Origin of the sequence: Pseudoalteromonas sp. NSLLW24 (assembly GCF_015864725.1) — a bacterium.
Lineage (GTDB): Bacteria > Pseudomonadota > Gammaproteobacteria > Enterobacterales > Alteromonadaceae > Pseudoalteromonas > Pseudoalteromonas arctica.
On the sequence record NZ_JADYWQ010000016.1, the window covers coordinates 1 to 104,063 of the forward strand.

96 protein-coding genes, 1 rRNA gene and 1 pseudogene are annotated in these 104,063 nt (G+C 37.8%); 68 read left to right on the top strand and 30 right to left on the bottom strand.

The genetic code is table 11. The annotated features are described in order from the left end of the window. The first annotated feature begins 96 nt into the window (after window positions 1-96). A 5S ribosomal RNA gene (rrf, locus tag I6E72_RS15245) occupies window positions 97-211 on the top strand. Between the two features lie 723 nt (window positions 212-934). Then, on the top strand, window positions 935-1,570 hold the full coding sequence (locus tag I6E72_RS15250; protein ID WP_165735527.1) for a methyltransferase family protein: 636 nt from the start codon (window positions 935-937) through the stop codon (window positions 1,568-1,570). Between the two features lie 253 nt (window positions 1,571-1,823). On the opposite strand, the gene I6E72_RS15255 is transcribed toward I6E72_RS15250, so the two are convergent. The 3 genes from I6E72_RS15255 to I6E72_RS15265 are packed head-to-tail and all read right to left on the bottom strand — an operon-like array spanning window position 1,824 to window position 6,447. Next, the gene (locus I6E72_RS15255) at window positions 1,824-3,845 is read right to left on the bottom strand and encodes a putative bifunctional diguanylate cyclase/phosphodiesterase (RefSeq protein WP_197112929.1); all 2,022 of its coding nucleotides are present in this window, start codon (window positions 3,843-3,845) and stop codon (window positions 1,824-1,826) included. Window positions 3,846-3,849: 4 nt separating this feature from the next. Continuing rightward, the gene (locus I6E72_RS15260) at window positions 3,850-4,377 is read right to left on the bottom strand and encodes a YfiR family protein (RefSeq protein WP_197112931.1); all 528 of its coding nucleotides are present in this window, start codon (window positions 4,375-4,377) and stop codon (window positions 3,850-3,852) included. 9 nt (window positions 4,378-4,386) lie between these two features. Beyond that, window positions 4,387-6,447, bottom strand: coding sequence for a TonB-dependent receptor plug domain-containing protein (locus I6E72_RS15265; RefSeq protein ID WP_197112933.1), 2,061 nt, complete (start codon window positions 6,445-6,447; stop codon window positions 4,387-4,389). A 398-nt stretch (window positions 6,448-6,845) separates the two neighbouring features. Between I6E72_RS15265 and I6E72_RS15270 the strand changes: the two genes are divergently transcribed. The 4 genes from I6E72_RS15270 (at window position 6,846) to I6E72_RS15285 (ending at window position 10,817) form a co-directional block, all read left to right on the top strand. Continuing rightward, window positions 6,846-7,724 (top strand): sensor domain-containing diguanylate cyclase, encoded by an 879-nt coding sequence (locus tag I6E72_RS15270; RefSeq protein WP_197112935.1) that lies wholly within the window; start codon window positions 6,846-6,848, stop codon window positions 7,722-7,724. Between the two features lie 444 nt (window positions 7,725-8,168). After that, on the top strand, window positions 8,169-9,185 hold the full coding sequence (locus I6E72_RS15275; protein ID WP_121955447.1) for a Kelch repeat-containing protein: 1,017 nt from the start codon (window positions 8,169-8,171) through the stop codon (window positions 9,183-9,185). Continuing rightward, on the top strand, window positions 9,182-9,898 hold the full coding sequence (locus I6E72_RS15280; protein WP_197112937.1) for an SIR2 family NAD-dependent protein deacylase: 717 nt from the start codon (window positions 9,182-9,184) through the stop codon (window positions 9,896-9,898). Before I6E72_RS15275 ends, I6E72_RS15280 begins: the two co-directional genes overlap by 4 nt. Before the next feature lie 121 nt (window positions 9,899-10,019). Next, window positions 10,020-10,817 (top strand): response regulator transcription factor, encoded by a 798-nt coding sequence (locus I6E72_RS15285; protein ID WP_197112939.1) that lies wholly within the window; start codon window positions 10,020-10,022, stop codon window positions 10,815-10,817. Window positions 10,818-10,876: 59 nt separating this feature from the next. Here I6E72_RS15285 and I6E72_RS15290 read toward each other — a convergent pair whose 3' ends face one another. Continuing rightward, window positions 10,877-12,190, bottom strand: a complete 1,314-nt coding sequence (locus tag I6E72_RS15290) for a M20/M25/M40 family metallo-hydrolase (RefSeq protein WP_197112941.1) — start codon at window positions 12,188-12,190, stop codon at window positions 10,877-10,879. 386 nt (window positions 12,191-12,576) lie between these two features. Here I6E72_RS15290 and I6E72_RS15295 point away from each other — a divergent pair, with 386 nt between their 5' ends. The 6 genes from I6E72_RS15295 (at window position 12,577) to I6E72_RS15320 (ending at window position 17,743) form a co-directional block, all read left to right on the top strand. Further along, entirely contained in the window at window positions 12,577-13,284 is a 708-nt protein-coding gene (locus tag I6E72_RS15295; protein ID WP_197112943.1) for an SDR family oxidoreductase, read from the top strand. A gap of 559 nt (window positions 13,285-13,843) precedes the next feature. Next, entirely contained in the window at window positions 13,844-15,067 is a 1,224-nt protein-coding gene (locus tag I6E72_RS19900; RefSeq protein ID WP_101163132.1) for a S41 family peptidase, read from the top strand. A 516-nt stretch (window positions 15,068-15,583) separates the two neighbouring features. Further along, window positions 15,584-16,009 (top strand): hypothetical protein, encoded by a 426-nt coding sequence (locus I6E72_RS15305; protein ID WP_076926134.1) that lies wholly within the window; start codon window positions 15,584-15,586, stop codon window positions 16,007-16,009. A 102-nt stretch (window positions 16,010-16,111) separates the two neighbouring features. Then, window positions 16,112-16,432 (top strand): hypothetical protein, encoded by a 321-nt coding sequence (locus I6E72_RS15310; RefSeq protein ID WP_145990803.1) that lies wholly within the window; start codon window positions 16,112-16,114, stop codon window positions 16,430-16,432. A 136-nt stretch (window positions 16,433-16,568) separates the two neighbouring features. Further along, the gene (locus I6E72_RS15315) at window positions 16,569-17,219 is read left to right on the top strand and encodes a GIY-YIG nuclease family protein (protein ID WP_024591548.1); all 651 of its coding nucleotides are present in this window, start codon (window positions 16,569-16,571) and stop codon (window positions 17,217-17,219) included. Between the two features lie 185 nt (window positions 17,220-17,404). After that, a complete protein-coding gene (locus I6E72_RS15320; protein ID WP_024591547.1) occupies window positions 17,405-17,743 on the top strand; it encodes a hypothetical protein in 339 nt (112 codons plus the stop codon). A 131-nt stretch (window positions 17,744-17,874) separates the two neighbouring features. Here the strand turns inward: I6E72_RS15320 and I6E72_RS15325 are convergent, their stop codons facing one another. After that, window positions 17,875-18,555, bottom strand: a complete 681-nt coding sequence (locus I6E72_RS15325) for an SDR family oxidoreductase (protein ID WP_197112945.1) — start codon at window positions 18,553-18,555, stop codon at window positions 17,875-17,877. A gap of 55 nt (window positions 18,556-18,610) precedes the next feature. Then, on the bottom strand, window positions 18,611-19,606 hold the full coding sequence (locus tag I6E72_RS15330; RefSeq protein ID WP_197112947.1) for a DUF4382 domain-containing protein: 996 nt from the start codon (window positions 19,604-19,606) through the stop codon (window positions 18,611-18,613). Between the two features lie 226 nt (window positions 19,607-19,832). Here I6E72_RS15330 and I6E72_RS15335 point away from each other — a divergent pair, with 226 nt between their 5' ends. Further along, the gene (locus tag I6E72_RS15335) at window positions 19,833-20,687 is read left to right on the top strand and encodes a mechanosensitive ion channel family protein (protein ID WP_197112949.1); all 855 of its coding nucleotides are present in this window, start codon (window positions 19,833-19,835) and stop codon (window positions 20,685-20,687) included. A gap of 80 nt (window positions 20,688-20,767) precedes the next feature. On the opposite strand, the gene astB is transcribed toward I6E72_RS15335, so the two are convergent. The 3 genes from astB to I6E72_RS15350 form a co-directional block, all read right to left on the bottom strand. Then, window positions 20,768-22,114, bottom strand: a complete 1,347-nt coding sequence (gene astB / locus I6E72_RS15340) for an N-succinylarginine dihydrolase (RefSeq protein WP_121954168.1) — start codon at window positions 22,112-22,114, stop codon at window positions 20,768-20,770. A 636-nt stretch (window positions 22,115-22,750) separates the two neighbouring features. Then, the gene (locus tag I6E72_RS15345; RefSeq protein ID WP_039486557.1) at window positions 22,751-23,857 is read right to left on the bottom strand and encodes an L-dopachrome tautomerase-related protein; all 1,107 of its coding nucleotides are present in this window, start codon (window positions 23,855-23,857) and stop codon (window positions 22,751-22,753) included. Between the two features lie 45 nt (window positions 23,858-23,902). Further along, window positions 23,903-24,337, bottom strand: coding sequence for a MarR family winged helix-turn-helix transcriptional regulator (locus tag I6E72_RS15350; protein ID WP_197112951.1), 435 nt, complete (start codon window positions 24,335-24,337; stop codon window positions 23,903-23,905). A 129-nt stretch (window positions 24,338-24,466) separates the two neighbouring features. On the opposite strand from I6E72_RS15350, the gene I6E72_RS15355 reads away from it, so the two are divergent. The 5 genes from I6E72_RS15355 to I6E72_RS15375 all read left to right on the top strand — a co-directional run bounded on the left by I6E72_RS15355 (window position 24,467) and on the right by I6E72_RS15375 (window position 29,929). Beyond that, window positions 24,467-24,895, top strand: coding sequence for an organic hydroperoxide resistance protein (locus I6E72_RS15355; RefSeq protein WP_024594483.1), 429 nt, complete (start codon window positions 24,467-24,469; stop codon window positions 24,893-24,895). A gap of 164 nt (window positions 24,896-25,059) precedes the next feature. Beyond that, window positions 25,060-25,416, top strand: coding sequence for a metalloregulator ArsR/SmtB family transcription factor (locus tag I6E72_RS15360; protein WP_165723043.1), 357 nt, complete (start codon window positions 25,060-25,062; stop codon window positions 25,414-25,416). Between the two features lie 32 nt (window positions 25,417-25,448). Further along, complete coding sequence (locus I6E72_RS15365; RefSeq protein ID WP_197112953.1) at window positions 25,449-26,459, top strand: ArsJ-associated glyceraldehyde-3-phosphate dehydrogenase; 1,011 nt, start codon at window positions 25,449-25,451, stop codon at window positions 26,457-26,459. A gap of 24 nt (window positions 26,460-26,483) precedes the next feature. After that, window positions 26,484-27,701: an organoarsenical effux MFS transporter ArsJ gene (gene arsJ / locus I6E72_RS15370; protein WP_101163124.1), complete on the top strand. Its 1,218-nt coding sequence runs from the start codon at window positions 26,484-26,486 to the stop codon at window positions 27,699-27,701. Between the two features lie 107 nt (window positions 27,702-27,808). Then, window positions 27,809-29,929, top strand: coding sequence for a methyl-accepting chemotaxis protein (locus I6E72_RS15375; RefSeq protein WP_101163123.1), 2,121 nt, complete (start codon window positions 27,809-27,811; stop codon window positions 29,927-29,929). A 103-nt stretch (window positions 29,930-30,032) separates the two neighbouring features. Here the strand turns inward: I6E72_RS15375 and I6E72_RS15380 are convergent, their stop codons facing one another. After that, window positions 30,033-30,620 (bottom strand): TetR/AcrR family transcriptional regulator, encoded by a 588-nt coding sequence (locus I6E72_RS15380; RefSeq protein ID WP_024591536.1) that lies wholly within the window; start codon window positions 30,618-30,620, stop codon window positions 30,033-30,035. A gap of 112 nt (window positions 30,621-30,732) precedes the next feature. On the opposite strand from I6E72_RS15380, the gene I6E72_RS15385 reads away from it, so the two are divergent. After that, window positions 30,733-31,275, top strand: coding sequence for a carboxymuconolactone decarboxylase family protein (locus I6E72_RS15385; protein ID WP_165723047.1), 543 nt, complete (start codon window positions 30,733-30,735; stop codon window positions 31,273-31,275). Between the two features lie 62 nt (window positions 31,276-31,337). On the opposite strand, the gene I6E72_RS15390 is transcribed toward I6E72_RS15385, so the two are convergent. After that, window positions 31,338-31,868, bottom strand: coding sequence for a hypothetical protein (locus I6E72_RS15390; RefSeq protein ID WP_024591507.1), 531 nt, complete (start codon window positions 31,866-31,868; stop codon window positions 31,338-31,340). Between the two features lie 52 nt (window positions 31,869-31,920). Between I6E72_RS15390 and I6E72_RS15395 the strand changes: the two genes are divergently transcribed. After that, window positions 31,921-32,313, top strand: coding sequence for a DUF1294 domain-containing protein (locus I6E72_RS15395; protein ID WP_197112955.1), 393 nt, complete (start codon window positions 31,921-31,923; stop codon window positions 32,311-32,313). Window positions 32,314-32,368: 55 nt separating this feature from the next. Here the strand turns inward: I6E72_RS15395 and I6E72_RS15400 are convergent, their stop codons facing one another. Together I6E72_RS15400 and I6E72_RS15405 are read right to left on the bottom strand one after the other, a co-directional pair. Then, a complete protein-coding gene (locus tag I6E72_RS15400) occupies window positions 32,369-32,722 on the bottom strand; it encodes a PEGA domain-containing protein (protein ID WP_024607356.1) in 354 nt (117 codons plus the stop codon). Between the two features lie 217 nt (window positions 32,723-32,939). Further along, a complete protein-coding gene (locus I6E72_RS15405) occupies window positions 32,940-34,910 on the bottom strand; it encodes a serine/threonine-protein kinase (RefSeq protein WP_197112957.1) in 1,971 nt (656 codons plus the stop codon). Window positions 34,911-35,416: 506 nt separating this feature from the next. Between I6E72_RS15405 and tagH the strand changes: the two genes are divergently transcribed. From tagH to I6E72_RS15570, 33 genes and pseudogenes are all read left to right on the top strand, one after another. Then, window positions 35,417-36,691 (top strand): type VI secretion system-associated FHA domain protein TagH, encoded by a 1,275-nt coding sequence (gene tagH, locus I6E72_RS15410; protein ID WP_101216308.1) that lies wholly within the window; start codon window positions 35,417-35,419, stop codon window positions 36,689-36,691. A gap of 14 nt (window positions 36,692-36,705) precedes the next feature. Beyond that, window positions 36,706-37,170: a type VI secretion system lipoprotein TssJ gene (gene tssJ / locus I6E72_RS15415; RefSeq protein ID WP_024607353.1), complete on the top strand. Its 465-nt coding sequence runs from the start codon at window positions 36,706-36,708 to the stop codon at window positions 37,168-37,170. Between the two features lie 14 nt (window positions 37,171-37,184). Then, entirely contained in the window at window positions 37,185-38,513 is a 1,329-nt protein-coding gene (gene tssK / locus I6E72_RS15420; protein WP_101216309.1) for a type VI secretion system baseplate subunit TssK, read from the top strand. 21 nt (window positions 38,514-38,534) lie between these two features. Further along, the gene (tssL, locus tag I6E72_RS15425; RefSeq protein ID WP_197112959.1) at window positions 38,535-39,815 is read left to right on the top strand and encodes a type VI secretion system protein TssL, long form; all 1,281 of its coding nucleotides are present in this window, start codon (window positions 38,535-38,537) and stop codon (window positions 39,813-39,815) included. Between the two features lie 10 nt (window positions 39,816-39,825). Next, window positions 39,826-43,335 (top strand): type VI secretion system membrane subunit TssM, encoded by a 3,510-nt coding sequence (gene tssM / locus I6E72_RS15430; protein WP_197112962.1) that lies wholly within the window; start codon window positions 39,826-39,828, stop codon window positions 43,333-43,335. Beyond that, a complete protein-coding gene (gene tagF / locus I6E72_RS15435; RefSeq protein ID WP_101216312.1) occupies window positions 43,317-44,048 on the top strand; it encodes a type VI secretion system-associated protein TagF in 732 nt (243 codons plus the stop codon). The genes tssM and tagF overlap by 19 nt, the downstream gene beginning before the upstream one ends. Beyond that, window positions 44,038-44,838, top strand: coding sequence for a PP2C family protein-serine/threonine phosphatase (locus tag I6E72_RS15440; RefSeq protein WP_225305707.1), 801 nt, complete (start codon window positions 44,038-44,040; stop codon window positions 44,836-44,838). The genes tagF and I6E72_RS15440 overlap by 11 nt, the downstream gene beginning before the upstream one ends. Before the next feature lie 200 nt (window positions 44,839-45,038). Further along, window positions 45,039-46,154, top strand: a complete 1,116-nt coding sequence (gene tssA / locus I6E72_RS15445) for a type VI secretion system protein TssA (protein WP_101216313.1) — start codon at window positions 45,039-45,041, stop codon at window positions 46,152-46,154. A gap of 16 nt (window positions 46,155-46,170) precedes the next feature. Continuing rightward, window positions 46,171-46,674, top strand: coding sequence for a type VI secretion system contractile sheath small subunit (gene tssB, locus I6E72_RS15450; protein ID WP_024607346.1), 504 nt, complete (start codon window positions 46,171-46,173; stop codon window positions 46,672-46,674). Then, a complete protein-coding gene (gene tssC, locus I6E72_RS15455) occupies window positions 46,671-48,161 on the top strand; it encodes a type VI secretion system contractile sheath large subunit (protein ID WP_024607345.1) in 1,491 nt (496 codons plus the stop codon). The genes tssB and tssC (I6E72_RS15455) overlap by 4 nt, the downstream gene beginning before the upstream one ends. A 36-nt stretch (window positions 48,162-48,197) precedes the next feature. Next, complete coding sequence (gene tssC / locus I6E72_RS15460) at window positions 48,198-49,724, top strand: type VI secretion system contractile sheath large subunit (protein ID WP_024607344.1); 1,527 nt, start codon at window positions 48,198-48,200, stop codon at window positions 49,722-49,724. Between the two features lie 2 nt (window positions 49,725-49,726). After that, complete coding sequence (locus tag I6E72_RS15465) at window positions 49,727-50,506, top strand: type VI secretion system accessory protein TagJ (RefSeq protein ID WP_024607343.1); 780 nt, start codon at window positions 49,727-49,729, stop codon at window positions 50,504-50,506. 16 nt (window positions 50,507-50,522) lie between these two features. Continuing rightward, window positions 50,523-51,008: a type VI secretion system baseplate subunit TssE gene (tssE, locus tag I6E72_RS15470; RefSeq protein WP_024607342.1), complete on the top strand. Its 486-nt coding sequence runs from the start codon at window positions 50,523-50,525 to the stop codon at window positions 51,006-51,008. Next, window positions 51,005-52,831 (top strand): type VI secretion system baseplate subunit TssF, encoded by a 1,827-nt coding sequence (gene tssF, locus I6E72_RS15475; RefSeq protein WP_024607341.1) that lies wholly within the window; start codon window positions 51,005-51,007, stop codon window positions 52,829-52,831. Before tssE ends, tssF begins: the two co-directional genes overlap by 4 nt. Continuing rightward, window positions 52,828-53,817, top strand: a complete 990-nt coding sequence (gene tssG / locus I6E72_RS15480) for a type VI secretion system baseplate subunit TssG (protein WP_024607340.1) — start codon at window positions 52,828-52,830, stop codon at window positions 53,815-53,817. Before tssF ends, tssG begins: the two co-directional genes overlap by 4 nt. 22 nt (window positions 53,818-53,839) lie before the next feature. Further along, entirely contained in the window at window positions 53,840-56,443 is a 2,604-nt protein-coding gene (tssH, locus tag I6E72_RS15485) for a type VI secretion system ATPase TssH (protein ID WP_197112963.1), read from the top strand. A gap of 238 nt (window positions 56,444-56,681) precedes the next feature. Next, window positions 56,682-57,161 (top strand): Hcp family type VI secretion system effector, encoded by a 480-nt coding sequence (locus I6E72_RS15490; RefSeq protein WP_024607338.1) that lies wholly within the window; start codon window positions 56,682-56,684, stop codon window positions 57,159-57,161. A 73-nt stretch (window positions 57,162-57,234) separates the two neighbouring features. Then, entirely contained in the window at window positions 57,235-59,112 is a 1,878-nt protein-coding gene (locus I6E72_RS15495) for a type VI secretion system Vgr family protein (protein WP_101216315.1), read from the top strand. Between the two features lie 7 nt (window positions 59,113-59,119). After that, on the top strand, window positions 59,120-59,476 hold the full coding sequence (locus tag I6E72_RS15500; protein WP_024607336.1) for a hypothetical protein: 357 nt from the start codon (window positions 59,120-59,122) through the stop codon (window positions 59,474-59,476). A gap of 33 nt (window positions 59,477-59,509) precedes the next feature. Continuing rightward, window positions 59,510-59,800, top strand: coding sequence for a PAAR domain-containing protein (locus tag I6E72_RS15505; RefSeq protein ID WP_024607335.1), 291 nt, complete (start codon window positions 59,510-59,512; stop codon window positions 59,798-59,800). A 1-nt stretch (window position 59,801) separates the two neighbouring features. Continuing rightward, a complete protein-coding gene (locus tag I6E72_RS15510; protein ID WP_197112965.1) occupies window positions 59,802-60,830 on the top strand; it encodes a hypothetical protein in 1,029 nt (342 codons plus the stop codon). After that, window positions 60,827-61,678 carry a hypothetical protein gene (locus tag I6E72_RS15515; RefSeq protein WP_101216316.1) on the top strand — a complete coding sequence of 284 codons (852 nt, stop codon included), beginning with the start codon at window positions 60,827-60,829 and terminating at the stop codon, window positions 61,676-61,678. Before I6E72_RS15510 ends, I6E72_RS15515 begins: the two co-directional genes overlap by 4 nt. Continuing rightward, window positions 61,678-65,907 (top strand): RHS repeat-associated core domain-containing protein, encoded by a 4,230-nt coding sequence (locus I6E72_RS15520; protein WP_231620568.1) that lies wholly within the window; start codon window positions 61,678-61,680, stop codon window positions 65,905-65,907. The genes I6E72_RS15515 and I6E72_RS15520 overlap by 1 nt, the downstream gene beginning before the upstream one ends. Before the next feature lie 9 nt (window positions 65,908-65,916). Beyond that, the gene (locus I6E72_RS15525) at window positions 65,917-66,234 is read left to right on the top strand and encodes a hypothetical protein (protein ID WP_197112967.1); all 318 of its coding nucleotides are present in this window, start codon (window positions 65,917-65,919) and stop codon (window positions 66,232-66,234) included. A 151-nt stretch (window positions 66,235-66,385) separates the two neighbouring features. Then, a pseudogene (locus I6E72_RS15530) lies at window positions 66,386-67,359 on the top strand (transposase). Between the two features lie 381 nt (window positions 67,360-67,740). After that, window positions 67,741-68,007, top strand: a complete 267-nt coding sequence (locus I6E72_RS15535; RefSeq protein WP_197112969.1) for a hypothetical protein — start codon at window positions 67,741-67,743, stop codon at window positions 68,005-68,007. A 37-nt stretch (window positions 68,008-68,044) separates the two neighbouring features. Continuing rightward, window positions 68,045-68,818, top strand: coding sequence for a ChaN family lipoprotein (locus I6E72_RS15540; protein WP_197112977.1), 774 nt, complete (start codon window positions 68,045-68,047; stop codon window positions 68,816-68,818). Beyond that, complete coding sequence (locus tag I6E72_RS15545) at window positions 68,812-69,390, top strand: hypothetical protein (RefSeq protein WP_197112979.1); 579 nt, start codon at window positions 68,812-68,814, stop codon at window positions 69,388-69,390. Before I6E72_RS15540 ends, I6E72_RS15545 begins: the two co-directional genes overlap by 7 nt. Window positions 69,391-69,460: 70 nt before the next feature. Further along, the gene (locus I6E72_RS15550) at window positions 69,461-69,727 is read left to right on the top strand and encodes a hypothetical protein (protein ID WP_101216321.1); all 267 of its coding nucleotides are present in this window, start codon (window positions 69,461-69,463) and stop codon (window positions 69,725-69,727) included. A gap of 82 nt (window positions 69,728-69,809) precedes the next feature. Beyond that, window positions 69,810-70,589, top strand: a complete 780-nt coding sequence (locus I6E72_RS15555) for a hypothetical protein (RefSeq protein WP_197112981.1) — start codon at window positions 69,810-69,812, stop codon at window positions 70,587-70,589. Between the two features lie 137 nt (window positions 70,590-70,726). Next, window positions 70,727-71,245 carry a DUF6795 domain-containing protein gene (locus I6E72_RS15560; protein ID WP_197112983.1) on the top strand — a complete coding sequence of 173 codons (519 nt, stop codon included), beginning with the start codon at window positions 70,727-70,729 and terminating at the stop codon, window positions 71,243-71,245. Between the two features lie 30 nt (window positions 71,246-71,275). After that, window positions 71,276-72,442 carry a lipase family protein gene (locus I6E72_RS15565; protein ID WP_101216324.1) on the top strand — a complete coding sequence of 389 codons (1,167 nt, stop codon included), beginning with the start codon at window positions 71,276-71,278 and terminating at the stop codon, window positions 72,440-72,442. A 364-nt stretch (window positions 72,443-72,806) separates the two neighbouring features. Beyond that, window positions 72,807-73,307, top strand: a complete 501-nt coding sequence (locus I6E72_RS15570; RefSeq protein WP_231620569.1) for a transthyretin-like family protein — start codon at window positions 72,807-72,809, stop codon at window positions 73,305-73,307. Window positions 73,308-73,369: 62 nt separating this feature from the next. Here I6E72_RS15570 and I6E72_RS15575 read toward each other — a convergent pair whose 3' ends face one another. The 3 genes from I6E72_RS15575 to soxR form a co-directional block, all read right to left on the bottom strand. Further along, window positions 73,370-74,455 (bottom strand): rhomboid family intramembrane serine protease, encoded by a 1,086-nt coding sequence (locus I6E72_RS15575; protein ID WP_197112991.1) that lies wholly within the window; start codon window positions 74,453-74,455, stop codon window positions 73,370-73,372. Beyond that, complete coding sequence (locus tag I6E72_RS15580; protein WP_197112993.1) at window positions 74,445-75,086, bottom strand: hypothetical protein; 642 nt, start codon at window positions 75,084-75,086, stop codon at window positions 74,445-74,447. Before I6E72_RS15580 ends, I6E72_RS15575 begins: the two co-directional genes overlap by 11 nt. Before the next feature lie 459 nt (window positions 75,087-75,545). Then, window positions 75,546-76,004, bottom strand: coding sequence for a redox-sensitive transcriptional activator SoxR (gene soxR / locus I6E72_RS15585; RefSeq protein ID WP_169060712.1), 459 nt, complete (start codon window positions 76,002-76,004; stop codon window positions 75,546-75,548). Between the two features lie 76 nt (window positions 76,005-76,080). Here soxR and I6E72_RS15590 point away from each other — a divergent pair, with 76 nt between their 5' ends. From I6E72_RS15590 to I6E72_RS15615, 6 genes are all read left to right on the top strand, one after another. Next, complete coding sequence (locus I6E72_RS15590) at window positions 76,081-76,554, top strand: flavodoxin family protein (RefSeq protein WP_197112995.1); 474 nt, start codon at window positions 76,081-76,083, stop codon at window positions 76,552-76,554. A gap of 72 nt (window positions 76,555-76,626) precedes the next feature. Next, on the top strand, window positions 76,627-77,136 hold the full coding sequence (locus I6E72_RS15595; RefSeq protein WP_197112997.1) for a DsrE family protein: 510 nt from the start codon (window positions 76,627-76,629) through the stop codon (window positions 77,134-77,136). Between the two features lie 8 nt (window positions 77,137-77,144). Then, the gene (locus I6E72_RS15600) at window positions 77,145-77,759 is read left to right on the top strand and encodes an SGNH/GDSL hydrolase family protein (protein ID WP_197112999.1); all 615 of its coding nucleotides are present in this window, start codon (window positions 77,145-77,147) and stop codon (window positions 77,757-77,759) included. Between the two features lie 99 nt (window positions 77,760-77,858). Then, a complete protein-coding gene (locus I6E72_RS15605) occupies window positions 77,859-79,397 on the top strand; it encodes an EAL domain-containing protein (RefSeq protein WP_197113001.1) in 1,539 nt (512 codons plus the stop codon). A gap of 56 nt (window positions 79,398-79,453) precedes the next feature. Next, window positions 79,454-79,975: a hypothetical protein gene (locus tag I6E72_RS15610; protein ID WP_197113004.1), complete on the top strand. Its 522-nt coding sequence runs from the start codon at window positions 79,454-79,456 to the stop codon at window positions 79,973-79,975. A gap of 249 nt (window positions 79,976-80,224) precedes the next feature. Further along, window positions 80,225-80,914, top strand: coding sequence for a response regulator transcription factor (locus I6E72_RS15615; RefSeq protein WP_007584415.1), 690 nt, complete (start codon window positions 80,225-80,227; stop codon window positions 80,912-80,914). Between the two features lie 147 nt (window positions 80,915-81,061). Here I6E72_RS15615 and I6E72_RS15620 read toward each other — a convergent pair whose 3' ends face one another. From I6E72_RS15620 to I6E72_RS15635, 4 genes are read right to left on the bottom strand one after another with little or no spacing between them, the layout of a single operon-like run. Beyond that, a complete protein-coding gene (locus tag I6E72_RS15620; protein WP_007584410.1) occupies window positions 81,062-81,835 on the bottom strand; it encodes a CsgG/HfaB family protein in 774 nt (257 codons plus the stop codon). Beyond that, window positions 81,835-82,260: a curli assembly protein CsgF gene (locus I6E72_RS15625; protein ID WP_007584408.1), complete on the bottom strand. Its 426-nt coding sequence runs from the start codon at window positions 82,258-82,260 to the stop codon at window positions 81,835-81,837. The genes I6E72_RS15620 and I6E72_RS15625 overlap by 1 nt, the downstream gene beginning before the upstream one ends. After that, window positions 82,250-82,651, bottom strand: coding sequence for a curli production assembly/transport protein CsgE (locus I6E72_RS15630; protein WP_007584407.1), 402 nt, complete (start codon window positions 82,649-82,651; stop codon window positions 82,250-82,252). The genes I6E72_RS15625 and I6E72_RS15630 overlap by 11 nt, the downstream gene beginning before the upstream one ends. Before the next feature lie 38 nt (window positions 82,652-82,689). Further along, window positions 82,690-84,192: a curlin gene (locus tag I6E72_RS15635; protein WP_165721738.1), complete on the bottom strand. Its 1,503-nt coding sequence runs from the start codon at window positions 84,190-84,192 to the stop codon at window positions 82,690-82,692. A 583-nt stretch (window positions 84,193-84,775) separates the two neighbouring features. On the opposite strand from I6E72_RS15635, the gene I6E72_RS15640 reads away from it, so the two are divergent. Then, window positions 84,776-87,277 carry a S8 family serine peptidase gene (locus I6E72_RS15640; protein ID WP_197113006.1) on the top strand — a complete coding sequence of 834 codons (2,502 nt, stop codon included), beginning with the start codon at window positions 84,776-84,778 and terminating at the stop codon, window positions 87,275-87,277. 68 nt (window positions 87,278-87,345) lie between these two features. On the opposite strand, the gene puuE is transcribed toward I6E72_RS15640, so the two are convergent. From puuE to xdhA, 8 genes are read right to left on the bottom strand one after another with little or no spacing between them, the layout of a single operon-like run. Then, complete coding sequence (puuE, locus tag I6E72_RS15645; protein WP_197113008.1) at window positions 87,346-88,278, bottom strand: allantoinase PuuE; 933 nt, start codon at window positions 88,276-88,278, stop codon at window positions 87,346-87,348. Between the two features lies 1 nt (window position 88,279). Then, a complete protein-coding gene (locus I6E72_RS15650) occupies window positions 88,280-89,491 on the bottom strand; it encodes a urate hydroxylase PuuD (RefSeq protein ID WP_197113010.1) in 1,212 nt (403 codons plus the stop codon). Window positions 89,492-89,496: 5 nt separating this feature from the next. Then, complete coding sequence (gene guaD / locus I6E72_RS15655) at window positions 89,497-90,861, bottom strand: guanine deaminase (RefSeq protein ID WP_197113012.1); 1,365 nt, start codon at window positions 90,859-90,861, stop codon at window positions 89,497-89,499. 2 nt (window positions 90,862-90,863) lie between these two features. Then, window positions 90,864-91,214 carry a hydroxyisourate hydrolase gene (gene uraH, locus I6E72_RS15660; protein ID WP_033028479.1) on the bottom strand — a complete coding sequence of 117 codons (351 nt, stop codon included), beginning with the start codon at window positions 91,212-91,214 and terminating at the stop codon, window positions 90,864-90,866. Beyond that, a complete protein-coding gene (gene uraD / locus I6E72_RS15665) occupies window positions 91,211-91,711 on the bottom strand; it encodes a 2-oxo-4-hydroxy-4-carboxy-5-ureidoimidazoline decarboxylase (protein ID WP_165721734.1) in 501 nt (166 codons plus the stop codon). The genes uraH and uraD overlap by 4 nt, the downstream gene beginning before the upstream one ends. Next, window positions 91,708-92,598 carry a xanthine dehydrogenase accessory protein XdhC gene (gene xdhC, locus I6E72_RS15670; RefSeq protein WP_165721733.1) on the bottom strand — a complete coding sequence of 297 codons (891 nt, stop codon included), beginning with the start codon at window positions 92,596-92,598 and terminating at the stop codon, window positions 91,708-91,710. The genes uraD and xdhC overlap by 4 nt, the downstream gene beginning before the upstream one ends. Then, window positions 92,591-94,930: a xanthine dehydrogenase molybdopterin binding subunit gene (xdhB, locus tag I6E72_RS15675; RefSeq protein ID WP_165721732.1), complete on the bottom strand. Its 2,340-nt coding sequence runs from the start codon at window positions 94,928-94,930 to the stop codon at window positions 92,591-92,593. The genes xdhC and xdhB overlap by 8 nt, the downstream gene beginning before the upstream one ends. Continuing rightward, window positions 94,917-96,416 carry a xanthine dehydrogenase small subunit gene (gene xdhA / locus I6E72_RS15680; protein WP_197113014.1) on the bottom strand — a complete coding sequence of 500 codons (1,500 nt, stop codon included), beginning with the start codon at window positions 96,414-96,416 and terminating at the stop codon, window positions 94,917-94,919. The genes xdhB and xdhA overlap by 14 nt, the downstream gene beginning before the upstream one ends. A 204-nt stretch (window positions 96,417-96,620) precedes the next feature. Between xdhA and I6E72_RS19780 the strand changes: the two genes are divergently transcribed. From I6E72_RS19780 to I6E72_RS15705, 5 genes are all read left to right on the top strand, one after another. After that, window positions 96,621-96,779 carry an ATP-binding cassette domain-containing protein gene (locus I6E72_RS19780; RefSeq protein ID WP_331459207.1) on the top strand — a complete coding sequence of 53 codons (159 nt, stop codon included), beginning with the start codon at window positions 96,621-96,623 and terminating at the stop codon, window positions 96,777-96,779. Window positions 96,780-96,810: 31 nt separating this feature from the next. Then, window positions 96,811-97,035 carry a hypothetical protein gene (locus I6E72_RS15690; protein ID WP_197113016.1) on the top strand — a complete coding sequence of 75 codons (225 nt, stop codon included), beginning with the start codon at window positions 96,811-96,813 and terminating at the stop codon, window positions 97,033-97,035. A 61-nt stretch (window positions 97,036-97,096) separates the two neighbouring features. Beyond that, on the top strand, window positions 97,097-97,693 hold the full coding sequence (locus tag I6E72_RS15695; RefSeq protein ID WP_197113017.1) for an RDD family protein: 597 nt from the start codon (window positions 97,097-97,099) through the stop codon (window positions 97,691-97,693). Window positions 97,694-97,959: 266 nt separating this feature from the next. Continuing rightward, window positions 97,960-98,199, top strand: a complete 240-nt coding sequence (locus I6E72_RS15700; RefSeq protein ID WP_101216345.1) for a hypothetical protein — start codon at window positions 97,960-97,962, stop codon at window positions 98,197-98,199. A gap of 257 nt (window positions 98,200-98,456) precedes the next feature. Next, the gene (locus I6E72_RS15705) at window positions 98,457-99,092 is read left to right on the top strand and encodes a trimeric intracellular cation channel family protein (protein WP_004334621.1); all 636 of its coding nucleotides are present in this window, start codon (window positions 98,457-98,459) and stop codon (window positions 99,090-99,092) included. Between the two features lie 2 nt (window positions 99,093-99,094). Here the strand turns inward: I6E72_RS15705 and I6E72_RS15710 are convergent, their stop codons facing one another. Together I6E72_RS15710 and I6E72_RS15715 are read right to left on the bottom strand one after the other, a co-directional pair. Continuing rightward, window positions 99,095-99,439 carry a GNAT family N-acetyltransferase gene (locus I6E72_RS15710; protein ID WP_024591969.1) on the bottom strand — a complete coding sequence of 115 codons (345 nt, stop codon included), beginning with the start codon at window positions 99,437-99,439 and terminating at the stop codon, window positions 99,095-99,097. Window positions 99,440-99,789: 350 nt separating this feature from the next. Then, window positions 99,790-101,256, bottom strand: coding sequence for a DASS family sodium-coupled anion symporter (locus I6E72_RS15715; RefSeq protein WP_197113019.1), 1,467 nt, complete (start codon window positions 101,254-101,256; stop codon window positions 99,790-99,792). 286 nt (window positions 101,257-101,542) lie between these two features. Between I6E72_RS15715 and I6E72_RS15720 the strand changes: the two genes are divergently transcribed. The 3 genes from I6E72_RS15720 to I6E72_RS15730 all read left to right on the top strand — a co-directional run bounded on the left by I6E72_RS15720 (window position 101,543) and on the right by I6E72_RS15730 (window position 103,996). Then, the gene (locus I6E72_RS15720) at window positions 101,543-102,382 is read left to right on the top strand and encodes a DUF417 family protein (protein ID WP_197113021.1); all 840 of its coding nucleotides are present in this window, start codon (window positions 101,543-101,545) and stop codon (window positions 102,380-102,382) included. Window positions 102,383-102,399: 17 nt separating this feature from the next. Then, complete coding sequence (locus I6E72_RS15725) at window positions 102,400-102,651, top strand: Rho-binding antiterminator (RefSeq protein WP_197113023.1); 252 nt, start codon at window positions 102,400-102,402, stop codon at window positions 102,649-102,651. A 538-nt stretch (window positions 102,652-103,189) separates the two neighbouring features. Beyond that, window positions 103,190-103,996 carry a hypothetical protein gene (locus tag I6E72_RS15730; protein WP_197113025.1) on the top strand — a complete coding sequence of 269 codons (807 nt, stop codon included), beginning with the start codon at window positions 103,190-103,192 and terminating at the stop codon, window positions 103,994-103,996. Window positions 103,997-104,063 lie beyond the last annotated feature (67 nt).

Here is a 104,063-nt window from a genome sequence, read left to right on the forward strand (position 1 = left end):
TAAAGTAGATATTACTGAAGAAAAACTTAAGAAATATTATCAGATATTTTCCAAATTCAGTTAGTGCGTAGCGATACGGATTAACGCCCTAATTTGCTTGGTGACAATAGCGTTTTGGACCCACCTGATCCCATGCCGAACTCAGTAGTGAAACGAAACAGCGCCGATGATAGTGTAGCATTTGCTATGTGAAAGTAGGACATTACCAGGCTTCAAATTTTAGAAAGCCCGAATCTAACGATTCGGGCTTTTTTACGTCTGCAGAAAAGTAAAATGCGCGCAATAAATACACACTCACATCAACACGCAGGGCGGGCGAGCAAAGCGACTCCTGCTGTTAAAATTATAAAAACCTACGCTCTACGATGAGTGCGCAGCATTTTCACTATGACTCTCCACCGCTGAAGGTATCATGACATCACACAAGCATTAAGTTGTAGAGCTCCCGAAACTAACGAGCTGGGCTTTTTACATTTTTAGAAAAGTGATTCAGGTATTCCTCTAGAGCGAAGCGTCTCTCAGTGAATAATCTACTTAATTTAACTAGTTAAAGTGGCATCGCCGATGCGAGTGTAGTTTTTCACTGTGACTTCCTAACGCTGAGGGCACTATTGCACTGTACAAAGCTTCAAATTAAAGAAAGTCCTAACCGAAATAGTCGTTTTTTTGCATATATAGAATGTAAAAATATGAGTGAATAATATCAATTCAAATATATAAGCAGATTGGTATTATATAAAAAGTATGAGATCCTCATAAATCAAAGTTATTTTAAATTAATGGTATTAGTTAATGATTACTCGTTAACAAACCTCTGACTTAACTTGTTTATGAAGACAATGAATACTAATATAATTTCATGACCTTATAACTAAAATTTATTGAGTTAGTTGTTTTAAAATTACTACCAATAATGATTGTGAGCTGTAACTAGATGCCCTATGAAACATTTTTAGATGACTCTACTTCGCTAGTTGAATTTACACGTATTTACTTAGCTATTTTTTATACTTTTGTTGCGGGCTTTTATACATTTAGAATTATTTATAAAAATCGAGACACACCATCAGGCGTTATTTATCCCGGAGATAAGTTTTGTACTAGTTGGTGGAACCATATGGTTTTTAAGTTTTTCAGGGCTGCTATTTGGTTTATATGTGTAATTAGAGTGTTTGTACCTGAGTTAGATAGCTACCTTGGGCTATTCCCAATTCTCAATGGCTGGCCAGGTGTATTATTTGGCGATATTTTATTGAGTGCAGGTTTTATTTTGACGATGTTTGTACATTTTCATATGGCAGCACTTTGGCGTTCAGGAATTGATCCTAAGGGACCACATGAGCTTAAAACATCAGGATTATATGAATACTCTAGGAATCCGATGTATTTAGGTGTTGTAGCTGCACAGGTGGGTTTCTTTTTAGCCTTACCTAGTATATTTAGTTTGATCTGTTTAGTTATAGGTTTTACAGCTATATATCGACAAACGTTAGTTGAGGAGGCTCATTTAGCTCATCGTTTTTCTACACAATATAAAGAGTATAAACAACTAGTCCCTCGCTGGTTATAGCTTGGGATTAAGCTTTAAATACATGAATTTTTAACGCAAGAGTAAAGAAGTGTTCTGTGTTGGCTTGCTAAAATCCAGCAAGATGGACATAAATCAGATCACTTCTTTTTGTTTTATACCAATTCGCTTAATTAAGTGATCTATTTTGAGGATGGAAAAACGTGTTGATAGCTAGGCAAAAAATTTGCTATTTAGTTGTTCTAAATGAGAATTTTTTAACACAGGTAGCGACACATTTAGCCCCGCAAAATGATTAAGTATTATTGCGGATTGGTATTATATACTTTTTCATAAACTCTTGTTTAGTAATTGCCTTTGAAAAAATGTAGCCTTGAATATAATCGCAAGCAAGCAGCTTTAATAGGTCATACTGTTTTTGTGTTTCAACACCTTCCGCTACCACCATTACATCTAGGTTGTGAGCCATAGTGATAATAGCCTTAACGAGAGCAATACTATTATCGTTTGATTCAATATCGCTTATAAATGAGCGATCTATTTTTAAAATGTCTATATCTAAGCGCTGTAAATACGCCAAAGAAGAATAACCAACACCAAAGTCGTCAATCGCTATGTCTATATTAATAGTGCTTAAGCGTTTTAATTGTCGCTGTATTGACGAATCTGGATCCATTAAGGTATTTTCAGTGACTTCAATTAAAATAGTGTTGGCGGGTAGTTGGTACTTTTTACTTGCAACAATCCATTCATCCACCCAGCAACCAGCGCGGTCAATTTCAAGAGGTGATGTATTTACACTGACTTGAATTGTCTTTTCACTTAAAACATTGAATTGGACGGTATCTTGAATTGCTTGAGATTTTACCCATTGGCCGATGTCGTTTATTAATCCGTTTTTTTCAGCGACAGGTATAAATTCATTGGGGCCTATTAGGCCTCGTTCAGGGTGGTTCCAACGAATAAGGGCTTCAGCTTTTGGTACTGATTTCCCATCAATTGAAAATATAGGTTGGTAATATAATTCAAATTGGTTTTTAACAATTGCAGTGCGTATCTCTTCTATCAGGCGACGCTTTTCTGTGGCTTTTTCTTCGATAGCATAGGAGAAAAACTCATAGCGATTCCGCCCTTTATTTTTAGATAAATACATCGCTTGATCAGCACGTCTAACGAGCTCTTCTACTGTTAAACCATCAGCAGGGAAAAACGTTAAACCTATGCTTGCGGTAACATAGACTGTTTCTTTTTTTATTTTAATGCTCTGCATTAAACTACTTTTTACAGCTTCGGCAATTTTTGATGCTTCATCTGGGCTATTTACACCCTCTAAAATTAATGTAAATTCGTCTCCACCTAAGCGTGCTACTGTATCTTTTGTTGTTATACAGCTTTGCAGCCTCGTTGCTACCTGGTGTAATAATAAATCACCGTAGTCATGCCCAAGGCTGTCGTTTACTTCTTTAAAACCATCTAAATCTATAAATATAAGTGCGAATTTCATTCCTTCAACACTTATTAAGCTTTGTAGTTTCTCATAAAAATACCGTCTATTTGGTAAATCGGTTAACCCGTCTTGGTAAGCATATTGTTGCAACTGAATATTTGCATTTTCAAGTTCATTAGTACGAAGCCTAACTTGATTTTCTAATGAACTTTCTCTTTGCTCAATGTTGTATAGCATATCGTTAAAACAAGAGGTTAATTGTCCTACTTCATCTTGTGATAGTTGTTTAGCGCGTAAGCTATAATCATGTGACGTTGTTATTTTATTTGCTGTTTGTGCTAAATATAAAATAGGGTTTAAAAAGCGGCGCCTTAGCAAAAGGGATAAAATGAGGCTGATAGCAAAGGTAAAGACCATCAAAATCATTATAAATTTAAAGTAAAAAATGATTCTATCTTGAATGTAACTGTTGTTAGCGCGTATTTTTAATACGCCATAATCATGCATATCGAGCTGAAGGGGGGTATTAACCTCAATGCTTTGTTCTATTTCTTCATTTTCGGCTTGAGCAATAACAAGTTGTTCACCAGTCATACTCGTTACCATTATACTAATAACATCTGAGCGTATAAGTATTGGGTCTATAAGCTCTTGTACTGCATCTATGTCATTAAACATAAGTGCAGTAGTTATATTGGGTGAAAGCATTTTAGACAGCGACCCCAGGCTTTCTATTTGTTCTTCTTGAGCGCTGGTGATTTCATAAGCACTAAATACAATGGTTACTGTAGCGGTTGATACAAGTGCGACACTCATTAAGATGAATAATAATTTTTTGCTCATTGTATTTAATGCAAATAGTTTTTTCATTGCATTACCTATCTACAACGCGTGCAAGTCGTAGTACTTTTGAACTCATAGTAATGCCTGCATCTTTAAGCTGTTGTGGTGCAATTTCAAAGCAAATTTTACCACTGGAAAGAAAGAATCTGATATGGCCGCCATTTTCAATAAATGAGTCTGTTTCACCAATGACCATAATACTTTTTAGATCTAAAGGAGTTATGTTTTGCCACTGAGCAAATGTATCTGAGGTGATAAATAGCATGTTACACGCAGATGTTGTGACTTCATCAAGAGTGACTAATTTGTTATGTAAAGGTAATTTTTTTATAGTGCGATTTTTTAGAGCGGTGTTAGCCACATCAATAAAGTATTTATCAGGGCTACAAATAGTAAATTGATCAAGGGGTTCTAAATGAGAATCCCAGTGTCCAAAACGTGCAAAGTTATACAAGAAGCCTGCTTTTAGCATGTATTCTTTTTCAACAGCGTCAACGCTGGTACTTAAAAGTACCAAGGCTATTAAGCTTCTGTGAATTAGACTTCTTAATTTAATCATCTAATTAGCTTAGAAATTTGCTGAAATTGTAAACGTAATACATTCATCAATATAGTTTGGTAATGTATAGGTTTCGCGCGTATTACTGTACTCAATATGTGAACCTGAAAATAGGTTTTTACCCGAAACTGCAGTAGACCACACAGGAGTAGCCTGCCAATTCCAACTAATATCTAACGTTGTGTAATTATCAGTATTATATGCATTTGAGTTTACTGCTCGTAATGTCGCAAACACGTTATGGTTGGTTAAAAAAGAATAATCGGCTTTTGCAAATAACTGCCTGTTTTTAGAGTCATACCCGATAGCGGGCTCTACTCTAGGAGGTAAATCGTAGTTATAATCGGTGTAACTATAACCAAACTCAGTATTGAGATTATCAATTGGTTGCCATGATACAACTAAGTCGAACCCTTTAGTGGTTGTGTCTGCTACAGATGCAAAGTCTAAATCTATACGAGTCATTGTTAGTGCTTGAAATACTTCTGGAATTCTCCCTGCTAGAAATAAATCAAGTATAGGAGTGAATTGTTCAGCATGTGTATTCATATCAATAACCGCTACGTTTTTAGCATCGGTATAATAAGTAGAAAGATCCAATGACCAATCGTTAGCAGTAAAACGGTAGCCTAATTCATAAGATAGATAGTTTTCTGATTTAACTTTGTCATTACCATTTAGGTAGGTTGCAATTCGGTAGTCGTCTATTTGGTCAAAGCCTGAACTTAAACCGGTAAGATCTTTAATTTCTGTACCATTAACTTTAAAGTTGTCGTTAAACTCAATTAATGTTGGTGTACGCATACTTCGCGATATTGCGCCCCAAGTAAGATGGTTATCTACTGGTTTGTATATAAGTCTTGCTGATGGTTGATTTTCCCAGCCAGTTAAATCGTTATGATCAAGCTTAGTACCAATAATAAAGTCGAGAGTGTCAGGAGTCACATTATATTGAGCTTGAACAAGTGCACCATATTGTTTGAGGCTATCAAAGTTTTTATCGCTATCTAAAAATACACTTTCTGCGAAAGATATAGAATTGTATCGGTAGTTCAACCCCCAATCTAACTGTAGAGATTGATATATAAAGTTCATTTGATAATCAATATCTATCGATTCAAAGTCTTCTTTAATATAATTTTGAGAGCCATTTTGTTTAAGCCAAGAAATTTGTAGCATTTGATTGGCATCTGGCGACATTCTGTTTTCAAGGCGCGCCATTATGCGCGAGTCTGTTCGCTTTAAATCATCTGAAAATGAAATGTTTTCGTTGGTTTCATCGACAACACCTCGGTAGTTTTGGCCAAGTGTGGAATGAGTTACATCACCCTGAAGTAGCGCAGACCACTCATCATTAGGGGTAAAGTCAGCTCTAAAACCTAAAGAGTTTTGTTTGGTTGTGTCATTAGGGGGAAGTGAGATCCCTTTTTTTGATTCATTAGCATCTTTTAAGTGCCCATACACACGGTAGCTGCCTATGTTACTTATATCACCACCGTAGCGAAGATTAGCATCAACATTTATTTGATTACCAGTTGTTACACTTGCGTATCCACCGCGAGTATCAATACTATTTTTAGTAATGATATTAATAACGCCATTATTTGCGTTACTTCCCCAAAGTAATCCGCCTTGTCCGCGTATAACTTCAATACGTTCAATATCGTACAAAGGAACGTTGAGTGTTTCCCAATAAACAGCGGCAAACTTTGGAGTATATAAGCTTTGTCCGTCAATCATAACCAATAATTTGCTTGAAAAGCGAGAGGCAATACCTCTTGAGGAAATAGCCCATTGATTGTTATCGAGCTGACGGACAATTAAACCCGGCACCATTTTTAGTGCTTCAGGTACTGATGTAGCACCAGATTTAGTAATTTGTTCTTTACTTAATACATAAATAGATGAAGCGGTATCAAATGCTGATTGTGCTCTTTTCATCGCAGAAGTTGCTTGCACATCCATACCCATTAAAGCATCAAGATCGAGGTCTTCATCTTCAAACGGCTCAGCCATTACAAGAGGGCACACAAAAAGTAATGGCCAAAATAAACGTTGTGATATTTTCACCCAAAAATCTCCTGCGCAATCAAAAAATCAAAAACAATGACTGTTTTTGTAATACATGTGATGTCACACAATATTAACATACATTAACAGCGTAAAAGTATAAATGCGATTAAATCAAAACAACTAATTTTGTAGTAGTTAAAAAATAGAAATTAATGAGAGTTATATGGTTATATACTATTTAAAATTTAGTCTATTTTTGAAGGACTTCAAAGTATTTTGCGCTTATTGATTATTTAACTTTGCATATCATGCTTTTACAAGGGCGATATTAATTATACGTGCACGATTAATCTAACTTTGTATTAACTATTATTGTAGTTTCAATTACCTTTGCTTTTATTAAAGGTATATAGAATACTTAAATTCGCTTGGTTTTGCTTTGAAGGCACCAAAGTATGGAAAAAAATGAATTAATTAATGTAGAAGAAGTACTCGATTTAATGCTTGATGCGGTATGCGTGGTAGATAAACAAGGCACATTTGTTTTTGTAAGCGCAGCATTTGAGCAAATTTTTGGTTATACGGCCGACGAAGTTGTAGGCAAAAAAATGATTAACTATGTTTACGAAGGTGATCATTATAAAACGCATAATGCCGTAACTTCGCTGTTGTCTGGCGAAATGGTGAACCCTCGCTTTGAAAACCGTTGGATGAGAAAAGATGGTCAAGTAGTTCATATATTATGGTCTGTTCGTTGGTCAGAGCAACATCAAGTAAGGATCGCTGTCGCGCACGATATAACTGAACGTAAAGTAATGGAAGATCAACTCCATTATATGGCACGGCACGATGTGTTAACTGGCCTACCAAATCGATCTTTATTGATGAATCGATTAGAAAAAGTAATTATTAGTGCAACCAGAGACAACACGTTTTTTTCTTTACTGTTTATAGACATAAATGGTTTTAAAGCAGTCAACGATACTTACGGACACGAAACTGGCGATAAGCTTTTATGCGCCATTGCAAAAAGGCTCTCAGCATCGGTCAGGCACTACGATACAGTAGGGCGTTTAGGCGGAGATGAATTTTTAATTATTTTAGATAATTTAAGTTCTAGCCACGAAACTGTCAGAATCAAAAATAAAGTCCTCACTGAGTTTAAGGCCGTCTTTAGGTTAGATGACGTACTACTAAATATTTCACCCAGTATAGGAATTGCAAATTACCCCGAGCATGGCCAAACAGATCACGAACTCATAAAGTATGCTGATCAAGCTATGTACAAAAACAAACAACGAGGCTTAGATAACGTAACCTATTTACCTCAATAACTAAGCTGAACTATCACCTTAGGTTAAACCATAGTCACAGCGTCCTTAAATACAATGCCTTACCTGCCGACATACTTTTTAATATCGGTTTGCCAGTGCTGCGCTAAAAAATCTATAAATGCTCTTACAGCAGTTTGTTGGTAGTTCCTTGATAAATAGGCTGCCCACAAATCATGTCCAGATGATAATGAAGGCGATTACCGTATTGGCAGTAATACATTTTTTACTAATGATGCAGGCGAAAGCAATATATTGGTCACTGATTATGCAAGCGCAATGGTTGATGAAGCGCAAAATGCAGCGTACTTAAATCAGCATATTAGTATTGCCTACTAATATGGTTACTAATCAAAAGCGTTTGATTATTTAGATATAACAATACTGGCTCATAAGGCTAAAATAATTTAATCTGAGCGTATTAATTCTTATTAAATTATTTGCCTTATGAGCCTTCTTTTTTCTCTTGCGTTAGCAAGCCTTCCCGCTTTACCAGAGCCTGTTGCAAATAATGCTGTGGCTAAAGTTATTGTTAAAAATCAGCCTTACTTTTTAAGCTTTATGGGGCTGGGGCGCGATAAACAATACTCGTCAGTGCATAATAAAGTGTGGGCGCTTAAAGTTGGCGATTCACAGTGGCAAACTAAAACTGGTGTGCCTTCAAGCTTGCCATTAAAAGGGCGCTTAGCAAGCACCGCAGTCGGCTTAGGCGAGTACGCTTATGTGTTTGGCGGCTATACGGTAGCAGAGGATCATACTGAAGTTTCAAGCCCCGACGTATATAGGTACGACGTAATAAAAGATACCTACACTCATCTTGCGAGTATGCCAGTACCCGTAGACGATAGCGTAGCGCTGAGCTACAAAGCGCGTTACATTTATCTAATTAGCGGTTGGCATAACGACGGCAACGTAAACTTAGTGCAAGTATACGACACGCAAAATAATACATGGCAACAAGCCTCGCCATTTTTAGGTGAGCCTGTATTTGGCCAAGCCGCTGCTATTAGTGCTAACACCATTGTTATTTGTGATGGCGTTAAAACACAAGCTAATCCTGATTCGCGTCGCTCGTTTGCAGGTGTAGCACAGTGCTTAAAAGGCACAATAGATTCAACTAACCCACAAAAAATAGATTGGCGTACCTTGCCACATCCAACGGGCACTGCTCACTACCGAATGGCAGCCACCAGCTACAATGGCAATATTTATATGATGGCAGGCTCTAATAACCCATACAACTACAGCGCAATAGGTTACGACGGCAAACCTGCACCTGCAAGTGACCATGTTTGGCGCTTTAGTATCGAAAAAAACGAATGGCAGATTTTATCCCCAGTTGAAGTAAAGAGCATGGATCATCGTGGTTTACTTGAGCACAGTGGGGTTTTATATCGAATTGGCGGCATTGATAACAGTCAGCAAGTAAGCGCTAACGTACTCGGTTACGAGGCGCCAAAGTGAATACCCTTTACATTACCGGAGCGGGAGTCAGCGCTGCCAGTGGTATTCCCACCTTTAGAGGGGAGGATGGTTATTGGACCATTGGCAGTAAAAATTATACGCCTATGGAAATGGCAACACGCGCAATGTACCAAAACGCCCCAAAAGAGTTTTTAGCATGGTATTACCATCGCTTTGCAACGTATCGTAACCATGGCCCAAACGACGTACACCATTGGCTAAGTGACAAAAACCTAATTACTCAAAACATAGATGGGCTTGATGGCAAAGCGGGTAACAAAAATTACATAGCGATACACGGCAGGCTTGATCAAATGACCTTATTTCATGAGCAAGGTGAGCCAGTCACGCCACTTGCCACCCCGTGGGAAAGCGTAGACGAAAGCCGCCTGCAAGAGTCTCTTTTTGAGCTATTTAATATTCAACACCAAACGCCTGAGCTAAACCATTCATTTAAGCCCTTTGTTTTATTATTTGACGAATACTACACCGAGCTTTACAGAATAACAGAAGCACAACAGCGTATGCTCAACGCCGATAAAATTGTATTTATGGGCACCTCGTTTAGCGTTAATATTACGCAAATGGCAATTGAAATAGCCCGAAATTACGACATTCCTGTTGAAGTGGTTGACCCTGAGCCTGCACATATTTTGCACGCTAACGTCACATATAAAAAAATGAATGCATTAGATTACATTCAATCTAATTAAGAAGTGCTATATTTTAAAGGGATTGATAATGTTTTCTTAAATATTACAATCTCTTTATATAATATTAACGAGTCAAAAATGTTATTATTATCCTGATTATAACAATACTAAAGAGATCTGAATGAGCGACTTAACTGCAATAGCAAACTTGTCCATTTTACTTGTAGAGCCTTCAGAGGTTCAGCAAAAAATAATAATAAAATCGCTTTTAGAAAGTGGTGTAAAACAAGTTGAAACTGCATCTACACAAACACAAGCGCTTAGCTTATTAGCAAGTTATCACCCTGATCTAGTTATAAGCTCTATGTATTTATCTGACGGGACAGCCGACTCACTATTGCAAGAAATAAGATCAAATCCTATCACCGAGCATCAACCTTTTATGCTTATATCGAGCGAGCGTAATAAAAAATACCTTGAGCAATTACGCCAATCGGGTGTCCTAGCTATTTTGCCTAAGCCTTTTAGCGCAAAAGCCATTACCCGCGCACTCAAAGCAACCCTCGATATTATAAGCGAAGAAGAAGTAGAACTTGATCATTTTGACGTAACGCTGCTGCGAGTTTTAGTGGTAGACGACAGCCGCTTTGCGCGTAAACACATTATTCGTGTTCTTGCGGGTATGGGAATACCTGCCCCGGTAGAAGCTGAAAACGGTAAAGAAGCTATTGAGCACTTAAACAACCAATCGTTTGACTTAATTGTAACCGACTACAACATGCCAGAAATGGATGGGCGAGAGCTAACAGAAGCCGTTAGAGGCTCAAATAGCTACTCGCATATTCCTATTTTAATGGTGAGCTCAGAAGCCAACGAAACGCACTTAGCAAACATAGCCCAAGCAGGTGTTGATGCAATTTGTGATAAACCATTTGAGCCAGCAACTGTAAAAGATTTACTGTTTAAAATAATGTCTTAAAAGTAACTGTAAGCGTAGGACTGAGGTTATTCGGTCCTCGCTTACTTGTAAATTTACTCCTACAGCTGCCCTAATCTATAAATAAGTAATGCAGTTTTTTTAATGTTTTTATCAAGGCTGGTTAAGTCAGCTGTTTCGTTTTTGGTATGCGCGCCGCTGCCCATTAAGCCCAAACCATCAAGTGCCATATCAACATGGCTTGCCGCAAACGAAATATCAGCTGCGCCTGCATTTCGTGGGTTTGCTGCTACTACTTTGTTAAAGCCTAAATCGTGGCTTGCATCGCTGTAAAGTTCTAATAGCTTTTTATTGCCATCAGTTAATGCCATTGGCGGGTAACCGTCTTCAAAAATAAGCTCTGCTTTACTGCCATTTAAACTGTTGCTAGCAATGAGTTGCATTGATCTTTTTGCGTTTTCGAATTGCTTTGGCGAAAGTGCGCGTAAATCACCTGCTACATGCACGGTTTGTGCTATTACATTACTTTTACCAAACGCCGTTGCTGACGAGTTAGCACTGTCGTAGTCGGCATTTGTACCACCTACAATAAGCCCTGGGTTAAATGTTAAATTAGGTTGCGTGGCAAGTTGCTCTCTAAAATCATTTAAAATGCGTGATGCTTCGTAAATAGCGCCATAACCAACGCTTTCGCTAAATATTTGTGACGAATGCGCTGCATTTGCCGTTACATTTAGCGTCCAACCGGTATAACCACGGCGCGCCGCCATAGCTGTTTTTATATTGTTGTCGCCATTTTCATAGCCAAGCGCTACGTCAGCCCAAATAGCGGCATCAACAATAGCTTGTTTAGATAAACTAAGCGGGCGACCGCTGCTTTCTTCATCGCCAGTCAATAATACTTTTATACTTACATTTTCGAGTAAATTAAGGGCTTGTAAGCTTTTAAGAGCGGTAATTATTATCGTGTTACCGCCTTTCATATCGGCAACACCAGGACCACTGGCTGTATCGGCATCAAGCTGTTTGTAAGTGGTAAAGTCATCGTGCTTGGCAAATACCGTATCTATATGGCCGATCATCAGTATTTTTATTGCATCGGGGTTTTTACTCTCATATGTTGCTAATACATGGCCAGCACGATTAAACGCACTGCCATCAAGCCACTCCACTTTAAAACCAATGGCTTTAAGCTGCTCGCTTGTAAGCGCACCTACTTTTTTTACGCCTTCTATATTAAGTGATCCGCTATTAATATTTACAGCTTGTTCTATTTCTAGCAGTGCTTGGGGAATATTTTTATCGACTTGCTCTACAATGTCGCGCTCATTTTTATCTAAAGCGGCATAGCTTGTAAGCGGTAAAGTACTAGCGATTGTGAGAATAAGTGCATGGCTAAATTTAAAAAATGACATAACAGCATAATAAGTGAGAAATAAGAGTATTTAATATGAAGTAAAAATACAGAGGATTCAATAGGGGTAGATTGTGATTTTTAACTAATTTTATAAGTAATAACGAGTTACAAGTTTAAGGGGGAATGCGTTATTGGTTTAAACACAGGTATTTAAATATAACCACTTAACTAATAATCAACCTGTGCAACTAAACAGCAATTTGCCTGATATTACTGACCTCCACCATTTTGGATTTTTGCTACATTTAGAAAAGTTGAGACTGAACTAACTGTTTACAAATACTTATTTTATAGCTAGGGTAAAACCATTGTAATATAAGAACATTTGTCATTTTTAGGCGACAAATGTCGTAGACTAAATTGTAAGATTTATAGGTATAAACAATGAATAACTTAGTTGTATTAATAACGGGTGCTAATAGGGGAATCGGTTTCGAATTAGCCAGACAATACCTTATAAATGGATGGACAGTAATTGCTACCTGTAGAGATCTAGAAACGGCGGTTGCTCTAGTTTCATTGAAAGGTAAGTTTCCAAATAAATTGTCTATTGAACTAATGGATATCACTTGCCCTGAAAAAATTAAGACGTTGGCAAGTAAACTTAATGAGGAAAATATTAAATTAGATTTAATAGTAAATAATGCGGGATATTTGGATCGAGAAAACACAAGTATCCATACTATTAATTACGCTAATGCCGAAATGTGTTTTAAGGTGAATTCACTTGGACCACTATATTTAACTCATTGCTTTTTACCTTTAATAAATAAAAAACGCTTATGTAAGATAGCCGTTATTTCTTCTGCTATGGGATCTTTGTCGCTAGAACAAAGTGTGGATTGGTATGGTTATCGAATGTCTAAAGCAGCAGCCAATATGCTAGTAGTGAACTTATCACAAGAACTTGTTAATGATAATGTGGCTGTGGTAGCTGTTCACCCCGGTTGGGTTCAAACCGATATGGGTGGCTCTACAGCAAGTGAAAATGTTGTAGATTCGGCTCTTGGAGTTATGAACGTTATTCTGAATTTATCTATTGATAATACGGGAAAGCTTTATAGTTTTAATGGTGATGAGTTACCGTTCTAATAAATATAACAACACGCTATGAGGTGGATAACTAGTAAAGTCAGCTATTAATTGCAAATTTTAAAACTGCTGAGCCTCTTCGTTTTAAGGCTATTAAATACGTCAATTCATCGTAGGGTGTTAACGCGGTTTAAGATCCATAACCCATTCATGCAGCGCTCTAGGTATGTAAGTGAGAAATAAGAGTATTTAACATGAAGTAAAAATACACAGGATTCAATAGAAGTAGATTGTGATTTTTAACTAATTTTATAAGTAATAACGAGTTACAAGTTTAAGGACCATGGGGTGTACGCATTATTGGTTTAAACACAGATATTTAAAATATAACCTGTTAACTAAGTAGCCATTATTACAACATAGCAATATGTCTTATATTACTGATCTCCACCATTTTGGGGTTTTGCTACATTTAGAAAAGGTAAGGCGAATCTAACTAACTGTTTACAGTTGTTTATTTTATAGCTAGGATAAAATCATTGTAATATAAAGACATTTGTCGGTTTGTAAAACGACAAATGTCGTAGACTAAATTGTTATAAGCCTAAAGGAATACCGAGTGAGACTTTCCCTTTCAATTTTATTATCAATGATTTCTCTCCATTGTTTTGGCATTACTGATTTAGAGGTTGAAAGTTGGCAAGAGGATCTTGAGTTTTATTCACGAAATTTGTCTGAAAAACATATAGATCTTTACCATACGATTTCTAGGCAAAGCTTTAATGAAGAGGTAACGCAACTTAAAGGCTCTCTATCCTCTTTAACGAAAAATCAGTTATTAATTGAACTGATGAGGTTAACTCACAAAATTGGTGATGGGCATACATCATTTCCTTTATGGGGAGCTAATTTAAAAAGTTTTCCTATTCAATTAAAGGTGCTCAATGGAGAGCTTTATGTAATTAAAACTACCAAGGATTTCAAGCACCTCCTTGGTGCGAAACTTGAGAAAATTAACGACATGAATGCAGAAGAAATCTATCGTTTATTTTCTCAACTAACACCTTTTTCTGAAAACAAATACTCAACACAAATAAGAGCAGCTCAATATATCCCAAAAGCCGAATTACTTAATGGGCTGGGAATTGTCAAAGGTACATTTCAAGCCCGATTTACATTCACAGTAGGCAAAAAACTAATTGAACAACAATTAGAACCATACCACTCAAATGAGTATACAGCCGAACTCACCTATCTAAACAACTCCATATTTTCGATTGAGGAAAAACTAAACGAGAATCTTTGGTTTGGGTCGTTAAACGATAATAAAGTGGTCTATTTTAAATTTCGCCGTTATACATCAATCTCAAAAATGGAATCACTGGGCGAAGATTTATTATCCTTCATTAATAAAAACAAATCTAAAAAGTTAATAATTGACCTTAGAGACAATTATGGTGGGGACTTTTTTGTAGGTTTAAAATTGGCTCAACTACTCGTACTGGCTGACAGTATAGATTGGAAGTCAGGTGTTTATGTTCTTATTGATAATACAACTTTCTCAGCAGCAATGAGTAATGCTGCTCAGTTTTCACAATTATTGAATGCAAAATTAGTTGGTGAACCTACTGGTGCCAAACCTTCAGGTTACCAAGATATGGGGCAATTTATTTTACCTAACTCCAACCTAGAGGTAACATACTCAAAGCGCCTGTATCACTTTACTCGTGATAATAAAGATGCGTTATACCCAAATGTTCATATTGAAGTTTCAATTGATGACTATATTTCAAAAAATGACCGTCAATTAAAATGGATATTAAGTGATATAGGGTTGCAATAACCGGCTTATAACAAGAAATTTAACAGGACTAAAAACAGTGGGCTGTTCGCTTCGCTTCCATTTTAGCCCACAATTTTTAGCCCGTTAATTGGGCGTTATGTTTCAATCATGGAAGGTGCAAATAAATATGTTTGGTTTTATATTTAAATATATATTCTTTAGTATTATTAACGTCGTTTTATTCCTTCTAGCAAGTTTTGCTTTAATGGCGTTGCTACCTGAAACTATCGTAAATGGAGATACATTCGAGTTGGTCTATGGAATAGTTTTTATTTCTTTTTTAGTTCTAACTGGCTTTGTAGTAAACCATCAAATCACCCCAAAAGTTGGCTTTATCGAAGGCTGGAAACTTGGGTTTCTAAGTATAAAAATGTATATTAAGCCCTGAGTAACTGAAACATAAAAAGAATTTCAAGCAGGACAAAATATAGTTGGCTTTTGTTCACTCCGTTCACCTATTTTAGCCAACTATATTTTGCCTCTTAAATGGGCGTTATACGCACAAAGGACATGTAGTTGAATAACGAAGCTGTTAAACCAAAATACTTAAATTACACTGAGATATTGGGTTTTAAAATTCCTTTAGTGTGGTGTTCGTTAGCTATGTTAATTGGCCTAATATTTCATGAAGTTGTAGAAGCTATTTTAGTACCGCCGCTAACGTTATTGATGGTTTATATTTGTCATAAAATAACCAGTTTTTTCCTGAGCTTTCAGGAACACAGTGGGATTTTGAGTGAGAAAGTTTATGGTGTGATAATTAGATTCATTTGGTTTAGTGCTGTACTTGGATTTTTCATATCTCTTTTTAGTGCCGCTTTTGAATCTGTAAACAACGAAGTAAATTTTGAATTTTTCAATGGTGTTTTTAGTATTGTCTATTTTGGTTTTGCTTTGGCAGCGGCTAATAAGTGGGGTAAAACCTATGTTCCCAAACATTAGCGTAATATGTGCGTATAACAAAAACATCAACTGGGAAACTACTCGCTGTAAAGCGCTCGTATTTTCCAGTTATATTAAGCGTTATGTGGCATGGAGTCAGCATTGAGTCAATTTGAACTAATTATAGGGTTGATAATCTGGGTATGGATATTCGTAAGCTCATTTCTGTTTAATTATTTGGAAAATAGTTGCATTGATAACATGCAAAAACATTCAGACTCAGAAATAGAGAACCCAAGTAAAAATTCTTGGATAAACCCTTTTGGTGGTTTTAAAAATTTATTGTTTTTTATTACCTATAAGCCTAAAACTTCTGACTCTACAGGTTTTGTTGTAGCGGCTAAAAATGGGAAAGTATTACAAGCGGTGTACTTCATTCAACTTATTTGTGTTGTTGGTGTATTTATAGCTTTTAAAGCTTAATAAAATTTACAGTACACTGCCACATAACAAGCACTTCAAACGTAACAAAAACAGTTGGTTAGGTTCCGCTTCGCTTCACATTTTAACCAACTATTTTTGTCCGCTTAAGTGGGCGTTAGCACTATCAGAGGTTCTATTGAAAGTTGAGAGTATTCGAGAATGCGAAAACGGTGAGTTTGTAGCAGATATACACCTTGAAAATGGTGAGCACTATTTCACAACCGAATACTTTTCTACTTTTAAAAAAGCAGATGAATGGGTTACACCTTGGTGTGAGTGGGCGAATAAAGTTTCTTTTGGGACTATCGATAGCGTTTATTATATTATTCAGGTACCAGACTCTTGGGCTGGACCACCTAAAAATGCACACCCTTTACATGGGCTATTTATAAAGATTGGTAGATCTAAAAATGTACTCCAGCGTTTACAAAATTTACAAACTGGTACGTATGGCCAATTAATTATTGGCGCATTAGAACCAGGAGGCTCTGCTAGAGAGGCTGAATTACACCAAAAGTTTTCTCATCTAAGAAGACAAGGCGAATGGTTTTCTTGTAATGAACCTCTTTTTAAACATGTTTTTCGTACATGGTATAAAAATAAAATGCTTCCTCCTGAGCACCAAGAGAAAATGCAAATACTTGCGCAGCGTAGTAATGATTACCGTATTATGCGTGATCTAATTGGTGGAGCACCTGATACAGTAAATCCATCGCTTGACGATGAATGGCACGGAACAACTTTTGTAGATCTAGTATATAGTTCTTTGGCAAAGTCGTTAAAATAGTGCTAACAAGACGATCCAATAAGGACAAAAAACAGTTAGTTTTGCTCCAGCGTGAATTACAGTGACACCCAATCTAAATCTTGTAATGCTTTAAAAACGCTTAGGGTTAATTAAAGGAGATCATTTTTTAATTGAATTTGGCTGTTGGAGTTATTTTACAGTCTCGTTAGTTGCCAAGGATAATAATGAGAACATTTCAGCTTTTAGGTTTTATACTTGCGATTGTTGGGTTTATTTTAGGCTACGTGATGCTAGCCCCAATTGATGGTGAAGCATCCGACGCTTCAGCAGGAGGTACAGGCATAGGCATTATGTTTATGGTGTTACCTATACTTGGTTGGTCTGCGTTAATATTAGTGCCCTCTTCAGTAGCATTGTTCAACCATGAAGTAAGAGAACGCACTTATTTCAGAGGCAATTTTTGGCTAAACCTCTGGAAAGTAAACCTAGTTATTTCTTTTGGATATATTGCCGTTGTACTATATTTTGCTTACATATGGTTTAAGGGCAGCATTGGCAATTAATAAGACTTTAAATGCCTAATACCTTTAATTCATTCTTACCTACTAACATCTAACCCAAGCTAAGCACTAACAACCATCAGGTTTAACACCATTAGCATTAAACCTGACAGCCCGAACTCAACCAATCAACGTTAATTAGTCGGCATTAAATAAATCTCGCGTACGCTGTTGCGCTGGTTTGCTTCAATAGCAAACAATACCGCGTCGGCTACATCTTGCGGGTCGAGTTTGTCGGGTTTAGCTTCATCAAAAAACGGGGTGTTTACCATCCCTGGTGCTATGGTTGTGCAGCGTCCGTTCCACTGGCTCATTTCCTCAGCTAAGTTTTGCCCAAAGCCATAAGCAAACCATTTAGTTGCCCCGTAAATAGAGCCTCCTAATGGCTTACGACCAGCAGCTGAGCTGGTTAATATAAAGTGACCTTTATTTTGGCGTAAATGCGGCAGGGTTAGTTTTGCAGTCCACAGCAGCGCTTTAATGTTTATATCAATCATGGTTGACCACTCATCGGGGTCGCCTTTTTCGGTGCCTGCGGTTGAAACACCCATACCCGCGTTAGCAAAGGCTACGTCTAATCGGCCAAACTTTTCAATGCCTTTGGTAACTACGTTTTCAAGTGCGGTAAAGTCGGTTGCATCTGCGGCTACGCTCAGTGCGTTATCTGATCCTAGTTCGGCAACAAGTTGGTTAAGTTGCTCTTCTCTACGGGCGGTTAAAATAACTTTGTGACCGTTGTTTACTAAGGTTTTTGCCGTTGCTTCACCAATGCCACTAGAAGCGCCGGTTATGAGTACTATTTTCTCTTTTGCCATGGTTTTTTCCTTATTAACAAATGAATAAAGGCGCAGCTCAATGTGCGCCATGCAGTTATTGCGCTATGTCAAAATTGACTGATAAATCGTCAGCTTGCGTTAGGCTAATTTGTTTCAGTTGATAAATATTAAAATCAGCATCTATTTGCTCTGCATCGTCTATGTGTGCGCTACACGTATAAGCAAGTTGATAGTCGCCTGGTGTTATGAATGCGAGTTCAAATTCGTATTCATTATCGTCTGCATCAAATACAACATTGGCAGTAGCTAACGGAGCGTTATCAGGCGTTTGGTCATCTATTTCATGAATATCTGTTGGGGTTTGTGCTTGCGCAGAGTAAAGGTAAACAGCATGACCAAATGATGAATCATCAGCGGCAAGATCAATGTTATCAGTCTCGCAATTGTTTATAAGTGTTTGGCTTACAGTGCCTTCAATATCTTGTGATTCAGAGAGATTTTGTAAACGCACACCGCGAGGTTTTAAAAATACTTCGTTATTATTTTGTGGATCAACCAATGATTTTTTTAAATCAAACTCTAATACAAACTCGTTGTCGGTTTGATTGAGTGTAAAGCCATCTAGTTGAATTTCGCCCACGCCATCATTACCTTTTCTTTTTACGATAAGCGGTGCAATGCTGCCGTCTTCATAAACTACGTGAGATGTTAAGCTAAGGTTGTTTGTGTCGCCGTTTATTACTTGCGCGCGGATCCACGAATAATCACCTGCAGGTACTTCTTGATCGTCAAGTAATTGAAAAATATCGTCGCCCGTATAGTCTAGTAAGTTGACCATTTGCGCTAAGGTAGAATCGTTTTTAGAGCGAGTTTCAAAGCTAACTTCTTCACCTTCTTGGGCTTTAATTGTTATTGAATCAAATACAACGTTAACTTGTTTTAAACCAGTGACTGGAGCGTCGGAAATACCTAAACTAAAAGTTGCTTTATCACTTGTTTGTGGGGTTGTTTCAGCATCGTCATTTGATGAGCCGCAGCCTGCTAAGGCAAAAATAATAGCGCTACTTAATATTGTTGATTTAAAGTTCATGGTTGTTTCCTCTTATTTGATTTGTTAAGTGTATGTATTTGACCCTTAACCTAAATTGAATTAAAAATATGAGGAGTTAGAACTTTAACATACTGTTTTAAAACGTTTTTAATTTCATAGATTTAATCGTTTTTTACTATATACTCGCGCCACTTCTTTTGAAGTCGGTTTTTATTAGATTTAACCATTATTTTGCTGAGTTTCAGCCACATTTATCGGAACAAACATGAAAGATAAACTCTTAGCGTTTTGGCAAAGCCATTCAGAAACAATCATCACTTTAGGTTACAAGGTGATTTTAGCGTTGGTGATTTTAGTTGCGAGTACCTTAATTGCACGCTCGGTTAAAAAAGCGATTAAAAACTCTAAATCGCCATTAAAAAAAGTGGATAGTACGCTGCTTCCTCTTTTATCGAGTATTGCTGGTTATTTAGTTTATATAATTGGCGGGCTATTTATTTTAGATATTTTTGGCGTTAATACGGCAAGCTTAATTGCACTAATGGGTGCTGCTGGTTTAGCGATTGGTTTAGCCCTTAAAAATACGCTGAGCAATATTGCTGCGGGTATTATGCTGCTAATACTCAGACCTTTTAAAATAGGCGACTTTGTTGATGCCAGTGGCACGCTTGGTACTGTGAGTGAAATAAACTTGTTTACCACTATTTTTAAAACCACCGACGGTCTTTATATCGCATCGCCTAACGGCAAAGTATGGGGTGGCAATATTAAAAACTTTACCCGTAATGGTAAAAGACGAATGGATATAGTGGTGGGTATTTCGTATGCCGACTCTATTGACGTTGGCTTAAATGTACTTAAAGAATTAGCCGCATCAGAGAGCCGATTACTCGCAGAGCCTGCACCTAAAGTAATGGTGACATCAATAGGCGAAAGCGCAGTGAACATTCAATTACGTGCGTGGGCTGTTAATGGTGATTATTGGCAAACTGTGTGGGATTTAAACAAACGCGTTAAAGAAGCAATTGAAGGTGCTGGGCTGAGTATTCCATTTCCGCAGCGTACGCTGCATATATCTGAGTCTATGGCATCGGCAATAACGGTTAATAAAGACGTTTAAATTCTAGTAGCACAAACACAAATAAAAATAGCGAGCCTTGGCTCGCTATTTTTGTATTAGCCTTTGTGCTAATTGAGGTATTAACCTTCTAATTGAAAGTCGTACACTGAGCCTAAATTAAGTAGTTGTGTAAGCTCATCAAGTGCTTGGTAGCTTTCGGTGAGTAGGGCTGAGTCTGCAAAGTCACTTGCACCTAATTTGTCGCGGTAGTTACGTTTTGCCCAGTCACACAGTTGTGTGTATTTAGTATCAGTTAAAATAACCTCAGGGTTTACTGCAGCAAGTTCTTGCTCGTTAAGGGCTACACGTAAACGCAAGCAAGCAGGGCCACCGCCATTTTGCATACTTTGGCGTAAATCAAAAAACTGCACTTGGTTTACTGGGTTATCAGCCATGATCATTTCTTCAATGTAGGCGTTAACCGCGCTGTTGCGTTTACACTCTTGTGGTGCCACTAACAACATTGAACCATCTTCAAGGCTCACTAGTTGGCTATTAAATAAGTAGCTACTTACAGCATCGGTAATGCTTACTTTATCGGTAGGTACTTCAATAATGTAAAATTCTTTATTGCCCACATACGCTTCGCGAATATCTTGCAGTGCCAAAGCTTGGTTTAAAAATGCTTGCTGGTGGCACAGTAATACGTTGGCGTTACCTACTGCAATTACATCGTTATGAAACACGCCTTGGTCTATTACGTCTGGATTTTGCTGTAGTAAAATTTGGCTTGAATCTTTTAAGTTATGTAAGCGACAAATTGCTTCTGAGGCTTCGAGTGTTTGCCTTGCAGGAAATTTAGCTGGTTTTGGTAATTGGCTGTTAAACGCGCTGGCACCAAATACAAACATTTCAAGGCCTTGCTCGCCGTGGCTGTCACAAAAACGAGTATGGTTTGCTGCACCTTCGTCGCCAAAAAAGCCTTGGTCGGGCAAATGGGTATGATGCGCAAAGTGCTTGTCGTTGTTAAACATAGCTTTTAATAAGCGTGTAGTGGTTGCAGGCTCTAATGAACGATGAAACTTATTATTTAAATTAGCTGAAGTAAAATGTACTTTGCCGTCGGTTGTATCTGGAGATGGCGATACCGTAGCTGCATTTGCTGTCCACATTGCAGACGCTGAATAACACGCGCGTAATAAAATAGGATCTGCTTTAAATGCTTTATGAATTACTTGTGCATCATTACCGGTAAAGCCTAAGCGGCGCAGTACGTTTAAGTCGGGGCGCGCATGAGGGGCAAATACACCTTGAGTTAGGCCTTTGTCGTGCATGGCTTTCATTTTTTCAAGGCCTTGAAGCACTGCCTCTTGAGGATTTGAAAAGCTTGCTGCGTTATTTAACGAGGCAACATTACCATACGATAAACCAGCGTAGTTGTGAGTAGGGCCAACTAAGCCATCAAAATTAACTTCCAAAGCGTGCATACACGTTCCAACTAAAAATTTTCAATAGGGTGCAACAATACAACGCAATAGGGTTGCTTGCAAAGTTATAAACGCAGTGTTTTTACTAATTTTTTGATGTTTTTATATGTGTGGTTTTTTGCAGGGAGCTTCGTTTTTATATTAGGTGGCTAATAAGTAATTAAATAAGGTTTATTCATAAATTTCATAGTGTGCAAAAGCTTAGCCTAAAGTAGGTTTATACATTTAAGCTTTATGCCAAGCCTTTACACAATACGATGCTACTTAACATAGGCGCGTTCTTTATCAGCGGTAGTGCGGGTATTTGTTGGGTCATTAACTTGCCAAACGCTAATGTCTAAACGCCATAAAAGGTAAAGGGTATGGTATAAGTTGAACATGGTTTTTCCTTGGTATTTTCACTGAACACATCAGTTTATAGGAAGAAGTATGCCAACATTAACTTGAATATTTTATGAATAGAAATCAGATGTTTAGTATTTAAGTGTAAATATGTACTAAAGAATTAGCACCAAAGAGGTGAAGTATTTTTAAAATATGCACCAGTGTGGTGTGTTTTTAACAAAAAGCCCTGCAACTATTGGGTCACTTAAATGTGCAAGGCTTTTTAAAAAATACAGTCACTTAAAAAGTAAATTAGCGGCCTACTTTTCCTTTTACTAAAGGCTCGAACGACATTACTTTAAACTTACCGTGGCTTTGATTTTTGCCATTATTAAGTACAGGCGAATTATGTAAATCGTCAACGGTAAAGTATATTTTATGATCGGCTCCGTAACTAAAACCATCAGGCCAGCTTAAGCGTTCGTCTTTAAATAATACTTCGTAGTCGCCAGTGGGTTTAACTACGCCAATTGCGCCATTGGTTATGTCGGTTACATATACGTTACCGCCGCCATCAACAATAATACCATCTGAAATTGGCTTAGTGCCGTAACGCGTAACTTTGTCTTCAAGCGCTTTAGCCGAAAGGCTCTTGTTATTTATATCGCTGGTGGCAATGCGGTAAACCGACGTGCCCGACATAGAGCCAAAGTAAAGCCAGTCTTCGTTAGGATCAAGCGTAATTGGGTTAACACCTAAGCGGGCAGGTTGTCCGCCAAGGCTCATTGTGCGCCCATCAATAACCATATCGATATTTTCGGCAGTGGTGTAATGGCTATTTTGTAACACTCTGCGTGCGACACCTGTTTTAAGGTTAACCGTAATAATAGCGGCTTGGCTGCCTTGGGCTGTGTCAGCAATGTATACAACGCCATGCTTATTATCGATGACTAAATCGTTTAAAAACGAGGTGTCGGTAATGGTCGGTTTAGCCAGATAAATAATTTTATGCAGTTGCTCTTTGTTTGTATCCCAACCTACTAAGCGCCCAGCGTGATCGGGCCCTGAAGTGTCAAGCATCCATAAAACGCCATCGCTTGATACGTTTATACCAAGTACATCGTAAAAACCTTTACCGTTATTGTACGCGTATGCCCATTCTTCATTAGGGTAGGGCTTAGTTGTTCCATCGCTTAAAAGCTCCATAATTTTTTGCTTTTGGCCAAAAAAGCCATGCACAGATAAAAACTTTCTGCCGGATGGGGTAATAGCAATGTTGCCCGGTGGGTGCTGCGCATCAAAAGTGGCTACTGTTTTTAAATCAGCATTTTGGTTAGCAGTATTAGCAGATACGGCGTTGCTACCTAAAAGTGCCGTGCTACACGCCGCAGCTAATAGTAATTTTTTAATATGAGTCATTTTTAAAACCTTTTAAAACACGTTTATTGTTTAAAAATTAAGAGCCTAATCGGCTAAGTCGTTTACTACTAAATCGAGCAGCTGCATCAATTGCTTCGCTTGTGTTGCATTTACACTATCAAATTTACATAAAATATTTTTAGGAATATCGGCTGCTTTTAACTTAAGCGATTGGCCATGCTGAGTTAGCTGCACTAGGCGTTTGCGTTTGTCGTGCTCATCTTTAATAACAGCCAGTAATGATTTGTCGCTCATTTTTTTGAGTATTTGGGTCATTGCACCGCCATCTATCGCGGTTTTATCTATTAGCCCTGCAATTGTTATTTCGTCTTGCTCCCACAGGGCCATCATTACTACGTATTGCGGGTAAGTTAAATTTAGCGCGTTTAAAGGCTCGCGATACGCACGCGCAATGCTGTTAGATGCCATATATAACCGGTGGCATAACTGATTTTTTAACTTTAATTGCTCAAACGGCATAACGTTATCCTTTATTTCGATGCATGTTATTTTAATTTGCATGCAAAGTATTTGCAATCTCTAATTACTTGTTCTATTATTTTGCACACAAACTAAATTGATTGATGTTTTTAAACTTTGGAGTTCATTATGAATGTATTACAAAACGTAGCTTACACTGCAAAAGCAACTGCAACTGGCGGCCGTGAAGGCGTAGCTAAATCTGATGATGGTCGTTTAGATGTAAATTTATCGACACCTAAAGGTTTAGGCGGAGACGACGGACAAGGCACTAACCCAGAGCAATTATTTGCCGCAGGTTATGCAGCATGTTTTATTGGCGCACTTAAATTTGTAGCAGGTAGCGAAAAAATAGATTTACCAAGCGACACACATATTAATTCACAAGTGTCTATTGGTGCTATTGAAGGCGGTTTTGGTATTGCAGTAAAACTAGCTGTATCACTAGGTGATATGGATAAAGCTGCAGCGCAAACGCTTGTAGATAAAGCGCACCAAGTATGCCCATATTCAAACGCAACACGTGGCAATATTGAAGTAGAGCTTTCAGTTATTTAATAACTAAATAAAGAAAAGTTATAAAAGCACACAACGACAATTAGTCGTTGTGTGCTTTTTTGCGTTTAAGGCATAAAAATTAAATATACGATAAAACGTATATTCACTATTCCATATGTTGTTATTTTGTTTTATTGTGTATGCATAAGCACAGTGAGGACAGTATGGAACAATTCAACCCACTTCAATTTTATAAATGCCTAGCAGACGATACACGTTTAAAAGCAATGCTGCTAATTAGCCATCAAGAAGAGCTGTGTGTATGCGAGCTTGTTGTTGCACTTAAATTAAGCCAACCTAAGGTATCTCGCCATTTAGCGCAGTTAAGACAATGCGGATTATTAAGCGACCGTAAACAAAATCAATGGGTGTACTACAGTATTAACAAAGCACTGCCAGAGTGGGCTAAAAATGTATTAACGCAAACGCTTACTGCTAACTCTTCATTTTATCAAAACGATTTAACGCGCTTAAACGCTATGGGTAATCGCCCTGAACGTGCAGCTAGCTGTTGTAACTAACTAATAAATTAACTTATTAAAGGTATTTAATTATGACTATTAAAGTAGGTATTAACGGTTTTGGCCGTATGGGACGTTTAACACTGCGTGCAGCAGTTGATTGGCCAGAAATAGAGTTTATTAAAGTAAATGATGTAGCGGGCGATGCTAAAACACACGCACATTTAATTGAGTTTGACTCAGTGCACGGACGCTTAGCGCAGCAGGTTACTAGTGATGATAATAGCTTTAGTGTGGGTAAACACACGATTGCAGTTACCAACAACAAAACCATAAATGAAACTGATTGGTCAGATTGCGATGTAGTAATAGAGGCCAGCGGTAAAATGAAAACCACTGAGCTGTTAAACCAATATTTAGCGCAAGGTGTTAAGCGTGTTGTGGTAACAGCACCAGTAAAAGAAGACGGTATTTTAAATGTAGTAATGGGTGTAAACGATGACCTATATAACCCAGGTGAGCATAAAATTGTTACTGCGGCTTCTTGCACAACTAACTGTTTAGCGCCAATAGTAAAGGTTTTGCAAGAAAAAGTGGGCATTAAGCACGGCTCAATGACCACTATTCACGACATTACTAATACCCAAACGATTATAGATGCCCCTCATAAAGATCTACGCAGAGCGCGTTCATGCGGTACTAGTTTAATACCAACAACAACAGGCAGTGCAACAGCCATTACGCATATTTTTCCTGAGCTTAAGGGTAAATTAAACGGCCATGCTGTGCGTGTACCTCTTACTAACGCGTCAATTACCGATTGTGTTTTTGAGCTAGAGCGAGGTGTTACACAAGATGAAGTAAACACTTGGTTTAAAAATGCTGCAAATAACGAGCTAAAAGACATTTTAGGCTACGAAGAAAGACCGCTTGTATCTATAGATTATAAAACAGATCCACGTAGTTGCACCATAGATGCGCTTTCAACTATGGTAATTAACAACACTCAGCTTAAATTATACGCTTGGTATGATAACGAATGGGGTTATGCAAACCGTACCGCTGAGCTAATGCTTAAAGTTGCACAAAGTGATGTGGTTTAATCTCGTTTTAAAAGGTTTAAATTCATGCTTGCGCAGTTAGCTAATTTACCAAGCTCTATAAAACAATATTTAATAATTACCGGTAATTACTGGGCATTTACTTTAACTGATGGTGCACTGCGCATGCTGGTGGTGCTGTACTTTCATCAGTTGGGTTATGGTGCATTTGCAATAGCCATGTTGTTTTTGTTTTATGAAATTTTTGGCGTAATCACCAATTTAGTAGGTGGTTGGCTTGGGGCACATTTAGGGTTAAATAAAACCATGAATGTAGGGCTTGGGCTACAGCTTGTAGCTTTAGCCATGCTTTGCGTTCCTGGAGATTGGCTAACCGTTGCCTATGTTATGGCAGCGCAAGCACTGAGTGGCATAGCTAAAGACTTAAATAAAATGAGCGCAAAGAGCGCCATTAAGTATTTAGTACCACAAGACGATGCAGGGCAAAGCCAATTATATAAATGGATTGCCATACTTACGGGCTCTAAAAATGCGTTAAAAGGAGTGGGCTTTTTTTTAGGTGGCTTGCTACTTACCGTATTTGGTTTTGTGGGGGCATTAATAAGCCTAATTGCTTTACTTAGTGTTGCGTGGGTTATTAGTTTAATTTTTTTAAAAGGCGATATTGGTAAAGCTAAAAACAAACCTAAGTTTAAAGAATTATTTTCTAAATCGCGGGCAATCAACTTACTTAGTGCAGCGCGTTTATGCTTATTTGCGGCGCGCGATGTATGGTTTGTGGTTGCATTGCCGGTTTACTTAGCCGCTCAGTTTAACTGGGATCACTGGTGGGTAAGCGGCTTTATGGCTTTGTGGGTAATTGCTTATGGATTGGTGCAGTCGCAAGCACCGCGTATAACAGGGCAAAGTGATTCAAACTCACATTCAGTTAAAAAAGCGTATTGGTGGGTTGCTCTATTAAGTGGCGTAACTGGCATTTTAGCGTTGTTGATGCAATTTGATGTAGCGGTACATTTTACGCTTGTAATCGGCTTACTTATTTTTGGTGGTGTATTTGCTGTAAATTCATCGCTGCATAGTTACTTAATAGTAAGTTTTGCTAAAAACGATGGGGTATCACTCGACGTTGGCTTTTATTATATGGCCAATGCGATAGGGCGTTTGCTTGGTACGGTGCTTTCTGGCTGGGTTTTTCAGGTATATGGGCTCAGTGCGTGTTTATGGGTAAGTGTGTGTTTATTAATTGCAGCCTCAATTACAACGGCACGTTTGGCTAAACTTTAAAAAACTCAACGTATTGTATTAAATTCAATTTGTTTAACGATATTCATAGCTTCGTTGGTTAGATCTACTAAACTGTATCAGTAGTTTTAATTTAAAGGGTGTGATGAATGCGAGAAATATCGTTAGCAAAAAAGTTACTCTGGCTAAGTGTCGGTAGTATATTTATAACTGTACTAGTGCTATCAGGCATTTTGTGGTGGCAGTTATCATCAAGTAATAAGCAGTTAGCGACCAAATCCGAAGAGTACATTATTGTAGAAGTAGAAGAAAAGCTTAATGCTCATGCGGCTGGATACGGAGAAAAAATTGCTGGCTTTATTAATGAAGCTTACCGTGTTCCTTATTCATTAGCGGCACTACTTGGCGATGCAGCAAAACAAAGCACTTTAGACCGAGATACAGTTGTCAGTATAAATAAAGCGGTTTTAGAACAAAACACTCTCTTATCATCTATTTATTCTCAATTTGAACCAAACGCTTTTGATGGGCAAGATTCTCAATATCAACAAGGGTATAAGCATTCAGTAGATAGTGCTGGTACTTTAGAGGTATATATAACTCGCGATCAAAAAGGCGTAATTGAACAACAAAAAGTAGCGAATGCTGCCGATAAATATATTACCTCTTTAAATGAATTTGGTATTCGCGAAGCGCAGTGGTATTTGTGCGCAAAAGACACACTTAAGCCTTGTATTATGGAACCGTATTTATACGAAATCCCATCGGGCGATTCGGTAATGCTAACTTCGTTAACCGTGCCTATTTTAAAGTCAGGCCAGTTTATTGGTTTAGCAGGCGTTGATTTAACTCTACCAACCTTTCAAGTAATGACTGAGCAGCTTTCTAAGCAGCTTTACAATGGTCAAGCTAAAGTAACCTTATTAAGTGATTTAGGTTTAGTTGTAGGCAGCAGTCATTATAAATCTAAATTAGGGCGCCCAATTAAAGAGGCTGTTAGTTCTACTATATTTAATGATATTGAAAAGTCTAAAGGGCAAAGCGGTATTTTTAAAACAAATAGTGAATATTTAGTAAATTATCCAATTGATATAAAACTAGCAAACACTCAGTGGTCATTAATCATAGAAGTACCTACAGACCTAGCACTTGCAGGGCCTGAAGCGCTAGAAAAAAACATGCAAGAAACAGCAGCATCACTCGGGTTTATTATTTTAATTACAGGCTTAATAATTGCTGTGGTTGCTTTTGTTATTATGAAATTAGTAATTGCAGGTGTAATAGCGCCGCTACAACAAATTCAACAGCGGGTTGATAACCTCGCAAGTTCTGAGGGTGATTTAACGCATACATTGCATGTTGATAGCCACGCAGAACTTATTGCATTAGCTGGTGGGTTTAATCGATTTTTAGCAAAACTACGTGATTTAATTTCTGAACTAAAAGCGGTGTCTGAGCAAACTAAACAGCAAGGCGAAATAGCACAACACATCGCTATTGATACTAAGCATAATGTTCAATCTCAATTTCAAGAAATTGAAAGTGTGGTAACGGCTATGAACGAAATGAGCGCAACAGCACTCGAAGTCGCCAGAGCATCAGAGCAATCAGCCCAACAAGCCGATGAAATAAATAGCTTGGTAGTAAGCAGTGAGTCGAGCTTATCGTCAGCGATGACACAAGTTAAAACGATGTCTGAAGAAATTAAAGAAGCAAACCAAGCAGTTGAAAAAGTCGCTTCGCGTAGTAAAGACATTACGCAAATATTAGATGTAATTCGTACTATTTCAGAACAAACAAACTTACTTGCACTTAACGCAGCCATTGAAGCTGCGCGCGCAGGTGAGCATGGGCGAGGCTTTGCCGTTGTTGCTGATGAAGTACGTGCACTTGCTTCTAAAACGCGTTCATCAACAGATGACATAAGCCAGTTAATTGATAGTTTATTATCTGAAGTAGGTAACGCATCTACCGTTATTGAAAAAGGCGTAGTACGTGCACAAAATGCCGTTGATGAAACATCGGTAGCTTTTGATGCTCTGCACAGTGTTGTTGTTAAAGTTGATGAAATAACCAATCAAATTACACATATTGCCACCGCTGCTGAAGAGCAAAGCTTAGTGACTGAAGAAATAAACCGTAATTTAACGCTTATATCTGATGCCGCATCGCAGCTTGCTGACTTATCTACACAAGCAGGGGATAGCAGCGAAGCGCTTAATGCACTTGTTGCCCAGCAAGATAATGAGCTAAATAAGCTTAAAACGTAACTTATAAATTAAGTTTTAAGCACAAAAAAATGGCCAGTTAATACTGGCCATTTTTATTTAGTAAAATAAGTATAACTTGTTGAGAATGCTCGATAACTGCTATTTATAACTTTTTAATCAACATAAACATTTGGTTGATCATTGGCTCAGCAAATTGATCTACATTAGGACGATTAAAATAACCGCGTAAACCTGTAAATTGCACCTGAAAAAAGCGCGCATATTCAACAGCGGTCAACGTATTACTTAACTCACCTTTGTTTATTGCTTGTGTAAACAACTGCGTTAAATAAGCTTCAAATTGAGCGGTTAAATCTAAGCTTAGCTCATATAGGTTTGAGTCTTTTTCTGCAAACTCGCTGTTTGCTTTAACCAGCATACAAATAGCGCTTGGGCTGCAATCTTTTGTTTTAATGACCACATTTTCAACAAATGCACGTAACCCACCAAGTACTGTATCTGCACTTGATAGAAACCCCTCTATTTGGGTTTTCATTTGTACTGTGTAATCTTTCAGCGATTCGCAGTATAGCCCTTCTTTAGAGCCAAACGCAGAGTAAATACTACCCGGGCGCATATTAACGGCTTCTTGTAAGTCACGCGTTGAGGTTGCATGAAAACCTTTTTGCCAAAATAGCTGGCTTGCAACGCGAACTACATTATCGCGTTCAAATTTAACCTTATTAGCCATATCATTCTCAATCAATTTGAACATTTGCTCAATTTTAACTTGAACAGTCGCTCAAAATCAAATACTATGTGTCTCGAAGTTACTTAAAACTATTAATTATTAGGAGCTAACCATGGCCGAATTTACTTTATACACTCAAGAAAACGCACCAGAAGAAGCAAAACCGTTACTAGCTGATTCAGTAGCAGCATTTGGTATGCTTCCTAACTTACATGCAGTAATGGCTGAAGCACCAACATTACTTAAAGGTTACCAAGTACTGCATGAGCTGTTTCAAAAAACATCATTCAATGCAGAAGAGCTAACAGTAGTATGGCAATCAATTAACGTTGAGCACGCATGTCATTACTGTGTTCCTGCACACAGTGGTATTGCAGCGGCAATGAAAGTTGATCAAGGTATTGTTGACGCACTTGTAAACAAAACACCACTTGAAAACCCTAAGCTAGAAACTCTTCGTGAAACTACACTCGCAATGACACGTGAACGTGGCGTGATCAGCGATGAGCAAATCGAAAAATTCTTTGCAGCAGGTTACGGTAAGCAACAACTACTTGAAATTATTGTAGGCTTGTCTCAAAAAGTAATGAGCAACTACACTAATCACCTTGCTGATACACCAGTAGACGCTGCATTTAAAAAATACGTAAAATAAATACGATTTTATAAATGACAAAAGGCAGCCTAGGCTGCCTTTTTTGTGTTTATAAATCGCGGCTATTTAAATTTAACCGTTTTTGTACTGCGTGTATAGCTTCTGCTTTCGGGCTTAGTCCATTCACCCTTCTTAAGATAAGAGGTCGATACAATAAACTTATCGTCTTTTAAATCACTAGTAGATTTAACCTTAGTCACTCCCTCTTTACTGCCTGTTACTTCCTCATAGGCTACAAACTGAGTAGGGCTTAATACCGTTATTGTGCCTTTAGTGTAAAATCCTGCCGTAGTGAAATAATAAAATACGAGTGACTTCTTTTTGCTATCATAAAAAATCATCGACTCACCGCCATACTCACCCTCGTTAATCGAGTGCATGGTACGAATAGCTTTACCGTTTAAAGCGCGTTCCCAACGGCCAACATCTTGTATTTTTTTAGCGCCTTCTGGTACTTTAAAGTCTGCTTGCCACGTTCCTAAGTAAGGTTTAAACACTTCTAGCTCTTTATCAAGGTTACTGGCAGTTTCATTAGCAAAGCTACTAAATGTGCATAAACATAATGCTAAGAATAGCGATTTAAAATATGTCATAATTTGGCTCTCGTTGTTAGGCTCTTATAAGCCCAGTATAGGTGATAATTAATTGATAAAGAAAATATTAATCACATTCTCATTGCTTTATTTAGCTGCCATTTGGTTAGCTTACCCGCTGCAATACTTACCTGTTTATATACCAATATATGTACCTGGTTATATAAGTGTATTAAGTGCTATAACTTTTTTAATGTACGCGTGGGATAAGCGACAAGCTAAGCGCTCTTCACATAAAAAAGTAAACCGCACGCCAGAGCGTACACTGCAGCTACTTGCATTATTTGGAGGATGGCCGGGGGCATTACTTGCTCAACAATTACTTCGTCATAAATCGCAAAAGCGACGTTTTATTATTGTGTTGTGGTTATGTATTTTAGTGAATGTTGGTAGTTATTTCGCAGTAGGATATTTGTGGCTTTATGAAGGATTTAATATGCCTTAGGCCAGTTATTAAATTAACCAGGCTAAGGCATATAAACTAAAACGTACTGAGAAGCTTACTGAGCCGATTGGCTTGCTTCCATTGTATCGAGTTCAACAGTTAGTATTGTTTTTTTATCAACTGAAACCCACTTTCTGTAAGTAAGGTATCCTGCTTTGCTTACTTCAATATCGTATTTACCTTCTTTAAGCTCAATACCAGCTTTGTAAACAGGGTTGATATTCATAATACGAACGCGAGCATCAGCAGGGTTAGTAATAACTGTTAATGAAATTGGTGCAGCTACTTCCTCTACTACAACTTGAGTCTCAGTAACAACTTCCTCAACAACTTGTTCTGTTTTATCAGTTGACGTTGTTGAACAACCAGCTAGTAATAATATTGCTGCAAGTGCGCTTAAATTTTTCATCGGTACTCCATTAGATCATTGTAAAAGTGTTGAGTGTCACGAAAAATCTGGGGAGAGTATATCTAACTCGTCGTCCTTGACCTTCGTTTTAAAATAAACTGGCGGATAGTTTAATATGTATCCGCCCTGTATTCAATTGCCGTAATTCTAATATCTTAAAGCACCTTTCTATAAGTAGCTAAAAGGGGATTTTAACTCATTGATATAAAATTATATATTAGAGCATACTATCTAAAGATTGCGTTATGGCTTCGCTTCTCTCTACTAGTTGCTCAGCAGTTCTATACATTTTTCGTTTCATTAATGTATTTGCCATCGTTATGTATCTTCTTGATAGCTCCTGTTTTAACTCAACCAAAAGGGAGAAATCTGCTGGTAATTCATTCGATTCTAAGTTAACTAGTTCTTCAAATTCAAGTAACTCTTTATAGTCTTCTATTTTATCTAGTTGCGCGCTATAGCGTTGAAATCTTGGTTGATAAAATACAACAGCATCAGATGTAGGAAAGTTTACTTGTTCACCTTTATCTATTATCTCTTTGTATGCAGTTAATGCATCAATAGCTGATTCTCTTTTTAATAAATCGCTAAAAAGAAGCTCTGCTTTTTGGCTGTCAGTAAATATCGCTTTACCTACACTCAGTAGCGCTTTTTGCGAAACTACATCATCACTTTCAACTGCTTGATTAAGTGTTAATTTGAAATTTTCAAAATGCTCTGGTAAAGGTTGATATACATATGTGCTATCAACTTCGTTAAGGTCTTTAATTAGTTGGGGGATACTATTGTTGTCAACTTCGTTATAACGGGATTGTTCCAGCAGTAGATTAATTCTTGATGTTATATCAAAAATTATAGACTGGCGTTCTCTAAGAACACTTTCTAATTGCACAGAAAGCGTTTCTGAATCTGGGTAGTACTCCAAAGCTTTAGAATAGACTTCAATAGTTTTATCAAAATCTTTAAATTTATTAGCGCTATTATTTGTTCTACTCGCCCTAGTGTCGAAGCTATCTAATATACTAGCTTGATTAACTCTCAATAAACCTTGTTTTAAGACTTCGTATTGTGGAGGGATTTCTCCTAGCTTATCTAATATTTCAGGTCCACTCCATGACATCCAAGTTTCAACTTGTTGGTTGATAGCATTCGCGTTATCAAGTTTTGCCTGTAATTGTTTTGTGCTGCCATTAGTCGAAACATGGTATTGACCTGCAAGTACAGCTAAGACAACTGAAATAGCAACTAAGGCAATAGTCGGTTTTAAATTAGATTTAAGTTTATTTTGAATTGGTAGTAAGGAACTCTCACGTTGTGATGACTCTAGTGATAATGCCTTTTTTAAACTTTTCCAAAGCCAAATAGGACAATGACTAGGGCGTGAAGCTGAAGTGTTTTTCGAAAGCTTATCGGCAGAAACTCGGTTAAAAGGGTGCTTACTGCTAAGTAGCTCAAATGCGATACATGCAAATGAAAACACATCATCTTTAACAGATGCTTCAGCACCACTTAGTTGCTCTGGGCTTGCATAAGTTGGGGTATACCCACCAATTGTACCTAGATCTGTATTACTATTAACTGCGTAAGCATCTTCTATGCTTTTATGTTTAGCTATTCCGAAGTCGAGTACCTTAAGATTGCCATTACTATCGAATATTATATTAGATGGTTTAAGGTCATTATGTATAACGCCTCTAGAGTGAGCATAGATAAGCGCATCTGATAACTGTTCCAAAATCACTTTGGCTTTTTTAAACGCCATACCAGAGGGCTTATTTCTTTTTATTATTTGCTCTAAAGTTTCACCTTCGATGAGTTCCATTGTCACATAATATAAATCGCCATCTGAATCGGCTGAAAATACTTTAACGATACTAGGGTGGGAAAGTTGCTGCGTTTTAGCTGTCTCATCTTTTAAGAGTGAAATTGCTTCTTCTGAATTTGAAAACTCTTCCTGCAATACTTTTATTGCAACAAATGCTTCAGAGCGGCCTGTGTTTTCTAAAAAAGTATCTCTAGCACGGTATATGTAGCACATTCCACCTTGACCAATAAGCTCTTCAACTAAGTAGCGATTAGATATTTTCTTACCAAGTAGATTTATTTTATTTTTAGGTAATGCTTTTTTTGAACTAGAAGCAAGTGAAGCAATCTGGGTTTTATCGTTAGAATTATTAGTACCGCTCATTATAAATCCTTTTATTGTGTTAATTTAAATAATTGCAAAGGTGTTTTTGTGGTTATTATCAATTTTCCCTCTGATATTGGCATGTATTTTTACAAAAAATGCTTATTATAGCAATGTTTCAATTGTTGAATATTTACATCTATACTCACAGCCCAACACCTTTTTACTTCGATATGATTTTCTCTATGCTTTTATAATTTAAATACTAAACTAAACTAAAATAAAAGAACGATTAGATAGAATGTAAATTAAAGGGGTTATCCGGTTTTAGAGCTATGCAGAGTTATATGGAAAGAAAAAAGTGGAAGGCACGTATTAAAAGCATAAAAGTAGATAACATGAGTTAAACAAGGCGCACTATAAAATCATTATTAGCGCTATTTATTAGCTGCTTTTAAGATTAAAGGGAATTAAGTCTCTGTTTATATATTAATTTCAATGTTGACAATAGTTTCGCTTGTACTTTATCCTAGCGAAATTGTAGATTTATGGGACTAACATATCAAATGGAACTGATACTAAACATAACTAGTTATCATAGACTCTCACCTGAAATTGAAGCTTCTAAGACAGTAAAAGATACGCTTACATTCGGCCGCTCTGAGTCATGTGAATGGCATCTTCCCGATCCTGAAAAAATTATATCTAGTAGGCATGGTAAAATAGAAAAAGAAGGTGATTCGTTCTCTATTTACGATAATTCTACTAATGGTATTTATATAAATTTTGGTGTGTCTCCCCTAGGCCAAGGCAATAAACAACGCCTTTCAGACAATGATGTGCTTACAATTGGTGACTTCCAGATTGAAGTTAAATTAGTTGAGCAACAAACAGTTGCCCCTTCACAAAGCCATAAAGTTATACCTAGTAACCGAAATGATGATAAGCAATTAGAAACACAGGCTGATTCTTTTTCACAATCACATAGCTTTTTAAATGACTCTATTTTAGATGAGTCGATGCCTACTGTTTCTATGGTTCAAAGTGATTTTTCAAATTCAGGGAACCAAATACCTGAAGATTGGGATGACTTATCTCGTTTGATGAATAGTGAGCATCATGTTACCGAAAATAAAAATGATGTAATCACAGAAAAATTAGAAATGCCGATTGCTCCCTCGTCTGAAAAAGCAATACCAGAAGTAAGGCATATCGAACCTACGCCCCAACGTGTACAACAAACAGAGCCACAGAGTGATTCGTCTTTATCTGATGCATTTTTGAAAGGGCTAGGAGTTAAAGCTGAATTACAAAGCTCACTTAATACAAAAGAGCTTTGGTATGAAATGGGCCAAGGTTTGAATCTAATGCTTAATGAGCTTATGGAGTCTCTGCGTCAAAGAGCGCATGTTAAAAGTCAATTAAGATTAAACCATACAATGTTTCAGACGCAACAAAATAATCCATTGAAATTTTCTGCCGATATAGATGATGTTATTCAGAATTTATTCATAAGGAATAGTGCAAGCTTCCTTTCATCTAAGGAATCTATAAAAGAAAGCTTTATAGATACACGTAGACATGAGCATGCTTTACTAGCAGGTGCTGATGGTGTTCTTAAAGGGATGTTAGCTCAAGTTTCTCCTCAGCACATTAGTCGCCAGGCAAATGAAAGCTCCAATGTACTTAAAATTATCCCCGGTCAACTCGAGTCTAAATGTTGGAAGTTATATCAGAGTTTACATGATGATCTTTCGCAAGAAGTTAATTCAAAGGGGGCGCTGGCTCTGTCGGATGATTTCTTAAATGCATATAATGATAAAATTAAAGATACGCACTAGGAAGGAATGAAATAATGCATAAAGTTAAGCTCTACTTAATGAGTTTTAGTTTATTATTTTTAGTATTAGGATGTTCAACAGTTAATAGAATTGTTCCAGCATCTACAGATTTAAAAATCAATGTTTCTAAAAATGTAAATCCGGACACATCTGATAGACCATCACCAGTAGTGATGAAAATATTTGAGCTTAGTTCCAGAACCATTTTTGATACACAAGATTTCTTCAGCTTATACGATACACCTGAAAAAATACTTGGCCCCGATTTACTTAAAAAAGATGAGCTTGAATTACAACCAAACTCAGTACAAAAATATAAAATGAGTCTGAATCGAAATACTCGTTACGTAGGCGTAGTTGTCGCATATAGAAATATTGATCAAGCAAGGTGGAGAGCTGTAATAGAAGTTGATCCAACAGGCTATGATGATATTGATGTTAATGTAGAAGCAATTGCTACATACATGAGAGAGCAATAAAAAAGGATTTTAAAATGGGTGATAACACTCGTGTTGCATGGACTGAAGGGATGTTCTTAAGGCCTCAACACTTCCAACAATCAGATAAACATATTTCTAATGTTATTAAGCAAGTTTGCAGCGGTAACCTTGCTGATCCGTGGGGAATACTTGAAATTGCTATTGATACAGAGTTATTAAATTCAGGTCAGTTTGCAATTGAAGCTTTATCAGCCATAACACCTGATTTAATGCCTATTGACATGCCACAGTCTACATCTCTTCCTGAACCATTAGTTGTTGGAAAAGATGTGTATGATGAGATTGTTTATTTGGCAATACCTGCTTTAAAAAATAGCGGGATTAATATTTCAGCGCCCGAAGAAAATATTGTCACTCGTTATAAGTTAAATGACTTGTCGGTAAGCGATGACTTTATTGGTGCGCAATCACAAGAAATTATTCAAGTAGCAAAAATATATAGCAAATTAGTTTTATCTTCAGACGATCATTCTGGTTACATACTACTTCCTTTAGCAAGAATTTTAGAAGTAAGTAGCGAAGGCCAAATCAAATTAGATAGCAAATATATCCCAGCTTCTTTGAAAGTAGGGCAATGCAAGCCCCTTCTTGGGTTAGTTCGTGAAATAGGCTCTATGATAAAGCAGCGCTCAGAAAGTATCGCTGTGCGGTTATGCCAAGGTTATGCTGGTAGTACTTCTGTTGCTGACTTTATTATGCTTCAGACGCTAAATAAGTATGACGCTGTTTTTGATAATTTATTATCAGTTAACAATCTACATCCTAATGTGCTTTATATTAGACTTATTGAGCTTGCTGGTGAGTTATCTACCTTCAGTACAGTTAATAAGCGAGTTCCTAAACTTCCTAAATATGATCATAAAAATTTAGGACAAGTCTTTAGTGAAGTCGTTAGCTTTTTATATCAATCCTTAAGTCATGTAATTGAGCAAACTGCAACTGAAATTAAGCTTGAGCAAAGTAAGTTTGGTATTTCATTTGGAGCGCTAAAAGATAAATCAGTGCTTAACTCAGCCCAGTTTATTTTAGCTATCAAAGCAAGTGTTCCGCATGAAGAACTTCGTAAGATACTACCTTCACAGATCAAAATTGGCAGTGTAGAAACAATACGCGATTTGGTAAACAATCAAATTCCCGGCATAACAATTAGTAGCTTGCCAACAGCCCCGAGACAAATTCCTTACCATGCAGGTTTTCATTATTTTGAATTAAACAAACATGGGGAACATTGGGAAAAACTTCGTTCGAGCGGAGGTATTGCTATTCACTTGTCAGGTAGCTACCCAGAACTTCAATTGAGCCTTTGGGCTATCAGAACTTAACTTTTAAAAGGAAGAGTTTCAATGGACGAAACCATTATCAAACCACGCCCTGGTAGACGAGGGCGTGAGACATCAAATAATACAAATATTAATAGTGATGCAGATAAAACGGTTATGTCGGTTGAGTCAGCATCGACTAAACTGCCAAGTAATACAAAAATATCTATATTTAAAAATCCACTTTTAGAAGCTGCAACAGATTGCTTCTCTATTGTTATCTCTATTAGTCAATCTGTAGAAATGACTAATTTAGCTGCTTTAAAACATCGCTGCGTAGAAGCAATAAAACGTTTTGAAATGGAAGTGCGTAATCAACATTTATCTAAAGATGTGATTAACAATGCACGTTACTGCTTGTGCGCAATACTCGACGAGTCTGTATTAAATTCAAAATGGAGTTCAATGGAATGGGCTGATGAAAGCTTGTTGTCTACCTTTCATAAAGAAACGTTTGGTGGTGAATATTTTTATACTCTTTTAGATGACTCACTTTCCCAACCAGAAAAAAATGAACAATTTTTAGAGTTACAATATCATTGTTTAAATCTAGGTTTTAAAGGTAAGTATAGGCTAGATACAATCGGCGATAACAAAGTAGAAGAGTATCGTTCGCAGATTTACCATTTATTGAATCAACTCAATGGACCTATAAATAACAAGCTTTCACCAAATTGGAAACAAAGAGTAGCCGCAGGTGTTGAGCTTAGAAATCAAATACCACTTTGGGTTATTTTTTCAGTTTTAGGGCTAGTGCTATTAGCTGTTTACTTATTTATTAACATGAAATTAAATGATGAAGTTTTTTCAGTGAATGAAAAATTGTCAATAATTCACCCTTTAGCTAATGATCAGACTGTTGATAAAAAAGATCAGCAATTATTAGTTTTAGAGCAGTTATTACAAACTGAAATAAAAATGGGGATTGTTGAAATAAACAAAACTCATGATCGAATCAGAATTACTATAAACAGTGAAAGCTTGTTTAACCAAGGTGACTCAAAATTATTACCATCATTTCAACCTATATTAGAAAAGCTAGCGCTTAGTTTAGAAGGTACAAAAGGACGTATATTAATTACTGGTCATACAGACGATACTCCAATTAGTACAGATAGATATCCATCCAATTGGCACCTTTCTCTTGCTAGAGCTACTCAGGTAGCTAATTCTATGGCAAAAAGCACGAACCTTAGCGGCCGTTTATGGCCTGAAGGAAAAGGCGCTGCAGAGCCAATTGCCAGTAATTCAGATTCAGCTTCTCGGTCATTAAACCGACGAATTGAAATCGATCTATTATTTTAATGAGGCTGAAATGAGTTTCTCACAAAAATTTAAAAAAATGACTTACGCGCTTACATCACGCACTGCAATGCTGATCATTGGGTTTATTGCTTTATCATTATTAATTTGGTTTGGCGGCCCTTTAATTGCGGTTGCAGATTATGTGCCTCTAGCGAGTATAGCTTCCCGGCTGCTTACTATTTTATTTGTACTACTAATATTCTCAGTTTCAAAAATATATCGTCTAGTTCAGCAAAGTAAAAGAGACGAAAAAATGGCTGATGAGTTAATTGATAGTGATGACTCAAACAGTAATGAAGTAAATGAAGAAATTACGACTTTAAAAACAAGAATGAATGAAGCAATAGACTTGTTAAAAGACGTAAAACTGTTTAAAGGTAAAAATATTTACCAGTTACCGTGGTATATAATGATTGGGCCACCTGGAGCTGGCAAGACCACCGTAATACATAACTCTGGTCTAGATTATCCTTTGAAGGATAAGCTTGGTGTAGATTTAGTTCATGGTATTGGTGGAACTCGAAATTGTGATTGGTGGTTTACTAATAAAGCTGTATTAATTGATACCGCAGGAAGGTACACGACTCAAAATAGCCATGCAAAACATGACTCTAGAGCGTGGGAAGGCTTTTTAGGCTTACTGAGAAAGTACCGTCCTTTGAGACCAATTAATGGTGTGATGATCAGTATGGGTATCTCAGAGTTGATGAGTCAAACCAAAACTGAGCGAAACCTGCATGCACGTGCAATTAAACAGAGGCTTCAAGAACTTCAAAATCAACTAGGAATGACATTTCCTGTATATGTTATTTTTTCAAAAGTTGATTTAATAGAAGGGTTTAGAGAGTTCTTTGGCGAATTAACAGAAGAAGAATGTGAGCAGGTTTGGGGCGTAACTTTTGAGCTGGATTTGGCAAAAGATACGCAGGTTGAAGCTTTTAATAAAGAGTTTCATTCTTTAATTTCTAAATTAACCGAAATGCTTAATCGTCGACTTATTAACGAGCGTAATCAAGCTATACGAGCTAAGATTTTTGAGTTCCCTAGGCAGCTTAGAGTGTTGCAAGGCGTAGCTGATGGGTTTTTAAAAGAAATTTTTACTCCTAATGCATATGAAGAATTACCAATGTTCAGGGGCGTATATTTAACAAGTGCGACCCAAGAAGGTACACCATCAAGTTTCTTGAATGATGTTAATGCCGGAAAAACAGATTATATAAACCAATCAAAAAGTTTTTTTATAAAAAATGTTTTGGAAAGCGTTATTTTTCCGGAGCAAAACTTAGCAAGTACTAACAAACACCATGATAAACAAAATAAATGGTTACGTATCGCGAGTATCTCACTTGCTTGTGTTGCTTTGTTTGGCTTTTCAATTTCATGGTATTTTAGTTTTGCTTGGAATAGCAATTTAATTTCTGCAACAGAGGAAGCAGTTACAACATACCAAGAGCTAGATTCAGCTTCATTTGATAGAAATAACTTATTAGTGTTAAACGATAGGCTAAATGCATTAAGAGACTTACCAGCGAGCAATTCAGATTTATTTAATGTGCAAGACTCTCCTTCATTTGGTTTTAACAAACTAAATGAAATTAGAGAATCATCTGTTAATGCATATGACCGTTCGTTGCAAACATATTTAGAACCATTTATAAGTAACACGCTGATTAAAGAGATGGAGGCTCATCCTGAGCATTTAAGTTATTTATATGAAACGTTAAAGTGTTATTTAATGTTATTTCAGCCTGAGTATTTTGATAGCGAAGATATTACTGTTTGGTTTAGTGCTTACTTAGAAAGAAGTTTACCTGGTGATAAGAGCATTCAAACCAGAAATGAATTAATGGGTCACATTACTGCATTATTAGGGAACGGTATAAATCAGAGCGAGATTGATAATCAGGCAGTACGTAATGCGCGTACTGAATTAACTAAACTTCCTATTGCTGAAAGAGCATATCAACGTCTTCAAGCTGACTTTTTAAATAGTAGTATTCCACCATTTAGATTAACTGACATTATTAGTTTTGAAAGTGCGCAAAAATTTACTTTTAGAAATAATGGGGAGTTAACAAGAAGTATTCCAGGCTTATATACATTTAATGGCTTCCACGGCATTTTCAATGTAGAAAAAAGTAAAATGCTTGGTAATTTAATGGCCAGTAGTTGGGTATATGGTGAGGAAGCTTCGGGAACTTATGATATTTCAAAAGATGAAATTGAGAAGAAATTAGAGCAACGTTATTTTCAAGATTATATATATTATTGGCAATCGTTTTTGGATGATTTAAGTCTTAACCAATATAGCTCTCCATCGGAAGGTGTAAATATTACTGATGTATTAGCGGGTTCAGAAGCTCCAATCAAAAACATTATAAGTGCCGTGCAAAAAAATGTTCAGTTAACAAAGCTACCTGTATCTGAAAACCAAAAAGCAGCCGGTAAAGTTGCTGCTAACGCTGCAGAAATAGCAATGCAAACGAAGGCTAATAGAATTAAACGTTTTTTACCTAATGAAGCCCCTAAGTTTGATATTAAATTACCTGGTCATCAAGTAGAAGAAGCATTTGAAGATGTTATTAATATTGATGCACAGCAGTTAGATAATATTCAGAAAAACTTGAGAGAACTGAATATTTATTTAACAAAACTAGATAGAGGCGATCAACTTAAATACTCAATAAAAGATCAAATTAGTGGAAAGAGTAAGCCAAGTTTTATCCGTCAATTAGAGTTTCAGAGCCGTGACTTACCTTACCCGTTTAATAGCTGGTTATTAGATATAAGCCGAGATACGAGTAATATCACAAAAAATAGTGCAAACAGACACTTAAATGAAATTTGGAAAAGCAAAGTTCTACGAGAATACAATGCAGCGATTGTAGGAAGGTACCCATTTTCTCCACAAGCGGATAAAGAAGTTAACATGAAAGACTTTACTCGCTTCTTTGGGCCAAATGGAACGATAGACAGCTTTTTCAACAGTTATGTTGCACCTAGTGTAGATATAAGTTCAAGCCCATGGAAATTTGAAAAAGACATTGGTATCAGCAATGAAACACTAAAAATGTTTGAGCATGCTTATCAGATCCAAACTGCATTTTTTGACCGTGGTAGTGATACACCAAGAATTGAATTTGGGTTACGACCACTTGAACTTGACCGTACAGTATCTAGTTTAATGATAGAAATTGATGGACAGTCTATGACTTATCGTCATGGTCCACTGAAAGTGACTAACTTTATTTGGCCTGGAGCAACGGGGCAGAGCAAAACTCGTGTTGTATTTACCCCTCCTAACGGTGGCCGTTCTATGAATACAACTTACCTTGGAGAGTGGTCACTTTATCGTATGCTAGATGAGCTGAGTGCGACACGAAGTAAAACGCGAGAAGACTTACAGCTACATTTTGCACTTATGGGAAATAATGCAAAAGTAGAGTTATTGCCTAAGTCAATTAGACACCCATTTTGGAATACAAGTGTAGAGAAGTTTTCATGTCCGACGCGATTATAAATATTGGTTACCTTGGCAAAGTCCCATGCTTAGGGGATTTTGTACAAGATAATGTTTCTAAAGAGTTTTCTGAACACTGGGAGCAATGGCTACAAGCTGCCATTGCTGTCAGCAAGGAGCAGCTTGGTGATATATGGCAGGATAATTATCTAACTGGCCCTGTATGGCACTTTGCTTTGAGCTCAAATATAGTTGGTGATACTGGAGTGATGGGAACACTTATTCCAAGCATGGATGCCGTTGGCAGGCACTATCCTTTTACTGTATTGAGTTATACAGACCATGCACCGATTGAAGTTCTAAACTCTGGTGTATTTTCTTTAGAGTATGAAGACGCTGTTTTAAAAGTACTAGATGGATCTGTCGATCTTTTTTCTTGGAGAAAAGAGCTCGCAAAAACTATCAAAATGGCTCCTTCTGAAAAGAAACAAGTTAATTTTTTTGACTCTCTAGACAAAAATAAACAAGGTGAAGCATTTGAGTTTTCTGGCACAGAGCTTACCAACACCATTTTGCAAGATGCGATGCATGCCATACTCTACAAAAAGCATGGCGATTATAGCGTTTGGTGGACACATGGGTCATGTAATATAAAGCCGATGGTGGTTATAACTTCCGCCTTGCCACCGGTTAATCAGGTCGCTGCTATGTTAGATGGACGATGGAAACACTGGGAATGGAATTATACACAGGTAAAAAACAGTGATAAGTAATAAATTTAGTACAAGTTATGCTATTACCCATCGAGGTGTTGTTAGGCAATTAAATGAAGATGCTCACGTTGAAATTAATAGTCACAACGTATGGGTTGTTGCTGATGGTATGGGTGGGCATGAGGCCGGAGAAGTCGCTAGTCAATTAGTTGTTGATGTTATTAGGGCTAAAGTTCAGGAACTTGATTTAGTTGATCTTGATGTATCTCACATCGTTAGCGCTATAGAGAACGCTAATAAACAACTAAATAACTATAGTTCGCAATATTTAGATAACAAAACCGCTGGTAGTACCGTGACGGCTCTTTTTATAAAGGGCGGAGTGTACTATGTGATTTGGGTTGGTGATAGTCGGGCTTATTTATTACGTAATGGGAAGTTTGAACAAGTTTCACGCGATCATAGTCAAGTAAATGATTTAATTGATGAGGGAATAATCTCAATCGAAGAGGCAAAAGATCACCCTCTTTCAAATGTAATTACTCGCGCAGTCGGCGTAATGGATGAAGTTAAAGTAGACGTAATTAAAAACGAACTTAAAACAGGTGATATATTTCTTTTATGTTCGGATGGCCTTACAGGTGAATTGTCAGATGACGATATACGCTTATCATTAGAGCCAAGTAGTATTATAGACTCAGGTATGGCTTTAATGCATTCATCGTTAGTTAGAGGCGCTAGAGATAATGTAACGTGCATTTTAGTTAAGTATGACGAAACAAAAAACAATCTCCATGGCGAAATACTTAATATACAAGATGAGGCAACCATTCCCTTATTTACAAAATAGGGTCTAGTTAGTTTTTTGTTTTATTAGCACTATTTAAAAGTTTTATGTTTAAAGTATTCATGCCCTAATTGTGTTTATACATTTGTAATAACTAATGTATAAACACAATTGTAACTGGGCTTGTAATTTAATATAAAGAATGTAATATGAAATCCGCTCTGCTTTATTAGAGTTTTATGGATAATTATTAGGACGACGGAATGTTTTTATTAGAAGAATATATCTCCCCTATTTCAGACACAGAGATTGCAGGTATTGATCCTCGCTCAGATGTCTCTCCTACGTCTACTTATTATGCCTTAAAAGATTTACGCAATCAGTTACGAGCTGCTGAACGTAATGCTTTGGTTGACGAGCAAGGTATCTCATCGCTTTCACGCGATTGGTTACCGCTTTTAGAACAATGCAGCGAAGCTATAAAAACTGAAAGCAAAGATATCGAATATTTAGCATGGCTTATAGAAGCCTTGTGTCGTATTCATGGATTTAAGGGTTTAGCATTTGGTTTTAAAGTTGCTTATAGCTTATTAGAAAACCATTTTGAGTCTTTATATCCAACTTTAGATACTGATGATGATATTTCAGATAAAGTTTCAGCGCTAGTTGGTTTAAATGGAACCGCTGGGGAAGGGACTTTAATAATACCGATCAAAAGTATTTACCTAACTGACAGTGTTAGTTTAGATGCTTTTTCTTTTTGGGAATACCAGCAAGGCTATGACATTTCTCGTTTAAACGAGGAAAAAAGAGAGAAAAAAATAGCGCAAGGTTCTGTTGATTTTGAATTAATAGAAAAAAGCGCAGCAGAAACGAGTACTGAATTTTTTCTTTCTCTAAAACAAGATATTGAAGACTCAATCGAGGAGTTTTCGATACTTAGTGATGTTATGGATAAAGTTACAGATCAACCTCAGCCTACTTCTAATATAAAAAAAGCGCTCGAAGTTGCACTTGCAGCAGTTAAACATATAGCAGCTGATAAATTGGAAGCTGCTGAAATTGCTTTAGCAGAAAAAAATGCGGAAGAAGAAGATACTGATACAGGCGGAGATGATAATTCGGTTGAAGTGTTAATCGAAAAATCGAGTAGTAATGAGATTAACTCTAGAGAAAGTGCGATTAAAAAATTAAAAGAAATCGCTACTTTTTTTAGAAAAACAGAACCTCATTCACCAATGTCATACACGATTGAACAAGTAATTCGATGGAGCGAATTGTCGCTACCTGAGTTATTAAATGAATTAATTACAGATAGTGATGCTAGGACTGGGTACTTTAAGTTGTCTGGCATTAAAATCAGCGAAACTGAAACATAAGTAAAAGGAGTTCTCAATGAGTATCCATGATAAATTAAAACGAGTTCGTAAGCCTAGAGTACATATCACTTATGATGTGGAAACTGAAGGTGCAGCGGTTAAAAAAGAATTACCATTTGTTGTTGGTGTGATGGGGGACTTTTCAGGAGATAATGCTGATGCCTTAAAACCACTTAAAGACAGACGATTCATTCAGATAGATCGTGAAAACTTTAATGATGTTTTAAAGCGCATGAGCCCTTCTCTTAATTTATTAGTCGACAATACATTAAATGATGATGGTTCTCAGTTTGACGTTAAACTTAACTTTAAATCAATAGATGACTTTGAGCCGGCAGCAGTTGTAAACCAGGTTGAGCCATTACGTAAGCTAATGGAAACGCGCAACAAGCTTCGCGACTTAATGACAAAAATTGACCGTTCAGAAGAGCTTGAAAACGTTTTAGAAGAAGTGCTAAGTAATACTGCAAGTTTAGACTCTATTGCTAAGGAACTTAAATTAGAGGAGACTGAAAAATGAGTACAGAACAATTAAGTACAGAGTTAGAGTCAACTACTGAAGTAAGTTCATCTTTACTAGAGCAAGCCATTGGTGCAACAAAACAGACTGATGCAAGCCGAGCTGAAGAATTACTTAAAACACTGACTGAAGAAGCCTTAAAAGGTACAGTTCAGTGGAACAAAAATATGACTGTGACGTTTAATGAAGCAATTCAATTAATCGATCAAAAAATATCAAAGCAATTAAGCGTTGTTATGCACAGTGAGCAATTTCAGAAGCTTGAAGGCTCATGGCGTGGTTTACATCACCTAGTGATGAACTCAGAAACAAGTGGCACACTTAAAATCCGTGTTTTAAACATGAAGAAAAAAGAGCTTCATAAAGATTTAAGTAAAGCCGTTGAATTTGATCAAAGCCAAACGTTTAAGAAAATATACGAATCTGAATTTGGTACACCTGGTGGCGAACCTTATGGAACTATAGTTGGTGATTTCGAATTCACTAACCACCCAGAAGATGTTGAAGCATTAAGCTTAATGTCTAATGTTGCTGCTGCTGGCTTTTGTCCATTTATTGCAGCATCTTCACCTTCGTTATTTGGTTTCGATAACTGGGAAGAGCTAACTAAACCTCGTGATTTAGAAAAAGTATTTGAATCATTAGAATACACTAAATGGCGCTCGTTTAGAGACAGCGATGATTCTCGTTTCGTATCATTAACAATGCCTCGTTTCTTATCACGCCTTCCATACGGCGCAGCTTCTAAGCCTGTCGAAGAGTTTAACTACGAAGAATTTGAAGTTGAGCCTAAAGATGGTCGTTCAGTAAGTACTGATAATAATGATTATTGTTGGAGTAACGCTGCATACGCAATGGCTACAAATATGACAAAAGCTTTTGCTCAATACGGTTTCTGTACAGCAATTCGTGGTGCTGAAGGCGGTGGTAAAGTTGAAGGTCTTCCTACACATATTTTCACTAGCGATGATGGCGACCCAGATCTAAAATGTCCTACTGAAATTGGTATTACGGATCGTCGTGAAGCTGAGTTAAGCAAACTAGGTTTCTTACCTCTGTGTCACTATAAAAATACTGATTATGCAGTGTTCTTTGGTGGTCAAAGCTGTCAAAAACCACAAATTTATTCTACGCCGGATGCAACAGCTAACGCCGCAATTTCTGCACGCCTACCTTACTTAATGGCAACATCTCGTTTTGCTCATTACCTTAAAGTTATGGCTCGCGACAAAATCGGTAGCTTCATGGAAGCAGAAGATGTTGAATCTTGGTTAAACCGTTGGATTCTATCGTATGTAAATGCGACAGAAGGCGGTGGCCAGGACATCAGAGCACGTTACCCTTTGGCTGATGCAAAAGTATCTGTTAAAGAGATCCCAGGGCAACCTGGTGCTTACAATGCTGTAGCTTGGTTGAAACCATGGCTGCAAATGGAAGAGTTAACTTCTTCTTTACGTCTTGTAGCTAAAATTCCAGAGATTGGTTAATTAACCAATCTTAAGCGTTAAGGATAATGCAGTAGAATGAATCACGAAGAGTTTTCATTTATAAATCAAGACTTCGCTTTTCAACAAAAGTCGCAGTCTCGAATAAGTGATAATGAAGCTTTGCTCGACAGGTTTTTAAATGAAAAAAACCTTGATAAAGCATTATTATTATGGCTTGAAGGCTCTTCTGATTCTCCTATATCTTGGAATAAAGAATCCCTAGGTCCGTATCTACAACGTGTAATCGTAGAACTAGACCAACTCATATCAAATCAATTGAATATCATTATTCATGATAACCGCTTTCAAAAATTAGAAGCCACTTGGCGTAATTTATGGTGGTTGTTACTGCAAAGCGAACAATACGATAAAGAAAATAAAGTTAAAGTTAAGGTGCTTAATTGTGATTGGGCAACATTGTCTAAAGATGTTAACAAAGCGATTGACTTTGACCAGAGCTTGTTTTTTCAAGTACTTTATCAAAGCGAATTTGACAGCGCCGGTGGAGAGCCATTTGGAGTTGTAATAGGTGACTACGAAATAACAAATGCATGTTCTGCAGGAACTGTCTATAACGATATAGATACGATTAAAGAAATATCCAGAACAGCTGCCGCCGCATTTGCCCCATTTATTTGTTCTGCTTCACCTAACTTGTTTGGAGCTGATTACTTTTCTGATTTAGGGTATTACTCAGATCTTTTTAATCACTTTGAACAACCAGAATATGTAAAATGGCAAAGCTTTCGAAAGATGGAAGAGGCTCGGTTTGTTGGCTTTACGTTGCCGCACATATTAGTTAGACCACCATATAGTAATGATGGTAAGCGCCATCAAGATTTTTATTTTAAAGAACAAATTATCGACCCTGAGACCGATATGCTTTGGGGAAATGCCTCATATCAGTTTGTATCAACAATAATAAGAGCTTACTGTGAAAGTGGATGGTTTGGTCATATTCGAGGAATTGAACCAGGAAAAATATCCAAAGGGTTAGTAACAGGGCTTGCTCGCGATAGTTTTGCAAATGATATATATCAAAAAGAGGCTAAGCCTCCTTTAAATTTACTAGTTACAAGTAAGTTTGAAAAACAGTTTTCTGAACTTGGTTTTATTCCAGCTTCATCAGTGACTAACACTGAACATGTTGTTTTTTATAGCAATGCATCAGTGCAAAAAACAAAAAACTATGACTCTAGTGCTGCGAATATTAATGCTCGCTTATCATCAATGCTGCAATATATTTTATGCGTATCGCGTTTTGCCCATTATTTGAAATTATTAGCGCGTGATCGTGTTGGTTCTTACATTTCAGCACAAGCTTGCGAGAGAGATTTACAAGCTTGGATAAATAATTACACAACAGCATCAGATTCAGCTTCAGAGCATATTCGAAGTAAATACCCATTAAGTAACGCAAGAATAAAAGTGAGTGAGAACAAGGCCAACCCAGGTCATTATTTTTCTGTTTTACAGTTACAGCCACACTTTCAATTAGATCAGATGGTCTCTAGTATAAAATTAATTACTGAGCTCAGTCCTCATCATAAAATAAAGGAATAGTAATGAAAAAAATACATAACTTAATTCGTGAGGGGAAACTCACTGATGCACTGTCTTGTTGCGCTACGGAGCTTCAAGATGAACCTCTAAATTTTGATATTAGAAGTGTTTATGCAGAACTACTTTGCATTAATGGCGAACTTGAAAAAGCCGATAAACAATTAGATTTCATGGTTCAAAAGAACCCTGAATTTGCTGTGGGAGCTGTAAATCTTCGCCATTTAATTCGTGCGCAACAATCAAGAGTTGATTTTTACCAAGGTAAAGGCATTCCTAAGTTGTTTCATGATGCAGATGCGTTAGATACTATATTCTTGAGAATGCACGTTGCTCTACTTGAAAATGAAGTTGATGAAGCTGCAAAATTAGCAAAAGAAATGGAAGAATTGAGAGTTCAAGCGTCACAAAGTGGTACTTCAGTAATTAGAGACCTTGATGACAGTTTAGGTCCTTACTTAGAAGTATTAGGGACTAATGGTGAATTTTATTTAGCTAACTTTAATGAAATTGAAACATTAAAAGTTGAGCCTAATGAATCACTACTTGAAAGTATTTGGCTAAGAGTTGAAATTACAATTAAAGATGGTGGTCCCTCAGGTACTGCGCACTTACCACTTGTATACGCTAATTCAAATAGTGAACTAGAAAAGCTAGGTCAAGTATCTGACTGGGAAGAATTACAAGATGAATTTATTATTGGTAAAGGAATGAAAATGTTATTCGTTGATGACGAAGCAATTACAATCCCGAACTTAAAAATAAACGTTTTAGAAACAGCATAGTCTGATTTGATTAATTATGATTGAGCATAAACAACAGCTTCAAGCATCTATTTTAGACAGGCTCATTGATGATGAGCCTGACTTTCAAGATGCACCTTCTCGTACAGAGGGAATAACAATTAGTGAACTGAGGAAAAATGTACGAAGAGATATTGAAGCACTGCTTAATGCTCGGATTCAATGGCATACATGGCCATCACAATACGACGAGTTAGCAACGTCTTGCTTGTCGTATGGTTTGCCAGATTTTTCTAGTATGTCAGTGAGCTCTCATGAAGGGCGGACTTTGTTGTGTGAAACAGTTAGAAATACAATTTTAAAGTTTGAACCTAGGTTTCTTGAGGTCGAAGTATTTACTGACGACGAAGTCCCCATTAATCGCGTACTAAACCTTAGAATAAACGCACTTTTATACGCAGACCCTGAGCCTGAATTTATTAGTTTTGACTCTGAAGTTGAACCCGTTAATTTGGGTATGAAAATTATTGAGGCATCTTTATGAACGATGAATTATTAAAATATTATAATCGTGAATTAGCATTTGTGCGTCATCTAGGTAAAGATTTTGCCGATAAATATCCAAAGGTAGCTGGGCGCTTAAAGCTTAGTGAAGATCATATTGAAGACCCTCATGTATCAAGATTAATTGAATCATTCGCTTTTTTGACAGCAAACATCAGGCAAAAATTAGATGACAGTTTTCCAGAGCTAACAGATGCTTTACTAGGACAAATGCTGCCTGATTATCAAGCTCCAATTCCTTCAATGTCGATTGTTAAGCTAGAAGCTGAAAACCTATCTACTACAGGGATAGTTATTCCCAGAGCCAGTGAAGTAGAAACTAACGTGGAGTCAATGAAGCAGTGTAAATTTCAGACGTGTTATGAAACATATTTATGGCCTGTAGAAATCACAAGTGCTCAATTTGATAACAGCCCATTTGTGGCGCCAAAACCAAGGTGGCATGAAAAAGCTAAATCAATATTTAAACTTGAGCTAACAGGGGAGTACAAAGGTGTATCTCTTGCTGAAACAGGGCTGGAAAAATTACGCATTTTTATTAATGGTCAATGGCATCATACTTTAAAAGTTTACGAGCTTTTATTTAAGCATTGTATCGGAATTGCTATTGATAACGGTGAAGAAGGGATTAAGTACTTATCCAAAAATCAACTTAAAGCCGTTGGTTTTGATGTGAATGAAGCTGTTGTCCCTTACTCTAAGCGTTCGTCTGCGGGTTATCGCTTATTGGTTGAAAATTTTACTTTCCCAGAAAAATTCAGGTTTTTTGAATTAGACGGAATTAAATCCTCACTACCAAAAAAATCGAATCAATGTACCTTATATTTTTATCTAGATACTGAGTCTGCAGAGCTTGAAAAGCAGGTTGATAAGAGCATGTTTTTACTCGGCTGTACGCCAATTATTAACATGTTTGAGCAAGAGTTAGAGCCAATACGTCCAGAAATAAGTGAATACGAGTATAAATTAACACCGCGCTACATGGACTCAGAAATTTCAGAGGTTATCGGTCTTTCAGAAGTTATCGCTTTTGACCATAAAGGTAACAAGCAGGTCGTATCGCCTTTTTACGGGCAAACACACCCTAAATATCACGGACACGATGATTTATTTTGGCATATTCGCAGAGAAACGGCGTCATGGGCAGGCGGCTATGTTGAGTCGGGCACAGAAACATTTTTGTCACTTGTTGATGCTACGTTTGAGAATAGCGCAATGGCTTACGGAGAAGGCAATACAGTTTTAACCGTACGTGCAAATTGTAGCAACAGAAACTTACCAGCCAGTATGCCTTTTGGTGATGACGAGTTGGGCTTACTGATGCCTGAACGTGGTGATGTAATTAAAAAAATACGGTGTTTAATTCCATTTACTCATGCCGTTAGACCTATATTAGCTGATGCAACCCGGTGGCAATTAGTGAATCATTTAACACTAGATGCTTTTAGTGGTGATGACGCGTGTAAAAAGTTGAAGGAAGTACTTCGACTATATGATTTTAGAGCATCACCACAAACTAAGGGCATGATTGATAACATATATAGGGTTTTAATTAAACCATCAACAGCAAGAGTGGTACAAAGTGGCAGAGTAAGTTTTGCAACAGGAAGCGATATTGAAATAACGTTTGCTAATGATGATTTTTCTGGCAGTGGTATGTTTTTCTTCGCGACTATACTTGATCATTTCTTTGCACAGTTTTCTGCAATTAATAGCTTTACTCGTGTGAGCTTGAGACTGAAAGAACAAGAGGAATTATATTATCAATGGCCAGCTAGAGTAGGCGATAGTCCTCTTTTATGATTAAGCATATTATTTCTCAAGCATCACAAATAGATTTTTACAAGGCTGTTTTTATAATAGAAAACCAGCTTAAAAAGCATGGCTTAGAACATAGACATGTTGGTTACGATAGCAATCCAAAGCAGGAGCTTATTAGGTTTACTGCAACACAAAAATTTGGCTACCCAGGTAATGCAATTACCAAGTTAGAAGAGACAAGTTTTGAAGATGGATTACATAAAGTAAACATGCAGGTCTCATTTATGGGATTAACGGGATGCTCAGGCGCTTTACCTCAGTTTTATAGCGAACTAGTAATGCAGCGACTTCGCTACAAAGACACAACGATGCGTGACTTTTATGACATGTTTAATCATCGTCTAATTTCGTTGTATTACAGAGCGTGGAAAAAGTATAAGCCATCTCTTAATCATGTAAATAAAGATAAAAACAAAGACCCCTATACACAAATACTAGGGCTTTTAAGCGGTGGCTATAACGAACACCAACTTCACTTTTCGGGCTTGTATAGTCGTAAAATAAGAAATGCCTCTGATTTAAAAAGTATTTTATCTTCTTATTTAGGCTGTGACGTAACGATTAAGCAAATGATTGGTCAATGGCACGATCTCAATCCACAAGAACAAACACGCTTGGCAAGTCAGACTCTTTATGAAGGGCAACATGCATGCCTAGGTGTTGATACTGTTATTGGAAATAAAGTCTGGGATATTTCGTCAAATATAGAGGTTCACATTTCTTCAAATGATCCGAGCAAAGCCAGAGCATTGTTACCAAAAGGAACATTGTTCGAATTAACAAATAAAATAATTAAAGATTATGTAGGAAATGCAGTTCAATTTCGTTTAGTGATTGAATCTAACTTTGACGAGCTAGAAGCTGCAACACTATCTAAGAATGATTGCCAACTTGGCGCAAATAGCTTTTTAGGCGCCCGTAAAAATACATTAAACACTAACCCTACTAAGTTATCGTTTAAAGGATAATTAAAATTAAAAGGAACAGCGTATGTCTTCGATGACACTGAATAAATTAGTTGAAAAATTGAGTCCTGATTGTAGAAAAAGTCTAGAAGCGGCTGTTGCAATTTGTAATAGCAGAAGTCATTTTACAGTTGAATTAGAGCATTGGTTGCTTGCTATGATTGAACAAAAACTTGATGACGTTAGGCTTATATTTGGATCATTCGATATAGATATCGACAAAGTTCAACAAGATCTGAATCACTCACTAGAGTCTTTAAAAACCGGCAGTGAATCTTCACCTAGTTTATCAGTTCACGTGACTAGCTTATTAAAGCAATCATGGTTGAGCACAAGTATTGAATTTACTGACAATCAAATCCGTAGTGCGTACGTTATTTATACACTAACTAAAGATGATACGCTCTCTAGTTTAGTAACTCGTTGTAGTAAGCTTTTTAATAAAATAGAACCAGGGCAGTTATTACATGCTTGGCCTGAAATTGTCGCCCAGTCAGAAGAGCGAAATCAATCGGTCCAAGGTGCAACAACGCAAACAAGTTTAAATTCTAAAACGCCGAGTCTAGATCAATTTACTGTCGATTTAACAGCGCAAGCACTCGCCGGAAAAATAGACCCTATCCTTGGGCGAGACTTTGAAATTCGCCAGATGGTCGATATTTTAACAAGACGCCGTCAAAATAATCCAATACTTACAGGTGAAGCGGGTGTTGGTAAAACAGCAGTTGTAGAAGGTTTGGCACTTAGAATCGCTCAAAAAGATGTGCCAGCTGTGCTTCAGAATGTAAAAATTCATAGCCTCGACTTAGCTTTATTACAAGCAGGTGCAGGTATGAAAGGCGAGTTTGAAAACCGCTTAAAATCTTTAATTAATGAAGTTAAAAACGCAGTTAACCCAGTGATTTTGTTTATTGATGAAGCGCATACCATGATTGGCAGTGGTGGTGCAGCTGGTCAAAACGACGCGGCTAACTTATTAAAGCCAGCTTTAGCGCGTGGCGAATTACGAACAATTGCAGCTACAACATGGGCTGAATATAAAAAGTTTTTTGAAAAGGATGCCGCGTTAACGCGTCGCTTCCAAGTTGTTAAGGTTGAAGAGCCAACACCAGAAAAAGCGGTAGCAATGTTGCGTGGGCTAGTTCCAGTAATGGAGCGTCACCATAAAGTATTTATTTCTGAGCAAGCACTAGAGAGTGCCGTTCACTTATCGCATCGCTATATAACAGCAAGGCAGTTACCAGATAAAGCAGTCGCTTTGCTTGATACAGCCTGTGCACGTGTTGCAATGAGTCAAGCATCTACGCCAAGTACGATTGAACAACTAGTTAACCGTTTGAGCGAGATAGAAACTCAAGTGTTGATGTTAAAGCGTGAACAGAAAACAGGATTAGATCACTCAGAACAGCTAGACTTTTTAAAAGTAGAGTTAGTGGATATTGAGAAGCAACTACAGCCGCTAAATGAGCAGTTTATCGTAGAAAAAGAAATTGTTACCGAATTAAATAAAGCGCTTGAGTCTATTAATTCTCAAAGTGACGACTCATCAACTGAAATGCTAGAAAAATTAAAGGAGAGTAAACAGAAGCTAGCTTCTTTTGAGCACAAGATGGTGCATTGGCAGGTTGATGAAGAGTTAATTGCACAAGTAATTTCGGATTGGACAGGTATACCTGTAGGTAAAATGCATGAAGATGAAATTCATGGCATTTTAAATCTAGCAAATCAGATGAAGCAGCGTGTAGTAGGGCAAGATCATGCACTGGACTTAATTGCTAAGGTTGTACAAACGTCTCGTGCTCAATTAGCTGATGAAAGCCGTCCAAACGGTATATTTATGCTTGCCGGACCTAGTGGTGTTGGTAAAACTGAAACAGCACTTTCACTAGCTCAAGAAGTTTATGGAAGCGAAGATAACGTAACAATTATTAACATGTCGGAGTTTAAAGAAGAGCATAAAGTTTCTTTATTACTTGGCTCGCCTCCAGGTTACGTAGGTTATGGTGAAGGCGGGATTTTAACCGAAGCCGTAAGAAGGAAACCTTATAGTGTTGTACTTCTAGATGAAATGGAAAAAGCACATCCTGGCGTTCAAGATATTTTTTACCAAGTGTTTGATAAAGGTACAATAAAAGATGGTGAAGGCCGAGACATCGATTTTAAAAACACAATAATTATTATGACCTCGAACGTGGGTACCGATACCACTATGAGCCTATTTGAAGATGAAGAAAGTAAGCCAAGTATTAAAGGTTTATTAAAAGCACTACAAGATGACTTGTTAGGATCATTTAAACCTGCATTTTTAGGGCGAATAAACGTAATACCTTACATCCCATTAAGTGATGATATTCTGACACAAATTGCTGCTCTTCAAATAAATAAAATAATTAAGCGTGTTAAAAAGCATTATGATGCAGAGCTTACTTATAAAGATGACGTGATTGAGTATATTATTGCTAACTGTCACAATGCAGGTTCTGGTGCACGTAATATACATACTATATTGCAAAATAAAGTATTGCCTTTATTATCAGAAGTATTGTTATCGAGTGTTGTAGAAGGTAATAAAGTTAATAGTATATCGTTATTAGTTAAAGATAATGAATTTGAAGTTGAGCTAAATTAAAGTTTATTAAAATATAACCAAGTTATAGGTTGTTTCTTTAGTTTTAGGGCATTATAATTTTGTCGTCTTAGGTAACTACATGGAATTTTTGAGACATTGTCTTCATCTAGGGAAAGGAGTTCTGAAGACCTTTTCATTGCTGTTATAAAGATAATGATTTCAAAGGAATTTTGGGAAACCAAAGTAAATAATCCAGTATTAATGGATAACATTGTTTAATTAAAAGGAGCATTATCAAATGCAAGCAAATACATATTTAAAATACGGTTCAATCAAAGGCGAAACTACAGCTGAGTCATTCAAAGATTTAATCACAGTATTATCTCTTGATTGGAATATTAGCCGTGAAATTAGCTCAGCGACTGGTACAGCAATGGACCGTGAATCTAGCTCGACTCGTTTAGGCGACGTAACAATTACTAAACTTCAAGATAAAGCATCTCCGGATCTTTTCAAAGAAGCTACAATTGGTAAGGGTTTACCTGCTATTTTCCATATCACTAAACAAGGTGATAAAGTTGAAGAAATCATGAAAATCGAACTAACAGATGCAATGATTTCTAGCTACTCTGTATCAGTACAGAACGATCGTCCAATCGAAACAATCACTATCAGCTACACAGAAATGATGATGACTGTTACTCCTACAGACGACAAAAATAACATTACTGCTCCACTTGTATACGGTTACAGCGGTGTTAAAGGTCAACAAATGTAATATTTGTTGCCTAATAGTAGCTCTGGGCATTGCTCAGAGCTTTTTTTGATCTTTAGGACAGGAAAAGCAAGGAATGCAAAAAGCAACACAAGACAAAAACGTAATTCAAATTAGCACCCCTGCTGGTAAAGATGCCCTCTATTTAACTCGTTTTGTTGCCCAAGAGGCAATGTCAGATCTATTTGTAATGTCTGCCAATATGTACACTATTGGAAAGCAAATAGCGCATGAAGATTTAGTTGGTAAACCTGTATCTATTAAAGTAAGAAATGCAGAAGGCGGTGGTGAGCGTTATTATCACGGTATTGTTAGTCATTTGGTTTCAAATGGTAGTCGTACAGCTGATGTTGACGAGCAAAAAAATTATATAGATTATCAAGCGACTATTGTTCCTTTCGCAGCGTCTATGCGAAATCGTAAAAACAGCCGCATTTTTCAAAAGAAAACAATTAAAGATATTTTTGCTGACTTATTTGGCCAACATAACGTTGCCTTTTCAGATAAAACGAGCAAAACCTACCCTAAATATGAATATTGTGTTCAATATCAAGAATCTGATTTTGATTTTATTCAACGCTTACTTCAGCACGAAGGTATTTTTTACTTTTTTGATCACACAAAAAGTAACCATACATTAGTTTTAGCTGACGATATTACAGCTTATGAAGTGTGTGGCGAGGCGAAAGTAGTTTATTCAACAGGTCACCTTAGTGAATCGCATGTGTCGCGCTGGCAAGGTGGTTTAAGCATAGCGCCAGGCAGCTTTAAACGTGTAGGTTATGACTTTAAACAGCCATCAAGATATCCTGACGGCGAACAAGCAAACCCTGAATTGCCAACTCAATCAGTATCTGAAATATTTGAATATACTGGTGAATCTGAATGCCACCCTCGTGCAGCAAGTATGGCGTCGGTGCAATTGGAGTCGCTTCAAAGAGATATGAAGTTATCTAGTGGTAAAAGCGATTGTCGTTCATTTACCGTTGGTAAACTATTTGCTTTTAAAAAGCATGAAGACCCAAGGCTTGAAGGTAAAACATTTGTTATTACGTCAATGATGACATCAATAACAGTACCAAATCAGTCTGGCGCCCAACAAGGCTCCGCAGAAGAAGTTTACTCAAATCACTTTGAATGTGTACCAAAAGAAATACCTTACAGAGCACAAATTAATAAGAAAAAGCCTGTAATAAATGGTGTGCAAACTGCAATAGTAACCGGTGATAGCGCCGACGAAATAATGATAGATCAATTTGGCCGTGTAAAAGTTCAATTTGATTGGGACAGAGAAGGTAAAAAAGATTCAAAGAGTTCATGTTGGATTCGAGTATCACAAAACTGGGCCGGGAAAAAATGGGGGGCATTTTTCTTTCCCCGAGTAGGCCAAGAAGTATTAGTTGATTTTATAAATGGTGACCCAGATCAGCCTATTATAAGTGGTGCAATTTATAACGCTGATTTAATGCCTCCATATGCATTGCCTGCAGAGAAAACGCAAAGCGGTATTAAAACGCGTTCAACTAAAGAAGGTGGCGCAGATAACTTTAACGAACTTAGGTTTGAAGACAAAAAAGGCAGTGAGCTTGTATATATACAGGCCGAAAAAGATAAACAGCTTTATGTCAAAAATGATCAAAATGACAAAACCGATCACGATCATAATATTGAAATAGGTAATGACCGTAAAGCAGAAATTGCTAATAATGATAGTCTAAAAGTAGCTAAAAACCGTCTTGCTGATATTGGTGAAGGCGATACTTTAAAAGTAGGCAAAACTTTAAATATAGAAGCAGGCGATGAGATTGTTATTAAAACAGGCTCAGCACAAATTAAAATGAGTAGCAGTGGCAATATAACTATCGAAGGCACTAATATAGACATTAAAGGTAGTAATATAAAAGTTGATGGCAGTGCTATTACTTTATCTGCTGGTGTAATTAAATTAAATTAGTGTGATTATGGAAATAATAAGTAGTTTTCAAAGTGGTCTTAGGAATGGCATAAATAACAACGGGCACGTTGTATACTGTCGTTATGGCTTGCCTCATTTAATATGTTTACCAATTAACAAGCCAAATGATCCATTGCTAAATCCTGCATTAAATCATTTAAAGGCGATGGATGGCTATTACGCTCAACAGTTTTTTATATACTTGCATACATCATTAAACAGTGAAAATGTTACTTCAGTATTATATCAATATGCAATGCAAAGTATGGTGGCGCTTTCAGATTATACTAAGAGTGAATTAATTGAAGAGTTATCGCTTTTAGTAAAACAAAGTAAATTATTAATCATCCCATTATACGAATAGCATTAATCAAATATAACTAGACAAGGAGTCTAAATGGGTAAGCCCGCAGCTACAATTGGTCACATGCATGTGTGTCCTAAAACAACAGGTACTGTGCCTCATGTTGGCGGCCCTATTGTTTTAGGCTCGACCAATGTATTGATAGGAAGTATGCCAGCAGCGCGTAAAGGCGATATGATGGTATGTATAGGGCCACCTGACAGTATTAAAACAGGCTCTGGCTCAGTTAAAATTAATGGTAAACCAGCAGCAAGAATGGGAGATGATAGCTCTCATGGCGGAAAAATTGTTGTTGGAAATCCTACCGTTTTGATCGGTGGCTAATTTGCTGTTTAACTATATAAGTAATCACCAAGATCAATTACTCATTATTAGTAATGCTCAACTTTGTCCGTTTACTTCTGTAGGGTATGTTAAATCGTTAAAAAAAAGGCTGTTAGAATCATCTTGGTTAAAGGCTAAACGTAATAATTTAAGCCATGAATTTATAATACCGACTTTAGAGCAGCTTATTGACTTTGTTCAAGACGGCTACAGTGAAAATGTTATTGCGCAAGGTTGTGTTGAAATAATGGCAAACCTACCGCAAAACGTAAATATTAATTTTATCAATGACTTACTTGATGAACCCAAATTAAGCGTATTAGCAAAGTCTATCATATGTAAGGTTTTACTTCAGCAACATAGCCTTAATTTAATACCTCTAATTAATATAACTATTTTACTTTTAGCGCACACCCCCAAAGCGAAAGTATCAAAACAGGCACTCGATTCTATAAAGAGTATTTTAGTTGTAACCAGTAAATCTGATACAAAAAAACTAATCGATATTTTTGATAACCTTAACCAATGTGAGCTTGTTAACTCACCGTTAATGTCACTTTTTTTATTATCTCTTAGTTCAGAACAAGTTAACGCCGTCAGTAATCATGCAAGCAATATATTATCTGTAGCTGGCACTTTACAAGTGCTACTGCAAAGTGGTTTTGTAAAATTCATACTGCTTGCTAATACAGCTTTGCATACAGTAGAAAAGCCAGAGCAAATAGTTGCGCTAATGAAACGTACTTTAGGTGAAAAGTTAGACTTACTTGTCAACTTTGAAATACAAATGCAAGCTTGTAGCGGTGATCTACAAGCATTCACAGCTTTTCAGCAACAATTGCAGCTTAACTGGCCAGCTTACGAAAATGAATTATCGTCAAAAAGGTTACTCGCTGGTAAAGCATTGAATGAACATTTAAATGCGATACAAATGTCTGCTATGGATTCATACAGCCAAGCAGTTTTTAACTTATACACATATAATCAATATGTTAAAGCTAAAAGAGTAAACGTTGGAGCACCGGTATGAACGCTTTTAGTTTAATGGTTGATTACTTTTCGTTTCCAACAGCTCAAAGTGTTGACGATTTATTATACGGTGACGAAACAAGTAGCTTGAGTGAAGTTAATTGGCAATCTTGGGAAGTGTGTATTTACGATTGTATCGTTAAATCAAAAGAGTTGATGGGCCAAGTAAAAAATTTAAATGCCCCCTTAATTTGGCTTTTACCTGCGTTGTCGTATCAGAGTGAGCTTAAACAGGTGCTCCAAAGTAGTTTACAGCAATTATATCCAGAGCATGCTCAACACTTTTTGTTTTATGGTGCGTCTAGTGTGCACTTTGCTGTTGGTTTGGCTAAAAAAAATGAATGGGTAAAAGTGAATGTAATTGCGATTGATACAATCTATAAAGCGAATAAGCAAGGGCAATATAGTTACCAGGGTATTGGTGGAGCAGTTACAACCCTTGAGCAGCAAGCAACAGGTTGGGCGCAAATAAGCAATGAAATAGTGCCCTCGGTAGACTTTATTAAACATAATCAATTAAATGGTATGTTTACTCGGTTAGCTGATCAAAGCCAGCAGCTCATTGATATTATCTTCGCCCCAGGAAACGGTGTTAACCCAGAAAGTGAAGTATGGTTAAACGAGTTACAATTGCTCAGTAATTTAATTAATGAGAATACACAATATGAGCTACCTTGTTACAAGCTAGGTCAAATAGGTGCACTTGAAGGGTTAGTGGTATTGTATCAATTAACAACCAGCCCCACTATCGAAAGTCATTGCAAAAATGCATTGATAATTTCGCAAGAACAAGCAAAGCACCAAGGGGCTGCATCATACTTATGGATAAGTGAGGAAGTACACAACTAATGCAAAGTAATCCAGTTGTTTTACAAGGAACAAGTTACTCAATTTGCCTGACTGCTGGTGCTGCAAAGGCGCCTTCAGGTTATGAAGCTGTTGTAACTAATAATACAGTAAGTGCAAGTAATTTAGTCGATCAGATAAGTGAAACGCTTACAAACGATCCCTCTAAACGTCTTGATGCTATTAAATTACTTATAAGTATAGGTGCTGATGCAACAAAAGCTGACGGACAACGTAAAACTGCTAATTCACTTATAGTCGCGATTGCTGCTGGTTCTATCAAATGTTTCCGTGAAAAAGTTAAGTCTTCAATTCAAGTCAATGATAACACTAACAGTGGGGCTGGAAATAAAAAATCAAACAATAAAAATAACGCTACAGCCTCAGGTAAAAACGCCTCTCAAGCGCCCGCTAAAAATACGGGTGGAGCAAGTAATAGCACTGCAAGCGAAGAGTCAATTACAAATCAAGAGTGCCGTTCAGATCCGGTATCAATGCTCTCTGGCGAAGAAATCCTACCGCTTATAGATTTTACCCTAGCAGGCAGTCGCCAATTAGTGTGGCGACGTTTGTATCGCTCATCACATGCTGATGTGTGCACAACAATGGGTAATGGTTGGCGCCATGATTTTATGGCAAGCCTTAGTGAGCATTACTTGTCGCCACCAAAAGTAGGCCCTAAGCAAAAAGGGACTTACTGGTTAGAGTACCAAGACGAGCATGGTGCTAAACATAAATTTGAAAAGGTAAAACCTGGCCAATCAAGCTATCAGTTAAGTAGTAACCTTGCGCTACATTACCAAACAAATGGTAAGCAAGTACTTGTAACGCCAGACGATCAACACCTTACCTTTAAACCAGGCGAAAGCGCGTGGTTGCTTGAAAAAATAATTAACGAAAAAGGCCAAAGCATCGCGTTTTATTACGATGCAAAAGAGCGGCTACACCGTATAGAAGTAAACAAAGTACGTGGCTGTATTATTAGCTACAACGCGCAAGGTTTATTATGCAAAATAGCAGCGTACCACACTGACAAAAATAACAAACAGCAATTACTTTCGCCATTGCTTGCAAGCTACGAGTATGATGAAAACAAAAACCTTGTTCAGTCAACTAATCAGCAAAACGAAACTGAGCGCTACGCCTACAACGCCGCTAATTTATTAACAAAGCGTACCCGAGCCAGTGGCTTTAGCCACCATTTTGAGTGGGATAGCTATTCACCGAGTGCTAAATGTATAAAACAATGGGGCGATAACAACACTTATACTTACCAGTTTGAATACAACCTTGAGCGCGGCGAAACAACCTGTATAGACTCACGCGGTCATAAAGAGCACTTTGTACATAACGCACAAGGTAAACTGGTAAAACATACCGATCCTAACGGCAATGTTTGGCAATATACATACAATGCGCAAGGGCAAAAGCTCAGTGAAATAAAGCCAGATAGCAGTACAACGCGCTATAACTACACACCTTATGGCCAATTAGAAACACTAACGCAGCCAGATGGTAGCCAAACACATTTTGCCTACAACCAACTTGGGCAACGTGTATTAACTACCTTACCTGATGGCCAAACCATTACGCGCAAATACAGCGTGGCTGGCTTATTACAAAGCGAAACCTTTGGCGATGGCCGCACTACGTTATACAGCTACGATAAGCTCGGCCAGTTAACCCAGCATATTAATAAAAACGGCCAAATCACTAAGTTTATTTGGAACGAGCAAGGCGAGCTATTAGCAAAACACCACAACGATGAGCTAATACGTTACAGCTACGACAGCCTAGGCCGCGTAAATGCCACACTTAATAACGCAGGCTTACTCACTCAATATAAATACAATGAGCACGGCCAGCTTACACAAACAATTGCCTTTGATGAAAAAGAGCCTGAAAATAAACAGTATCAATACTTTAGCTACGATGAAGCTGGGCGATTAATTAGCTCGCAAAATAGCAAAGGCGACACCACAGAGCAACACTTTGAAGGGTTAAGCCAACCGCATTGTGTTATTCAGCCCGATGGCAGCGCACTGCATTTAACATACGACAAAGAGCGAAACTTAACGGCCATTGAGCGAAGCGACGGCCACGTATACCGCATAAGTTACGACGCTAACGAAAACCCAACGCAAGTAACTGGGTTTGATGGGACGCTACAGCAGTATAAATACGATGCCTGTAACCGCTTAGCCTCAGTAACACAAAGCAACAAACGTCACGTGAAAATAGAGCGCGACAGCCTAGGCCGTGTAACTGCGCAGCATGCAAGCCTTGCAAGCGACGCTCATATCGTTAATAACGCCAATTACTACCGCTACACAAAGCAAGGTAAAATTGCCCGCGCCCACAACGCGCAATCAACACTAAAACAACGCTTTGATAAAGGCGGCAGGCTATTGTGCGCTGAGCAAGTTAATAACCAGCAGCAAGCACATACCCTAAAGTACAGCTACGACGAATACGGTAGAAGGCAAACCCTGACACTGCCAGATTCAACCACGCTTAAATACAGCTACAACCAGTTTGGCCAGCTAAGCGGTATTAACTTACTCCAAACTAACAGCAAAGAGGTTGAGCTCGCAAAGCCGCTTGTAACATTAAGTTACGACAGCCAAGGTAATATTAAAACCCAGCAGTTTGGTAACAGCATTACCCTTACTCAACAGTTTGATGTATTTAACCGCTTAACGCAGCAACAGCTTACTCACCCAGCGCAAGCATTATTTGATACCTGTACGTATAACTACGACAGCGTAAACCAGCTCATTGCCCGTAAAAACGAAGGCGTAAGCAGCCAAAATATCAATTTTGAATACAACAGCCTCGGGCAGTTAATACAGCAAACACAGGCAAGCTCACGCGCTGATATAACCACACACTACCAGTGGGATAGCTTTGGTAACCCGCAAAGTCAGACTGTTCAATCAAACGCAAGTGATGCAGGCATTAGCGGTACAGACACTAGTGATACAGGCGAGCAGGGTACAAAACATGATGCAGTCAGTAACGAGCATACAGCCAGCTCTTCTATTGATTTAACGCGCGCTACGCATAGTGAATACAACGATTTAGCATCAAATAATTTAGCCCCTAGTAATAATGCCCACACAGAAGTAAACAATGAGGGCACTAACAACACCATAATAAACAGTGCCACCGAGGCCGACCGCCTAACACAATTTGGCGACAGCGACTTTTACTACGACGAGTTTGGTAATCAAATACGCGAAACCGGCAAAGGCATAAAAACCCGCCGTGAATACAACGCGTTTAATCAGCTAAGTTGCTTTAATAACAACGGTACGCTTACTCAATACGATTACGACCCATTAGGTCGTCGTATCGCCAAGCACACCGAGCAGGGCAAAATTGACTATATTTGGGATAACGACCAGTTAATTGGTGAATGCCAACACGGTGAATATACCTGGTATATCAACCTGCCAAATCAATTTCATCCCGTTGCGCTGATTAAAAAAGGAGAGGTGTTTTACTACCACCTAGACCAACTTAATACCCCACGTTTTGTAACCAACAACAAAGCAGAAGTCGTTTGGGAAAACCAAGCAGATGTGTATGGCTACGAAGAGCCCAATCAAGAGCCAGAAGCCGATACTAAAAACAGCTTCACTCAGCCAATACGTTTTCAAGGGCAGTATTTAGACGAAGAGAGCGGCTTACATTACAACCGTTATCGCTACTACAGCCCCAAACAGCAGCGCTTTATAAACCAAGACCCAATAGGGTTAGTGGGTGGGATAAACCATTATCAATATGCACCTAACCCGGTTAATTGGGTGGATCCGTTTGGGTTGAGTTGTAAGGAGGGTTATGCAATTGTGAGGCAGTTTGTAAATGGGCATCAAGAGGGGCATTTTACAATAGAAGTTTTTCATGATGACCTAAGTTACGCAACACATCAGGTTATAACTGCTGAAGATTGGAGCGAAACAACTATTATCCGAGCAGGCTCCTTTAATGGAAAGGGGGAGCTAGCTCATGAGGCTAGAATACCACTGCCAGATGCTGAAGCTGCAATTTTAGTTCAGAAAAATATGATAAGACAAGAGTTGGGAGCCTATCATGTATATACAAATAGCTGTTTATCCCATGTTGCTGATATTTTATCTGCTGGGGAAGGACCTCAGTATGAAAAAACACGAAGAGGTTACTACAAGCTCTTCAAAGATAACGACTTTGGAAGATTACCAACTGATTAGGATTCTTTAATGGCTCTAATTTATTGCAAGAAACATGGTGAAGCAGGTGGAAATCCATACGTTTCGAAACTTTTACAACAAGCTGTATTAGCTGGTGAAAAAATTGATTATGTGAAATTAAAATTAGATTTCTATGATGGTGATGTACTTTTTGACTCTGTAACTTACTTTTTGGCAAAAAGTGAGCTTCCATCTCCTTTTGTTGGTTTAGATGTTGTTAGTTTATATGGTGAGTCTGACGAGCAGTATAGCGACTCACTTTTACTACCATTATTAGAAGGTGGAGGGGTGTGCAATAAATGTTTTAAAGAGTGGTTAATATTGTAATCTAACACTTAGGGTTAGTGAATTGGTTGACCATAATATTTTAGGCAAGAAAATAACAAAGAAAAATAACAAAGACACCCACTCTGATTTTTGCAGTTTAGCGAACTAAGTACTAGGCTTTTGTCAGTATGAAAAATGAGCAGGGTGTCTTATGGCAATTGCAAGAAAGCGACAAGTAAGTTTGGTTGATACAAAATATTACACTGTATCTCGCGCTGTGTTCGACGTGCTTTTTTGTGTGGTGAAGACCATTTTACGGGTCAATCCTACGAGCATCGTAGAGCCTGGGTTGAAGACAAACGGCTTGAGTTAGCCAAGGTATTTTGTATTGACGTCTGTGCTTATGCTGTCATGAGCAATCATACGCACTTAGTGTTGTATGTTGATAATAAAAAAGCGTATCGGCTTAATGATAAAGCGATTATTATTCGGTGGCACAAGCTGTGCAAAGGCACCGTACTTACGCAAAAATACATACAGGGCGAAAAGCTAGGTAAAGCTGAGCTTATCTTTTTTAATCAAACAGTAAAGCAATACCGAGAACGCCTATCAAGTATTAGCTGGTTTATGCGGTTATTAAATGAAAACATTGCTCGCAGAGCAAATAAAGAAGATAACTGCACAGGTAGATTCTGGGAAGGCAGATTCACATCGCAAGCATTACTAGATGAAGCAGCCCTTGCGGCCTGCATGGCGTATGTCGATTTAAACTCCATCAGAGCAAAAATGGCAAATACGCCAGAAGAATCTGACCATACCAGTGTTCAAAAGCGACTAACATACGCAAAAGATGGCAAACAACCAAGACAACTACAGCGCTTTGCAGGCATGCCGCGTCAAATTATGCCAAAAGGACTACCGTTTAAGCTTAAATCGTACCTTGAACTTATTGAATTAACAGGATGTTGTATACGAGAAGACAAGCGAGGGCATATTGAGAGTACACAATTACCCTTACTCGAAAGAGTCAATATTTCCCCTGAAAACTGGTTAAAACTCACCACACAATTTACACGTGTATTTCACGGCGCAGTAGGCAGGCCCACTTCACAAATAGGTTACTGCGAAAATTTAAATCGAAAACGGCGAGCGAATATCAGTAATTGTGAAAAGCTATTAGCATAAACCTTAAATAACTCAGTAGAAAAGTTGAAACTGCATCATGCAGTTATTTTTATACGTGTAATTTAGGTTCAAGAGTGATAATTGCTTATTTAATGAGTGCTTTATGAATAATGATATAAAAAGAGATAAACGCTGAGTCAAAAAAGTAAATCTAATAATACAGCTTTGCTTGTTAAATTAGAGTGAGTGTCTAGTTTAGTTATTCAATTTAATTCCTAATAAGGTTATTATTGATGCATTAAGGAAGATTAAATCTATGGCTAGTAAAAAATATCTGATATTTTTCATCTGGTTTAAGTGCATTGCTTAGTACCTGACTCTTCAGTTATTACTGCTCTATAAAATCTGTATTGTAAGTTACCGAACAATTAATTATTTATTATGATGTGTATAAACACGACCGACTTAACACTTCAAGACGTTGCTTCATTTACTTTAAAAAACAACCCCAGCAAGCAATTTAAAGAAAAGTGGGGTGATGACTACGTAAGTCGCGCAATGCATTTATGGCGTGGAATTAAGGAATGTTATTTAAAAAGTGAAGTTTGTAACTTTACTGCAAAAGATCTTTTATTTGCAATGAGCTATGAATATGCAGTTGCTCCTTACCGCTCTGACAATAATAACGTTATTGAATTTTATAGATGATGCTTTGAAAATTTAAATAAAAAAACAAGGATAGGTAATGAATAAAATAAACACGGATGTAAATTATAAAACAATGGCCGGTAATGCGCGCTTAGTGATGCTTGGTGAATCAAGCCATAGCACTGCTGGTTATAAGTATGAAGCAATAAAGGCAATCAAACAGCTAAAAGCTGCTGGTTTCACGCATTTTGCAATCGAAATGCTACCAAGAGCTATGCAGGAAAAAATAGATTTTTATCAGCGCATAGGTAAAGGCTTTAATGTTATACAGCAGTATTTTAATAAGTATTGGACCCATGGCTATTTAACACCTCATGCGTATGGTGAACTTGTTAAGGCTGCGCGAGATATTGGAATGAAAATAGTCGCGCTCGACGTGTTAGTCGAAACAATGGATATAATGGATAGTTTATGCTCTTCAGAGAAGGGTATAGGAGGCGATTGCTTTGATACTCACACTTATAGAAACGCACTTTGGGCAGTTAATTTAGCTACTATATTAAACCGCTCAAGTCAGAATAGAGTAGTTGCTTTTATGCATCGGTTTCATGCTGTACTAAATGCAGCAGACCAGCCTGGTGTTGATGTATTTCTTAAAGATCACAATATTTTCAATGTTCGTTTTATCGACTTTATTGGAGGGTTAAGTTGCATAAGTGATAGACGTTGCTCAGGTGACTCGAATCAGGATAAATCCTTAAAAGAGCTTTATTTTTATCGAGAAGGCTACCCGTACGAATCGTCTGTTAAATCCTTTCAAGTGCATATACCTGAAAAGCGTGTAAATAGTGATGGTTCACTACAATGGTAAAAATAATATCAATAATTATTCTTACTTGGTGTTTTGTATTTTCTTCGGTTTTGAGCGCATCGCTTTTTCCTAATATAGATATTAATTCCCCTAACCTAACTGTAGAGAAAGCCGCAAAGCAATGCCAAAAAAGCTTAATGCATGCACCTGAGCAATTAGAAGCATGGTGTGAAAAAGCATATAGTCTTGGTGATTGGGAAGCTTTGTATTACATAGGCGTACACACTGGAGATGGTACTCGTTATTTAGAGGAAATTAATTCTCGTATTGCAAATAACGAGTATAGTGCTTTAAAAAAACTTGCTTGGATATACCGAAGCGGCCACTTCGTAAAAAAGGATTTAAGAGAATCTGCACGATTATATGAATTATATTTACTCCATGATAATGAAATAAATTTTCAAACTGTTTCGGCACATTTTGAACTATCCACTATTTACCAAAAGCTTGGCATGTGGAATAAAGTGATCACCCATACTGATTACGTTATAAATTATGCAAATAGAACTGATTGGGAGCATCGCGCTCAATATATACAAAATCAAGCCAAAGCTTCGTTAGCTAAAAATTAAACACTAAATGTATTTACCTATAAATATAAAGGAGCTATAAACGCCTAAACTAAGGCGCTATAGAAATAATATGGAACAACAAAACCAACAAATATTAACCAATCTCGTTTACGATATATACGAAAACCCGACTTTAATAGAAGAGCATCAAGTGCTTATAAAGCCCTTGTTGAGCGATTTAGTTGCCACTGCACCAGCTGGGTTTGAGGGTATGGCGACGATGATTAATACCCATATTTCTAATGGGTTTAAATTTAAAAACCCTAAAATACAAAAATTTGAACTTGAGTCGGGGCTTTTAAAGCTTAAAACGTATTTTCAAAAAATAAACTTATAACACCCTTCATAATTACACACTCAATTTTTAATATTAATGCAGCACTTTTGCTGCATTAGTTTTTTCTCATTAAGGATGATGTATGAGCCTTATTACCACGAGTATTTTAATGCTGTTTTTGCAGCCTTTATTTGTATATTTAGCTCTTTTTAAAGAATCAGAGCAGAGTACTTCAAGCCGTTCACTAGATAATGAAGATGCTATGTATCTATTTATCGCGCCAGGTTTAGCTGTTTTTTACTCTGATAATTTTTGGCAGGCAGTACTTTATTTAGGAGGTGTATGCCTGTTAGGTTTAATGCTTGCTATTATTGTAAAGCACAAAGCTAAAAAGCGATTAACAAGGGGTGACGCTATTGGGTTTACTGTTGCCAGCTTTGTATTTTTTTGGATTATAAAATGGATTATTGGTGGGGTAGCGTATCTTTTTACCGAAAATGCATCGAATGCCACACCGGCCGACTTAGGCCAGCAAGCTTATTCATCAACTTCAGGTGATCTTTTTAACTGGGACTATTTATATTATCAGTTTTGGCCAACGTTATACTTTTTACTTTTTATGCTAGCCACATTAGCTATAAAAATAATAGAAAGCCGGTTTAATAAACATTCACTTTCAGGCTCGTTTATATTATTGAGTGCCGTTTTTGTAGGCGTATCGCCGTTGTTCGGTAATGCTTTTATTTTAGGCGTTATTGCTAACTTTTTTATATTTTTTGTTGTGTGCACGGCATGTATAGAAATTGATAAAAAGAGCGATCCTTCAGCTGGTGCTATTAGTTTTATATATGGTTTTTTGCTTGTGGGCGGTATCGCGTTTAGTAGTATTGGTAAATTAATATATACGCTATTTTATAATTAAATTACCGATTGTTTTTTGATTGAAAAACATGCAGTATTTAGTATGTTTACTTACTTTTTAGTATGAGCATGATTAGTGTAATTAAATAGCCATATACTTGAAGTAATGTATAGCTAAGGCTTGGGAGAGTATTTGCTTTGTTTTTATCGCGTTTAAAGGTTTTTTTATTGGTAATAGTGACGATTACCTTAGTTTTTTTTACTACTACACAGGCTTTTGCAGATATGTTTGGCTTTTCGAAAAAGCATAATTTTATTTTGTCAGCATCATTAAATGGTGAGCTATTAAATAACGGTCAGCCAGTTGCTAATACCGTTGTGACGCGAACGCTAACTTACGGCGATGAATATACTGATGAAGCAACAACAGACGATAATGGGCATTTTTCTTTTCCTGAAAAAACAATTAAAACATCTAAACCTTCAAACATGTTTGATAACGAATCATTGGTTCAGCATGTTTATTTAGAAAATGGGACACCTGAAGGCGTTGTTCTTTGGTATGTCACTATTTCGCTACATGAAGATAGCGATACATTAAGTGAGCTACTTAAAGGTTTAGTTTGCGATATTTCTAAAGAACCCCAAACGTACGATATACCTATTAAAGAGGCGCCAGAGCATGTTTTTACAATTTATGGCGCATGTAAAATTTAACTTTTAGCATACTCATTTAAAGGGAATTTTATGAATACTTTAACACCTACACAAGCTGTACAAATAGCCACTCTTGCTTATAAAGCAAAAAGTATTAAAAGCACAAAGCTGCTAAACAACTCTTTACATCCATCCTTACGTGGTAACTTTAACTTTGGTGTAAATCAAGACGCCGTACAAGGCATATCAGGTGGTTTTTTTTCTCACCTGTTTGGCTTGAGCACTGGGTTTGGGTTATTGGGGCATGGGCAGGGGGATTTTCAAGGTGATTCTGTAATAACTATAAGAGGTACAGCGTCTTTACGTGATGGTTTAACGGATGCTAACTTTGGTTTAAGTGGTGGTTCAAACGGCAGTATGGTGCATGCGGGTTTTAATAAAACGTTTTATTCTATGAAGCCTGCAATACAAGAATTTGTATCAGCAAATGTCCGAGATAAAATGACAGGCTGTGTACATGTGGTTGGCCATAGTTTAGGTGGAGCTTTAGCCGCATTGTCGGCAGATTGGATCAAAGCTGAATATTCTCTACCCGTAAAGCTTTATACGTTTGGCTCTCCTCGGGTTGGTTTAGAACCTTTCTCAAGGGCGACGACATCAAGACTCGATAAAATATATCGTTGTACCCACGGCGCAGATCCTGTAGCTAAAGTGCCTTTATGGCCGTTTTCGCATGCACCTTATAATGGGCAAGAAATTCGGCTTGATAACGGGCAAGGTTTAAAAGGCGCTGCTCACAAGCTTAACGGCACACCAGGTTATATTAATACAGCAAATAGTAATGATTGGAATAACTTAACAGTAAAAGCAAACCACTTTTTGAGTACTCCAGTACGCTTAAAGTTTGAAGATAGAAATCAAGCTTCATTTGGATCTCAGTGGGCTGATAAGCTAAATGCAGCTCTAATTACGTTATTAAAAGATGCAGGGTACTACAGCGCAGTTGCAGCTCAAGCTGCAATTGGAACAAGCTTAACATTCTACGACATGCTTTCTCGCACAGTTAGTCAAATCGCAAAGGCTTCGGCTTCGTTTGCGGCTCAAACATTAGGGTTACTTGGGCACATGTTAGCGTTTGTAGGTAAAGTTATTACGGGTGCTGTTGAGCTCACTTACAACTTTATAAGAAGTGTTTTTGATGACACTTTAAAAGCTTTATACCGCGCCGCGAAAGATGGCCTAAATGGTTTAGATTAAATTAAAATACTATTTAGTAAATTATACGGCTAGTTATTACCGACCGTTATGCTTTTTACTAATTCATATCCGTTTTACGATTGATAATTAAAAGTATTACTGCGTAATATTCTCCTCTTAAATAGTCGCCTGCTTATGCATCGTTAACCTGCATGCTAAGCAGCCGCGTCCTATACGTCATATATCAACGATGAGTTAATCGCATAGTAGAATTAAAGTGCTTTTAATTCTGTAAAGTAATCTGGAGCATATGCCATATTTATCTTTTACTACGTTTGAATAAACGTTAAACACTCAAACGATTAACTAATACCACTCACAAAGCAGCTAAATGTGTACAAATATAAATACGAAAGGGATTTTTATGATCACTACAAGGTTGGTTGGTGTAACTTTAACACTTATTTTATTAATACCAATGCAGGGATGTGCAGATATGTTTAGCCTTTTTAATAAGCAAGACGTTACGTTGTCGTTGTCTATTAAAGGCAGATTATTAAGCAATGGTGAGCCTCAACAAGGCGTTACAGTGACAAGAGAGCTGATTTACGGTGATACTTATATTGATGAAGCCAAAAGTGATAACAATGGTTACTTTTATTTCGATAATAAAACAATACGTAGTTCAAAGCCTTCAAACATGTTTTTTAATAGCTCTTTGCTACAGAGTATTTATATTAAAAACAAAAAAGATGAAGATTCAATCTTGTGGTATACCACAATACAGTTCACTGAAGAGCAAGCACTGCTGTCTGATATATTAAATAACTTTGAATGCGAACTTAGTGAAGAGGCTATAACGTACGATATACCGATAAAAAACACTGGTCAATTTTATACAGTTTATACACGTTGTAAGTTATAGAAATTAGTGAGAAGTTTGATAAAGCCACTAATGTTCATCTATTAGTGGCTTTAATATAATGATTAACGTTTTAACTGTGCTTCTTTTTGGTTTAGTAAACGAATTATAGGGTTTTGCTCTAATATTTTACTTTTTAAAATATAACCAATAATCAGTCCTGCTATAAAACCACCAATATGCGCACCATAATCAATGCCATCGGGGCCTGTTATTGCACCAAAAATGTTAAATCCTAACCAAATAGCAAAAAACCATACTGCAGAAAGCTTCTTCTGATAAATTATAAATATAAAAGTAAGACTTGCGTGTCTGAACCACATTAAATACATGCCAAATAAACCGGCTATAGCGCCACTTGCACCCACGCCTGGAATTGTAGACATTGGGCTTACAATGTAGCTTGCAAACGATGCGAGTAGTCCACAGGCTAAATACCATAACAAAAAGCGTTTATGGCCTAACACGTCTTCTAAGTTATCGCCAACGATGTATAAAAAGTACATATTGCCAACTAAATGCATTATTGAACCATGTAAAAATACGCAAGTTAATACAGTCCATAGCTCATTACCTTTGCTTAAATCTGCAGGTGTCATGGCAAAGTTATCAATGACATAGCTGAACGAGCTCGGGTTTAAAAAATAAAGTGCAAAAATCAATGTATTTAAAACAATAAGGCCGCGAGTTACCCAAGGAGTCTTTTGTGGTTTAATATTATATTCAACAGGCATTTGCGTTAAAAATTGGAACAAGTAGGTTTTCCAACTCACTTTTTGATTTAGCTCGCCTAAACTCGCTTTTATTTCAGGGCTTTTTTCAACACTTTCAAGTTCGTCTTTATCAATCCAAGTACCATCGCAGTGTCTACAAACATCAATTTCGGTATGAAAAGCTTCCAGTAAGTGAAAACGTTCTAAATTTTTTTTACAATCCGGGCAGTCAAGCTCAGAAACGCCCAATGGCTCACCAAAGTGAGTTTCAAATTTATCACCTTCTGGGCCGTCATTTATCTCGGAAATCATGCGATTTACTTCATTTTTTTCGAACCATAAGCCACCACATTCACGGCAAATATCTATTTCTTCACCCTGATAATTGGTTACTTCTAGTGGATGATCTTTACAATGTGGACAGCTTTTAGTTGGCATTTTTAAGTTCCTTTAACGAACCAACAGAAATATCATTCTGCTGTAATTCCATTTTTAATTGTTTTGCGCTATTTTTTAATGCAGGGAGTGTTTGAGTTTTAATTAAGTTTGTTATTTTTGCTAATTCGATAGAAGCCTGTTTAGCTGATATTTTTCGATCTATTGCGGCATTTATGACAAAATCAGCTCGAGAATAAAATCGACGTATTCTAGTTAAAAATTTACTCGGTGTTTCAAGCGTAGTAGGAGAAAACTGCATGGTTTTCCATATGTACTGCTCAAGTGTGGGTTTAAAAAATTCCATTTCTGATTTTGGTGGGTTCTTCGCTAAGCGTTCTGCATACTCAGCTACCGTGTTTGCGTTATCATTAACTTCGTCATAGAGCGATGTACGTAAATAGTAGTTATCTTCCATTTTGCTAAATGAATCAAACTTAAGTGCTTGCTCTAAGCCGCTTTGAGCCGCCAAATAAACACCAAAGACAGTAGAAATAACCATAAAAAATTGATTTAACCAAAAGCCAGTGCTTTTCAGTTCTTTATGATCAGCTGTTTTAAGGGCTTGCGAAAATTTTTGAGTAACTATAGGTGGTTTTTTATTGTTTTCTGGGATGTGACTAGTTGGTTCCAACAGCTCGTTCCTTGAATAATTGCTTCCTTTTTAGGCGTACAAGAATACTTAAAAATTAACCAGTTAGCAATATAGCCACTCGTATTGAATATACTTTTAATGTATTTACCTATATCTACAAGTAGTCACTTAAGTATGGCTTAGCTTAAATACTTAATAAAGAGGGTACTTAAGCTATTTTAAACTGTCTAATTAAATCATCTAGCGAAAAAGTTAAACGCGAGTTCATGGCTCAATATGCATGACTCTATATTAATGAATAGAGAGTTTTTGTAGTACCTGAGGCTATTTTGTTAGCAAAGTAACGTATTACCAATAAACGGACTAAAAAAACCTTCTTTAATAACTCAATAATGAGGCGTAGTTAGCCTTTATATTTAAGGCGTTGTTGACCCAACGCCTAAGAGGAGTATTTATTTTTGTTATACAAAAGTGGAGAACTTTTTATACAGGCAAAGACTATGTATTTAAAAGCACAGCGCCGCTTTTATTTTCGCCTAAATGATCATCTTTATTGTAAATTGGGCAACTTTTAAGTGATAAGCAACCACATCCTATACAACCGTCTACTTTGTCGCGCAGGCGTTGCATGTGCGCAATTCGCTCATCAAGTTGCGCTTGCCAATGTTTTGAAAGTGCTGACCAGTCTTGTTTTGTTGGTGTGCGGTTGTCGGGTAGGGTAGCTAAGGTGTTTTTAATCTCATCGAGCGTAATTCCCATCGCTTGAGCTGCTTTTATTACAGCTACACGGCGTAATACATCAGGTTTATAACGTCGCTGATTACCATTATTTCGCCAGCTCTTAATTAAAAACTTAGTTTCGTAAAAGTGAAGAGTAGATACTTTTACACCACTTCTTTTTGCTACATAGCCAACGGTTAGGTTAGCTTCGGTTAATTTTTTTTGTCCTGCTGGCATTATTTTAATCCTTCAGTTGACCTCAATATAACTTGAGGTTTTAAGCTTCTACCACATTAAAAAAGGAGCTAACTAAATGCAACAAAAACTTGAGCGTAATACTGTTATTATTTATTCAAGCGCACGAAAAAACGGCAATACCACAGCCCATGTTAATAGCTTTGCCGAGCAAAATGATGTGCGCGTAATTTGTCTGGATGATTATAAAATTGCGCCGTATTGTTATGACAAAAACTATAAAAATGATGACTTTTACGCGCTATTTGAAGCACTTTTAAAGTACGACCATTGGGTGTTCGCGTCTCCTGTTTATTGGTATAACACTACGGTACAAATGAAGTCATTTATAGATAGGATCACAGATTACATGGATGATGAAACCTTGAAGCCGAAGTTACGGGCTTTACGTAATAAAGATTTTTCGTTGTTATCAAACGCATCATCGCTTGAAGCGCCTGATATTTTTGTAGAAATGTTTAAACGAACATTTAGCTATTTAGGTATGCAGTTTATTAACCACCATCATAAAAACACTCAATCGGCAGCATGATAAGCTGCCCTTTTTTCTTTGCTTCTGTTAGTTTTATAAATAGGTTAACTTATTTAAAACACAGGATTGTTTATGAAATACCTATTATTGCTTTTACTTATAAGCCCATTTTCGCAAGCGGGTGAAAACCTTATTAAAGACTTTGGTTACTTTTATAGTGTCCCGGAGCATGTTCCGATAAATGACTCTACGGTATTCAAAATAGCCTTTGATGTTGGTGATGGCGCTAAAAAAGGTGAGCAGAACAATTCAATGAACTCACTTGCACGTTTTATTAATATGCATGTAGCACACGGTGTAAAGCCAGATAATATTCAATTAGCGTTAGTGGTACATGGTAGTGCTAGCGTTGATGTATTGGCTAATAGTGAATATAAAGAACGTTTTAAAGCAGATAACAAAAATCAAAGTTTAATAAAGCAATTGTTGGCCAATAACACCGTGGTTTATGTATGTGGGCAATCGGCTACGCATTATAAAGTAGCACCAGAACAACTAATTGAAGGTGTGCAAATGTCACTTTCGGCGATGACAGCACATGCCCAGCTGCAACAGCAGGGTTATACACTCAATCCATTTTAATAATTAACATGACAAAAAATATTCTCTGCTTTGGTGATTCTAATACGTGGGGTTTAAACCCTGTAACGGGAAAACGCTTTGATGAAAATACCCGTTGGACATCGTTATTAAATAAAAACTTAGGGTGTGGCTTTAACGTAATAGAGGCAGGGCAGCCTAACCGCACGTTAGTGCATAATCCACCATTTGATGGCGTGCTTAATGGTGTTAGTTATCTAAAGCCTTATTTGGATAAGCATGAGCTCGCCTTTATTATTATTGCCCTTGGTACAAACGATCTTAAAAAACGTTTTAATTTAACACCTAGTTTAATAGCAGGTGGCTTAAATGATTTAATTAACTCAATACATATTTATTATCAGCAAGGTAGCACTTTAAAATCTCCTAAAATTATTATTGCTAGCCCACCTAAAATAAGAATCACCGAGCAGTATTCGCGTATTTACGAAGGTGCAGATATAAAAGCAACAGAGCTCTCTAGTGCATTCAAAAGCGTTGCGGCTACTCATAAATGTACTTTTATTGATTTTACTACATTTATTAATGTAACAGCCGGTGATGGGATTCACTTTGAAAGTAATCAGCATTTAACGGTAAGTGCTAAAATTACTCAATTGGTTTAAAATTCATTCAATAATTCTTGAATCTATCTGTTTGAATTTAATGCGACTTATGCAATCATCTAATAAAGTAGTGATATAAATTAACAACTTCGAGATGCTATGAAAAAGTACCAACAAAAATCTATTATAGCCATTTTAACCGGAGGGTTAGTTTTTGTAACTGGCTGTTTTATCTTGCTCAATTTTGCAGCGCAGCAGTTAACAGCACAAACAAAGTATGATGCTGAATATATTCTCGGTCATGTAGAAGGTGCAATTGCAGAGAGGCGTCGAATTCTTACCCCATTAAATAAGCTTGCGTTTAAACAGTGTGATAATACAACTCTTCTTGAGATGCGCCGCGCTTTATTTGACGCAAAATATGTAATTGATATAGGCTTTTTTAAAGATAACCAGCTAGTTTGTACTACTGGCGCAGGCTTATTAAGTAAACCAATTAACGACAAACAGCCTGACTTTATTCGAGATGATGAACAGGTGAGGGTTCGTTTTGAGCCAGAGCTTTATCTATTATTATTTAGTGAGCGCCCTATGGAGGTAATTATAGTCAGACAAGGGGACTATAATTTAATTATGCAGAGCACGCCCTTTACCAACATCGGAATTACTGCGCCAGATTGGGAAGTTATTTATAAAACACCAAATACTTTGCATCATTTAGCAGGTAAAGAGGGGCTATACCAGCAGGTAAAAAACAGCGTTTTCTTTCCTTACGAAACTAACTCAGTTTGCAGTTCTACAAGTAGTCAATATTGTGTAGTAGTGCACTTGCCTTGGAGTCTGTTTTTTTCTAATAATCACTTATTATTAATAATTTCGTTAATTTTAACCTGTTTAGCGGGCATATCGAGTGCGTTAATAGTTGATGCGAGAATTGCTGCACGCCGCTCTACCAATCAACGTATTCGTAAAGGGCTTAAAAAGGGATCATTTTATTGGACTTACCAGCCCATTATTTGTTTGCAAAGTGGCAAGCTGATTGGTTGCGAGGTACTTGCACGTTTTGAAGATAAGTACGGTGCTTTATTTCCAGATGAGTTTATTCCGGTTATTAGAAAAAATAATTTAACTTGGACTTTTACTGAGGCGATGATTGCTACCACAATAAAAGAGTTAACCTCTATAGAGTTATTGCCAGAAGGCTTTAAAGTGTCGCTTAATATATTTCCGTGTGATGTAGAGCTGGGTAATGTGTCGTTACTGCCGCAAATTACAGAGCTTACCAACTCACGCTTTATTATCTGTTTAGAAATAACTGAAGACGAGTACCTTGATACAAGCATTGCGCATGCTCATTTTAGAACCTTAGTTGAATCGGGATTTAACTTATCATTAGATGACTTTGGTACGGGTTATTCGAATTTAAGAAACTTACAAAATTTGAGCTTTCATCAACTTAAAATTGATCGTACGTTTGTTCAAGATATAGCAACTGAGGGCTTAAAAGCCTCTATGATCCCAAATATTATGGAACTTGTGCATAAGTTTAATTATACCTGTGTGGCAGAAGGGATTGAAACCACTGAGCAAGAAGCTATTTTAAAAATGGCGGGTGTGCATTATGGACAGGGTTGGAAGTATGGTAAGCCCATGACGGCGTCTAAATTTAAAAATTATATAACTAATCAGCATTTTTAGATCTCAGCTGCCATACTAAACGTATCGTTATGAAATTTATAAATATTAGGTTTATTATGATCAAATTAACATTAAGTGCTTTTGCATTTTTACTACTTAGTGCATGTACAACACAGTACCCAAACCAACAATTAACAGGTAAGCAGTTCCCAAGCATTAGCGGCGAAAGTTTAGAGCAAAGCATGGTGACTATACCCAGCGATTTTAAAGCAGATAAAACACTACTGCTTATTGGCTACAAGCAAGATAGCCAATTTGACATAGACCGTTGGTTAATTGGTTTAGATATGGCGGGTGTAACGCTCCCTACATACGAACTACCAACCATTGCCGGCATGGCGCCACGCATGTTTAGCACATTTATAGACAGCGGTATGCGCAAAGGCATCCCTAAAGAATTATGGGGTGGGGTAATCACTATTTATAAAGATGGTGAAGCGGTACAAAAGTTTACAGGTAACCAAAGCCCTAATAACTCACGTGTGGTACTTATAAATAACATCGGCGAAATTTTATATTTTTATGATCGAGGTTTTTCGGTTGATGAGCTAAATAAACTAAAAGCGAGTATAGAATAATTGATCCTAAAAGTTGGTTTAGGCTAATGCATATTTAAGGCTTTATAAGTTATTAAGCCACTAATCCGATCTGTTATTTATCTTATAAAAGTAGTTGTAAAAACAAGATTAATTAAGGTTTTTCATTGATTTAATTGGGTTTTATCTATTTCAGGATGAGAAGCGATAGCTTTATTTTAATACCAAAATCCCATTGTAAGTTGTATTTGATTTAGGTAATGTAGTGTAAATGTTTCAAGGACGAAATTTATGCCCCATAAAAATTCAGTATTTGTAAAAACAACGTTTCAATCATCTTTTCATTCACACAACTACACCGCTATTTTAAGAACATTACAAGCTTTGTTTGGTGATATTAAAATGGACGAAGTTATTCCTAAAGCTGAGCAGCGCACAAATTATGATTTGTTTTTAATCGATGGTGCTAAAAGCAAATGGCAAGACCTTATTCCGACTGACCTTATTTGTTTAGCTAAACACTATAGCGTTGTCATTTTTAATGTTGATAAAGAAGATGTGTGCGAGCAAAACTTATTGCTTAACCATTTTAATGGTGTTTTTTATAAATCTGATCCACCAGAAGATATCTTTAAAGGGTTACTTCGTGTTAATACTGGCGAGCTTTGGTTTACGCGTAAAGTGATTTCAAAAGCTTTTAACGATATTTTAGCCGTGGCATCGTCGTTTAATAGCTTACACGACGACATTGAATTAAAGCAGGACGATTACGATCATTTAACAAAACGAGAAAAGTCTGTTATTCATTTAATTGCACAGGGGGCGAGTAACAATACAATCGCTGATAAACTTAACATTAGCGACCACACTGTAAAAACACATTTATACAGTGCGTTTAAAAAAACTAACTCACGCAACAGGGTGGAGCTTGCTAATTGGGCGCAGCGCTATATATCTGTTTTGCTGCCAATGGCTAAATAAGAGTAAAGCCACTAAGACGCTATTTAAGTAAAAACGTTATCCTTTAGATTTTTATAAGGGTTGGGTTAGCGAAGTACTTTCAAATCACTAACCACACAACTTATAAAGGCTACAATATGTAGCCTTTAGTTAATTTAGGAAGTCAGTTTATGCTGATTTTTTAGCCCATAAGCCTTTATCAATACCTTTTGTTATGAGATCTGTGAGTGCTTTTTCTATTGCTTGGGTAACACAAATGCTCATAGGTTCGTTGTCACTAAAGCCTGCTTCTGCTTCTGCTAGTCGTTTGTAGCTTACGTATCTAAAAAAGCCTGCACGCATTTCTTGGCTAAGTACTTTTTTGCTGGTGGCTACACTTAGTAGTACTTGTCCTGTACGAACATCAACAGCGCGTAAGTATATTGAAATAGCATCTTCGCGGTAAAGCTCTGATGCGCCTATACCAAAGTATTCCATACCCAAACCACCTGTTTTTACATTAGTGTCGTAGCTTATGATACCGCCCTCTAAAATGATTTTAGCGGTTGTTAGCGGAGGTAAATCAGCTTGATTAGGATTATCGGCTTGGCCTGCACGAATAATTTTTCGCTCAGTTAAAATGTTTTGTAAACCTTCACGCTCTACCGGCGTAAACCAATCAGATTCATGTAATGCTTGTATGAGTATTGAGTTAGCACCTTGAGTAACGGCAGTCGAAAATGAGCTAACGTTAGTTTGTGGCTTATATTGACCTGTTTGATCTCTAAATGAGTAAACAGATACCGGAATACTGCCAACAGGTTTAGGTAAGTTTTTCAGATCTGCGAATAATTCGGTTGGCTCTAAACTAACTGCTTTTTGTTGCGATGGTGGGATTAAGTTCCCTAGGCTCGCACAACCGCTCAATCCTATTAATATTATTGTTATTAGTAGTTTATACATTATCCAAACCTCGGTACTTCAATGATCACCACGGTGTCATCAATTATATTTGTTATTCTTACTGTAATAGAATCAGTTGTGCTGGTTATAACTTCAATTTGATAATCGCCACTCATAAATATGGAGTCTTGATTGAAAAGGCTATCTTCTATGTCCTCACCAAATGCCATATCGGTAATTTCTCTTACCATACGATTTAAATAGGTGCGCTCTAGAGTTTCTTGAAATTGTTCAGCGTAACCTTTTTCTACTACCGGTGCTTTATGCTTGTTTTGAGCTTGGGCTTTACTCAACAGCATATTTGCATTGAGTGGGTTACCACCAAAGCTTGGGTTAATTGGGGTGTAAATTATTTCAGTTGCTGCTGCTGAAAAGCTTAATGTTGTTATTATTATAAGGGCTATATTTTTCATTTTACCATCCATCTTTAGCCATATCGGGTGTTGACACTGCCATGTTTTCGCGAGCCATTGCATCTATCACTGTATAAACAGCCTGCTCCACACGCTCATTTAAAGGCTCTAGTCGTCTACCTAAATAAGTTGCGTAAACAAGTTGGTTATTCATTATTAACGACAGCTTTGTGCCTGCTTTTGGAATGACCGTTTCTTTAATTTCAATGTTAAAACCTGCAGTTGAAGGGAGATCTCGCCAGTAATTAGAAAACTCAAAATAGAACTGATGACCAAAGCGGCTAATACTCCTATCAAGTAGTAGGCCGTCAATCTCCAACTCTTCAGCGGCATAAGATGCGGGCATTAAAAACAGAGAAAGCGTAAGTAATAATACTTGGTAATGGTTTTTATTATTATGCATAACTAAATGGGGAGAGTTGCTCTCCCCAACCTCAATAATTACATTTGAGTAATAGAAGTCACGTTACCGTCACCAATTTGGGTCACTGAAACAGTGCTGTTGAAACCAATTACGGCGCCTTCAACAATGTTATCGTTACCCATTTGAGTTACGCTAAACGAAACGTTTTCGCCACCTACTAAAAATGCAGGTTGCTCCATTCCTACTACCCAGTTACCTTCGCCAGTTTGTGAAATATCAATGCTGTGGCCATTACCTTCAACCATCATATCAACTACGTTCATTTCACCTGTTTGAGCTAGGTCAACTTGGTTCATGTTGCTATCTAAAATACCTGCAAGTGTAACCATGGCTTCGTTTTGAGAACCATTTTGCATAATATCGATATCGTTGTCGTTTGATGTTAGAGATATATCAGGATATGAAGACTCAACAACAGCAGTGTTTTCTTGGCCAGACTGAATAACGTTAACGTCATTTTCAGACCCATTAAAGTTAACAACGTGTGCTGAATTTGATTCACCTACTTGGTTAATCATAAATTCGTTATCGGTACCTAAAACGCCCATGTAAGCATCATTTAATAAGCCAACTTGTGTAGCCGTTAATTCATTATCGTCACCAATAATATCAACGGTTGTTGAGTTGCTTAAATCAACCTGAGTTACTGTAACTTCGTTGTTTTGACCTTCGAATAAGTTTGATTCGATAGTATTTAAAGAACCTTCTTGGTCTAAATCAATTTCGTTTTCATCGCCTAATACAGCTACAAATGTTACTGCGTTAGTATTGCCTTCTTGTTCAATTGAAAGCTCATTTGCATCGCCTAAAATATCAGTGAAGGTAACAGTATTACGATCGCCGTCTTGTTCAATATCAAGCTCGTTATCGTTGCCTTGTAAAGAACTCACTTTGAAGGTATTCCAGTAACCGTTTTGCTCAAGACTCAGACTATTCTGATCGCCCATTACAGAGGTTAATTCAGCTTCATGCCACTCACCTGTTTGTAATGAACTGATTTCGTTGCCATTACCTTTCATATCTAAGTTGTAAAACCAATGACCACCAGTGCCTTGCTCTACATCAACGATATTGTCGTCACCAACAATCATGTTGACAGCTTCGTTGTTTACAAAAAAGCCTTGGCCACTTTGCAAAACATTTAGGTAATTATTATTACCAGTAACTTCGGTAATTACACCGTTGGCAACGCCATCTTGGGCATATACTTGCTCGTTGTTGTTACCAATTGTTGTTACGCCAACATAATTACCTGATTGTAATTGAGTAACTTCTGTTGTGTTCTCGTTTCCAGTAGTCGAAACCTCAATAGTATTACTATCTCCCTCTTGCATTAAAATCGCGGTGTTATTATTTTGCGATTGTGCCAATGTCATTGAATTAGCGGTGCTAAGTATAGATATTTTTGTACTAAGTTCTGAGTTTGATGCTGATTTGTTGTCGGTATCTGCATATGAGGCAAAGCTGGTACCCATTGCTATTGCAACAGCACAACTTAAAAGTGATTTATTCAACTTCATTATTTTCTCCTTGAAATATTAAAATCAAATACCCTAAATGTTATAGGTTTTAATAAGGTATTTGTTGTCTCAGCATGCCGTGCCGATATATTTTTTGTGATCCGCTTGCGTAACTTTAGAAGTAGGTGAAGCGTAATATGTGACTATAAATAATTAAGTTTTAATTTGTCATAAATATTGAACTAACAAAGTTTAAGCTCAAATTCATAATCACCCATTAACTGTATTCCCCTATTTCATTTTCTTAAATCATCATTTTTTACCAAATAATTAACCTTTTATTATCATCGGTTTATGTGTGTAACTGGTGGGTTTTAATGTAATAGTAAGCAAAAGCAGTAAAAAAGTTTGACCCTATAATGGGTAAGGTTGTAATGGGGCAGTTCATTAAAATGACTGTGTTTAGTGTTTTTTTTATAGCCAAACTGGTCAAAATTTATGATTTTTAATTCTTTTTAACTTTTTAACTTGTCAAATATCGTATTTACTAGTTTGCTTATAACTTGCCACGTGATCCCTTGTACTTGAAATAGTGAACAAACCCGCTTAGTGCTTCTAAGCTAACCCAACTATGGATAGAACAATGAAAACAAAATTATCTATTATTACGCTTGCTTTACTACCTTGTTTGGCTTCGGCTAAATTACCTGATGCAGGAGCTCTTCCACAAGCAGCTGCAAGCAGTGACTCTGTTATTGTTAAATATAAAAAAAATGCAACACCTCAAATGCGTAAACAAGCACGAAGCTTGGTTAAAGCAAAAATTACAGATTTAAATAATGATGAAGTTGATGATAACTTCACATCATTATTCTCAGGTCGCCTTGCTAAATTTAAAGTGTCTGGCATGAGCACTAAAGAAGCTATTGAGCGTTTAAAGTCTCATCAAGCTATTGAATATGTTGAGCCAGATTACCGAGTAAGTATTGCGAGCGCACCTAACGACCCTCGTTTTGATGAGCTTTGGGGCCTAAATAATGAAGGTCAGACCGGTGGCATTGCCGATGCAGATATTGATGCGCCAGAAGCATGGGAAATCTCAATTGGTAGTCGCGATGTTGTAGTTGGTGTTATTGATACTGGTGTTGACTACAGTCACCCTGATTTAGCTGACAATGCGTGGGTTAACACTGGCGAAATTGCAGGCGATGGTATTGATAATGACGGCAATGGTTACATAGACGACATTCACGGTATTAATGCAATTACGGATGCTGGCGACCCAATGGATGACCAAGGTCACGGTACCCACGTATCAGGCACTATTGGTGCAAGCGGTAATAATTCTACAGGTGTTGTGGGTGTAAACCATGAAGTTTCTATTGTTGGTTGTAAGTTTTTAGATGCCGCTGGTAATGGTTCAACATCAGATGCAATAAAATGTATCGACTATATGGTTAATCTTAAAAACTCAGGTGTAAACTTACGTGTTTTAAACAATAGCTGGGGCGGTGGCGGTTATAGCCAAGCGTTAGCGGATGCTATGACTGTTAGTGAGCAAGCTGACATATTATTTGTTGCTGCTGCTGGTAATGACGAAGTTGATAATGATGCAAACCCTCACTATCCATCAAGTTATGAACACGAGAGTGTATTAGCAATTGCCAGTACTGATAGCAATGATAACTTATCAGACTTTTCACAATGGGGCGCGACAAGTGTTGACATGGGAGCACCAGGCTCTGGTATTTTGTCAACAGTTCCGGGTAATGGCTATGCAAATTACTCAGGTACTTCAATGGCAACACCTCATGTTGCCGGTGTTGCTGCTCTTGTGTTGTCAGTAAACCCTGATTTAACAACATCAGAGCTTAAAGCGTTACTAATGAGTAGCGGTGACGCTAATGCTGCACTTCAAGGTAAAACGCTTGCGGGCACGCGCCTAAACGCAAATCAGGCGTTATTAGATGCCGATCCAACGCCAAGCTTTAAAATGTCTGTGACGCCAGCGTCACAACAAATAACAGTTGGTGAGTCTGCAACTTATACGTTTGAAATTGGTTCTATTGCTCAGTGGGATGGTGAAGTAACGCTTGAACTAGAATCTAGCCTTACTGGTGCATATTTATCAGAGCTAACTGCAAGCCCTGGCGAAACAGTACAGCTTAGTGTTGAGACCAATGGAAATACGCCATGGGGTAATTATGAGTTTACTGTTACAGCAACATCAGATGATATTGTTAAAGAAAAAACAGTAAGCTTAATGCTTCAACCTGCTGGTTTAAATGACTACACCTATACTAGCGAAGAAAATGTGGCGATTCCTGATAATGATCCACAAGGTGCTAATTCGGTAATTACAATTTCAGATGATTTAACTGTTTTTGGTACTTCTGTTGATGTAAATATTACGCATACTTGGTCTGGCGATATAGTCCTTACGCTAATTTCACCACAAGGCTCTGAGGTAACTTTACAGAGTAATGAAGGTGGCAGCGAAGATGATATTGTTAAAACATTTACATCAAGCGTATTTAACAGTGAAGTAGCAACAGGCGACTGGACGTTAAATGCTGTGGATACAGCGGGTGCAGACACAGGTAATATTAATGGCTGGTCACTTACGCTTAGCGCTATAGGCGAAGTAAGTGCACAACCGCCACGTGCAGGCTTTACTGTTGATACGCAAGGTTTAACAGCCTCGTTTGTAGATACAAGCAATGATGCCAATAACGACATTACACAATGGAGCTGGAGCTTTGGCGATGGCGCTACATCAACAGATTCAAGCCCTGTGCATGCATATGCGCAATCGGGTAGTTACGATGTAGAACTAACTGTTACTGACAGTGAAGGTAATACAGATACATTTACCCAAACCGTTGTTGTAAGTGACGTGACCCTTGAACTGAACTTAAAACGCGCTAACAAAACACGCCTAGGTACGATGCGTGTAGAACTTAGCTGGGAAGAAGTTGGTGCAGAGTCATTAAGCGTTTACCGTAATGGTGAGTTAGTTGATACCACTGCAGATAACGGACGCTACCGTGATTACGTACGTGGAGCTACATTACCATCGTACGATTACCAATTATGTGTAACAGAAAATGTGTGTTCGAATATCATCACCGTTTCTTTTGAATAAATTACACTACTCCTAAAGTAATTTAAGCCCAGCTTTGCTGGGCTTTTTTATGTTTTAAAAAATATAAACTATGCTTTTTTATACGGGTGAGTTTTAAGCCAGTGCTCGGCTATTTGCTCACGCGTGGCAAACCATACTTGCTCATGCGAGCGGGCATATTCTAAAAACCGTGCTAATGCTTTTATTCTTCCTGGTCTGCCAATTAAGCGGCAATGTAAACCTATCGACATCATTTTTGGGGTGTTTTCACCTTCAGGGTCACCTTCTTCATAAAGCGTATCAAAGGCATCTTTTAAATAATTATAAAACTGATCGCCGGCATTAAAACCCTGCACGGCAGCAAAGCGCATGTCGTTTACATCAAGCGTGTAGGGCACTATTAACTGTGGTTTACCTTCTTTAATACTGTAAAAAGGTAGGTCGTCGCTGTAATCGTCGGAATCATATAAAAAATTACCATTTTCAACTACAAGGGCTGCGGTATTTGGGCTAGTTCGGCCGGTATACCAGCCTTTGGGCTTTTTACCTGTGAGCTTTTTAATTACATCAATGGCTTGTTGCATATGCTCGCGTTCGGTTTGCTTATCTATATTTTGATAATTAATCCAGCGCAGGCCATGGCTTGCAATCTCGTGCCCTGCTTCAACAAAGGCTTTAGCTACATCGGGGTGGCGCTCAAGGGCCATCGCCACTGCAAAAATGGTGACCGGTATATCGTATTTTTTAAATAAACGCAGTAGCCTCCACACGCCCGCGCGCGAGCCATATTCGTAAATAGACTCCATGCTTATATGGCGGTCTTCAACATGCGGGGCACTGACTATTTCTGATAAAAACGTTTCAGCGGCTGCATCACCATGCAGCACGCAGTTTTCGCCGCCTTCTTCGTAATTTAATACTACTTGCACGGCAATACGTGCTTTATTGGGCCAATTTGCATGGGGTACATCTGGACCATAACCAATTAAATCGCGCGGGTAGTTTTTAAAATGCTCACTCATTTTATTGCTCCTTTTTAAGCGCTGCGAGCCAAGAGCCTAGCGCTTCGCGCTCTGTGTCTGTCATCTTGGTCATATTAGCCAGTGGCATATCTTTGGTTACAACCGCGCGGGTATGCACAAGTACTTGCGACTTTTTTACCTGTTCAATTGAATCAAGTTTAAAGCCAAGTGGCGCTGTTTGAAAAAGCTCAGAGGTAGGTGTTTCGCTATGGCACTGCGTACAGTGTTTGCTGATTATATCCCACGCTTGTGCGTCGGTAATACTTGCTTGTAAAGGCGCGTTTTCGTCTGCATTTGTTGTACTGCTGGGCCAAGGTGCTATTGCTAGCATAAGGGCAAAAAATGCTGCAATACCACTTATAAGTACTGAAGGTTTATTAACGCCTTGATGTTTTAAGTTAAAGTAATGGCGTATCCACATACCAATACCAAACAGCGCAATTAAAATAAGCCAGCCAAAGTTGTGGCTATACGTGTAAGGAAAGTGATTGCTAAGCATAATAAATACCACTGGTAACGTGGCGTAGTTATTATGAATAGAACACAGCTTTGCCTTTAAACCTGGCGCTGAATCAGGGATTCTACCAGCTTCTACTTCACTCACCATGTAGCGCTGCCCTGGCATAATAATGTGATACACATTACCCACCATGCACGTGCCAATAAGTGCGCCTACATGAATATACACAGCGCGGTCGCTAAATAATTGATCAACCCCAAAAGTCCACAGAGCTAATAAACCAATAACTACAGCAATAAACACTTTGCCGTTTTCAACCAGCGGGGTTTTACACAATAAACGATAAACACCATAGCCTAAGCCAATAAAACCAAGGGATGCGCCAATAGCTGCAAATTTACTTAGCTCACTTTTACTGTTATCAATTAAATACACATCGGCGCCAACATAATAAAGTAAGCTAAATAGTAATATACCGGTGATCCAGGTTGTGTACGCTTCCCACTTAAACCAATGCAGGGTATGAGGTATTTGTTCAGGGCCATTTTGATACTTAGCCACTTCGTAAAAGCCACCGCCATGCACGGCCCATAAATCGCCTTTTATGCCTTTATCTATTTTCCATTGCGGTGGTGTTTGTAGGTTGTTATCAAGCCATGCAAAATAAAATGAAGCGCCAATCCATGCTATACCAGCAATAACATGAAAATAACGCAGTACTAAATGAGCAAGCTCAAATAAATAGTTTTCCATAACGGTTAAGCCTCTTCTAATACCGGTGAGCGGGTGTCTGAAAATTGATTGTTATCATCGCGCTTATACACACTTTTACCCATAATGTAGGTTTGCTCAACGCAGCGGTCGTCGCCTAACATCATCATTGCAAATAGTTTTTCATGCAGGGTTTTGGCATGCTGTATTCTAAATTTTAAAAATGGGGTTGCTGAACAATCCATTACAATAAAATCGGCTTCACAACCGGCTTTAAAATTACCAATTGTCCCTTCTAAATCAAGTGCTCTGGCACCGCCGAGAGTTGCTAAATACAGCCCTTTAAATGCTGAAAACTTTTGACCTTGTAACTGTTGGATTTTGTAAGCTTCGTTACCTGTTTGTAGCATAGAAAAGCTTGTTCCTGCGCCTACATCGGTACCCATGCCTACGTTTATGCCGTGCTCTTCACAGGCTTTTAAATTTAAAAGTCCTGATCCTAAAAATAGGTTTGAGGTAGGGCAGTGCGATATTGCCGCATTGTTATCTGCAAGGCAGCATAGCTCGCGCTCAGATAAATGAATACTATGGGCAAATACCGAGCGTTTACGTACCATTTTAGCTTGCTCGTAAACGCCAAGGTAATCTTCAGCTTCTGGAAATAGCCCTTTTACCCATTCGCACTCATCTTTGTTTTCTGATAGATGAGTGTGCAGGTAGGTGTCTGGGTATTCTTCAAGTAACTGAGTGCATTTTTGTAATTGTTCTGGGGTTGATGTGGGGGCAAAACGCGGCGTAACTGCGTAGCTTAGCCTGTCAACATTGTGCCATTTTTTTATTAGGGCTTTAGATTCGTCATAGCTTGTTTGCGCGCAATCAGATAAGTCGTCAGGGCAGTTACGATCCATCATTACTTTACCGGCAATCATACGTAAATTGCGTTTTTGTGATTCTTTAAAAAACGCATCAACCGATTGCGGGTGCACAGTGCCAAATACAAGGGCTGTGGTTGTGCCATTACGCAGCAGCTCGTCTAAAAAGCGATTAGAGATCTCTTTTGAATAATGCTTACACGTAAATTTTTTCTCTGTCGGAAACGCGTATTCGGTTAACCAACTTAGCAGTTGCTCGCCGTACGCACCCACCATTTCGGTTTGTGGTAAGTGTATGTGGGTGTCAATCATACCAGGCATAACGAGCTTACCATCGTGGCGGATAACACGCGCTGATTTATCAATTGTTGGCAGTATGTCGTGCTCGTAACCAAGTTTAACTACTTTGCCGTGCTTGATAACTAATGCGCCTTTTTCAAAAAAACGATGGGCGCTTTCGCCAGCAATGGCAGGGTCGTCAACAAAGTCGAGTATATCGGCACAAATTACTGTTAAGTTATTATTGTTTTGTGTGCTCATAGTTAGCTACCTCTGTATGTAGAGTAGCCAAACGGGCTAAGCAACAATGGGATATGGTGATGTTTAGTATCTTGTAATCTAAACGTTATTTGCGCCTCTGGGTAAAACGCAGGGGTAGGTTGATTTTGGTAGTAGCTATCTAAATCAAATACTAGCTTATAGGTTGCAAATTCTACTTCTGTATTTAGCCAGTCGGTAATTCGCCCATCGGTATCGGTTGTGCCTTGGGTTAGTTGTACCCATTCGTTATTTGTAAGTTTAAATAGCTTAACAGCAACGTTTGCCGCAGGTTTTCCGGTGCTGGTATCAAGTATATGGGTGGTAATAGGGCTTTTGTTCATACTTTTATTCATAGCAATGACTCCAATCTTATTTTTGTTATTTTGGCTTGTTCGCCCGCGGCTATAGCAAGCTCTGTGCTGCGGGTGTTGTGTATGCGCTGCTCTATGAGTTCAAGCATTTGTTCGGCAGTTTTACCGGTGGCGCACACAATAAAAATAAAGCCAAACTTGTTCAGGTACTCTTTATTAAGGGTAATCATTTTGGTAAGTACGGCTTCGTTTGCTTTGCTCATACCCGATTGCTCATGGCCCGCTTTTTGTGCGGTAGCAGCGTATTTTTTGCTAAGGGTTGATAAGTCACCTATTTGCGGGTGGCCTTCAAAGGCAGCTAAATAGTCGCTCTCGCTAAGGCTATCCCATATGCTTTTTGCGCATTCAAACAGCTGCTGAGCACTTTTAAATGGCATTGCTTTTATCATGCCCGCTACCCAGTTAGGGGCCGCGCAGCAATGCTCAAGTGCTTGTTTTGCTTGTGCATCATTTAGCGTATTTATTTGTAAGCTACTCATGCGCCTACTTCCTCCTGCGTGGTGCTAATTAAGGCATTTTTTAGTGTGCGCCACTGCAAGCCTTGGCGTTTTGGCGCTTGGGTTTGCATAGCCTGATAAAGGGCAATTAGCTGTCCACTAATCGAAATAGCCACTTCCATTGGTAATTTGCCCGTAATATTTTTAAGCCCAACAGGGCAGGTCATTTGTTGTATTTGAGCGGCTGTAAAATCGCGATGTGCTAGGCGTTGTTTAAAACGTTTTGCTTTAGTGTCAGAGCCAATAACGCCCAGCCAATTGGCATCAGCGCGTTTAATAATGGCTTGGGTGAGTGCAAAGTCGAGCTGGTGGTTATGGGTAAGTATTAAGTAGTTATTAGCTTTAGGCGCACGTTTTACTTGTTCTATTGGCTCTTCATCAACCACTTTTACTACGTTATTTGGAATAGCCTGTGGGAATACATCTGCGCGGCTATCTATCCAGCGTATGCGCATAGGCAGCTGTGCCAATATACCAATAAGCGCTTGTGCTACATGGCCTGCGCCATAAATGTCGAGGGTAAAGCGCTCGCATTGCATGCATTCAAGCATAACGGTGGCAGCTCCGCCGCAGCACTGGCCTAAATTTGCACCTAGGTTAAATTGCTCAATTACTTGGGCGGCTTCGCCTTTGGCAAGTAGTTCGCGGGCTTTTTCTATTACTACGTATTCAAGGTGGCCACCGCCAAGAGTGTCGTAAATATGCTCGCCGCTTATTACCATTTTAGAGCCTGTGCCGCGAGGGGTTGAGCCATTTGTGCCAAGTACCGTGGCAATTACATAATTAGTGCCGCTTTGTTCGTGCTCGTTTATAGCCTGCGCCCAGTTTTGAGTATGAAAACCCTGAAACGACTCATTTAAATTAGTCATGTTGATGCTCCTTAAACCAACTAGCGGTTTGCTCAATTGCACTCAATACTCGCTCTGGGGTTGCGGGTGTATCCAATGGGGCGGTGTATTTGTAATCAGCCACACTACTTATGGCATTACGAATAGCGCTCCATACACTAAAGGCCAGCATAAATGGCGGCTCGCCTACGGCTTTTGATCTAAACACGGTGGTTTCTGGATTTGCTGAGTTATAAAGATTGACGTTAAATTCGGCAGGGGTATCGCCAATGGCTGGTATTTTGTAGTTGGCTGGGCCAAAGCTTGCAAGCTGGCCTTTATCATTCCATTGTAAGTCTTCGGTGGTAAGCCAGCCCATACCTTGTACAAAGGCGCCTTCAATTTGGCCTATATCAAGTGCTGGGTTAATTGAGCTGCCTACATCGTGCAGTATGTCAACGCGGGTTACCGTGTTTTCGCCAGTTAGCGTATCTACTTCTACTTCGCTGAGTGCTACGCCGTGAGCGTAGTAAAAAAATGGGCGGCCTTCACCTTTGGCTCTGTCGTAATGAATTTTTGGTGTGGCGTAATAACCGGTAGATGAAAGCGATATACGATTCATGTAAGCAAGATTTGCAAGTTCGCTAAAGCTAATTTCCCCTTTACTAAAAGTAATGAGGTTATCTTTAAATGTAATACTTTGGCTGTCTACTTCAAAGTGCTCGGTAATAAAGTTTATTAAGCGCTCTTTTATTGTGTTTACTGCATTTAGCGCCGCCATGCCGTTTAAGTCGGTACCGCTTGAGGCCGCTGTTGGTGAAGTGTTTGGTACTTTGTCGGTACGCGTAGCACTAATACTTACCGCGTTAAAATCGACCCCAAAGCCATGGGCCACAATTTGCGCAATTTTGGTGTTCAGCCCTTGGCCCATTTCGGTGCCGCCGTGGTTTAAATGTATAGAGCCATCGCTATATACATGCACTAATGCACCGGCTTGGTTTAAGTGTTGTACAGTAAACGATATACCGTATTTAACCGGCGTCATTGCAAGGCCTTTTTTTATAATGGGTGACGATACGTTAAATGCTTTAATAGCCTCTTTACGTGCCCAGTAGTCACCCGACTCCTCAAGCTGGTTTATCATATCTTTTAAAATATGTTGCTCTACGGTTTGATGATACGGCGTGGTGTCGCGGCCTTTTTTATATAAATTGAGTTTTCTAATTTCAAGCGGATCTTTACCTAATTTAGCTGCTATATCGTCCATTATTAGCTCGCCCATAATCATTCCTTGCGGGCCACCAAATCCTCTAAATGCGGTATGGCTTACGGTATTCACTTTACAGCGATTACCCTTAATTGTGGCGGCTGGGTAGTAGTAGGCGTTATCGGCATGAAACATGGCACGGTCTACAATTGCATCAGATAAATCAGGGGAGTAGCCACAAAACCCGTTTACGGTAATGTCGGCACCTTCTATTAAACCATTTTCGTCAAAACCGACATGATAGTGATTATAAAAAGGGTGGCGCTTACCGGTTAATTTAAAATCGTCGCTACGGGCTAGGCGCATTTTTACTGCGCAGCCAAGGTGGTAAACCGCAAGGGCGGCAAGGCATGCCCATGGAGCGCCTTGGGTTTCTTTGCCGCCAAAAGCACCGCCCATACGGCGGGTTTCTACGTTTACAAAGCTAAATGGCTTTTTTAAAATTTTAGCAACTAAGTGTTGAACCTCAGTAGGGTGTTGCGTAGAACACTGAACATGAATGCCCCCGTCGTTATCAGGTTGCGCCAGCGCTATTTGGCCTTCTAAATAAAAGTGTTCTTGTCCGCCTATGTTTATTTCGCCTTTAAGCTGGTGGGCTGCGTTATTAATGGCGTTTTCGCTGTTACCACGGTTAAGTGAATGAGGCGGCCTTACCCAATGCTCTTTGCTAATGGCTTCTTTAATATCAAGTATTGGTGTGGTTTGCTCGCACTCTATAACCACTAAACGTGCCGCGCGGCGCGCTATTTCATAGGTGTCGGCAACAACAATTAATACAGGTTGCCCGTGGTATTGAATTTCATGGCTGGTCAGCAGTACATCACCTGGAAATACTGGGCCAATATCTAATTTACCCGGTACATCTTCGGCCGATAAAATACGTTTAACGCCTTCAACTACCAGTGCGTGACTTGTATCTATTGATTTAATAAAGCCGCTTGTAACAGGGGCGAGCACTGGGTAAGCATGCAGGCAACCGTATGGCTCAGGGTTATCGTCGGCAAAATTTGCACTGCCACAAACTTGTTTAATAGCGCTTTCGTGATATTTAGACTGTCCAACGCTACCACCTTGCGCTTTTAGTTTATCCATTTCAAAGTGACGCATGTGAGATCCTCGTAATGGCAATGTTGTTATTGTTGCGTGCTTGCGACTCACAAAACTCAATACCAATGCGTTGTAATAAGTTTTTGCTTACCGTAGTGCGATAATGCGCACTGCTTCTTACATCGCTCATAGGTGTAAAGTCATCGTTAATAGCCGTTGCTGCGTCTATAAAGCTACTTACTTGTAACGATTGAGATATCAGCTTTTGCTCAATATGCTGCGCGCGCTTAGGAATAGCTGCCATACCGCCCATAGCGCAGCGGGCTTGAGTAATCATGTTTTGTGAATGCTCTATAGCAAGTACCAAACACACGGTAGATATATCGTCTTCAAAGCGTTTTGATATTTTATGACATGCCAGTTTTAGCGACTCTGGGCGCTTTGGAATTGTGAACTTACTAATTACTTCATCGCTTTTAAGAACTGTTTTTTTATAATCAATAAAGTAGTCGGCAACTTTAATAGTGCGCGTACCAGCGCTGCTTAATAAATCCATTGATGCATTAAGAGCGATTAAAAGTGGAGCGGGATCGCCAATCGGAGAGGCATTCCCTATGCTGCCACCGAGTGTGCCGCTGTTACGTACTTGGCTTGATCCTAAGCGTTCAAATAGCTCTTTTGACTCTGGGTAATGGTTATAAAATGCCTCAACAAATTGGCTATAAGGTAGCGCTGCACCTATGTGTAACTCACCGTTATTATCTGCCAAGGTGCAAAGATCCTTTACTTGGCTAAGGGAGATAATTACATCCGGTAAGAGCATGTTTTGGCTAAGCTCAATGGCAAAGTCGGTGCCACCAGCAACTAAATGTGCATAAAGATAAAGCGTCTTTAGCTCAACAAGTTGTTGGGCCGTTTGTGGTAAATAGAATTTGCGAGGGCCATTTTTTAAAAATGGAATATCGTCATCATATTGCGTATTAAGTGATGCTTTAAATTGAGCGGCCATTGCTGAGTACGGTTCAGCTTTACGTTCATAGCTATAGGCTTTTTCGGCTGCAAGTAATATAGGGCTATAACCTGTACAACGGCATAAGTTACCGCCAAGTGCATGAATAACCGCTTTTTTACCAGGGTACGTTGGTTCATTAATATAAAGAGCCAACAAACTCATTATTATACCGGGCGTGCAAAAACCACATTGCGAACCATGGCACTCAACGAGTGCACGTTGTACGGGGTGTAAATCGGTTAAGTTTGGGTATAAACCAGTAGTAACAGCCTCTACCGTTACTATATGTTTTGCATGCGCATTACCTAATAACAATAAACAGCTGTTCATTGTTTTGTATTGCCAACTAGCTTCCCCGTTTGCATTTATACGCTCTTCACCCACTAAAATTGTGCACGCGCCACAGTCGCCAGTTGCACAGCCTTCTTTGGTGCCCACTTTCCCTTTTTTGGTGCGAAGCCAGTCCAAAATGGTGAGACTTGGCGAGCATTCTTGTACTTCAATTGGTGTGTTATTTAATAAAAATTGAATCACACAGACCCCCTTAATTTTTATAAAGCCCTGATACATAAAGGCTTGGCGTATGTTTTTTCTTGTTGTTTGCGCACGGGTAACAAAAATACTTTTTAATCTTTAATTAGCTTATTGCAGTTACTATGCCATTGTTGACCGCTTGGTCAGTTAAGGGCGGTTGGGTTAAATTATCGAGGTATAGGTAATAACGGAGTCGCTTTAAAAATAAGGCACGGTGAAGCGAATGCTTTACTATTTAAATCTAAAGGGGGAAATAGGGCTGGTAAAAGCACATTAATGAAAATGCTTTATGGTGTGGTTAAACCTGACCAAGGGGACATGTTTTTTAATGGCCGTATAATACCAATCAGCAATAGTACTTGATCAATTTAAAGGCTTAAACCTGACGCTAACTGTGTTAAAAATTTCTGATATAGAACAACTAAATAACGAAATTTTTGCCTTGTTATCGACACGATTTTCTTATCTCAAAATAGCTCACTTAATTAAGCTGATTGGTATAATGAATATAAAAGAGCCTGCTGATGCGCTAGATTTAGCAGGACATACCAGCATGCTTGCGGATCGAATTGTAAAAACGCCAACACGTTATGGTATGTTATTAAAAACACATAAATAGTTGAATAACATAAATTAATTATGTTAAATTACGATAAAAAGAAGATACGGACTTAGCTTTTATGGACTCTAAAATTGATTTTTCTACCTACACTTTAGATGAGCTTTACTCATCAGCGAGAGCTATAGATCGCGAAGCCTACCCAGATCGAGCAAAAGAAATAGACGACTTAATTAAAACGCGAGAAGCACAGAGCCCATCTGAAAATATTGTATCAAAAGTAGCAGGAGAAAAAGCAACGCGCTCAGATAGGTTAGTAGCTGCTATTGTTGATGGCGTTTTAGGTGTTGCTTGTTTTATACCTGTATTCATGCTTGTAGGGTTTGATAATTTAAGCCAACCAACACTTACTTTATCTGCAGGTTTGCTAGGTTATGGCATATTAAGCACGTTAGTGCTTCATGGTTACCTTATGTACCAACGCGGACAAACAATTGGTAAATCTTTAATGTCTATCCGTATTGAAAATTTAGATGGTACACAAGCAAGCTTTACTACAATTTACTTTAAACGCATGCTTTCTATGCAACTATTATCACTTGTCCCTTCGGTAGGTCAGTTTATAGCTGGTTTTGTTAATCCATTATTTATATTTGGAAAAGATAAACGATGTTTACATGATCATTTAGCGGGAACAAAAGTGAGTTATGTAGATTAATCAGGATATTAATTATGGCAGCTTTGCCTAGGCAAAAAAATTACCCGGATTTAAGTTTGATTAGCAAAAGTTACAAAATGGCGTATTTCACTAAATTGTTAATATAATTAAAAAAACCTTACCGATTTTTTTTGACTAGTAACCAAGGATGATTATGAAAAACAACACACAGCTAATTTTAGCACTAGCGGCTTCTTTAATTTGTTACCCAACATATATATTATTCATTGGTTTTCTTACCGCAGCGAAAATCAATGAGGTGATACATGAGAATGTTTATAAAAACAAACGAGTTTGATAAACTGGCAAGGCGTTACGCATGTATTAAATGTGGTACTTGGGTGAGCATAAAAGCCCAAAGCTGTAAGCAGTGCCAGCATAGTTTTACTAACAATGATAAAAGCTCAATGCAAACACTCTATAATCAAAATAAAGAGCAAAACTGGCAACATACAATATTGCCTATTATTTTTGTGATATTGGTAATAGCTTTATTGCTCATTTAATTTTTGCTTAAGATTTAAAAGTGCTCGACTGCAACTCTGTAACAAAACCTCTCTGTACTTTAACGTGTAAAAACTACCCATAATTAAAATAATTACTCTTGTTAAGCCTTCTCTAAATATCACATAGCTAATGTTTTTTAATACATATAATAAGTTTATAAATTTCAATTGCTTAAATTATAAATTTATTTGTATTCACTCGTTTTTTTGGCACGTAAGTTGAAACAACTCCTTATAAATTTAAAAAAGGAATTACCATGACTGCTGAATACTTTATGGTACTAGGGTTACTCGGTGTCGCATTTTTTGCTGTTGCAGGGGCATTGCTTGGGTATGAAAAAAACATTAGTGGCTTTGGCGTAGTAGTGGTGGCAACCGTTACAGCATTAGGGGGCGGTACCCTCAGAGATATACTTTTAAACAAACCGGTATTTTGGATTGCTACCCCCGAGTATTTATATTCAACCTATGGGGCCGTTATAGCAACAATTGCATTTATTCGATACTTACCGCGCGTTAATAATTACTACTTTTTGTTGGTAGACGCTGTTGGTATGGCGTTATTTAATATTATGGGGATAGAAAAAGCACTCATTAATGGCTCTGGTATGGTGGTCGCAATTACCATGGGCATTACTACAGGTATATTTGGTGGTTTAATACGCGACGTAATTTGCCGTGAGGTGCCAACTGTTATGCGCAGCGAACCTTACGCCTCTGCGTGTTTAGCGGGTGGAGCAGTTTATGCCGCTTTATTTAGCCTTAATGTAGATTACATTTGGTGTATTTTAGGGTCATTTTTTACGACTATTTTTTTAAGATTAGGCTCTTTGCATTGGGGTTGGCATTTAACTATTTTCAGAAAAAAAGACTTCAGAGATCAAAGCGACTAATTTTAGCTACGAGTAGCCCGCGTTTGCATGTGGTACTCGTAATTATTCTCATCCGTTATAGTAAAACCCAGCCGCTTATAAAGTTCTAATGCTGGGTTGTTTTTAAGCACTGTGAGTTTAATCGGTTTTGACTGCGCACTTGTAATAACTTGTTCAATAACAGCTTTCCCATACCCTTTATTTTGATGCAGTGGATGTATTTGTAATTGCATTATTTCAACGTATTGAGCGTGCGTTTGGTATTTTAAAGTACCAATTGGTACCTCATTTATAACTATAAGATGGGAGCAGTCATATTGGTCATCAAGCCTTAAAACATGCTGTTGCTCAGTTATACCAATCCGCAATAATACTTAATCATTTTGCGGGGCTAAACGTGTCGCTACCTGCGTTAAAAAATGCTCATTTAGAACAACTAAATAGCGAATTTTTTGCCTAGCTATCAACGCGTTTTTCCAGCCTCAAAATAGATCACTTAATTAAGCAAATTGGTATTAAAAATAACCCGGCATTCTCTAAGTGTTCAACCATAGTCAGTTTTCTGAGGCTTAATAAGTAGTCTCGGTCTGAATATGCTGCCTTTATAAATTTAAAAACCATAGTGCTCCCTTGCAACAGCCTTAATGTTTATATTTGTAGAACTAATCAAAATATGTGCGCAGTATTAAATGTGCAAGCCAAGCTAACAAAGGCAATACTACCAATACCCAAGTGCTTTCCACCAAAGCCCGCCAACAATTCCCCATACACTTAAATTAATAACGCTCATTATAAGGCCCATTACCCACCAGTCTTTTAACGATACATAGCCTGAGCCAAACACTATGGGTGATGTGCCTGTTGCGTAATGCGTTAACGACATCATGAGTGATGAAGCGCCTGCTAACAGTAAACCTAAAAATAAAGGCGGAGCGCCAAGCGCCAAACCTGCGGCGTAAAATGCGGCAAACATAGCAGTAATATGTGCTGTGGTACTGGCAAAAAAGTAATGAGCGTAAAAATACACAGCTACCAATATAATGGCCGATACAATCCAGTCAAAACCCAGTTGCGCAATGTTGCTCTCAACAAGTGTTGAAAACCACGTTACCAAACCTAGTTTATTTAAAAAAGTGGCCATCATTACTAATGCTGAAAACCAAACAACGGTATCCCACGCAGACTTTTCTTTAAGTACATCGTCCCAGCTTAATACACCAGTCACTAATAAAACCGACAAACCTAAAAAAGCCACTGCGGTTGTGTTAACCGCGTAGTCAGCCCCTAAAATCATTGCGGGTACGCCGGCCCATAAAACAAGCAGCATAGCAAAAACACCCACCATTATTTTTTCGCCGTAACTCATTGGGCCCATTTCAGTTAATTTAGATTCTGCATATTTTTTAGCGTCGGGCGTACTTTTAACTTCAGGTGGGTAAATGGCATAAACAACCAAAGGCACAAGGGCAATACATAGCAAACCAGGAACAAGCGCTGCCAGCGCCCACGTACTCCAAGTAATACTAATATTTGCACCGGTAGCATCAGCAATCAGCTTTACAATTAGAGGGTTTGGCGCAGTCGCCGTAATAAACATAGCTGATGTAATAGGGTTTATATGGTAGCTCACTAAAGCAAGGTAGTGCCCAATTTTACGAGATGTACCTTCCTCAGGGGACGAGCCAAAACTTGTTGCTATCGACTTCATTATTGGGTGAATAATAGCGCCGCCTCGCGCGGTATTACTTGGCGTTACAGGCGCTATAACAAGTTCAGAAAGTGCGAGTGCGTAACCAATACCAACTGTTTTTTTACCAAAAAGAGAAATAAAATTATAGCCAATACGATTTCCCAAACCAGTTTTAGCTAAACCCCGAGAAATAATAATAGCAATACCAATCAACCAAATTAATGAATTAGAAAAGCCACTTAATGCATCTTTAATAGCGCCAGATGGGCTGTCATTAGTTACGCCAGTTAACGCAACAGAAGTAATAGCTAAAATAGCAATGGCGCCGATTGGCATTGCTTTACCAATAATGGCAACAACAGTACCAATAAATAAAGCGAGCAAATGCCATGCGTTTTCGGTAACACCTTGCGGGGGCGGTACAGCAAACCAAAGTAGTAAAACAATGGCTATAGAAATCAGTCCAGAGGTAACTCGAATATCAGTACCCTTCATTAAAAATGTCCCTAAGTTTTAGAAATGCATGCATTCTGTGTATTGAAAAGGCGACGTTATTCTACTTCATTTTATAATAAAAAAAATGACGCACATCATATGAATATTAGACTTATTTAATTTTATTAATAAAGAGGTAATAAATCATAAACTAAAGTGATTGATTACATTACCCTATAAGAGCTTACGTTGTGCTTAATCAACTCTTATATTTTTAAGAGTTAGCTTGAATTGTTTTATCGACTAGCAAGGTCTTTGTAAGTCTTAACGAATACTTGGAAATACAATGAACTTAAAATTAACCAACAACGTGATTACTTTTTTATTAGCGAGTAGCTTTTTGTTACTTGGCTTATCGTTTGCGTTAGGAGCAAACCCTAATACGTTAACGGCTACATTTAGCTTTTACGGCGTTGATTCGCTAATGTCTGTATCTGCGTTAGGTTTAATTAGTGGCTCATTTATGATTGCCTTAGCGTTTGCCACCGTGCTCGCTCGCCTTAAATTAATGAAACCTACACCAGCACTTTTACTTGCAGCAATTATAAGTTTAGTTGCATTACTTACCTTGTTTGCCAGTAACCGTTGGATGGCTCAACTTGGCGGCTTTCCAATCATTGGTAGTGGGCAGGGCATAATTAAATACTTTGCTGTAGTGCCTTTGTATTTGTTTTTATTTTATAAAGACAAACTTACCGACAAACAACACGTACTTTTAAACTTTATACCTGTTGCCATGGTTTTATTGTGGATTGGCGGCATGAAGTTTTATGAGTTTGAAGCAAAAGGCATTGTAAGTTTAGTAGAAACCTCACCGTTTATGTCGTGGTTATACACGGTATTTAGCGTACAAGGCGCGTCTAACGTGATTGGCGGGTTTGATGTATTATTTGCTGTGTTATTGGGCTTAGGGCTATTTTTAAATAATAAAAAGCTAATTATTGTAAGTGGCTTAGCGTGTTTAAGCGTATTTATGATGACCCAAACATTCTTAATTACCGCCACCGGTGCATTTAGTTCTTCCGCTTTATTGGAACGCCTAGGGCAGTTTGTAATTAAAGATCTTTGGTATATAGCCAACCTTGTTGTTATTGCTTTTTTAATGATTTTCAAGCCGACTAAATAATATATAAAGAGGACGTTATGATCAGTTGCAATCAATACGATTACATCGAAATTGCCTGTATGTACCATTTAAGCATTGAGCTTATATTAAAAAATGGTGATGGTGTATGTGGCGTGGCAACTGACACAAAACGCAATGCTAATAGAGACGAATGCATAGTTGTTAACGTAAATAGCGAGCTGCAACTCATAGTGCTCACTACAATCAGCGTACTTAAAGCGCGTGAACAAAATCCATACTTTGACCACGTGAACTTTGATGTAAAGTAAGCACCTCACTCATTCGTTTTTATCATAAACACCTCAGCGAACCTGTAACAATTAATATGTTAAGGTTCGCTTATCTAACCAATGCTTTAGCTCATACGTGCTAAATACATAAAGCCAAAATGTTCCTATTACTTTCTTTTATTCTTTACTCGAGTTTTTCTACCGAATAAGGTTAAACGCTAACTATTGAAACGTATAAAAATGCTAATTCTGTAATAAGTAAGCCTTTATATGTCCGTATATGGCGCGTGGTCTTCGTGCGTTTGTTATTTATGGCTGTAAAGGTAGCTACATAAATAAAGCTAACTTACAGAACCAAGTATTTACATAAACAGCTATTTTAATTTTGTCCAATAACATTATTAAACACCGTTTTGGTATATTTTAACAACGGTAACTTTATAACATATGTAATTACTTGTTTACATTGAAGTTGTTTAGTGGAATTATTGAAAAAAGTAATATGCGCCGTTTTGGGGGATTATAAATCCCAAAGTGCTGTTCAATAAGCTATTAGTTTCCCTACATCGGAGTTTGTATGCGTTCCAAGGAAGAATTGAAATTTCTAAAAGATAATGAAAATTCATTATATGTAATTCATTACTCATGTCAGGGATTAAATGATGATAATGAGGGGTATTCACCTCGTATCACATCAATTGCAGCTCTACATGTTGCAAGCTCTACAATGCATAGCTTTTCAATACATCTTGTTGCGGAGATAAAAAAAATCACTCGTGATGAAATACATAATCATTATGATGAAATTGAAGCAACGATGTTAGAAGATTTCTATCAATTCATACAAAACCACCAAGACTGCTATTGGCTTCACTGGAATATGTCCAATATTAACTTTGGTTTTGAGACTATTGAGCACAGATATAGAGTGTTAACGGAAAAGCAGCCGCCTAAAGTCGAGGACTCTAAGAAACATAATTTATCATCAATAATTACTGAGAAATTTGGTAAAAAATCTTTCGACCTTCCACGTATGCCTAGCATTATGGCATGTAATGGTGGGCCCCATCGAGACAACTTAATTGGTGCGGAAGAAGCTGAAGCTTTTAAGAGAAAAGAATATTTGAAATTACATAAGTCTACTATGGCAAAAGTATACTTTTTTCAGTCAATCTACCAAAAAATTCAATCTAATAAATTAAAAACTATCAGATCAAATTTACCAGCAAAGTTAAATCGATTAGTTGAGTCTTTGCCTTCAAAATTACTGGCACTTGTTGCTGTATTATATTCAGTGTGGCAATTAAGTTACTCTGCTTATACGACAATAGAGCCTCAAAATAAAGAAATAGATTCTGAGCAAGTAACGGTAACTAACAAGTGACTATGGTGTCAATTCCTAATTTCAAACCATTTTAGGATCCCACATGACACCATCCCTCACCATAGAA

Excerpts from the sequence above, each read along its gene's own strand:
- I6E72_RS15630 (WP_007584407.1), bottom strand. The coding sequence starts at position 82,651 with ATGCATAATAATAAAAACCATTACCAAGTATTATTACTTACGCTTTCT.
- I6E72_RS15640 (WP_197113006.1), top strand. The coding sequence starts at position 84,776 with ATGAAAACAAAATTATCTATTATTACGCTTGCTTTACTACCTTGTTTG.
- I6E72_RS15525 (WP_197112967.1), top strand. The coding sequence starts at position 65,917 with ATGGCTCTAATTTATTGCAAGAAACATGGTGAAGCAGGTGGAAATCCA.
- I6E72_RS15285 (WP_197112939.1), top strand. The coding sequence starts at position 10,020 with ATGAGCGACTTAACTGCAATAGCAAACTTGTCCATTTTACTTGTAGAG.
- I6E72_RS15375 (WP_101163123.1), top strand. The coding sequence starts at position 27,809 with ATGCGAGAAATATCGTTAGCAAAAAAGTTACTCTGGCTAAGTGTCGGT.
- I6E72_RS15600 (WP_197112999.1), top strand. The coding sequence starts at position 77,145 with ATGACAAAAAATATTCTCTGCTTTGGTGATTCTAATACGTGGGGTTTA.
- I6E72_RS15275 (WP_121955447.1), top strand. The coding sequence starts at position 8,169 with ATGAGCCTTCTTTTTTCTCTTGCGTTAGCAAGCCTTCCCGCTTTACCA.
- I6E72_RS15540 (WP_197112977.1), top strand. The coding sequence starts at position 68,045 with ATGAATAAAATAAACACGGATGTAAATTATAAAACAATGGCCGGTAAT.
- tssM (WP_197112962.1), top strand. The coding sequence starts at position 39,826 with ATGAGTTTCTCACAAAAATTTAAAAAAATGACTTACGCGCTTACATCA.
- I6E72_RS15335 (WP_197112949.1), top strand. The coding sequence starts at position 19,833 with ATGAAAGATAAACTCTTAGCGTTTTGGCAAAGCCATTCAGAAACAATC.
- I6E72_RS15405 (WP_197112957.1), bottom strand. The coding sequence starts at position 34,910 with ATGAGCGGTACTAATAATTCTAACGATAAAACCCAGATTGCTTCACTT.
- tssB (WP_024607346.1), top strand. The coding sequence starts at position 46,171 with ATGAGTATCCATGATAAATTAAAACGAGTTCGTAAGCCTAGAGTACAT.
- I6E72_RS15730 (WP_197113025.1), top strand. The coding sequence starts at position 103,190 with ATGCGTTCCAAGGAAGAATTGAAATTTCTAAAAGATAATGAAAATTCA.
- I6E72_RS15555 (WP_197112981.1), top strand. The coding sequence starts at position 69,810 with ATGAGCCTTATTACCACGAGTATTTTAATGCTGTTTTTGCAGCCTTTA.
- I6E72_RS15495 (WP_101216315.1), top strand. The coding sequence starts at position 57,235 with ATGCAAAAAGCAACACAAGACAAAAACGTAATTCAAATTAGCACCCCT.
- uraD (WP_165721734.1), bottom strand. The coding sequence starts at position 91,711 with ATGAGTAGCTTACAAATAAATACGCTAAATGATGCACAAGCAAAACAA.
- tssJ (WP_024607353.1), top strand. The coding sequence starts at position 36,706 with ATGCATAAAGTTAAGCTCTACTTAATGAGTTTTAGTTTATTATTTTTA.
- I6E72_RS15695 (WP_197113017.1), top strand. The coding sequence starts at position 97,097 with ATGGACTCTAAAATTGATTTTTCTACCTACACTTTAGATGAGCTTTAC.
- arsJ (WP_101163124.1), top strand. The coding sequence starts at position 26,484 with ATGCTTGCGCAGTTAGCTAATTTACCAAGCTCTATAAAACAATATTTA.
- I6E72_RS15255 (WP_197112929.1), bottom strand. The coding sequence starts at position 3,845 with ATGAAAAAACTATTTGCATTAAATACAATGAGCAAAAAATTATTATTC.
- I6E72_RS15320 (WP_024591547.1), top strand. The coding sequence starts at position 17,405 with ATGAGAACATTTCAGCTTTTAGGTTTTATACTTGCGATTGTTGGGTTT.
- I6E72_RS15625 (WP_007584408.1), bottom strand. The coding sequence starts at position 82,260 with ATGGATGGTAAAATGAAAAATATAGCCCTTATAATAATAACAACATTA.
- I6E72_RS15725 (WP_197113023.1), top strand. The coding sequence starts at position 102,400 with ATGATCAGTTGCAATCAATACGATTACATCGAAATTGCCTGTATGTAC.
- I6E72_RS15465 (WP_024607343.1), top strand. The coding sequence starts at position 49,727 with ATGAAAAAAATACATAACTTAATTCGTGAGGGGAAACTCACTGATGCA.
- I6E72_RS15490 (WP_024607338.1), top strand. The coding sequence starts at position 56,682 with ATGCAAGCAAATACATATTTAAAATACGGTTCAATCAAAGGCGAAACT.
- I6E72_RS15570 (WP_231620569.1), top strand. The coding sequence starts at position 72,807 with ATGATCACTACAAGGTTGGTTGGTGTAACTTTAACACTTATTTTATTA.
- I6E72_RS15360 (WP_165723043.1), top strand. The coding sequence starts at position 25,060 with ATGGAACAATTCAACCCACTTCAATTTTATAAATGCCTAGCAGACGAT.
- puuE (WP_197113008.1), bottom strand. The coding sequence starts at position 88,278 with ATGAGTGAGCATTTTAAAAACTACCCGCGCGATTTAATTGGTTATGGT.
- I6E72_RS15595 (WP_197112997.1), top strand. The coding sequence starts at position 76,627 with ATGAAATACCTATTATTGCTTTTACTTATAAGCCCATTTTCGCAAGCG.
- tssH (WP_197112963.1), top strand. The coding sequence starts at position 53,840 with ATGTCTTCGATGACACTGAATAAATTAGTTGAAAAATTGAGTCCTGAT.
- I6E72_RS15350 (WP_197112951.1), bottom strand. The coding sequence starts at position 24,337 with ATGCCGTTTGAGCAATTAAAGTTAAAAAATCAGTTATGCCACCGGTTA.
- uraH (WP_033028479.1), bottom strand. The coding sequence starts at position 91,214 with ATGAATAAAAGTATGAACAAAAGCCCTATTACCACCCATATACTTGAT.
- I6E72_RS15565 (WP_101216324.1), top strand. The coding sequence starts at position 71,276 with ATGAATACTTTAACACCTACACAAGCTGTACAAATAGCCACTCTTGCT.
- I6E72_RS15535 (WP_197112969.1), top strand. The coding sequence starts at position 67,741 with ATGATGTGTATAAACACGACCGACTTAACACTTCAAGACGTTGCTTCA.
- I6E72_RS15545 (WP_197112979.1), top strand. The coding sequence starts at position 68,812 with ATGGTAAAAATAATATCAATAATTATTCTTACTTGGTGTTTTGTATTT.
- tagF (WP_101216312.1), top strand. The coding sequence starts at position 43,317 with ATGTCCGACGCGATTATAAATATTGGTTACCTTGGCAAAGTCCCATGC.
- I6E72_RS15515 (WP_101216316.1), top strand. The coding sequence starts at position 60,827 with ATGAACGCTTTTAGTTTAATGGTTGATTACTTTTCGTTTCCAACAGCT.
- I6E72_RS15290 (WP_197112941.1), bottom strand. The coding sequence starts at position 12,190 with ATGTCATTTTTTAAATTTAGCCATGCACTTATTCTCACAATCGCTAGT.
- I6E72_RS15325 (WP_197112945.1), bottom strand. The coding sequence starts at position 18,555 with ATGGCAAAAGAGAAAATAGTACTCATAACCGGCGCTTCTAGTGGCATT.
- I6E72_RS15270 (WP_197112935.1), top strand. The coding sequence starts at position 6,846 with ATGGAAAAAAATGAATTAATTAATGTAGAAGAAGTACTCGATTTAATG.
- tssA (WP_101216313.1), top strand. The coding sequence starts at position 45,039 with ATGTTTTTATTAGAAGAATATATCTCCCCTATTTCAGACACAGAGATT.
- I6E72_RS15705 (WP_004334621.1), top strand. The coding sequence starts at position 98,457 with ATGACTGCTGAATACTTTATGGTACTAGGGTTACTCGGTGTCGCATTT.
- I6E72_RS15520 (WP_231620568.1), top strand. The coding sequence starts at position 61,678 with ATGCAAAGTAATCCAGTTGTTTTACAAGGAACAAGTTACTCAATTTGC.
- I6E72_RS15295 (WP_197112943.1), top strand. The coding sequence starts at position 12,577 with ATGAATAACTTAGTTGTATTAATAACGGGTGCTAATAGGGGAATCGGT.
- I6E72_RS15700 (WP_101216345.1), top strand. The coding sequence starts at position 97,960 with ATGAGAATGTTTATAAAAACAAACGAGTTTGATAAACTGGCAAGGCGT.
- astB (WP_121954168.1), bottom strand. The coding sequence starts at position 22,114 with ATGCACGCTTTGGAAGTTAATTTTGATGGCTTAGTTGGCCCTACTCAC.
- I6E72_RS15365 (WP_197112953.1), top strand. The coding sequence starts at position 25,449 with ATGACTATTAAAGTAGGTATTAACGGTTTTGGCCGTATGGGACGTTTA.
- xdhB (WP_165721732.1), bottom strand. The coding sequence starts at position 94,930 with ATGCGTCACTTTGAAATGGATAAACTAAAAGCGCAAGGTGGTAGCGTT.
- I6E72_RS15715 (WP_197113019.1), bottom strand. The coding sequence starts at position 101,256 with ATGAAGGGTACTGATATTCGAGTTACCTCTGGACTGATTTCTATAGCC.
- I6E72_RS15500 (WP_024607336.1), top strand. The coding sequence starts at position 59,120 with ATGGAAATAATAAGTAGTTTTCAAAGTGGTCTTAGGAATGGCATAAAT.
- I6E72_RS15650 (WP_197113010.1), bottom strand. The coding sequence starts at position 89,491 with ATGGAAAACTATTTATTTGAGCTTGCTCATTTAGTACTGCGTTATTTT.
- tssC (WP_024607344.1), top strand. The coding sequence starts at position 48,198 with ATGAATCACGAAGAGTTTTCATTTATAAATCAAGACTTCGCTTTTCAA.
- I6E72_RS15550 (WP_101216321.1), top strand. The coding sequence starts at position 69,461 with ATGGAACAACAAAACCAACAAATATTAACCAATCTCGTTTACGATATA.
- I6E72_RS15390 (WP_024591507.1), bottom strand. The coding sequence starts at position 31,868 with ATGACATATTTTAAATCGCTATTCTTAGCATTATGTTTATGCACATTT.
- tssG (WP_024607340.1), top strand. The coding sequence starts at position 52,828 with ATGATTAAGCATATTATTTCTCAAGCATCACAAATAGATTTTTACAAG.
- I6E72_RS15385 (WP_165723047.1), top strand. The coding sequence starts at position 30,733 with ATGGCCGAATTTACTTTATACACTCAAGAAAACGCACCAGAAGAAGCA.
- I6E72_RS15260 (WP_197112931.1), bottom strand. The coding sequence starts at position 4,377 with ATGATTAAATTAAGAAGTCTAATTCACAGAAGCTTAATAGCCTTGGTA.
- I6E72_RS15605 (WP_197113001.1), top strand. The coding sequence starts at position 77,859 with ATGAAAAAGTACCAACAAAAATCTATTATAGCCATTTTAACCGGAGGG.
- I6E72_RS15720 (WP_197113021.1), top strand. The coding sequence starts at position 101,543 with ATGAACTTAAAATTAACCAACAACGTGATTACTTTTTTATTAGCGAGT.
- xdhC (WP_165721733.1), bottom strand. The coding sequence starts at position 92,598 with ATGACTAATTTAAATGAGTCGTTTCAGGGTTTTCATACTCAAAACTGG.
- tssF (WP_024607341.1), top strand. The coding sequence starts at position 51,005 with ATGAACGATGAATTATTAAAATATTATAATCGTGAATTAGCATTTGTG.
- I6E72_RS15505 (WP_024607335.1), top strand. The coding sequence starts at position 59,510 with ATGGGTAAGCCCGCAGCTACAATTGGTCACATGCATGTGTGTCCTAAA.
- tssL (WP_197112959.1), top strand. The coding sequence starts at position 38,535 with ATGGACGAAACCATTATCAAACCACGCCCTGGTAGACGAGGGCGTGAG.
- I6E72_RS15355 (WP_024594483.1), top strand. The coding sequence starts at position 24,467 with ATGAATGTATTACAAAACGTAGCTTACACTGCAAAAGCAACTGCAACT.
- I6E72_RS15610 (WP_197113004.1), top strand. The coding sequence starts at position 79,454 with ATGATCAAATTAACATTAAGTGCTTTTGCATTTTTACTACTTAGTGCA.
- tssK (WP_101216309.1), top strand. The coding sequence starts at position 37,185 with ATGGGTGATAACACTCGTGTTGCATGGACTGAAGGGATGTTCTTAAGG.
- I6E72_RS15400 (WP_024607356.1), bottom strand. The coding sequence starts at position 32,722 with ATGAAAAATTTAAGCGCACTTGCAGCAATATTATTACTAGCTGGTTGT.
- I6E72_RS15590 (WP_197112995.1), top strand. The coding sequence starts at position 76,081 with ATGCAACAAAAACTTGAGCGTAATACTGTTATTATTTATTCAAGCGCA.
- guaD (WP_197113012.1), bottom strand. The coding sequence starts at position 90,861 with ATGAGCACACAAAACAATAATAACTTAACAGTAATTTGTGCCGATATA.
- I6E72_RS15620 (WP_007584410.1), bottom strand. The coding sequence starts at position 81,835 with ATGTATAAACTACTAATAACAATAATATTAATAGGATTGAGCGGTTGT.
- I6E72_RS15330 (WP_197112947.1), bottom strand. The coding sequence starts at position 19,606 with ATGAACTTTAAATCAACAATATTAAGTAGCGCTATTATTTTTGCCTTA.
- tagH (WP_101216308.1), top strand. The coding sequence starts at position 35,417 with ATGGAACTGATACTAAACATAACTAGTTATCATAGACTCTCACCTGAA.
- I6E72_RS15635 (WP_165721738.1), bottom strand. The coding sequence starts at position 84,192 with ATGAAGTTGAATAAATCACTTTTAAGTTGTGCTGTTGCAATAGCAATG.
- soxR (WP_169060712.1), bottom strand. The coding sequence starts at position 76,004 with ATGCCAGCAGGACAAAAAAAATTAACCGAAGCTAACCTAACCGTTGGC.
- I6E72_RS15250 (WP_165735527.1), top strand. The coding sequence starts at position 935 with ATGCCCTATGAAACATTTTTAGATGACTCTACTTCGCTAGTTGAATTT.
- I6E72_RS15615 (WP_007584415.1), top strand. The coding sequence starts at position 80,225 with ATGCCCCATAAAAATTCAGTATTTGTAAAAACAACGTTTCAATCATCT.
- I6E72_RS15380 (WP_024591536.1), bottom strand. The coding sequence starts at position 30,620 with ATGGCTAATAAGGTTAAATTTGAACGCGATAATGTAGTTCGCGTTGCA.
- tssE (WP_024607342.1), top strand. The coding sequence starts at position 50,523 with ATGATTGAGCATAAACAACAGCTTCAAGCATCTATTTTAGACAGGCTC.
- I6E72_RS15575 (WP_197112991.1), bottom strand. The coding sequence starts at position 74,455 with ATGCCAACTAAAAGCTGTCCACATTGTAAAGATCATCCACTAGAAGTA.
- tssC (WP_024607345.1), top strand. The coding sequence starts at position 46,671 with ATGAGTACAGAACAATTAAGTACAGAGTTAGAGTCAACTACTGAAGTA.
- I6E72_RS15345 (WP_039486557.1), bottom strand. The coding sequence starts at position 23,857 with ATGACTCATATTAAAAAATTACTATTAGCTGCGGCGTGTAGCACGGCA.